This window comes from Mesorhizobium sp. B2-4-6 (assembly GCF_006442775.1).
In the GTDB taxonomy this organism is placed as follows: Bacteria; Pseudomonadota; Alphaproteobacteria; order Rhizobiales; family Rhizobiaceae; genus Mesorhizobium.
In genome coordinates this window covers 1-81,750 of sequence record NZ_VFVI01000019.1, presented here as the reverse complement: position 1 = coordinate 81,750, position 81,750 = coordinate 1, and the positions used below count along the sequence as shown (strand labels likewise).

74 protein-coding genes and 5 pseudogenes are annotated in these 81,750 nt (G+C 60.8%); 38 read left to right on the top strand and 41 right to left on the bottom strand.

The annotated features are described in order from the left end of the window. The 10 genes and pseudogenes from FJ957_RS30055 to FJ957_RS30010 all read left to right on the top strand — a co-directional run. Positions 1-369, top strand: a 369-nt coding sequence (locus tag FJ957_RS30055; RefSeq protein ID WP_140836696.1) for a type I secretion C-terminal target domain-containing protein, incomplete at its 5' end; no start/stop codon positions are given. Between the two features lie 2 nt (positions 370-371). Further along, positions 372-2,114, top strand: a complete 1,743-nt coding sequence (locus FJ957_RS30050; RefSeq protein ID WP_140836694.1) for a type I secretion system permease/ATPase — start codon at positions 372-374, stop codon at positions 2,112-2,114. After that, entirely contained in the window at positions 2,111-3,514 is a 1,404-nt protein-coding gene (locus FJ957_RS30045) for an HlyD family type I secretion periplasmic adaptor subunit (protein WP_140836692.1), read from the top strand. The genes FJ957_RS30050 and FJ957_RS30045 overlap by 4 nt, the downstream gene beginning before the upstream one ends. 122 nt (positions 3,515-3,636) lie before the next feature. Beyond that, a pseudogene (locus FJ957_RS32390) lies at positions 3,637-3,907 on the top strand (transposase); the annotation flags it as partial. 542 nt (positions 3,908-4,449) lie between these two features. Beyond that, positions 4,450-5,343 carry a LysR substrate-binding domain-containing protein gene (locus FJ957_RS30035; protein WP_181180771.1) on the top strand — a complete coding sequence of 298 codons (894 nt, stop codon included), beginning with the start codon at positions 4,450-4,452 and terminating at the stop codon, positions 5,341-5,343. A gap of 266 nt (positions 5,344-5,609) precedes the next feature. After that, entirely contained in the window at positions 5,610-7,259 is a 1,650-nt protein-coding gene (locus tag FJ957_RS30030; protein WP_140836685.1) for an ABC transporter substrate-binding protein, read from the top strand. A gap of 80 nt (positions 7,260-7,339) precedes the next feature. Further along, positions 7,340-8,035, top strand: a complete 696-nt coding sequence (locus FJ957_RS30025) for a B12-binding domain-containing protein (RefSeq protein WP_140836682.1) — start codon at positions 7,340-7,342, stop codon at positions 8,033-8,035. Positions 8,036-8,051: 16 nt separating this feature from the next. After that, a complete protein-coding gene (locus FJ957_RS30020) occupies positions 8,052-9,179 on the top strand; it encodes an alcohol dehydrogenase family protein (RefSeq protein ID WP_246686005.1) in 1,128 nt (375 codons plus the stop codon). 14 nt (positions 9,180-9,193) lie between these two features. Then, entirely contained in the window at positions 9,194-10,309 is a 1,116-nt protein-coding gene (locus FJ957_RS30015; protein WP_140836680.1) for a mandelate racemase/muconate lactonizing enzyme family protein, read from the top strand. 277 nt (positions 10,310-10,586) lie between these two features. Beyond that, positions 10,587-11,531, top strand: a complete 945-nt coding sequence (locus tag FJ957_RS30010) for a DUF1194 domain-containing protein (protein ID WP_140836678.1) — start codon at positions 10,587-10,589, stop codon at positions 11,529-11,531. Between the two features lie 716 nt (positions 11,532-12,247). On the opposite strand, the gene FJ957_RS30005 is transcribed toward FJ957_RS30010, so the two are convergent. Next, positions 12,248-13,687 carry a pyridoxal-dependent decarboxylase gene (locus tag FJ957_RS30005; protein ID WP_140836676.1) on the bottom strand — a complete coding sequence of 480 codons (1,440 nt, stop codon included), beginning with the start codon at positions 13,685-13,687 and terminating at the stop codon, positions 12,248-12,250. A 313-nt stretch (positions 13,688-14,000) separates the two neighbouring features. On the opposite strand from FJ957_RS30005, the gene FJ957_RS30000 reads away from it, so the two are divergent. Both FJ957_RS30000 and FJ957_RS29995 read left to right on the top strand, forming a co-directional pair. Beyond that, positions 14,001-15,659 carry a winged helix-turn-helix domain-containing protein gene (locus FJ957_RS30000; RefSeq protein ID WP_140836674.1) on the top strand — a complete coding sequence of 553 codons (1,659 nt, stop codon included), beginning with the start codon at positions 14,001-14,003 and terminating at the stop codon, positions 15,657-15,659. Positions 15,660-16,330: 671 nt separating this feature from the next. Next, entirely contained in the window at positions 16,331-16,597 is a 267-nt protein-coding gene (locus FJ957_RS29995) for a hypothetical protein (RefSeq protein WP_140836669.1), read from the top strand. Between the two features lie 191 nt (positions 16,598-16,788). On the opposite strand, the gene FJ957_RS29990 is transcribed toward FJ957_RS29995, so the two are convergent. From FJ957_RS29990 to FJ957_RS29970, 5 genes are all read right to left on the bottom strand, one after another. Beyond that, on the bottom strand, positions 16,789-17,082 hold the full coding sequence (locus tag FJ957_RS29990; protein ID WP_140836663.1) for a hypothetical protein: 294 nt from the start codon (positions 17,080-17,082) through the stop codon (positions 16,789-16,791). A 171-nt stretch (positions 17,083-17,253) separates the two neighbouring features. Next, complete coding sequence (locus tag FJ957_RS29985; RefSeq protein WP_246686004.1) at positions 17,254-20,685, bottom strand: autotransporter domain-containing protein; 3,432 nt, start codon at positions 20,683-20,685, stop codon at positions 17,254-17,256. Positions 20,686-20,832: 147 nt separating this feature from the next. Continuing rightward, on the bottom strand, positions 20,833-21,873 hold the full coding sequence (locus tag FJ957_RS29980; protein ID WP_140836654.1) for a DUF1194 domain-containing protein: 1,041 nt from the start codon (positions 21,871-21,873) through the stop codon (positions 20,833-20,835). A 47-nt stretch (positions 21,874-21,920) separates the two neighbouring features. Further along, the gene (locus FJ957_RS29975) at positions 21,921-22,622 is read right to left on the bottom strand and encodes a hypothetical protein (RefSeq protein ID WP_246686003.1); all 702 of its coding nucleotides are present in this window, start codon (positions 22,620-22,622) and stop codon (positions 21,921-21,923) included. 34 nt (positions 22,623-22,656) lie between these two features. Then, complete coding sequence (locus FJ957_RS29970) at positions 22,657-23,610, bottom strand: DMT family transporter (RefSeq protein WP_140836652.1); 954 nt, start codon at positions 23,608-23,610, stop codon at positions 22,657-22,659. A 220-nt stretch (positions 23,611-23,830) separates the two neighbouring features. Here FJ957_RS29970 and FJ957_RS29965 point away from each other — a divergent pair, with 220 nt between their 5' ends. Continuing rightward, positions 23,831-25,816: a BTAD domain-containing putative transcriptional regulator gene (locus tag FJ957_RS29965; RefSeq protein ID WP_140836650.1), complete on the top strand. Its 1,986-nt coding sequence runs from the start codon at positions 23,831-23,833 to the stop codon at positions 25,814-25,816. Positions 25,817-25,980: 164 nt separating this feature from the next. On the opposite strand, the gene FJ957_RS29960 is transcribed toward FJ957_RS29965, so the two are convergent. Next, positions 25,981-26,982, bottom strand: a complete 1,002-nt coding sequence (locus FJ957_RS29960) for an autotransporter outer membrane beta-barrel domain-containing protein (protein ID WP_140836645.1) — start codon at positions 26,980-26,982, stop codon at positions 25,981-25,983. Then, positions 26,982-27,245 (bottom strand): hypothetical protein, encoded by a 264-nt coding sequence (locus tag FJ957_RS29955; protein WP_140836643.1) that lies wholly within the window; start codon positions 27,243-27,245, stop codon positions 26,982-26,984. Before FJ957_RS29955 ends, FJ957_RS29960 begins: the two co-directional genes overlap by 1 nt. A gap of 1,103 nt (positions 27,246-28,348) precedes the next feature. Between FJ957_RS29955 and FJ957_RS29945 the strand changes: the two genes are divergently transcribed. The 11 genes from FJ957_RS29945 (at position 28,349) to FJ957_RS29895 (ending at position 40,410) form a co-directional block, all read left to right on the top strand. Then, positions 28,349-28,693: a non-heme iron oxygenase ferredoxin subunit gene (locus tag FJ957_RS29945; RefSeq protein WP_210243268.1), complete on the top strand. Its 345-nt coding sequence runs from the start codon at positions 28,349-28,351 to the stop codon at positions 28,691-28,693. Between the two features lie 59 nt (positions 28,694-28,752). Beyond that, the gene (locus tag FJ957_RS29940) at positions 28,753-30,051 is read left to right on the top strand and encodes a sugar ABC transporter substrate-binding protein (RefSeq protein ID WP_181180770.1); all 1,299 of its coding nucleotides are present in this window, start codon (positions 28,753-28,755) and stop codon (positions 30,049-30,051) included. A gap of 83 nt (positions 30,052-30,134) precedes the next feature. Continuing rightward, a complete protein-coding gene (locus FJ957_RS29935) occupies positions 30,135-31,118 on the top strand; it encodes an ABC transporter permease (RefSeq protein ID WP_140836639.1) in 984 nt (327 codons plus the stop codon). After that, positions 31,115-32,134 carry an ABC transporter permease gene (locus tag FJ957_RS29930; protein ID WP_140836637.1) on the top strand — a complete coding sequence of 340 codons (1,020 nt, stop codon included), beginning with the start codon at positions 31,115-31,117 and terminating at the stop codon, positions 32,132-32,134. The genes FJ957_RS29935 and FJ957_RS29930 overlap by 4 nt, the downstream gene beginning before the upstream one ends. Before the next feature lie 22 nt (positions 32,135-32,156). Then, entirely contained in the window at positions 32,157-33,707 is a 1,551-nt protein-coding gene (locus FJ957_RS29925; protein ID WP_140836635.1) for an FGGY family carbohydrate kinase, read from the top strand. A 5-nt stretch (positions 33,708-33,712) separates the two neighbouring features. Then, positions 33,713-35,197: a sugar ABC transporter ATP-binding protein gene (locus tag FJ957_RS29920; RefSeq protein WP_140836633.1), complete on the top strand. Its 1,485-nt coding sequence runs from the start codon at positions 33,713-33,715 to the stop codon at positions 35,195-35,197. A 97-nt stretch (positions 35,198-35,294) separates the two neighbouring features. After that, entirely contained in the window at positions 35,295-36,290 is a 996-nt protein-coding gene (locus tag FJ957_RS29915; protein ID WP_140836631.1) for a fatty acid desaturase, read from the top strand. Further along, the gene (locus FJ957_RS29910) at positions 36,197-37,543 is read left to right on the top strand and encodes an FAD-dependent oxidoreductase (RefSeq protein ID WP_140836627.1); all 1,347 of its coding nucleotides are present in this window, start codon (positions 36,197-36,199) and stop codon (positions 37,541-37,543) included. The genes FJ957_RS29915 and FJ957_RS29910 overlap by 94 nt, the downstream gene beginning before the upstream one ends. Further along, positions 37,543-38,649: a zinc-binding dehydrogenase gene (locus FJ957_RS29905; RefSeq protein ID WP_181180772.1), complete on the top strand. Its 1,107-nt coding sequence runs from the start codon at positions 37,543-37,545 to the stop codon at positions 38,647-38,649. The genes FJ957_RS29910 and FJ957_RS29905 overlap by 1 nt, the downstream gene beginning before the upstream one ends. After that, the gene (locus FJ957_RS29900) at positions 38,646-39,491 is read left to right on the top strand and encodes an alpha/beta hydrolase (RefSeq protein ID WP_140836620.1); all 846 of its coding nucleotides are present in this window, start codon (positions 38,646-38,648) and stop codon (positions 39,489-39,491) included. The genes FJ957_RS29905 and FJ957_RS29900 overlap by 4 nt, the downstream gene beginning before the upstream one ends. Beyond that, the gene (locus FJ957_RS29895) at positions 39,478-40,410 is read left to right on the top strand and encodes a LysR substrate-binding domain-containing protein (RefSeq protein ID WP_181180769.1); all 933 of its coding nucleotides are present in this window, start codon (positions 39,478-39,480) and stop codon (positions 40,408-40,410) included. Before FJ957_RS29900 ends, FJ957_RS29895 begins: the two co-directional genes overlap by 14 nt. 253 nt (positions 40,411-40,663) lie before the next feature. Here the strand turns inward: FJ957_RS29895 and FJ957_RS29890 are convergent, their stop codons facing one another. The 8 genes from FJ957_RS29890 to FJ957_RS29855 all read right to left on the bottom strand — a co-directional run bounded on the left by FJ957_RS29890 (position 40,664) and on the right by FJ957_RS29855 (position 48,046). Beyond that, positions 40,664-41,638, bottom strand: a complete 975-nt coding sequence (locus FJ957_RS29890) for an MFS transporter (RefSeq protein WP_140836614.1) — start codon at positions 41,636-41,638, stop codon at positions 40,664-40,666. Next, complete coding sequence (locus FJ957_RS29885; RefSeq protein ID WP_140836608.1) at positions 41,635-41,961, bottom strand: hypothetical protein; 327 nt, start codon at positions 41,959-41,961, stop codon at positions 41,635-41,637. The genes FJ957_RS29890 and FJ957_RS29885 overlap by 4 nt, the downstream gene beginning before the upstream one ends. Positions 41,962-41,974: 13 nt before the next feature. After that, a complete protein-coding gene (locus tag FJ957_RS29880; protein ID WP_140836605.1) occupies positions 41,975-42,844 on the bottom strand; it encodes an NmrA/HSCARG family protein in 870 nt (289 codons plus the stop codon). Positions 42,845-42,968: 124 nt separating this feature from the next. After that, positions 42,969-43,922: a zinc-binding dehydrogenase gene (locus FJ957_RS29875; protein ID WP_140836603.1), complete on the bottom strand. Its 954-nt coding sequence runs from the start codon at positions 43,920-43,922 to the stop codon at positions 42,969-42,971. A gap of 27 nt (positions 43,923-43,949) precedes the next feature. Then, positions 43,950-44,423 carry an ester cyclase gene (locus tag FJ957_RS29870; RefSeq protein WP_140836601.1) on the bottom strand — a complete coding sequence of 158 codons (474 nt, stop codon included), beginning with the start codon at positions 44,421-44,423 and terminating at the stop codon, positions 43,950-43,952. A gap of 129 nt (positions 44,424-44,552) precedes the next feature. Continuing rightward, entirely contained in the window at positions 44,553-46,727 is a 2,175-nt protein-coding gene (locus FJ957_RS29865; protein ID WP_140836703.1) for a xanthine dehydrogenase family protein molybdopterin-binding subunit, read from the bottom strand. Positions 46,728-46,729: 2 nt separating this feature from the next. Next, complete coding sequence (locus tag FJ957_RS29860; protein ID WP_140836700.1) at positions 46,730-47,200, bottom strand: (2Fe-2S)-binding protein; 471 nt, start codon at positions 47,198-47,200, stop codon at positions 46,730-46,732. A gap of 189 nt (positions 47,201-47,389) precedes the next feature. Further along, positions 47,390-48,046, bottom strand: a complete 657-nt coding sequence (locus tag FJ957_RS29855; protein ID WP_140836599.1) for a hydrolase — start codon at positions 48,044-48,046, stop codon at positions 47,390-47,392. 394 nt (positions 48,047-48,440) lie between these two features. Here FJ957_RS29855 and FJ957_RS29850 point away from each other — a divergent pair, with 394 nt between their 5' ends. Further along, positions 48,441-49,028 carry an antibiotic biosynthesis monooxygenase gene (locus tag FJ957_RS29850; RefSeq protein WP_140836597.1) on the top strand — a complete coding sequence of 196 codons (588 nt, stop codon included), beginning with the start codon at positions 48,441-48,443 and terminating at the stop codon, positions 49,026-49,028. A gap of 61 nt (positions 49,029-49,089) precedes the next feature. After that, positions 49,090-49,728, top strand: a complete 639-nt coding sequence (locus FJ957_RS29845) for an isochorismatase family protein (RefSeq protein WP_140836595.1) — start codon at positions 49,090-49,092, stop codon at positions 49,726-49,728. Positions 49,729-49,945: 217 nt separating this feature from the next. On the opposite strand, the gene FJ957_RS29840 is transcribed toward FJ957_RS29845, so the two are convergent. From FJ957_RS29840 to FJ957_RS29805, 7 genes and pseudogenes are all read right to left on the bottom strand, one after another. Continuing rightward, entirely contained in the window at positions 49,946-50,944 is a 999-nt protein-coding gene (locus FJ957_RS29840; protein ID WP_140836593.1) for a LysR family transcriptional regulator, read from the bottom strand. A gap of 764 nt (positions 50,945-51,708) precedes the next feature. After that, positions 51,709-52,170: a MucR family transcriptional regulator gene (locus FJ957_RS29835; protein ID WP_140836591.1), complete on the bottom strand. Its 462-nt coding sequence runs from the start codon at positions 52,168-52,170 to the stop codon at positions 51,709-51,711. 520 nt (positions 52,171-52,690) lie between these two features. Beyond that, positions 52,691-52,831, bottom strand: coding sequence for a hypothetical protein (locus FJ957_RS29825; protein WP_181180768.1), 141 nt, complete (start codon positions 52,829-52,831; stop codon positions 52,691-52,693). A 39-nt stretch (positions 52,832-52,870) separates the two neighbouring features. After that, entirely contained in the window at positions 52,871-53,275 is a 405-nt protein-coding gene (locus tag FJ957_RS29820; protein ID WP_140836589.1) for a hypothetical protein, read from the bottom strand. Between the two features lie 633 nt (positions 53,276-53,908). Next, positions 53,909-54,936, bottom strand: a pseudogene (locus tag FJ957_RS29815) (amino acid ABC transporter substrate-binding protein). A 93-nt stretch (positions 54,937-55,029) separates the two neighbouring features. Next, complete coding sequence (locus FJ957_RS29810) at positions 55,030-55,695, bottom strand: outer membrane protein (protein ID WP_140836587.1); 666 nt, start codon at positions 55,693-55,695, stop codon at positions 55,030-55,032. Positions 55,696-55,875: 180 nt separating this feature from the next. Continuing rightward, positions 55,876-56,328, bottom strand: coding sequence for a cupin domain-containing protein (locus tag FJ957_RS29805; protein WP_140836585.1), 453 nt, complete (start codon positions 56,326-56,328; stop codon positions 55,876-55,878). A 166-nt stretch (positions 56,329-56,494) separates the two neighbouring features. On the opposite strand from FJ957_RS29805, the gene FJ957_RS29800 reads away from it, so the two are divergent. Continuing rightward, entirely contained in the window at positions 56,495-57,541 is a 1,047-nt protein-coding gene (locus FJ957_RS29800) for an AraC family transcriptional regulator (RefSeq protein WP_140836583.1), read from the top strand. A 623-nt stretch (positions 57,542-58,164) separates the two neighbouring features. Here the strand turns inward: FJ957_RS29800 and FJ957_RS32385 are convergent. After that, a pseudogene (locus FJ957_RS32385) lies at positions 58,165-58,447 on the bottom strand (PilZ domain-containing protein). A 440-nt stretch (positions 58,448-58,887) separates the two neighbouring features. Between FJ957_RS32385 and FJ957_RS29790 the strand changes: the two are divergent. Next, positions 58,888-59,091 (top strand): hypothetical protein, encoded by a 204-nt coding sequence (locus FJ957_RS29790; RefSeq protein WP_246686001.1) that lies wholly within the window; start codon positions 58,888-58,890, stop codon positions 59,089-59,091. A gap of 1,898 nt (positions 59,092-60,989) precedes the next feature. On the opposite strand, the gene FJ957_RS29780 is transcribed toward FJ957_RS29790, so the two are convergent. The 3 genes and pseudogenes from FJ957_RS29780 to FJ957_RS32380 form a co-directional block, all read right to left on the bottom strand. Beyond that, the gene (locus FJ957_RS29780) at positions 60,990-61,631 is read right to left on the bottom strand and encodes an outer membrane protein (RefSeq protein WP_140836577.1); all 642 of its coding nucleotides are present in this window, start codon (positions 61,629-61,631) and stop codon (positions 60,990-60,992) included. Positions 61,632-62,201: 570 nt separating this feature from the next. Then, a complete protein-coding gene (locus FJ957_RS29775) occupies positions 62,202-62,444 on the bottom strand; it encodes a hypothetical protein (RefSeq protein WP_140836575.1) in 243 nt (80 codons plus the stop codon). 78 nt (positions 62,445-62,522) lie between these two features. Further along, positions 62,523-62,727, bottom strand: a pseudogene (locus FJ957_RS32380) (transposase); the annotation flags it as partial. Between the two features lie 254 nt (positions 62,728-62,981). Between FJ957_RS32380 and FJ957_RS29765 the strand changes: the two are divergent. After that, positions 62,982-63,404, top strand: a pseudogene (locus FJ957_RS29765) (IS6 family transposase); the annotation flags it as partial. A 388-nt stretch (positions 63,405-63,792) separates the two neighbouring features. Here FJ957_RS29765 and FJ957_RS32020 read toward each other — a convergent pair. From FJ957_RS32020 to FJ957_RS29755, 3 genes are read right to left on the bottom strand one after another with little or no spacing between them, the layout of a single operon-like run. Next, a complete protein-coding gene (locus FJ957_RS32020; protein ID WP_181180767.1) occupies positions 63,793-64,011 on the bottom strand; it encodes an ATP-binding protein in 219 nt (72 codons plus the stop codon). A gap of 4 nt (positions 64,012-64,015) precedes the next feature. Further along, positions 64,016-64,288, bottom strand: a complete 273-nt coding sequence (locus tag FJ957_RS32015; RefSeq protein ID WP_181180766.1) for a hypothetical protein — start codon at positions 64,286-64,288, stop codon at positions 64,016-64,018. Continuing rightward, entirely contained in the window at positions 64,282-64,680 is a 399-nt protein-coding gene (locus FJ957_RS29755; protein WP_181180773.1) for a hypothetical protein, read from the bottom strand. The genes FJ957_RS32015 and FJ957_RS29755 overlap by 7 nt, the downstream gene beginning before the upstream one ends. Here FJ957_RS29755 and FJ957_RS32090 point away from each other — a divergent pair. From FJ957_RS32090 to FJ957_RS29740, 4 genes are all read left to right on the top strand, one after another. Then, positions 64,616-65,305: an efflux RND transporter permease subunit gene (locus FJ957_RS32090; RefSeq protein WP_210243267.1), complete on the top strand. Its 690-nt coding sequence runs from the start codon at positions 64,616-64,618 to the stop codon at positions 65,303-65,305. The two genes, FJ957_RS29755 and FJ957_RS32090, sit on opposite strands and share 65 nt — an antisense overlap. Further along, positions 65,211-66,179 (top strand): efflux RND transporter permease subunit, encoded by a 969-nt coding sequence (locus FJ957_RS32085; RefSeq protein WP_210243266.1) that lies wholly within the window; start codon positions 65,211-65,213, stop codon positions 66,177-66,179. Before FJ957_RS32090 ends, FJ957_RS32085 begins: the two co-directional genes overlap by 95 nt. Continuing rightward, on the top strand, positions 66,172-67,188 hold the full coding sequence (locus tag FJ957_RS29745; RefSeq protein WP_140836569.1) for an ABC transporter permease: 1,017 nt from the start codon (positions 66,172-66,174) through the stop codon (positions 67,186-67,188). Before FJ957_RS32085 ends, FJ957_RS29745 begins: the two co-directional genes overlap by 8 nt. Positions 67,189-67,270: 82 nt before the next feature. Continuing rightward, a complete protein-coding gene (locus FJ957_RS29740) occupies positions 67,271-68,017 on the top strand; it encodes an ABC transporter permease subunit (RefSeq protein ID WP_181180765.1) in 747 nt (248 codons plus the stop codon). 46 nt (positions 68,018-68,063) lie between these two features. Here FJ957_RS29740 and speB read toward each other — a convergent pair whose 3' ends face one another. Both speB and FJ957_RS29730 read right to left on the bottom strand, forming a co-directional pair. Next, positions 68,064-68,891 carry an agmatinase gene (gene speB, locus FJ957_RS29735; protein WP_140836565.1) on the bottom strand — a complete coding sequence of 276 codons (828 nt, stop codon included), beginning with the start codon at positions 68,889-68,891 and terminating at the stop codon, positions 68,064-68,066. 246 nt (positions 68,892-69,137) lie between these two features. Next, on the bottom strand, positions 69,138-69,488 hold the full coding sequence (locus FJ957_RS29730; RefSeq protein WP_246686000.1) for a hypothetical protein: 351 nt from the start codon (positions 69,486-69,488) through the stop codon (positions 69,138-69,140). A gap of 589 nt (positions 69,489-70,077) precedes the next feature. On the opposite strand from FJ957_RS29730, the gene FJ957_RS29725 reads away from it, so the two are divergent. Continuing rightward, the gene (locus FJ957_RS29725) at positions 70,078-70,629 is read left to right on the top strand and encodes a hypothetical protein (protein ID WP_140836560.1); all 552 of its coding nucleotides are present in this window, start codon (positions 70,078-70,080) and stop codon (positions 70,627-70,629) included. Here FJ957_RS29725 and FJ957_RS29720 read toward each other — a convergent pair. After that, complete coding sequence (locus FJ957_RS29720) at positions 70,620-70,856, bottom strand: helix-turn-helix domain-containing protein (RefSeq protein WP_140836554.1); 237 nt, start codon at positions 70,854-70,856, stop codon at positions 70,620-70,622. The two genes, FJ957_RS29725 and FJ957_RS29720, sit on opposite strands and share 10 nt — an antisense overlap. Before the next feature lie 142 nt (positions 70,857-70,998). Between FJ957_RS29720 and FJ957_RS29715 the strand changes: the two genes are divergently transcribed. Continuing rightward, positions 70,999-71,529 (top strand): helix-turn-helix transcriptional regulator, encoded by a 531-nt coding sequence (locus FJ957_RS29715; RefSeq protein WP_140836549.1) that lies wholly within the window; start codon positions 70,999-71,001, stop codon positions 71,527-71,529. A 15-nt stretch (positions 71,530-71,544) separates the two neighbouring features. Here FJ957_RS29715 and FJ957_RS29710 read toward each other — a convergent pair whose 3' ends face one another. The 5 genes from FJ957_RS29710 to FJ957_RS29690 form a co-directional block, all read right to left on the bottom strand. Then, the gene (locus FJ957_RS29710; protein WP_140836544.1) at positions 71,545-72,798 is read right to left on the bottom strand and encodes a CapA family protein; all 1,254 of its coding nucleotides are present in this window, start codon (positions 72,796-72,798) and stop codon (positions 71,545-71,547) included. 72 nt (positions 72,799-72,870) lie between these two features. Beyond that, positions 72,871-73,719 (bottom strand): transporter substrate-binding domain-containing protein, encoded by an 849-nt coding sequence (locus FJ957_RS29705; protein ID WP_140836539.1) that lies wholly within the window; start codon positions 73,717-73,719, stop codon positions 72,871-72,873. Positions 73,720-73,772: 53 nt separating this feature from the next. Beyond that, positions 73,773-74,522: an ABC transporter permease subunit gene (locus tag FJ957_RS29700; RefSeq protein WP_140836534.1), complete on the bottom strand. Its 750-nt coding sequence runs from the start codon at positions 74,520-74,522 to the stop codon at positions 73,773-73,775. Between the two features lie 12 nt (positions 74,523-74,534). Beyond that, a complete protein-coding gene (locus FJ957_RS29695) occupies positions 74,535-75,194 on the bottom strand; it encodes an ABC transporter permease subunit (protein WP_140836527.1) in 660 nt (219 codons plus the stop codon). 389 nt (positions 75,195-75,583) lie between these two features. Continuing rightward, positions 75,584-75,805, bottom strand: a complete 222-nt coding sequence (locus FJ957_RS29690; RefSeq protein WP_140836522.1) for a helix-turn-helix transcriptional regulator — start codon at positions 75,803-75,805, stop codon at positions 75,584-75,586. Positions 75,806-75,978: 173 nt separating this feature from the next. Between FJ957_RS29690 and FJ957_RS29685 the strand changes: the two genes are divergently transcribed. Then, entirely contained in the window at positions 75,979-76,890 is a 912-nt protein-coding gene (locus FJ957_RS29685; protein WP_140836517.1) for a LysR family transcriptional regulator, read from the top strand. 773 nt (positions 76,891-77,663) lie between these two features. Here FJ957_RS29685 and FJ957_RS29680 read toward each other — a convergent pair. The 3 genes from FJ957_RS29680 to FJ957_RS29670 all read right to left on the bottom strand — a co-directional run bounded on the left by FJ957_RS29680 (position 77,664) and on the right by FJ957_RS29670 (position 79,139). After that, positions 77,664-78,278, bottom strand: coding sequence for a methyltransferase domain-containing protein (locus FJ957_RS29680; protein WP_140836511.1), 615 nt, complete (start codon positions 78,276-78,278; stop codon positions 77,664-77,666). 114 nt (positions 78,279-78,392) lie between these two features. After that, positions 78,393-78,713: a YMGG-like glycine zipper-containing protein gene (locus tag FJ957_RS29675; protein WP_140836506.1), complete on the bottom strand. Its 321-nt coding sequence runs from the start codon at positions 78,711-78,713 to the stop codon at positions 78,393-78,395. A gap of 165 nt (positions 78,714-78,878) precedes the next feature. Further along, entirely contained in the window at positions 78,879-79,139 is a 261-nt protein-coding gene (locus FJ957_RS29670) for a type II toxin-antitoxin system HicB family antitoxin (protein WP_140836501.1), read from the bottom strand. A gap of 65 nt (positions 79,140-79,204) precedes the next feature. On the opposite strand from FJ957_RS29670, the gene FJ957_RS29665 reads away from it, so the two are divergent. After that, positions 79,205-80,779, top strand: a complete 1,575-nt coding sequence (locus tag FJ957_RS29665; protein WP_140836495.1) for a recombinase family protein — start codon at positions 79,205-79,207, stop codon at positions 80,777-80,779. After that, positions 80,767-81,612 carry a plasmid partitioning protein RepB C-terminal domain-containing protein gene (locus FJ957_RS29660; protein WP_140836490.1) on the top strand — a complete coding sequence of 282 codons (846 nt, stop codon included), beginning with the start codon at positions 80,767-80,769 and terminating at the stop codon, positions 81,610-81,612. The genes FJ957_RS29665 and FJ957_RS29660 overlap by 13 nt, the downstream gene beginning before the upstream one ends. The last annotated feature ends 138 nt before the right edge of the window (positions 81,613-81,750 follow it).

The window sequence follows — 81,750 nt, the reverse complement described above, 5'->3', positions numbered from 1 at the left end:
GGCATCGGCAACGACATTATCAATGTCGGCGGCAGGGCGACGATCACCGGCGGCGAGGGAGCCGATACGTTCCAACTTGCAAATCCCGCTCTGCCTGTCACCATCACCGACTTCAACGCCGCCGAAGGCGACACGATCGACTACAGCGGCTTCTTCGGCTACTTGCAGAACTACGACGGCTCCAACCCCTTCGGCAGCAGCGGCTACCTCCACTTCGAGCAGTCGGGCGCCGATGTCGTCCTCAAGTTCGATACTGACGGTGCGGCGGGGGCCGGAAGCGCCACCACCGCGCTCACCCTGCTCGACACCGACCTCGCCGACATCACAGCCGCAAGCCTCACGCCCAACTTCGATCCGGCGATCATCTGATCATGCCGGAGCATGCCGCACCCTCTGAGCTGCGTAGGAGCCTAATCAACTGTCGAGGCGCGCTGGCTGCCATCGGCCTGCTTAGCGGCGGCAGCAGCATCCTGGCGCTGACCGGTTCGCTTTACATGCTTGCGGTTTACGACCGCGTCATCCCGAGCGGAAGCGTGCCGACGCTGATCGCTATCAGCCTGATCGCCCTCGCCCTTTATGGCATGCAGGCCGGGCTGGACGTCGTCCGCGGCCGCGTGCTTACCCGGCTGGGGTTGGTCATCAAGGAAGCGTTCAGCTCTCGCACCTACGACGTCATTGTCCGGAACGCGGCTGCCGGAAAGCCACAGGCGGGCTCCGCCGTCCGCGATCTTGATCAGGTGCAGGGTTTTCTGTCTTCCCCGGCGCCCGCCGCCCTGTTCGATCTGCCGTGGATCCCGATCTATCTGGCAATCTGCTTTGCCTTTCACCCCATTATTGGCTGGGTCGTGACAGCGGGGGCGGTCGTGCTCGTTGCGATCACCTTCGCGGGCAATGCGCTCACCAAGACGCCTTCGCTGACGCTGAACGAACTGGCCAACAAGCGGGCCGTGCTGCAAGCTTCGAGCACCGCCAACGCCGAAACGATCCAGGCGCTCGGTATGACGCTTGCCATGTCGGGTGCCTGGAACCGGATAGACGCCGAGATCATCTACACGAGCCGAAAGGTCGCCGATACGGCGACGTTGCTTGGCACGTTGTCACGCGTCTTCAGAACCGCCCTGCAATCTTGCGTCCTGGCATTCGGCGCCTGGCTGGTGATCGAAGGAGAGGCAACCGGCGGCATCATGATCGCTTCGTCGATTCTCTCGTCGCGAGCCCTTTCGCCGATCGAAGTGACCATCGCGCAGTGGAAAAACTTCGTCGCCTCGCGTCAGAGCTGGACGCGCCTGACCGAACTGTTCGAGAAAAGTCCCCCGGCTCCCGCACTCTTCCCTACGGCCGCTCCAGGAAAGGACGTGGCCTGCCAAGGGCTGGCGCTTGCCGCGCCTGCAGGAGGCAGAACCATCCTGCGCGATATTTCCCTCCAGGTCCACGCCGGACAGGGCCTCGGAATTGTCGGCCCAACCGGTTCGGGAAAATCGACGTTGGCAAGAGCGCTTGTCGGCCTGTGGGAACCTGCCGCAGGAGGTGTCTTCTTCGACGGGCTGCCGTCCGTGCGCTGGAGCACGTTGGATAAAGGTCAGTTCGTCGGCTACCTGCCGCAGGCTGTTCCGCTCTTCGAAGGAACCTTGGCGCAAAACATCGGCCGCTTCGATCCGCATGCTAGTCCCGAGATGATCATCAACGCCGCAAAGAGTGCCGGCGTGCATGCCATGATCTCGCAGTTCCCGGATGGCTACGACACGCGGATCGGGCCGGCGGGGGCCGGCCTGTCGGGCGGCCAGACACAGCGGATCGGACTGGCGCGCGCGCTTTATGGCAATCCGTTTCTCCTCGTCCTGGACGAACCGAATTCCAACCTCGACAGTGACGGCGAGGGGGCGCTGCGGACCGCTATCGAGGGCGTGAAGGCTCGCGGAGGCATTGTCATCATTGTTACGCACAGGCCCAGCATTCTCTCCACTGTCGAGCAGGTCCTGGTGCTCGTCGACGGACGGGTAGAGCGTCTGGGCCCGCGCGACGAGGTTCTTGACGCCGTTCATCGCTCATCGCTCAGGGCAATTTCCGGACAGGGCTCCAAATCACACATCGCAGCAGTCGGTGGCGGCCGGTGACCGAGACGGACGCCATCGCCGCGCCGCCCAGGCGCTTGCAGCTTCACCGCTTCCCGTCGGTTGAGCAACGGGCAAAGTGGGTGCATCCGCCCACGCTCGAGGTGGTTCCGGCCCGCTCGACCGCTGCTTTCCGAGGATTGCGGCGTAATATTCTTGCCGGCATCGCAATGGTAGTCATCTTCGGCAGCACGATCGGGACGCTTGTGGCCAAGACGGTGATTGCCGGTGCAGTAATCGCTTCTGGCACGGTGGTGGTCCAGTCGGGCGCCAAGGCGGTTCAGCATCCGAATGGCGGTATCGTGAAAGCGCTGTTCGTCAGCGAAGATGAATTGGTTCGTGCCGGGCAACCGCTCGTGGAGCTTGATACCACACTCGCGCAGGCGCAGCTTGCTTCAGCAGAACTGGGCCTGATGCAACAGCGGGCCCGGCTCGCCCGCCTCCTTGCCGAGCGTGACGGCCTAAAGACGATAGACTTCTCCGATCTGGGGCCTTCCTCTGACCCTCGCATCGCTGCGGTGGCCGAAAGCGAAAGGCGCCAGTTCGCGTTGCGCCTCGAGGACCGCGACGGCAAGCGCGCGCAGCTCAAGGAGCGCATCCAGCAGTCCGCCGAGGAGGTCAAGGGCTATCAGGCCCAGCTCAAGGCAGCCCAATCTCAGATCGAAATCGGCGAGGACGAGGTCGGGCGTCTGCGCTCGCTGTTCAAGAAAAAACTCGTGTCACAGGCCCGCCTGAACGAAGTCGAGCGTGAGCTCAGCCACCAAACGGGAAGCGCCGGTTCTTTTCAATCGGCCATCGCATCAAGCCGTGGCAGGATGGCGGAGCTGGAACTGAGCATTATTCAGGTTGACCAGTCCATGCGCTCCGAGATCACCGATCAGATCGCTTCCGCACAGGAGGCGATCGGGACGCTGACCGAACGGCAGATCGTCGCGAAGACTGCACTTGCCCAAGGCATCATCTACGCGCCCAAGGACGGTCTGGTTCACGAGTTGAGCATCCATACCGTCGGCGGCGTTGTGAAACCGGCGGAGGTTATGATGCTGGTAGTGCCCGGAACAGACATGCTCGTCGGCGATGTTCGGCTTCGACCTAACGATATCGACCAGCTCTATCCGGGGCAGCAGGCGCGGATCACGTTCACGGCCTTCGACCGTGGAACCACCCCATCGATCAAGGGCCTACTAAAGTCCATTTCCCCCGATCTGGAGCAGGATTCGCGGACCGGCGCAATGTTTTATCACGGAACGCTGACTTTCGCGGCCAGTGAGGTGCAGCGACTGAACGGATTGCACCTGTCTCCTGGCATGCCGCTGGAAGTCTTCGTCCATACCGGCGACAGGACTTTGGTCTCATACTTCCTGAAGCCAATTACTGACCAGCTCGATCGAGCTTTTCGGTGACGTGGTTACCGATGGTCTAATTTAGAGCCCTCGGAAATCGGTTACTTAGCGAGGCGCAGCCTTCGTGTTGGCGAGGGCCTTTCGAGTGGTCGATGCGCGCCGTTGTGGCGGACGTTCCCCCGTCGTCCGAACTGATGGACGCCGTGCTGTCGGCGCGTGCCGCGCTTTGGAGGCAGAACCTGCAGGCTGCACGATCTCGTCGTCAAAATGGTGGCGCGCAGCGAGCCGTGCCGGCGCTTCATGGCGATCCCCCGGCATCGACCCGGTGACGGCGCTTTCGTTCATGACGGCGATCGATGATCCCCCTCGCGCTTCCGCCGCTCGCACGATGTCGCGGCCTACTTCCGGTTGACGTCGCGACGGTGGCAGTCGGGCCTCGATCACGAGCCACGTCGCCGTCGCTATGACGACGATCCCGTTTCCTTTTCGGAACGGGCTGTCGAGCCGAGCTACTTCCAGTGCTCCCCACCGCGACCCAAAGGCGCTCGATGCCGAGGTGATATGGTTCAACGCAGCGCAACAAGACGGACAAGGTCGATACGCTGTCACCACCGCATCATGGCCGACTGCCTTCTCGCTCATGGCGAGAAAATATTTCACCTGCAGGGTAACGGCCGAGTCGAAGGCCATGCCAATGCCTGCCGCGGAGTTCAAGACAACGGTCGGTGATCTATCCCAAACTGTCAGCCGGATTTGAGAGCTGGACAGCGGCTCGCGGAGAGGGCGATTGAGCCCCGAGTGTCGAGTGCTTTTGTGACCGTCGCTGAAGTCCTCCGCGACGGGGCATGCTCATGCCGAAGCGAAGGGTGGATCGTGATATCGAGGCAGGTTCGCGATTTACACCCCGCTTCTGTCGGTTAGTGCCTGCTCTCCGGTTTCAGTTTCCACCCCAGATTCACCGGCTTAGAATGACGCTTCAATCGAGGTATTTCGAAATGGTCCGAATTCTGGGGCTGCCTTCTCTCAACGCCCTGGCTGCCTTCGAAGCAGCGGCCCGCCAGATGAGTCTGACCAAGGCTGCCGAGGAACTTAATGTAACTCCTGGGGCGGTTTCGAAACATGTGAGAACGCTTGAGGAAGATCTTGGAGCGCGTCTTTTTCTGCGCCTGCATCGCTCGCTTGAGCTCACTCGAGAGGGTGAGGCGATGGCCATTGCAGTCCGGGAAGGATTCGAACGGGTCTTGGCAACTTATCGCCAGATCAAGATGTCCGGGGGGCAGCCAAGCGTCACCGTGGGAAGCACCATGGCTATGGCTCAGCTTTGGCTCATACCTCGGATGAGTGAATTCTGGGCTGCTCATCAGGACATCGCCGTTGAGCATTTCATCTCGGACCACCCTCGTGGTCTGGATCGGGCTGACATAGACCTGCGCATCCGCTATGGCGCCGGCGAATGGCCCGACGAGGAGGCTGCCAAGCTTTACGATGACATTATTTTCCCCGTCGCAAGTCCGGAATTCGCGAGCAGCCATGCAGTGCAGTCGCTTGAGGATATTGCTGCGCTTCAGCTGTTGTCGGTTGAACGCATAGATTTGACGTGGACAGACTGGCCAGATTTTTTCCGTGAACTCGGCTGCCGCGATCGCCGGCTCAATGCGCGCCGCTGCAACAGTTACGTCATTGCAATGCAATCCGCGCGCAGCGGCCAAGGAGTTGCGCTTGGCTGGGAAAATCTCGTCAGGCCATGGATTGAAACGGGTGACTTGGTGCGACTGACGGATGCGCAAATGAATGCCCCCCATTCGTACTTCGTGACATGGAACTCGCGCCGACCATTGAATCGTCAGACGACTATTTTGCGGGACTGGATGGTGACCCTGCAGGATTGAGGTTGAGTTTATGTCAACCGTAGGGGCCTGTTTATTCGCTTGAACAACGGGTTGCGAAGCATTCTCATTGCAATGAAGAGAATGCAACATGTGGATTTCGGTTTCATTGCGCTCAAGCGAGTTGGGAGCGGTTCACGTTAGCCCTTACGAGGTGTGTCGCCGGACGTGCGTGTGCAGCGCCCCCACCCCCGCGATTCCGGAGAGCATCAGCCTACCCCGTCCAGCGATCAATTGAGCCAAACAAAACCCAAAAAGGGAGGAGAAACATGAGGTATTTCAAGAGCAATGGAAATCGTGTGCCGACTGCTATCGAAGAGATGGCCAAGGAAGCTCGGAAAGGTCGGATGGATCGCCGCGAGTTCCTGGCGCTGGCGAGTGTCTTTGGCGCATCGACGGCTTTCGCCTATGGCATGCTCGGCCTTGGCGTGCCGACCGAGGCGCTGGCCGAGGAGCCGAGAAAGGGTGGGACGCTGCATGTCTCGATGGCGATCAAGGGCCAGAAGGACCCGCGCACCTATGACTGGCCGGAGATGGGAAACATCAGCCGCAACTGGCTGGAACAGCTTGTCCGCTACACGCGCAAGTATACTTTCGAGCCGGTCTTGCTCGAGAGTTGGGACGTTAATGATGACGCGACCGAGTACACGCTGCACGTCAGAAAGAGCGTCACCTGGAACAATGGCGATGCCTTCAACGCCGATGATGTCGTCTACAATCTGACGCGCTGGTGCGATAAGGGCGTCGAAGGCAATTCGATGTCTGGACGTGTCGCTGGGCTTGTCGACACCAAGACTGGCAAGGCCAGGGATGGCGCGATCACCAAGGTCGACGACAACACGGTTAAGCTCAAGCTTAGCCAGCCTGACATCGCGTTGATACCGAACTTCGCTGACTATCCGGCGCTGATCGTGCACCGCAACTTCGACAAGGATGGTGCCGATCCGATCAAGAAGCCGATCGGAACCGGGCCGTTCGAACTGGTTTCCTTCGACGTCGGTTCGAAGGCAGTCGTCAAGCGTCGCGAGAACGGCAAATGGTGGGGTGGCGAGGCGCCGCTCGACGGCGTCGAGTTCATTGACTACGGCGCCGAATTCAACGCCTCGGTGAGTGCGTTCGATTCCGGCGAGATCGACTTGGTCTACCAAACGCCTGCCGATTTCACCGAGGTTCTCGATAAGATGGGACTCGTGAAATCAGAGATCGATACAGCCACGACCTTGGTTGCTCGCACCAATGTCGGCAAGAAACCTTATGACGACAAGCGTGTTCGGAACGCCCTACAAATGGCGGTGGACAACAACGTTGTGCTTCAATTGGGTTATAATGGTCGCGGCACGGTCGGCGAAAACCACCATGTCAGCCCGATCCACCCGGAATACTATGCGCTGCCCAAGCAAAAGCGCGACGCGGCCGGCGCCAAGAAACTAATGGCGGAAGCCGGGCAGGCCGCTTTCGAGCACGAGCTAATCACGCTTGATGAAGACTGGCAAAAGAATACGGGCGACGCGATAGCCGCACAACTCCGCGAAGCCGGCATCAAGGTTAAGCGTACCGTGTTGCCCGGTTCCACCTTCTGGAACGACTGGACGAAGTACCCGTACTCGATGACGATCTGGCTTATGCGCCCGCTAGGCGTTCAGGTCTTGGCCCTGGCTTATCGAACAGGAGAGGCTTGGAACGAGACGGGTTACTCCAATCCGGATTTCGACGCCAAGCTCAAACAGGCGCTTTCAGTGATCGACGTCGACAAGCGCAAGGAGGTCATGAAGGACCTGGAGCAGATCATCCAGGACTCCGGCGTGATCATCCAGCCCTATTGGCAGAAGCTCTACTGCCACATGAACAAGAAGGTCCAGAACTACGGGATGCATCCAACATTCGAAATGGATTTGCAGAGCGTTTGGCTGGCGGCCTGACATTCTCCCTAGGCTCGCCAGGATTTGGTCGGCGCTCGTTCGGAGTGCCGACCTTCTTTTAATTGAGCATGAGATACGACATGTCCGACGACGAGATCATCCTTTCCGAGCTTTCCGACGACGAGCTCGTGCAGCAGATGCACGACGATCTTTATGATGGGCTGAAGGAAGAGATCGAGGAAGGCACGCGAATCCTGCTCGAGCGCGGCTGGGCGCCCTACAAGGTGCTGACCGAGGCGCTGGTCGAAGGCATGCGCATCGTCGGCGAGGATTTCCGCGACGGCATCCTGTTCGTGCCGGAAGTGCTGCTCTCGGCCAACGCCATGAAGGCCGGCATGTTCATCCTGCGTCCGCTGCTCGCCGCCACCGGCGCGCCGAAGCAGGGCAAGATGGTGATCGGCACCGTCAAGGGCGACATCCACGACATCGGCAAGAACCTCGTCGGCATGATGATGGAAGGTGCCGGCTTCGATGTCATCGATCTCGGCATCAACAACGCCGTCGAGAAGTACCTGGACGCGATCGAGCAGCACCAGCCTGACATCATCGGCATGTCGGCGCTGCTCACCACCACCATGCCCTATATGAAGGTCGTCATCGATACGATGAAGGAAAAGGGCATCCGCGACGACTATGTCGTGCTGGTCGGCGGCGCGCCGCTCAACGAGGAATTCGGCAAGGCCGTCGGCGCCGATGCCTATTGCCGCGATGCCGCGGTGGCCGTCGAGACCGCCAAGGACTACATGAAGCGCAAGCACAACGTTCGCGCTGTCTAGACGGGACACATCTGGAATGGGTCTTGGAAATGAACACGCATCGACTTCGGTTACCACCGACATCCCAGGTACCATGAAGGGTGTACTTCTCGTCGGGCACGGGGGTTTTGAAAAACTCGAATACCGCGACGATCTCCCGGTACCGAAGCCCAACACCGGCGAAGTGCTGATCCGTGTGGCAGCCGCAGGCGTGAATAATACCGACATTAACACCCGTATCGGTTGGTATTCGAAAGGCGTCACGACGGGCACGGAAGGAGGCGCTGCAAAGGGATTTGAGGCTGCGCACGACGACGATGCAAGCTGGTCGGGTGTGCCATTGGTCTTCCCGCGCATCCAAGGTGCCGACTGCTGCGGTCGCATTGTGGCTGTCGGAGATGGGGTCGATATCGGAAGGGTTGGCGAACGCGTAATCGTTCGCAATATGCTCCGCTCATATGTCGATTATCGAGCCTTCGAGTGCTGGACCTTCGGCTCCGAGTGCGACGGCGCGTTCGCCCAATTTGCCAAGGCACCGTCGCGCGAGACCTACAAGGTCGAATGCGTATGGAGCGACATCGAACTTGCATCTGTGCCCTGCGCCTATTCCACCGCTGAAGGCATGATACATCGCGCCGGAGTTCGGGCAGGCGAGCATGTCGTAGTCACCGGCGCGTCAGGCGGGGTCGGTTCCGCTGCGATCCAACTCGCAAAGCGGCGCGGAGCTTTCGTGACAGCCATCGCCGGTCGCGACAAGGCTCCGCAGATGGAGGCACTAGGCGCCGATCAAGTCGTGCCACGGGGAGAAAGCCTTCTAAGAAGGCTCGGAAAGGAGTCGGTCGATATCGCGATCGATGTCGCGGCCGGTCCATCCTTCCCTGAATTGCTGGATGTTCTGAAAAAAGGCGGGCGATACGCGGTCGCTGGTGCCATCGCTGGCCCTATAGTCGAGCTCGATGTCCGGACGCTCTATCTCAAGGATCTCACCTTTTTCGGCTGTACGTTCCAGGACGACATCGTCTTCGAAAACCTCGTTTCGTACATCGAACGTGGCGAGATTCGGCCCGTCATCGGCAAAACCTATCCGTTGAGCCGGATTGTTGAGGCTCAGAAGGATTTCCTCTCCAAGAGCATCGCTGGAAAACTCGTGCTCACCATCCCCTAGCCTCGAGATTGAAGATGACGGATTTGAAGATCAAACGGATCGATGTCTTTCAGGTCGATTTGCCTTACTCCGGCGGCGTGTATCTGTTGTCAGGCGGAAGAGAATACCGGAGTTTCGACGCGACAATCGTTCGCGTCACCACTGACAATGGGCTTGAAGGTTGGGGCGAAAGCACGCCATTCGGGTCAACCTGGATTGCTTCCCATGCCCTAGGCGTGCGATCCGGTCTCGCCGAAATCGCACCCCGTCTGATCGGCCTCGATCCCAGGCGGGTCGACCGTATCAACGATGCCATGGACGGAGCGCTGGTCGGCCATTTGCACGCCAAGACCGCGATCGACGTCGCGTGTTGGGATGTATTTGGCAAATCCGTAGGGCTGCCCGTATGCGATCTCTTGGGCGGCCACACCAATCTAAACATGCCCGTGATTTCCTCGATCTACATGGGCGATCCTGAAGACATGCGCAGGCGTGTCGCGGAACACCGTGCACAGGGCTACATTGCCCATTCAGTCAAGATCGGAGACGATCCGGCGCTTGACGCTTCCCGCATCACGGCTTCCCTCGCCGACAAGAAGCCTGGCGAATTCTTCATCGTCGACGCGAATGGCGGAATGACTGTGGAGACCGGGCTTCGCATGCTCAGGCTGCTGCCAGCCGGGCTCGATTTCGTACTCGAGGCCCCATGCGCGACATGGCGGGAATGCGTTTCGCTGCGGCGCCGTACTGATGTTCCGATCATCTTCGACGAACTCGCGACCGATGACGCATCCCTCGCTGGGCTCGTCGCTGACGATGCGGCAGAAGGAATCGGGCTCAAGATCTCAAAGAACGGAGGTCTCACCAGAGGCCGTCGCCACCGCGATATTTGTGTGGCGGCAGGTTACACCATCAGCGTCCAGGAGACCACGGGCTCCGATATCGCATTTGCCGCGATCGTGCATCTCGGCCAAACTGTTCCCGAGAAGAACCTCAGATGCTTGCTCGAGTGCAGGGACATGGTGACACTTAAGACGGCTGACGGTGCTTTCGACGTTCAGGATGGCCGAGTTACCGCCCCGACCACCCCCGGCCTCGGAGTGATCCCGCGGCTCGATACGCTGGGCGAGCCTGTCGCTAGTTATTCCTAGCAACTGGCTGGGCTGGGTGTGTCGATCGATTGAGTCGGGCCGCGTAAAACGCGGTCAATCTGCTATCGGGATCCGAGAGATCGTGAGTGTACATAAACGCAGCCCAGCACGTCGAGTGAGATCTATTCCGGCTTGAAGAGGTCAGGCTTGTCGAGCGGGCTCGTGACGGTGCCTTTGCCATGCGATTTCAGCATTCTTTCACACGTTTTTCAGGACGACAGCAGCAGACCCGGGCATTCTCGCTCCAATCGGTCCGACCATCCGGATGAGAGGTTTCATGATGTCCATGCCACGAACGCAATCGGGACTTCTCCCGGGCTTGATTGCACTGGCTCTCTCCTTTTTCGCAGCGTTCGCCGCGAAGGCTGAGGATCCGGATCGGGTCGATGCCGCCATCGTCTTGGCGGTGGATACGTCCGCGTCGATCGACCGGGAACAGGCGGACCTGCAGCGCTGTGGTCATGTCGAGGCGTTGCGCTCGCGTGAAGTGCAGTCGGCGATCCGCCGGGGTGCTGTTGGCTGCATCGCCATCGCCTATGTCGAATGGTCGAGTGTCGGACAACTGCGGACAGTGATGCCCTGGAAGCGGATATGCGGGCGCGACGACGCCCTGGAGGCGGCCGCCTTCATCTCCGGGCATGGGGATACGGCCTTGGGGCTGCATGTACGTGGAAGAACCTCCCTGTCCTATGCAATCGAGGCCAGCAGCTTGATGCTGGACAATTTTCCCGGGCAGGCCGACAGCAAGATCGTGGACATTTCGGCGAACGGGACCAACAATGATGGACTTTCCGTCGCACAGGCGCGAGCAAGGGTCCTGGAGAAGGGCCATGTGATTAATGCTATCGCCGTCTCGCGGACCGAGCCCGGCGTCACGGACGATCTCTGGACCTACTTTCATGACAACGTCATCGGCGGTCCGGGCTCGTTCGCTATCGCACCCCGCGAGCCTGCGGACTACGTCAAGGCACTGAAGCGCAAGCTCCTACTTGAAATCAGCAGGGCGGAATCGGACGCTCCTGGTGATGGGAGGCAGGCGACCTTTGCCGCCAATGCGGCAAACGCGAACATCCGGTCGACTTTATTAGAGACCATCAGAGTTTCTCGACCGCCAGCAATACAAGATATGGCCCTATCTTCGCCATCGGAGACGACCTTCCACACAGATCGCAATGGAAATGCTGCTGTTTTCCGACCAAGTACGGCGCTTTCAGCTTTCTAATCGGAACGACTAGGTGCAGGCTCCTCCCTCAGTTGGTGCCGTCGGGGCGGGTCGCCGCGAAGCGGGGCGCCCAGCAACTCGATTTGCGGTCGACCATGCAAGGCAATGGGCCGCGGGCCCGGTCGAGAGCGGCGGAAAGCAACACCTTGCCAACGCCTTTGCCTCGTGCGAACTGCTTGGTGACCTCAGAGATCTCTATCGCTCAAGTGCCCAACGCACCAAATTGCAATCGCTCCGCGTCGGGCGAGGTAAAGCCCCGCCTGCGGCCGGGTGAATTTGCGCATCTGGGCGTTGGCGTGGTCGGAATGAACATATCGACAGAATACCCGTCGACGGAAGCCCGATCGCATCGCATTGCGCGACATCCCAAAGTCCCATTTCGGTGATCAACTGGGCCTGACGAAAGTCGTCCGGGGTCCGCGCTTTACGTTTTGCATCCCGCCTCTATCAGGCCAGCGCTCGTTTTATCGCGCCCGCTGGGATTCTCCCACGCCATGAAATGTCCTGCATCAGGAACGATATACCCAGATGGTGGATCACCGCGCTATTGTCCGAGCATGAAGGGCAACCGTGTACCCGAAATCCGACGGACGGGCGCTTAAGCCAAGTAGATCAACCAGCAGCAGTCTGGGTCCTGCCAGAGCTGGGCTGGTGTCAACGGACGCGTAGTCGCAGGCGACGCGCAGCCAAGACCATGAATGAAGATCAAAGGTGGGTCACCTGCAGATATGGCATGATATCTGAGGTTCGCCTGCTCTGGTTTCGTCGTGCGCCGGGATCAGCACAGAGGCGGCGGCCGCAATCGCGCGTTTCACGTCCTGTTCCCCGGTGCGCCAGTTGACCACGCTGACACGCATGGCGCGGCGCCCGAGCCATGTCGTACCGGAGAAGAAGGCTTCGCCGGTCGCGTTGATCCTTTGAATTGTTTCATCGGTAAAGGCATCGTCTTGCTCCGGCGACGCCCCCGGCTGGCCGAACCTCAGGAGCCCTTGATTGAGCGTTGGCCTCGCTAGGATCTCGGCGCCTGGCAGTTCACCAAGGCCCTCGACGATTTCGGTGCAACATTTGCAGCAGCGGTCAACCAGGTTTTCAACGCCGCGCCGGCCGAGTTCCATCAGCGCCGCATAGACCGGTATGCCCCGGGCGCGGCGCGAATACTCTGGATTCCAGTCAATCTGATCGCGTGCGTTCATCGCTGGAGCGACATAGGAGGCGCTCGATGCCATGGCCGACCGGTGAGCCCATCGGTCCCTGACGATCGCAATGCCGCAATCGAAAGGCACGTTCAGCCATTTGTGGGCATCGGTTGCCCAACTGTCCGCGAGCTCGACACCGTTCAGCAAGGCTCGATATTTCCTACTTGCCCGCGCAAACAGGCCGAACGCACCGTCCACGTGCACCCAGGCACCAGCCGCATGAGCGATCGGAATTAGTTCTTCGAACGCATCGAACGCGCCGACATTGAGGTCTGCGGCGCTGAGCACCACAATTACGGGTCCACCGCCACGCGCCAGTTCACGCTCGAGACTGTCCGCTTGGATGCGTCCCAGGTCATCTGTTGTGAGTTCCCGGATCGAACTAACCCCAATCCCGAGGAAACGGAGAGCCCGGTCGATCGTGACATGGCGATGGCTGCCTGTCAGAACACGTATCCGGGGCGCGCCAAACAAACCGTCTTCCTCGGCGCTCCAGTTTACGCGCCGGAGCAATGCACCACGAGCGGCTGCGAGCCCGGTCACATGAGCCATCTGACAGCCACTGGTGAAGCCAAAAGACGCCTCGCTGGGTAGCTCGAGCAGATCTTTGATCCATTCTCCGGCCGTCTCCTCGATCACGAAGGCCGCTGGCGAGGCCGAATACAGTGCGGCATTCTGATCCCATGCCGAAACCATCCAGTCGGCTGCCAGCGCCGACTCCAGGCCCCCGCTGCACACCCAGGCAAAGAACCGCCCGCCCGCGCTGCCATGCATGCCGCTCTTTGCGTCCTCGATAAGTTTCTTGACGACTTCAGCAGGAGGGGTGCTTTCATCCGGAAGCGGCATCGAGAAGGATCGCCGCAAGTCCGACAAACTGGCCGAGGCAGCGACAGCGCGGTCGGCAAGGCCTTCGATCCATTCATTCGCGCCACGCCATGCCAGCTCCAGTGCGTTCGTCATGGTGCTTTTATCCCCCTGAAATCCGCGAAGCCCCGCCGTCGGCACGGCTCGAGCTGCGTGGACGTACTTGCCCGACAAACGTCTCCACACCTATCGTCAGAAGGAATTTGCGCCGGACTGGCGCAGACGTCCTGAAAGGATTCTGAAGGACTTCTGAAATCGCGCGTATCAGGACAACCGCGAAGAGCGCCGGTCGCCCATATCTCAACGGGCCTGGTGCCGATCCAGAACGAGATCGGCAGCGTGCGTGTAAACTGCTATGTTGCCCGGGAATTCAGGCTATTCTCATCTATAAATCCTGGCGGAGGGGGCTTTGCAGGAAAAGAGAGATGATATCTATGAGGTGAATGGGTGCCGTCTCGACATACGTCGCGGCGTGATCGAACGGGATGGTCGCCATCTGCGGATCAGGCCCAAGACTTTTGCGATGCTATCGTATCTGGCAAGAAATCCGGACCGGGTCGTCGCAAAGGATGAGCTGATCGAAGCCATTTGGGGGAAGCTGACGGTTACCGACGACGCCTTGACGCAGACCGTCAAGGACATACGCCGGGTCATTGACGACAAGGCGGCGAATGTCGTGCGGACCGTCCCGAGGCGTGGCTACCTGCTGGACAGAACAACCTCCTTCGACGGGGCTGGGTGGTATGCTGGAAGACCGCTCCGACATGCATTCGAGATCCTCGTCGAAGAAAGCAAATCAGCGGTGCCTCTTGCGGACGGTTGGGAAGGGCCGAAAACTTCGGCGCTAGGTCAGGCGAGGCCAGTTCGCCTCTCGGGCCGCGACAGGCCGGCGATCGCCGTGCTGCCGTTCGTGCTCGATAATGTTGCGTCCCAGCGGCTCCATCTTTTGAAGGACGGGCTGCTGCGGGATATCGTCCGCGACCTTGCCCGCTTGCGAACGCTCTTCGTCATAGCGGCGAATTCGCTGCAGGCCCTGTCAAACGCAGCACTCGGCGACCTCCAAGCTGGGGCAGTCCTTCGCTGCGACTACGTCTGCGCTGGGACCATCGCCGTCGATGGTCCGACGCTTCGGCTCGACATCGAACTGATCGCGGTCGACGGCGGCCACGTCCTTCTTTCTGAGACATTCGCAAAGCCGCTCGCGTTGGCTTCGACGTTCGGACAGTCCCTCGCAAGCGAGATCGCCATGCTGGTCGCCGACGAAGTCGATCTTGCGGAACGCAATCTTGCGGTCCGGCGACCGCTTTGCGAACTCGACGCCTGGCATGCCTATCATCGCGGCCTGTGGCACCTGCACAGGTTCACCAGCATCGATAATGCAGTTGCCGAGAATTTCTTCAAGGTGGCGATCGATCGCGATCCGGGTTTTGCGCGTCCTTACGCGGGGCTCTCGTTCACGCATTGGTCGAAGGCGTATCTGTTCGATCCGTCCCGCTTGTCGGAGGAGGGCCGACTCGCCCATGATTTTGCCGCCCGTGCCGTGGCGGTCGATCCGTGCGATCCTGCGGCACATGGCGCGCTCGGACAGGCGCTCTGGATCACCGGCGCGCATGACGAAGCCGTTGAGGCTCTGGAACGCGCGACGGTTCTCAGTCCTTCCTATGCGTTTGGGCATTTTTTAAGAGCCGTCGTCGAAGCGCTCTCCGGGGATGCGAAAATGGGCATCGAGGCCAGCGATCTTGCGCGGGCATTGTCGCCGTTCGACCCCCACACCGCCGCCAACCAGGGAACCCGCGCGGTGGCCCTGCTACGGCTTGGGAGGAACGAGGAGGCGGCTGCGTGGGCCGCGCGCGCCGCGCGCCATCCCAACGCCGACACGCGTGTGAGGTGGGTCGCCGTCCTGGCTCTGACTGCAGCGGGCCGCACCGATGAGGCTAGTTCATTGGTGCAGCGGATCAATAAGGAAAACTCGGAGAACGGTAGCGAATTGTTCATTCGAACCAGCAGGATGCGGCGTGAGGACGAGGAGATGCTGCGCGATCTGAGCAGGCGAAGCGGCTTGCTGTGAGGGAGGCATTCAAAATGCGGGTGCGGGCGCGGGCGACCGCAAAAAGATGTCGCCTGGAAACCAGATGTGCTTCATGTCCGTGCTCGACGATACAAATCAATCCACCAGCGTCGTCCAGGAGGACGCACCAAGCATTCGCCACGCCTATTGTGGTAACAAGCTACGCCGGAAGTTGGACATAGATATACTAGCTGGCCGCGGAACTCGGACCGAGCATTCCGTGCATCTCGAATGTGTCCCTTGCACTCGATTGTTGTACGTTGTGCGCCCAACTCAGCAATCAATATCCTAACCTTCGCCGTCCTGCCTGATAGCCAGTGGTCGAACCTGGCCAGACCGTTTGGAGACAGATTGCCCCGGTCTGGTGCTGCCGTCCTGAAAAGGAAGTGAAAGAGTACTGAAAATTCGCGGGCGTGCAGGATCTTCTGCAACGGTCATGCCTAGGAAAGGGACCTGCGACGCGACGAAGCACTGGTTCTCGGTCGCCCATAGATCGAACTGGCCTCAACCCAAGCGGACCGATTTGACGGCGCGTCCTACCGTTTGCCCGTTTCCTGCCAAGACACGGCTAAAATTTCAGCCAGATTTCATGGAAATTTCCTGGAACAGTCCGGACATTTCGTCAGCCGAATGCGAGCCTTGTTCACACCTCGGTACGAGCGGAGGCAGCAATGGCAATCCCGGCGATGAAAGCGATCCATGCTATATTTCGTATTCTGAAACGATTGATCGCTAAGAACAAAAACCATGAACCGGAGATAGAGAACCGCATAGAGAACGAAGAGTTTTTGCGGGTGCTTGCTACGCTATGCGATGAGCAACTGATCGATGTTGGCATCTGCCGCCAGCCACGTCCCAGGATTTATCTGCCCCGCTACCCCCATTCTGTGGCGCTACCCAAGTCCGATTATTATCGCCGGGAACCGCCAAGACACTAATCGTTGTCGTTGGTCTGCGATCAGCATTAGATACTCAGACCATTCAGTTTGAACGATTGAGACGGTTGCCGCAAGGGGTGTGGGTCGGCCCGCGGGTAATGCTGCGGCTGGGATCCGCAGCATTTCGCTGGTGGATCGGCGCTATGTCAACATATTTTGCTGCAACGGGCCAGGCAGACCGATGCGGAAGGCTAGTCGGTATTTGCCGCGAACTGTTTCGCGAAACCGACAAGCGCCGACACGGTGCCTCGCAATCTCGCCCGCTTGGTGGGAACACTTCGCTGATCTGACCCGTTGTGCGCCCGTTGGGGAAGTTCGCTTGCCTCGGTGGTGCCGGTCGGACTATAGTCCAGTTTTGCTGCACTGCCCGCCTTGATCGACAGACCAGCACATGCGTTGGCGATGACCTTTGGTTTCTTTTCGTGCGCAATGGCGACACTTGACGCGGCAAGGATTATTGCGGCGCAAAGAATAGCAGTATTCATTGCAACCCACTTTTTAGTGAAAGCTAAAGTGAACGTCACGTTAACAAACTGTCAACACGGGGTGTCCTCACGACAACAAAGTCGACCGCCAGTGTCCTTCCGGCGCGAAAGCCCTGTTCAGAAATGTTCCATCAACCGGGCAGCCTTTTGACTTTGCCGACCCCGGAGACATCAGAATTTCATGCTGAAGTCCGCCCGAACCGACTGGTCGGAGACGCCGGATGCGAACTGTCCGTGGTAGGATACGCCGACCGTGGCGCTGGGCGTGACGGCGAAATCGAGCCCCGCCTCGACCACGGCCGCATCGCGCGCGATCGAGACGCCGGTGACGGAAAATGGCGTGCCGCCCGCGAAGGCCATGGTGGAGAGCGGCGTGACGTCGCCGAAGGTGTGCCGCCAGCCGAGCGTTCCCTTCGCCGTGGCGCTGACTGCGCCCAGCATGAAGCCGCTCGACGCGCGCAGACCGAGCGTCGTCAAGGTCGCATCCGTCGTTGCGGCGGCACTGGTAAGAGCCGCCGCGCCGCCCTTTTCGGTAAAGCCATCGGTGTGCAGGTTCACATAGGCGAGGTTGGCGAAGGGTTCGAAGCCGATGTCGCCCGCGCGCATGCCATAGCCGAGTTCACCGAACACCTGCGCCGTGCCGGCGTTGTAGTCGCCCGTCAGGCTGTCGGTGAAGCCCGGGAAGGCAACCGTCCGGTCCGTCGAGATGCTGTGCCAAGTGTAGGCCGCGCCGGTGCGGAAGGCGAGATTGCCCCACTGCGTGCCGCCGTAGAGGCCGAGATGGTAATTGTCGCTGGTGCCAGAGGAACCGCGGTCCCTCAAGGTGAAATCGGTTCGGCTGTAGCCGGCGACCGCGCCGAGGCGCCAGGTGTCGAAGACGAGCCCGTCGCCGCCGACGAAGAAGCCGCCGGTCGAACGCTTGAGGCGCGCCGCATTGCCGTCGCCGCCGGTATGGCCCCACGAGCCGAAACCGCTGCCCCAGACCGCGAAGCGGTCGGTGGTGGCGGGAGCCAGCATGGGTTCGCCGTCGGCGTAGCCCATGACCGGGATATTCACCGCGCCGACCGCATCGAAGGCGGCGCGCAGGCGATCGTTGACCGCATCGCGCGCGAAGCGGCTGTCCTCGGCAAGCGCCGTCTTCGCCGAGGCGTGCACCTCGCCCGAGAGCTGGTCGAGGGCTGAGCGGACGGACAACGCGTCGAGCTGCGCAATGGCGGCGACGAGCGAACTTGACGGCGGCGCGCTATCCAGGCCGCCGCCGGTCGCGATCTGGTTCGGAGTCAGGCCGGCCGAGGCGAAGGTCACGCTGCTGCGGCTCACATCCAGATAGACAGCGTTCGGGTCGTAGCTCAGACCGAAGGACAGGAAGGGCGTGGAAAACGGCGATGACTGAGTCATGCCAGCGAAGGTGCCCGACACACCGTCGGCAGCGGTCAGGATCGTGTAGTGGCTGCCGAGCGCGTAGACGCCAGGCGCATTCAAGACCTGGACGGTGCTGCCATTGATCGCGGCTGTACCAGTCGCATCGATCCGGTCGGCCTGTCCCGCCGCGTTCACCTCGACTTCATAGGTCGAGCCGGCATTGAAGGTGATGTTCCCCGCGACGTTGAGCGTGCCGATCGAGTTGCCCGGCGCGATGGTGCCCGCGACGGTCGTGTTGCCGACCGTGCCGGTGCCCTGCAGGCGGCCGGCGGCCAGGACGTCGAGCGTGCCGCCAAGCACGCCGTTGACGGCGAGCGTGCCGCCCTCGACGGTGGTCGCGCCGGTGAAGCCATTGGAGTTGCCGGTGAGATTGGTGAACCCGGCCATCTGGCGGACGGTCCCGCCGCCGCTAAGGTTTGTGGCAAAGCCATAGTTCGCCCCCGTGTGGTTGAACACCAGCGAGCCGGAACCTTGGAAAAACTGCAAATCGGCGGCTGCGAGGATACCGGGCGCCGTTGCGGCATCACCGATGCCGGAGCCGATGTTGATGGTTCCGGTCGAGGCGGCTGCCGAAGCAACAAAAACAGACCCGGCGCTCACCATGCCGCCGTTCTGGATGGTCAACGAGCCGGCGCCGAAAGTGCCGACATAGAGATCGCCGGAATTGGTCCAGGACGAGCCGGCGCCAGTGACCATCACAGTGCCGGTCGAGCCGAAATTGGCGCCGGAATTGGCGCCGATATAGCCGTAGGTGTTGCTGACCGTGCCGCCGCTCGTGACCGTCAGTGTGCCGGTGCCGGAATAGCCGACGAAGAGAGCGGTGGAATTGGTCCAGGACGAGCCCGGGCCATCGACCGTGACAGTGCCGGTCGAGCCGGATTCGGCGCCGATATAGCCGTCGGCGTTGCTGACCTTGCCGCCGTTCTTGACCGTCAGCGTGCCGGCGCCGGACTGGCCGACATAGAGATTGCCGGAATTGGTCCACGACGAGTTGGCGCCGTCGACCGTGACGGCGCCGGAGCCGGAATTGGCGCCGATGTAGCCGAAGGCGTTGCTGACCTTGCCGCCGCCCTGGATGGTCAGCGTGCCGGCGCCCAAATAGCCGATAGCGAGATCGCCGGAATTGGTCCAGGACGAGTTGACGCCGTCGACTGTGACGGCGCCGGTCGAGCTGGAATAGAAGCCGATATAGCCGACGGAGTTGCTGACCTTGCCGCCGTTTTGGATCATCAGGTCGCCGTCGCCGGAATAGCCGACAAAGAGATCGCCGGAATTGGTCCAGGTCGAGCCATCGACCGTCACCATGTTGCCGGTCGAGCCGGCTCCGTAGCCGATATAGCCGATGGAGTTGCTGACCTTGCCGCCGCTCGAGACCATCAGCGTGCCTTTGCCGTAAACGCCGACAAAGAGACTGCTGGAACTGCTCCAGGACGAGCCGGCGCCATCGACCGTCACAGTGCCGACCGAGCCGAACCCGTAGCCGATATAGCCGGCGGCGCTGCTGACCCCGCCACCGTTCGTGACCGTCAGCGTGCCTATGCCGGAATTGCCGACATAGAGAAAGCCGGAATTGGTCCACGAGGAGTCGGCGCCTTCGACCGTCACGGCGCCGGTCGAGCCGGAAAAGTAGCCGATCGCACTTTGGACGTCGCTAACGGCGCCGCCGTTCTTGACCGTCAGCGTGCCGTCGCCGGAATAGCCGACATAGAGATTGCCGGAACTTGTCCAGGACGAGCCGGGGCCATCGACCGTCACGGCGCCGATCGAGCCGGAATTGCCGCCGATAGAGCCGAAGTTGTTGCTGACCTTGCCGCCGTTCTTGACCGTCAGCGTGCCGTCGCCGGAATAGCCGACAAAGAGATCGCCGGAATTGGTCCAGGACGAGCCGGCGCCGTCCACCGTCGCGGTTCCCTTCGAGACGGGCCCGTAGCCGATAATGCCGAAGGTGTTGGTGACCGTGCCGCCGTTCTGGATCGTCAGCGTGCCGGTGCCGGAATAGCCGACAGAGAGGCCTGCCGCTTGGGCGCCGGCTGAACCTATGACCGGCGCGTTGGGAGTCACCGTGTCGATATAAACGCTATCGGCGCCGGTTGGGACGCCTCCCGACCAGTTGCCGACGGTGAACCAGTTAGCTGAGGCGCTGCCGTTCCAATCGTCAGCGAACGCCGGCGAAACGGCCATCGGCGCCAATCCAAACCCGGCTATCGATGTGGTGGCAAGAAGGACGCGGCTAAAGCGACGCGCGTCGCGCGCCGTTCCGCGCGCAAGTTGAAACGACCCGATCAAATTTCCGTCCCCTCGATTCGACGACATCAGTCGTTCCCCATTTTAGTTACTGTTGATATGCCGTTGGATCGTCAATCCAAGTGCGTCCGTCGCGTCTGGCCCCCAGGCTTCGGGAAGACGGGTTCCGAGGCCGCCACGGAGCAAGGGTGCGAGGGAGAGGCCCGCCTGTTGATTTCCGGTCTCCCCAGGCTCTTCTGCGACTGGACGCCGAACGCTATCCGCGACGGGAACGGCGAGGTTCATGCTGACTTCGATAACCAGCTTCCGGCGAAGCGCCGCGACATAGTCGGCCGGCTCCTTCGGCGATATGACGAAGGCTTGGTAACCGCCGATGACGGATTGCTCGAAATAGGATGCCAGCGGCTGTTCGGCGCTGCCTTGCTGCGCGGGAATGGCGATCGCGTTGATGGTATATCCCTTGCCCAGCGCGTTCAGCCGGCTTGGCTCGACGGGAAGCCCATCATTGTTTTCGCCGTTGGCGGAGATATCGATGACTTTCTTGGCCGCATTGCCAGGAAACTGATCGAGAAGAAGAGCGCCGATGTCGATTGCCGAGGAGACGGAGGTTCCGCGCCGCCCCGCGCGGCTGTAGCCAGTATAGGCTTGCGTTCTGATGACCGTCGCGGCCGCTTTGGCGTCTTCGGGCCCGCAGATTGTCGTCCAGGGCAAGACGGTGCGCGAATGCCCCGGACTCGACCATTCGAAATACGTCACGCCGATACAGCCGAAATAGTTCCGGCCTATGGCGGCGATGATCTCCGGCGAGGTGAGCGCCGCGGCATGTCCCTCGCGCTGCAGTTCGGCGGTCTTCGGATCGATTGAAGACGAGAAATCGACCGCGAAAGCGATGGCGACATCGACATCCGCGGCATGTGCTTCCAGCCCCCAACACAGCGAAGCTGCAAGGACACCGGCATGGGTCAGGGTGGCCAGGGCCGGTAACGAGCCGGTTCGCTTTGACAGCCCAATGCCCTTCCTGCCCGTCGGCTGTGGAAGGTTGCCTCCGGACACTGTTTGCATGTCTACGGGACAGCAAGCCGCTACGGATAATGGATCGTCATCCTGATGTGCGCTTCCGGGCATGTCATTCTCCATTTCAGACGTTGGTCATTCTCTTGAACTGACCGCCTTCAACATGTGGAAATTTGGTCGCTGGCCTTGGTCCCGATGCCGAACAGCAGCAGATCGGCCTTGGCCCATAAGAGGTAACAACCGAGCAGGGTCAGGGGCATGACGGGCGTCGCGAACGACCCGCCCGCCCAGGCATCCGGCAAGGCCGAGCCGAGGGCGAGGGTTGTCGTCAGCATTGCCGGCAAGCGACTGGCGAGGACGGCGCCGCGGAACGGATCGGGCCAGGACGCCGGCCAGACCAGAACCGGCGTGCCCGGCCGATGCAAGGTGCTGCCGAACTTGCCCACCGCATGCAGCAGCCCGGAGGTCGCCGCAAGCAGCGGATCGCCGAGCAGCAATAGGGAGATGCCAAGTCCAACCGCGCCAATGCCCGACAGGAAGTCGCCCAGCCGATTGAGATTGACGTCCGGGGCATCCGGCCTCGCCCAAGCCCGGTGGTAGGCCTCGCCACCGCAGAAGAAGATCAGCGTCGTCAATGTCAGCGCGACGGCACTGCCGGTGCCGGCGAAAAACTCGATCATTCGCGCCGTGATCGCGTTTCCCCAGTGCGAGCCGGCCGGCGCTGTGGCGATCTGGACCGCAATACCCGTAACAAGGCCGAGCGCGTTGCCGCTGTTGTAATAGCCGCCGGGTCCCCGCATGCGGGCGCGAAGCGCAGACGCCAATCGTGCGGACGGAGGAAGGCTTGCCCACGCGGTCACCGCGGCAATTCCCTGGTTCGGGCGCCGAAAAGGATCATGATATGTCCCTTTGATCTGAATTGACGGATGGGGGCGCACTGGCAGCGACCGCAGCGCCGAAGGGGTGAATAGGTCCGGCCCCGAAGGGTGTGCCCGCCGTTCGGTTCGACATCGCGACGGATAGGATTGCAACAAGGATGATCGCCGCGCCCAATGCGCCCAAGGGCGAGTTCCGCTCGCCGAGAAAGATGGCAGCGCCCATTGCCCCGAAGACGCTTTCGGCACTGACGATCACGGCCACGTGGCTGGCCGGGATAAAGCGCTGGGCGACGATCTGTATGCCGAAAGCGACCGCGGTGGAAAACACGCCGAGAATCCCCAGTTCGGGGCCGGCTGCCAATGCGGCGCCGAGCGACAGGTTGCCTTGCATTACCCCGAGCGGCAGGGCGAAGGCAGCGGCGAGGAGGAACTGCGCTGCTGCGGCGGTGAATGGACGCCCATGGGCCTGCATGTGCCGGCCAAGTTCCACAGTCCAAAGCGCATAGCAGGCAGCCGACAGGATGGCGGTGAGATCGCCGCCGCTGAAACCGGCAACCCCGCCCGACAGAAGCATGGCGCCGACCACTGTCAGCCCGGCGGCGAATATGAGGCTTGCCGTCGGGCGCTCGCCGATGAGCAGCCAGGCGGCGAGGGGCGTCATCACCGTTGCCGTGCTTATCAGGAAGCTTGCATTCGTGACGGTGGCGCCGAGATAGCAGAGCTGCTGCAGCGTGACGGAAACGGCAAACAGCGCTCCAATCCTCGCGAGGCTGGAAAAATACGCCGTCCCGGCAGGCAGTCGCCTTTCGGTCAAAACAAAGGGCAGCACGAGCAACCCGCCGATCAGGCAGCGCAAGCCGACGGCACTGAGAGCATCGAGGTGGGCAAGCACCGTCTTTTGGGCGACATTGCCGAAGCCCCACAGGGCAGCTGCAAGCAGCAGCAGTAGATTGGCCTTGAGCAGTGACATCCGCCGCACCCCTTCGGACCACTGCATTTCGCATAGTGGTCCCGACGTATTGGGGGCCGCAGCGGTTCGATCCGCCACCACCGGTGTGTCAGCCCAGCCGCCCCTATTAAGCGAATCCTAATTGATCCACCGTCACGACTGCGCTTGCGCGCTTGGCTCTGCTGTTTGCGAAGCGTTAGTTTTGAGTTAAGGTTTCGTCAGGTGGAAAGCCATTAAGCAAATGCAAGGTGATAAAAGCGTCGCTGCAAGTAAGATTTTACTCTTCGGTGGCTTCCGCCTTGAAAAGGAACCTGTCGGTCGAATCCGGCTGACCGGAAAGCGAGGTGCCGCAATAATTGCCTATCTGACCCGGTGTCCTGATATGGCGGTACCGAGGGAAAGGCTGGCCGACCTCCTGTGGGGCGAAAGCGACAGCGAACACTCGCGCAACAGCCTGCGGCAGACTCTCAGTGTCCTGCGTCGGGATCTGTCACGAGCAGGTGTCGATCTCATCCATTCCGGCAGGGAGGTGATTGGCCTCAGGGCGGACGCGGTGCGAGTTGACGTCGAGGAGTTTGAATCCGGACGCACCGCCCGTTCAGCACAAGATCTCGAAACGGCGTTGGCGCACTACACCGCACCGTTTCTCGACGGGTTTTATCTCGGCAGCAACGCCTTCGACGATTGGGCGACATCGGAACGCGACAGGCTGCAGAGCCGAGCGCTCGAGTCCTTCGAAAAACTGGCCCGTCTCGTCGACGAGGACACCGGGTTGGCCCTCGCCGACCGGGTTCTGGCAATGGAGCCGACCAGGGAGGCTTCCTACCGGCTGAAGATGGAACTGCTTGCTGCCTGCGGCCAACGCGACCGGGCCATGCGGACATACGAGGCATGCAGAAGTGTTTTGAAGAAGGAGTTCGGCGTCGACGTCAGCCCCGAGACGCGGGCATTTTGGCAATCCCTGCTGTCGGGGGCCGATACGGGGTCAACTCTGCAGTCGGCGAACGGCGTTTCGGCCAGCCAGCGCCCCGGACGTCCCTCCATCAGCGTCGCCGACTTCGTCAATCTGACGGGCAGGCGGGGCGACGACTTTTTCGCCAGGGGGCTTGTTCAGGACATCACGACGGCGCTTTCCGAGGTGGCCGACTACGTCGTGCTCTCCGGCATCCCGCCTGGGGAGAAGAACGGCTCTGGCGAAGAAGCCAAAACGCCTGCGGTGCATCGGGCACGGTATACGTTGAGCGGCAGCGTCCAGAGGTCCGGCGAGGGACTGAGGGTCAACATCCAACTTGTGGATGCAGTCACCGGTCAAAACGTTTGGGCACAGAAGTTCGACGGCCACTCCGAGAACGCTCTCGAATTCCAGGACAGGATCGCAAAATCGGTGGTTCTGGCCGTGATCCTCGAGCTTCAGCTGACCAACTGGAAAGTTCGCGACAAGAGCCCACCCGGCCCCCCTGAAGTGCGCAGGCTGGTGAACGAAGCTCTGATGAAGTATTTCGAGATGACCCGCGACTCGCTGTTGGTCGGCATAGAGCTTGCCGAGAAGGCTGTTGCGCTGGGCCCCGATAACGCCCGCGCGCAGCGGACGCTCTCGATCGTAATCACCATGGGAATAGCGTTTGGCGCGATGCCTCGGAAACCGGGGCAGATCGAGTACGCGCTTGCGCTTGCGGAAGCCGCTGTAAGGGCGGTGCCGGATGATGAAATCGCCAGATGCATCCTGTCATTCGCTCTGGAAAGTTCCGGTCGTATCGATGATGCGATAGCCGAATGCCGGCATGCGATCAACGTCAACCCAAGCTACCCCAGCGGCCACGGTGACATAGCGATGCTCTTTGCCTTGCGCGGAGAGGTCCGTGAAGCGCAACACGAGGCCAACGAGGCAATCCGGCTTGGAACGCATGACGTCATCGACTTCTGGCGTCACCTCAGTCTGGTCGTGGCGTTGTTCGCCGACGGAAAGGATCGGCAGGCGCTGGAAGTGGCGCGAAAGGTGGTCAGGACAAAGCCGGGCTTCGTTCGCGGTGCGCTCTACTGGGCCGCAACGGCGGCGGCAACAGGAAGCAGCGAAGAAGCCTCTCGCGCCATCCATCATTGCCTGTCGCAGCTTCCACATCTCAACCTCGACAACGTCTGTCCGGGCTTTCTACCGCGCTACGTAAAGGATCACCATCACGCCCGATTCATGGAGATGCTGTCGAAAGCCGGCCTTCCAGGCTTCTAGGGATTTACTAGCGTTTTACAGACATGGTGCGACGGCCATCCTGCCGAAATCAGGCGAACGTTGAGGCCGAGCATCGTCCCGATGCGGCGCTTGAGGGCTTCTCAGCCGGCCATAACTCTACCTATATCGACTATCGACACGCTGGATCCGGCAGAGATCGAAGGCTAGAATTTTTCGCTGAGGCGCAGCGCGAAATTATGCGCCTGGCTTTTCCCTTCAAAGCCGAGCGCGGTCGTGTAATCGAAGCCGAGCGTGGTGCCGCTGCCGACACTGGCGTCAAAGCCGAGGCCGACGGCGATATAGTCGCTGGTGAAGGCGTCGATGTTCAGCGAGTAGGGCAAACCGGCCCTGAGGTCGGCATAGCCCATACTGGCCAAGCTCGAACCGGAGAAATCGTGCGTGTATTCGAGCCGGCCTCTCGTCTTCAGCAGCCCCCAATCCTGAGGGATGGTGTATTCGGCGCGCAGGCCGAGGATGCCCGCCAGCATGTCTATGGTCTGGTCGCCGAAGGTGAGATCGTAAGGAGCGCCGACGCTTTCGGTGAAGGCGTTGAGCTGCGTCCATACCGCTTCGATGCGGCCGTAAGGCGATATAAGGATAAGGAAGTTGCTGCCTTTATGTTCGTAGCCGCTGCTGAGCGAGCCGAACACCTGGCTGCCGGAGCGATCGCCGGTCGCGAAGCCGTTTGTCGGTGTCACGAAACGCGTGCTGGCAAAGTCCAGCGCGCTGTAGCCGAGCAGGCCGTCGACGAAGACGTTGCTCCGCGGATGATAGCTACCGCAGAGCGCGGCGCTGAACGCCTGGCCGTTGCTCTGTGTGCCGTCGGCGCCGACATCGACGGTGTCGCGCCCATAGCCGATCCCTGCGGTGAAGCTGGGTGAGAACCGGTAATCCATCCCGCCGCTGACGCCGACCAGCGTGTGGCCGACATCGACATTGGATTTGTTCGATGTGCCGAAGTTGACGAAGCCGCCTGCCCAGAAGGCGAGATTGCTTGGCGAGCCGTTCTGGGGCAGCGGCCTCTTGTCCGCCAGTCCCGGCTTTCCGGCATCGCCCGGCACGTAGCCGAACGCGGCGCGGATCGGATCATCGGGCCTGGCTTGTTCGGCATAGCCGAGCGCATTCGGATCGGTCGGGTCTTGAGAGTTGCCGCGTCTCACGTCCATCAAGGTCGCTTCGCGACCCGAATCGTCTGAAGCTGTTCGAGCCTGTCGCGGAAGTTCGTGATCTGCGATTTCGCGAAACGCTCAGCGCTCTGCGCCTGCGCGTCGAGCAGTCCGATCACCTCCGGATCGCGCGAGGGGTCCGGACGCGCAATGACAGTGAACGTCACCGTGCCGGGCAGCGAGGACCCCGACGCATTCGAAAGCGTGTAGCGCACGACCACCGTCGAGGCGGCGTTGGGCGTAGAGGCATAGGCAAGCTGCACTGCGCACCGTTGTGCACGATGCTCGCCGTGCCGTCCGACGCCGACGGCGGCGTGACGATCGCGGCCGCGGTGAACGGGCCGCCCGTTGCACCTTGTGTCAGATCGACCGTTGTCGATGTGCCGGCAAGCAGCTGAACTGAATGGTTTGCGACCGTAGGCACGGGGACGTTGATCGTTACCGTTAAATTGGCGGGCACCGATGAGAACTGACCCGTTCCGGTCGAACTGTCCGTCGCGATGACCGTGAAGTTGAAAGTCCCAGCGGCTGTCGGCGTGCCGCTCAGGGCGCCGTCGGTGGCCAGCGTCAGGCCGGGCGGCATGGTCCCCGAAGTCAGGGCGTATGTATAGGGCGAGGCTCCGCCGCTGGCCCCCGCGATGGACTGGCCGTAGGCAACGGTGACGGTACCCGCCGGTGGACTTGCCGGGTGTAGGCGATGGTCGGCGACGACACCGTGATCGTCACCGTGGCTGGCGCGGACGTGCCGCTGCCGTTGGTGGCGGTGTAGGTGAAGCTGTCGGGGCCGGCGTAGCCTGCGGTCGGTGTGTAGGCGATCGAGGTGCCGCTGGCTGTGGCCGTGCCGTGGGAGGCCTGTGTGCCGACGGCTACCGATGTCGCCGCGCCGCCGGTCATGTTCAGCGTGATGGGGTTGTTGGTGCTGCCATAGCCACGGTCGCGCTGACCGGATTTGCGGTAGGCGCTTGGACGTTGATCGTGACCGTTACATTGGTGGGCGCCGATGAGAACGGCGTTCCGGTCGAACTGTCCGTCCGATGACCGTGGAATTGAAAGTCCCGGCAGCGGTCGGCGTGCCGCTCAGGGTGCCGTTGGCGGAAGCGTGACTGCGCTGCAAGCGCCTACGCGCGTCACGCGACGATGGCAGGCTTCTTCGGCGCCCGGCTCGCGCTGGCTTCGTGTGCCGCGACCCGCTGGAACTGCAATCCAGTCGCCGATCATCTACGGACTTCCCGCCGTCGCTGTGGTGAGCGGGTCCGCTCGGCGTTCCTTATCGGAGTCATCAATACCGGTATTTCCACAATGAATTGGCCGCGTATGGAAAGATAACGAAAATAAACGAAATAGAATGGCGACTGCGAGGAAATGAATGGCGGCGGAAACGACAACAAAGGACATGCAATGGGTGCAGGCGATCCGCGTTGACAGTCTGCCCGTCGGCGACGCGACGCGCATAGAGCACGCCGGGGCGTGCCTCGCAATCTTCAATCTCGGCGGCAGATTTTACGCGACGGCCGGCGTCTGCACCCACGCACACGCGTTTCTTTCCGAGGGCTACATCGATGGCCAGACGATTGAATGCCCGCTGCATCAGGGACTGTTCCATATCCCGACCGGTATGCCGCTTTCGCCACCCGTTACCGAGCAGCTGAAGACTTACGAAACCAAGGTGGCGGACGGCTACGTCCACATCTTGGTGGGAGGAGGAGACTAGCACTGACTTCTTCGGGACATACCCCGGGCTGAAACCAAAATATGGGAGGAGGAAACCTAATGCTGAAACTATCCCGCCGTCATCTCTTGAAGACGGCCGTGACACTGACTGCGCTTGCTGCTGCCCCGCTGGCAATTGCTCCGGCTGCGGCTGAGGAGTCGGTTCATTCCGTCATCAACGCGCTCATCAAGAAATACTCCGACCAGGCGAAGGCCGGGATGTCGAATGGTGACGTGAGCGCGCTGTTCGAGAAAGATGGCTTTCGCGACTACCTCGACGTCTACCCTGTGGGCGAGCTCGCCCGCGGGTTCGTATGGAAGCCGGGCATGGGTGCGAGTTTCGTTGGCCCCTACAGCAAGCTTCAGATCAAGTCGCCTTTCACCGACTATCTGCCGCTCGCGGAAGGTCCGGTGCTGGATCACAACAAGAAGTACCGCATAGGGCTGGTCTTTCACGGCTTCAACCACCCCTGGCTGATCAGCCTCGCGGACACCGCCGCTTGGGAGGCCAAACGCCATCCCAACATCGAGCTCGAGGTGATTGACGCCGAGTTCGACGACAACAAGATGGGCCAGGTGATCGATACCTGGATCGCCAAGCAGTATGACGGCATCGTGCTTTGGCCGAGCCGCGAAGCACCGATGGGGCCACCGGTCGATCGCGCCATCGCAGCCGGCATCCCGGTGGTGAGCCTCGATCGCCGCACTTCGTCCGAGCAGATCAGCTCGGAGGTACTTGGCAATTTCTATGCCAACGGTCTGCAGCAAGGTCTCTATCTCAGGCAGGCTGCGCCCGGGGGCAACATCATCTTCAATCGCAAGGATCTCGGCAGCACTGCGGACTCGATCCGCACCGGCGCCTTCCTGGAGGCGATCGGTAACATACCCGGCTACAAGGTGCTCGCCAACTATCACACCAACAGCCAGCGCACGCTGGCCTTCAAGTCGACGGCGGATGCGCTGCAAGCCTTCCAGGACATCTCGGTGTCGTTCAACACCGGCGGCGAGGAAGCCATGGGCGCACTCGACGCGATCCGCGAGGCAAACCGGCTGAACAGTGCTCCGGGCGGGAAGAAGATCATGATCCTCGCCAACGACGATGCCCGTGAGGTGCTGAAGGAAATCAAGGCCGGCAACATCGAGATGGTGTCGCCCTATACCCCGCTGATCGGCGACATCGGCATCCGCGCCGTTGTCATGCATATCGGCGCCAAGGCAGGCCTCAACGAAGCGCCGCCGAAGCTCATCATGACGCCCAACTTGCCGATGATTACCAAGGAGAAGATGAACATCGAGGGCATCGAGACGCTAACGCCGGACGAGTGGCCCTACGCTTACGGTCCGGAAGTCGCGGGCTGATCGCCAGCGCCCATGCGCCTGCCGGATTCTCTGATGAGGACCGGCAGCCGCTGACCGAAAAGGCAGGCGAGCACGTCGTGACCATGAGCACTCTCGAAACCAAGGTCGCCTCACAGGCGCGGCCTTCCGACGCCTTGCGGCACCTGGGCGTCGGCGACATGAGCCGCGTCGCGGTGTTGATCGCCCTGCTTATTGCCGGGCAGGCGATCACACCGTCCTTCCTGTCGCTCGCCAACATCCATGTGATACTTCTCGCCGTGGCCGCGATCGGTATCATGGCCTATGGCATGACGCTGGTGGTGATCACCGGCGAGATCGACTTGTCGGTCGCCGGGGTCGCGATACTATCCTGCATCGTCGGCGGGCTGTTGATCCCGACAGGCTCCGCGGCGCTCGTCATCGGCGCCACCTTGCTCACGGGCCTCGCCATCGGCCTGGTCAACGGCATTCTCGTCGCAGCATTGGGCATTCCTTCGCTGATAACCACGCTCGGCATGCTTGGCATCAGCCGCGCGCTCGCCAACATCTTCTCGGGTGGCCAGGCGCTTTATCCCGAACCGATCGCCGCCTACCTCTGGCTCGGCCGCGGCGACCTCGCAGGCATTCCGCTGCCGGTCGTGCTGCTCGTCGTGCTGGGCGCAGCCGCAATCGCGCTCACCAAATATTCGATCTTCGGACGTGCGCTCTACGCGACCGGCGGCAACGTCAAGGCGGCCGCATTGTCCGGCATCAATGTCGTCGGCGTCCGCGCCGCCGTGTTCGCGATTTCCGGCATCTGTGCTGCGCTTGCCGGCATGCTTGAAAGCGCCAGGCTGTCCTACATCAATCCGGCCGGCTTCGAAGGCATGGAGCTTTCGGTTTTGGCGGTCACCGTGCTGGGAGGCGCGGCGCTGTCCGGCGGCTCGGGCTCGATAACCGGTACGGTTGTGGCCGCCCTGATCATCGGCATCGTCAACAACCTTCTCAATCAGCTCGGTGTCAGCATCTATCTGCAGCAGGTCGTGACCGCGGCAGTCATCCTCGCCGTCGTGATACCTGGCATGTGGCAGCGGGGGATCGCGAAATGAGCGTCCTGGAACTCTCCACCCCGCGCGTCGCGCCCTTGCTGCAGGGGGCGCTGCGTGATCCCATCATCTGGCTGATCCTGCTGATCTTCGCTGTCGGCGCGCTGACCTCCGAGTATTACCTCACCGCGCTCAACATCGAGAACCTCATGCGTAGCATCGCTGTCATCGGCCTGTTGTCGCTCGGCATGACGGTGGTGCTGCTTACCGGCCGCATCGATCTGTCGGTCGCGGCGCTGATGATCTTTTCGGTCATTGTCGGCGTGGTCGCCATGGCCGAGATCGGCCCAATGCTGGGAAGCCGTTGGTTGGTGCGCGGCAACACCTATGCCGGTCCGATCGTCCCGGTCATTTTGATCGCGCTGGCGACCGGTATCGCGGTCGGCGCGCTCAACGGCATTGGCGTGGCGTATTTCAAGGTCGCGTCCTTCATCATGACGCTGGTGTCGCTGACGGCGCTGCGCGGCTTCAACTATGTGCTCACCAATGGCCATCCCTACTATCTCAAGGCGCCGTTCTACAGCTGGATCGGCGACAGCAAGATGGTCGGCATCCCGATCAGTTTCGTTATCTTCCTTCTCGTTCTTCTTGTCCTCATGGGTTTCATAAACGGCAGTATGCGGGGCGGCCGCTTCTACGCCATTGGCGGCAACGAAAAAGCCGCGCTCTATGCCGGCATCAAGACGCAGCGCTACGTGGTGCTGGCCTATGCCATCAGCGGATTGTGCGCCGCCATTGCCGGCATCATCTTTACCGCGCGACTGAAGTCGGTCGATGCGCCGCTCGCCGCTGGTTATGAATTGACCGCCATCGCCATCGCCGTCATCGGCGGCACGGCGCTGGCTGGCGGCATCGGATCGCCCTGGCGTACGCTGCTGGGCAGCGTTGCGTTTGCCGCCGGTCTCAATCTGCTTGCCATCTGGGGCGTCGGGACCTGGTATCAGAACCTCGCCATTGGCGTTGTTCTCATCATATCGGTCGGCTTGTCGCAGATGAGCCGCAAGAAAACACAAGCATAGGCACTCTGGGAGGAGCGATTTCATGGGTGGACATCTCACGCTCGGCATCGATATCGGCACGACCAACGTGAAGGCCGCGGTTCTGGACACAAATACCGGCAAGGTGGTGGCGTCCGGCTCGCAGGAACATCCGCTGTTTCACCCGTTTCCCGGCTGGGCCGAACAGGATGCGTCGAATTACTGGAGCGCCGTAGTCTCGTCCGTAAGGCAATGCCTGGAGCAGGGCCGCTTCGCCGACGACATCGCGGCCGTGGCGCTTTCGGGCCTTGTCGGCGTAACGCTGCCCGTCAGCGATCAGGGCAGGCCGTTGCGTCAGGCCATGATCTGGATGGACTCCCGCTCCGAGGAAGAGTGCGAAGATATCCGCCGCAGCGTCGGCGAGGCGACCATCAACAAGAACAACGGCAACCGTATCGCGCCCTGGTTCATCGACCCCAAAGCGCTGTGGATCAAGAAGCACGAGCCGCACATCTTCAACGCCACGCACAAGTTCCTGTCGCCTTCCGGCTATTGCACCTACCGGATGTGCGGCAACTTCACGATGAACACTGGCGATGCCGGGCTCGCTTACGCCTACGAATATCGTGAGCAGCGCTGGAACGAGTCTGTCGCCAGGGCGATCGGCATTCCGCTCGAGAAACTGCCGCGGCTCTACCAATCCCATGAAGTGGTGGGCGAGGTTACCAGGCAGGCGGCCGAGGAGACAGGGCTGCGTCCCGGCACCATAGTCGCCGCAGGCGGTACCGACATCAGTTCGGCAGCACTTGGGGTCGGTGTCACCAAAGCCGGTGAGGCCTACTACTCCATGGGCACGGGTTCCAACCTCGGCATCATGATCCCGACCGAGCAGAACGTCGAGGAATACCGCATTCTAAAATGGCCGCACGTGCTGCCCGGCCTGACCATGTTCGATGGCCCTATGGCCTTCACCGGTGCGTCGTTGAAATGGTTCCGCGACCAGTTCGGCGATGCCGAATTCCGCCTGGCCGAGCGCATGGGCCACAATGTCTTCGACCTCTTCACCGAGCAGGCGAAGCGCGTGCCGGCTTGTTCCGACGGCCTGCTTTATCTGCCATACCTCGGCAACACGCTGTCGCCCAACTGGAACAGCAATGCTTGCGGCAACTTCTTCGGCGTGCGTCCAACGACGACACGGGCGCATTTCATCCGGGCGCTGATCGAGGGCGTCGCCTTCGACCTTTATTCCAACGTCCGCACCGCCAACGCGGCCGGCGTCAAGGTCGATGGTTTGATCCTGAACGGAGGTCCGACGAAGAGCCGGTTCTGGAACCAGATCACCGCCAGCGTGGTGAACCTGCCGTTGAAGACGCCAGACATCGGCGAGGCCGCTCCGATCGGTGATGCTGTCCTGGCCGGCGTCGCAGCCGGGATCTACAATTCGCCAACCGAGCCTCTTGAAAGCATCGTCCGCATCAAGGAGACGATCGACCCCGATCCGAAACTGCACGAGCGTTACCAGGATTTCTTCGAAGTCTGGTCGTCGGTCTATCAGAACCTGCGCGGAAACATGGATCGCCATCGCGCGCTTCTCAACAAGTATCATTCGGCTTGATCGCAATGAGCGCCCCACTGCTCGAGGTCCAATCGATCCGCAAGACATATCCTGGTGTCATTGCACTCTCCGACGTGACCTTCGATCTGAAGGCCGGTGAGGTACATGCCCTGGTCGGCGAGAACGGTGCCGGCAAGTCGACGTTGCTGTCGGTCATGAATGGCCTCGTCGCGCCCGACAGCGGCGAAATCAGGATCGACGGCCAGCCCGTGGTCCTAAACGATCCCACGGTGGCGCTCGCCAACCGGCTGGCCCTGGTCCACCAGGAATTGGTGCTATGTCCGAACCTGAGCGTTGCCGAGAACATATTTCTCGGCCGCGAACCGGCAGCCCGTTTTGGCAAGACACGCGCCATGCTCAACCGCATGGCGAAGGACCTGCTTGATGAGATATATGTCAACCTTGATCCTTCGCGGGCGGTCGGCGAACTCAGCCTCAACGAGCAGCAGATCGTCGAGATATGCCGCGCCTTGGCGAGCCGTCCGCGTGTCCTCGTCTTCGACGAGCCGACCGCCTCGCTGAACGATGACCAAGTTGTGCATCTGCTTGCCATCATTCGCAAGCTGAAGGCCAACGGTCTGGGCATCGTCTACGTCTCGCACCGGTTGAGCGAGGTGGTGCAGATTTCGGATCGCGTCACCGTGCTCCGCGACGGCCATGTCGTCGCCACCCGGGACATAGCCGGCTTGAACGAGGCTGCTCTTGTCACGTTGATGGTTGGGCGTGAACACAAGGCAGGCCAGTCCGCGTACAAGGAGAGGCGCTGTGGCGACGTCGCGCTGGAGGCGAAGGGGATCGGCAAGGCCGGGGTCTTCGAGGATATTTGCCTGCAGGTGCGGGCCGGCGAGATCGTCGGCATCGCCGGATTGCTGGGCTGCCAGCGCGAGGCTGTCGTGCGCGCGATCTTCGGCGACCAGTCTATAGATCGCGGCGAGATCCGCGTTCAGGGACGCAAGGTGCAACTGCGCTCTCCGCGTGACGCCATCGCCTTCGGCATCGGCTTCATGCCCGCCGATCGCAAAGGTGAGGGCCTCGTCCTGCCGATGAGCGTCGGCGACAATATCGCAATGACGATCCTGCGCCGACTCGGCCGCCTCGGCTTCATGAAACGCCGGCAAAGAAACGCGACGGCCAACGGCCTGCTGCGCACATTGGCAATCAAGACCAACGGCCTGGCGCAACTGGCGTCACAACTCTCTGGCGGTAACCAGCAGAAGATCGTCATCGGCAAATGGATCGCACGCGGCGGCGACATCGTGATCGCCGAGGACCCGACCCGCGGCGTCGATGTGGGCGCCAAGTTCGAGATATGGCGCGCCATCCAGGACCTGGCGGAACAGGGCAAGGCAATCCTGCTGCTGACCACCGAGTTGCAGGAGATGATGGATGCCTGCGACCGCATCCTCGTCATGAGCCGCGGTCGAGTGACCGGACATTTTCACCGCAAGGACTTCTCCGCAGAAGCAATCGCGCATTGCTTCGTGGCCTAGCGCCGAAGCGATAACGCCATAGGAACAATGAATTTTTCTTCGATGTCGCGACCCGTTAGACCTGTCGCGACAATGCGCAATCTGAAGGAGGATCGGCATGCAAGGCGATAATTCCGCGAGCTATGCTGGGATCGGTGGCATCGGCAGCAAGATATGGCCGCTGACGGGACCGGAGATCATTTCACGCGACAAGCTGAAGACGCTTCGCACGCGGTCCAATGGACCGGGGCTGATCAGATTAGCGGTCCATCTTACGGCCCTGATCCTCGGCGTGCTCGCCGTCTACCTCTCGGGGGGAACACCGTGGCTGCTGATACCTTCGATGCTCGCTTACGGCATCGTCGTCGTGCTGCTTTTCGCGCCCTTGCATGAATGCTCGCACGGCACCGCCTTCCATTCGCGATGGATCAACCACGCCGTCGGTTTTGCGGTCGCTGCCTTCACCTTCCGTCCCTTTCTCTACTTCAAATACAGGCATGCCGCCCACCATACTTTCACCCAGCACGAGGACCATGATCCAGATATCGTGCCGTTCCCGACATCGCTTCGCGACTATTTCGGGCAGATAGTCGGCCTCTCCTTCTGGCCGAAGCTGGTCGGTACGCTGTGGCGCGGCACGACCGGGCGCTTCACCGAGGAAGAGCGTGAGTTCCTGCCGGAATCGGTCTGGAAGCAGGTGATGCTGGAGATTCGGCTGCTCGTCCTCTTCTATGTCGCCGTCGCCGCCGTCTCGATCTATTTTGGCAGCACGATCGCGCTGGTCTATTGGCTGCTGCCCCGGGTGATGGGCGAGCCGATGCTGCGCGCCATCCGCATGGCCGAGCACACCGGCGCCGAGGAAAGTCCGAATCTGCTTGCCAATACCAGGACCACGCTCGCGAACCCGTTGCTCAGGATGCTCTACTGGAACATGCCGTTCCATGCGGAGCACCACCTCGCTTCCTCTGTGCCGTTTCATGCGCTGGGCCGGCTTCATGACGAGGTCTCGCTGCATCTTCAATGTGTCAGCAAGAGCTACTTCCAGGTGCATCGCGAGATCATCCGCGAGGTGCTGCGCAGTGGCCGCGCCACGCCTGCCGGGCAGGGGGCCTGAACGGCGTGGCAGGCCCAGGGAGGACCACCGGGGTTGTGATCGTCGGCGCAGGACACGCCGGCGGTCGCGTCGCAGAAAGATTGCGGCACGGCGGCTTTGTCGGGCCGATCGACGTGGCCGGGGTCGAAACGGAGCTGCCCTACGAGCGGCCGCCTTTGTCCAAGGGCGTGCTGACGTCGGCCGGCGTCCCGGCAAATGCCTATCTGCTATCGCCGGCACGGTGGAACGAGATCGGCGTCCGGTTCCATCTGGGCGCTGAAGCGATCGGCATCGACCGGCGAGAGAAGATCGTGGCTCTCTCTAACGGCCGCAGCCTCTCCTACCGGAAACTGGTTTTGGCCACGGGATTGTCGCCCCGCAGGATCCGATCGCTTGAGCCTGTCGCGGCACGCACCTTCTATCTTCGCTCGTTCTCGGACGCGCTCGCGCTACGCGGCCACATCGTGGCTGGCGCTCGGTTGGTGCTTGTCGGGGCGGGGCTGATCGGCCTGGAGGTCGCCGCAGGCGCGGTCAAACTCGGCGCGGCGGTGACGGTTCTGGAAGCTGCCGGGCGCCCGTTGAGCCGACTGCTTCCGCCTTATCTTTCACAATGGCTCGCCGATCTCCATGAACGGGCAGGCGTACGCATTCTCTGTGGTCGGCAAGTCGTTTCGTCCGAGACGCTGGACGCCGCAGGGCACCTCCATCTCGATGACGGATCGATGCTGGAGGCCGACCTTGTCGTTGTGGGCATCGGCGGCACACCGAACGACCGGATTGCCGGCGAAGCCGGCCTGCATGTCGACAACGGCATCGTCGTCAATGAGTTCGGGCAGACCAGTGATCCCGATGTCTTCGCCGCCGGCGATGTCGCGGCGCATGAGAATCGTGTCTTCGGCCAGCGCTGGCGGTTGGAGTCGTGGAAGAATGCTGAAGACCAGGCGGCCATCGTTGCGACTTATCTGTGCGGCAATCCATCCCCTTACAGCGAGGTGCCCTGGTTTTGGACGGATCAATACGACCTCAACATACAAGTGGCAGGGATGCCAGGTATCGGAGAGCCGGCGTATGAGCGCGGCAAACCGGGCGACCGTGCCTATCTCGCCTATTTCACGGCGGGTGACCGGCTGATCGGCGCAATCGGCGTCGGCTGCGGCCGCGATATCCGCATCGCGCGCGAGACGATCAAGGCAAGTGGAAAGCTGGACGCCGCCGATCTCGTCCGCAAGGGGTTTGCACGCTTTGCCGGTACGCTCGAGAGGCAGGTGTCATGATCCGGTCATCTGCGGCGATCTGCTTCGAACCCGACAAGCCGCTCGCAATAGAGGAGGTGCAGGTTGCGCCGCCCGGTCACGGCGAAGCGCTCGTCGAGATCGTTGCCTCGGGCCTTTGTCATACGGACCTCACCGCGCTCGACGGCGTCAATGCGACGAGCGTCTACCCCCTTATTCCCGGGCATGAGGGCGCAGGGCGGGTGGTCGAGGTGGGCAAGGGAGTCCACGATCTCGAGCCAGGCGATCACGTCATTCCGCTCTATGGTCCCGAATGCCGACATTGCCGCATGTGCAGGAGCGGACGGACCAATCTTTGCTGGACCATCAAGCCGACGCGCGACAAGGGCGTCATGCCGGATGGAACTTCGCGCTTCTCGATCGGATCGCAGCCGGTGCACCATTTCATGGGCACCTCGACGCTTTCCCGCTATACGGTCGTCCCTGAAATTGCGCTGGCGAAGATCCGCAAGGATGCCCCGCTGGACAAGGTCTGCCTGTTCGGCTGCGGTGTCACGACAGGCGTCGGCGCGGCGCTGGCCGAGGTCCGCGAGGGCGACGCCGTTGCCGTCTTCGGGCTGGGCGGCATTGGCATCAATGTCGTGCAAGGAGCGCGGCTTGCCGGCGCCGCAAGGATCATTGGCATCGACCTGACGGACAGCAAGTCCGAACTCGCCCGCTCCTACGGCATGACCGATTTTGTCCACGCGTCACGCGAGGGCAGCAAGCTCGTGCCGGCGATTCGCGCCCTTACCGACGGCGGCGTCGACGTTGCCTTCGAATGTACCGGCATCGTGCCGGTCATGCGGCAGGCCTTCGACTGCTGCCAGCCGGCCTGGGGCACCGCAGTGCTGCTCGGTGTCGAGCCACCCGGCGCCGAAATGGGGTTCCCGCCAGTAGGCGTCCGCTACGGCCGCTCGATCCGCGGCAGCTATTTCGGCGGCGTCAAAGGCCGCAGCGGGCTGGGCACGCTGATTGACCACTACATGGCGGGCCGGCTCGATCTCGATGGGCAGATCACGCACAGGCTGGTCCTCGATGATGTCAATCGCGGCTTCGAGCTGATGCGAGCGGGAACGTCGGTGCGCAGTGTCGTTCTCTTCGAATGATTGGCGCGAATTCCAGCAAGGAATATGGCTACGTCTTTCGCGACCGTCATCCTGAAAGAACGGACGTCTATAGACGTTTCGATGAGATGAGCGCCGCTGCCCGCAGTTCACTGACATGCCGGCGCAACGTCGCCTACGGCGCGCATCCGCGTGAGGTGTTCGACCTGTTTGCGGCCGGCGCGGGTGCGCCGCTGGTGGTTTTCGTACATGGCGGCTACTGGCAGAGCCTCGACAAGGACCGTTATTCCTTCGTCGGCTCGGCGCTCGTTCGCCGCGGCTTCTCCGTGGCGCTGCCAAACTATCCGCTGGCGCCTGAGACCCGTATCGACGCGATCGTTGCGCGCATCGGGGCCTGCGTGCAGGCGATTTTGCGAAACCTTGCAACGCCCCCGGCTTTCTGGATCGCGAGCGGCCATTCCGCCGGCGGTCATCTTGCTGCCACACTTGCAATGAGAAGCCTCACGGCAGGCGCACCGCTAGCGGGCTGCGTCACGATCAGCGGCATCTTCGATGTCGAGCCGCTGGCAGAGACATCACTCAACGCGGCGCTTGGGCTCGATCGAGAGCGGGCCGCAAGGATCAGCCCGATCCGCTGGCCAGTGCCGCATTGTCGGCTCGCAGCCGTCGTCGGCACAGACGAGACCCAGGAGTTCCGCGACCAGTCCCGACGGTTCTCTTCCTATTGGAGCGGCTCGGGCCAGCACGCCGAACTGGTTCCGATGCACGGAAAAAACCACTATACGATATTGTGCGATCTGTTGGAGGAACGCTCGGAAATCGCTGAACAAATCGTGCGGATGGCTGAAGCCTTTCGCAAGGAGACAGGTCGTGGGCGGCATTAACAAGCTTCATTTCGTCAATTTCAGCCAGCTGCGTTCCTTCTACGCGGTGGGTCGCGAGCTTAGCTTCACAAAGGCAGCCGATCTGCTCTGCATCGGCCAACCGACCGTGACCACCCAGGTCAAAGCGCTTGAAGAGACTTATGATGTCCAGCTCTTCTTGCGCTCGCCGCGCGGCTTGAAACTGACGGACGCGGGAGAAGCTCTTCTGACAGTGGCGCGCCAGATCTTCTCGCTGGAGGAGCAGGCGGTCGGCATACTGCGCGCCGAGGGCAATCAGATTTCGGGCAAGTTGCGCGTCGGCACGGTGGGTCCGTTCTTTGTCATGGAACTTCTCTCCGCGTTCCATGCTCAATACCCCTTAGTGCAGGTCTCGCTCGAAAGCGGCAATTCCGACGTCGTCTATAACAAGCTCATGAATTACGAGGTGGATGTCGCCATCATCGGCCGGGACTACGACGACCCGCGTCTTGATCTCGTTCAACTTGGCCGCCATGAGGTCATCATCTTCGTCCACCGCAACCATCCGTGGGCAGGCCGGCAGCAGATCGATCTTGAGGAACTCGATGGGCAGCGGATGATTTTTCGCGAACCCGGTTCGATGACCCGTCGGGCGTTGGAGGAGATGCTGGAATTGCATCGGATCCGACCAAACGTGGTCATGGAGATCCCGCGCGATGGTGTTCGGGAAGCGGTCGCGGCAGGCTTGGGTGCCGGCATTGTGTCAAAGACCGAGTTCCAGCTCGACGACCGGCTGACGCCATTGTCAATCGCAGATCACAAGCCATTCACCGAGTCTTTCGCAACGTGCCTGAAGGCGCGTCAAGAACTTCGTCCAATCGGAGCCTTCATGAAGCTTGTGACGGAAGTTTCAAATCTGAAGTTCAACCAGATGGCTGCCGCCGTCCTCTGCAAGGAATGAACATCAACCCGAGGCGCCAGGATCAGAAGGCCCTTCGGGTTATCGGCGGAAGGGCGACTTGGCTGGAGGGCCAAATCTACAATGGATCGGGTCGCTGAATTAGCCAAGTCAACCTGATGTCCGCTCAAAAATGCTTTGGCCTGAAGCCGGAGCATCAGGAGATTGACCGGCTGCGCAAGAAGTGGCGAAGCTGAAGCGGAGCGCGACATCCTAGCTAGATTTGCGCTGGCGTGATCCAATTGGAAGCTGGCGGTCACGACGAAGCGATAAGGTGCGTGACTTTCGGAGTGCCCTTGATCTGGAATAGGTCAACGTCGCTCTGGATCGTGCGGTCGGCATTGGTAACGCGTTCGTGCTGACGCAAATGTTCGAGCCAGGATTCGGTGAAGAATGTTTCGACGAAGCGGCCCGGCTTCGGTCCGCCAGCAATGCGGTTGCGGGCGACGAGCGGGAGCAGAGCCCAATAGGCGCTTGCGAAGACGAAGAAGGCTGCTGCACGGATCAGCGTGGCGCGCAGGTGCGGGTTGTGCCGGGCGTGCCGAAAGCCGGTTCGAATCGCACTTGCAAATCTCTCAGATCTCAGCGCGCCAGCCGCAGGTCGCACAGGCTTCCACCACCACAAGGCGCAAACGGTCGCTAGGTTGAAAATTGCGTTCAGCCAGAAGGGCGCCGACATTGCGATCGCGGCGATGAGTACGCCTGCGAGCGCAGGGCCGACTGCGCGGCTGATATTGATTCCAACGCTGTTGACAGCGACCGCAACTGAAAGGTCCTGTCTTGGAACCAATTGTGGCACGACCGATTGCCATGCGGGCGCAGCCAAGGCCGCTCCCACTCCGAGCAGGGAGGTAAATAGTAGCAGGATGCCGGGCGTGACCAGAGCTAGCGACACGAACAGCGCGATCGCCGCGGCAACCAATGTTGTCGCCACCTCGACGCCGAGCAAATAGCGACGCTTGTCGATGATGTCGGTGAGCGCGCCGGCGGGCAGCGCGAAAAGGAACATTGGAAGATCAGTCGCAACCTGCACCAGCGACACGATGAACGGGTCGGCGTTGAGACTGGTCATCAACCAACCCGAGCCCGCGTTGTACATCCAGGTGCCGATGTTCGCGATGACGGTCGCGGTCCAAAGAATCACGAACGCCTTGTGGCGAAAGGGGCTCAATGGAGACGCGGCCGCTGCGAAGGTGGTCTTGCCACTCTCCTGACTAGCGCCCGCCTTCATGCAAGGTCCTCCTCGAACGACCCGTCGGAAGAAATTTCAGGCAGGCTCGAAAGTCCCTGCGGTACCGGAGCGGACCGCTCGATCAGCCCTTCGGCCTTCAGTGCGGCCCAAAAGTCAGCCGGGATCCTCCTCTTCATCGCGGTGACGTTGGCCAGTACCCGGCCGCTATTGGCGGCGCCGACCACCAGCGCGACGACGACATCAGGGGCGGCGCTGAATTGCATCGCGGTGGTACGAAGATCGACACGGTGGGTATCGGCGATCTGTTTCAGCGCCCGGTGCCCGGCAAGCTTCTTCTCCGGGATATGGTAATTGAATTGCACGGTGCAGTCGCTGTCAGGCCAACGCCGCGATCTCGGAGGCGAAGTCGCGGTAAGACCGCAGGGGGCGTCCGAGGAGCTTGGTGAGGCGTTCGACGTCGCCTGCATCAGGCACCATGCCTTCGGTGATGAAGCACTCGGCCATCAGACGCATATCCAGCGCCATCCAGTTCGGCATGAACTGGCGAGAATTCTGCTCGAAGCCGGCGGTGTCGTTGCCGGGGAAGGCAATCGCGCGGCCCAGCACTTCGGTCCAGACGGCAGCGACGTCTTCGCCGGTCAGTGTGTCCGGACCGACGACGTTGATACGATCGAGCGGAAGCGGCATGGAGGCTCGTTCGCGGCGGACCAGTTCGATCGCCGCGATCTCGCCGACATCGCGTATATCGACCATTGCCAAGCCCTTGCTGCCGATTGGCATCGGGTAAATGCCATGGCCGGTGATCACGTCCTTGATGCCGACGTCGTTGTTGATGAAGTAGGCCGGGCGCAGGATCGTGGCGTTGAGGCCCGTCTGCTCGATCATCCGCTCGACGCCGAACTTGCCCGCGAAGTGGGGCACGTTCACGTAGAGGTCACTGTGGATCACCGAGAGGTAGACGATCCGCTCGATGCCGGCTTCACGAGCCACGTTGAGGGCAATCAGCGCCTGTGTGAACTCGTCGGCAACCACGCCGTTGACCAGGAACAGCGTCGAGATACCGGAGATCGCGCTGCGCAGCGAATCGACGTCGAGCAGATCGCCCCGTGCCACGGCGACGCCCGCTGGGACCTTGGCCTTTGCGGGATCGCGGACAAGTGCTCGCACGTCGGCGCCGCGCTTGACAAGCTGTGCGACGACCTCGCTCCCGACATTGCCGGTAGCGCCGATAACGAGGATGGTCATGAGACTTCTCCGTATTGGATCAAATTGACGTTCCGAGGAGGACCGCGGCCTTGCCCGGCGCTGGACGACCTGCCGGCTGACGAGATCACACGTTTCCCGGCGCAGGGTGCTTCGCGGCGAAGCCTCAAGGTAACAGGATCGGGTTTGGACCAATCCTGCGCGCGATGTAGTCTTCGTGCGCCTGCGCCGCCTCCGCCAGCCGGTAGCGATGAAGCTCGATTTCCCCGAAGATGCCGTCCCGCCACTGATCAAAGACTTCGGTGGCCGCCTGGGTCAGCATCGGGCCTTTCACGATCGCCGCGGCGCTCGCCTGGCCGATCTTGACGTCGCGAGCGGCGAGTGCCTTTTGATCGATCTCTGGAGGGCCTGACGAGGCGCCGATCGTGAAAATTGCTCCGCCATCTCGAACCGCGCCAACCGAGGCCGCGAACGTCGCCCTACCCACGAACTCGTAGACGACGTCGACGCCTTTGGGTGCGACAGTGCGAATGCGGTCAGGAAGGTTGGCCTGATCGGAAGCAAGGGCATGGTCCGCGTCGGCCGAAATGCGCCCAAGTTTGGCGCTTGAACCGACAGCGATCACGGTCGCGCCTAATGCTTTGGCCCACCGCGCGACCAACGAGCCGACGCCACCCGTTGCGCCTTGAACCAGCACCGTGTCGCCCGGCTTCACTTCATGCAGTCGTTTGACGGCCAGCCATGCCGTTACGCCTTTCGTCAGCAACCCCGCCGCGGTTTCGGCAGGCATGTCGTCCGGCAGGTGCACAAGAGGCGCGATGTCGACAAGGCGCTCGCTGGCGTAGGCGCCGGGTGCAAAGAAATAGGCAATTCGATCGCCGACCTTGAAGCCTTCGGTTTTCGGGCCTGTTTGCGTGATAACACCGGCGGCCTCGACTCCGGGTACAAAGGGCAAGTCCGTTCGGAAGGCACCCGAACGGAACATGGTGTCGATGAAATTCAGACCGATCGCGTCCTGACGAACCTTGACTTGACCTCGACCGGGAGCACCGATCGAATCCTCCTCGAGAACGAGAACGGAAGGGTCTCCGGTGCGGCGTACACGGATGACTGAAGACATGGCGTTTGTCCTTGTGATCTCGATTTCCTATCGAGGCAGGTGGCCAAGTTCCCGCAGACCGGTCATCCAGTCCTCGGTGTGCCAGGTGCGCACGATCTTGCCGTTCTCGATTTCATGGATGTCGACGGCCTGGATCTTCATCGATCGGCTGGTTGCGGGCAGACCGGCAAAAGTCTCGCGCTGCGTTCCGGTGATCGTCGACCGCACGACGACCTTGCCGCCTTCCTGAATGAGGTCATCGATCTTGATGTCGAAATCCGGGAATGCTGCCACCAGCATCGCCATGGCCGCTTTTGCGGCCTCGGGGCCGTGTGGAGTGCCCGGTGGTGACGGAATGTCGACCCAGCTCGGCGCCAGTATGTCCTCAAGCAGTTTTGCATCGTGACGTGCAAAGGCTTCGTACCATTGCGATGCGATGTGTTTCGGGTCTTTGGACAGCGGCGCCGCGCTCGCCTGAACTGCGAACAACGACCCTGCGATTAATGTGATGAAGGACTTCATGGCTTCCCTGCATGGCGGAATGGAGTTCGCGACGCCGTGGGGCTGCATTGCGCTTTGCGGCAATCCAGGCCGCGGCGTGCCCTTGGATCGCGCCAGCTAACAGTCTGATCTTCTTTTTGCTCCCAACGCTTATGTCGATTTGAGCATGTTGCTGTCGATCGGCATTTTGCGCAGACGCTTCCCGGTTGCCGCGAAGATGGCGTTGCTGATTGCGGGCACGATTGACGACGTACCTGTTTCGCCCAAACCACCCGGCGGCTCCGAACTCTTCACGATGTGAACGTCGATGATCGGCGCCTCGTTCATGCGCAGCATTTGATAGGTATCGAAGTTCGTCTGCTCGACACGGCCGTTCTTCAGCGTGATCTCGCCATAGAGCGCAGCGGTCGCGCCGAAGATGGTTCCGCTCTGGAGCTGCGCTTGCACCGTGTCGGGATTGATCACCACGCCGCAATCTATTGCGCAAACCACGCGCCGAACGCGGACGGCTCCGTCCTTCGACACTTCGACTTCAGCAACCTGGGCAAGGTAGCTGCCGAAAGCGAACTGCAGCGAGACCCCGCGACCGCTGCCTTTCGGCAACGGCTGCCCCCAGCCCGCCTTCTCCGCGGCGAGATCAAGCACCGCCTTGGCGCGTGGCGATTTTTCGAGAAGAGCCCTCCGATAGGCGACAGCGTCCTGTTTTGCAGCGGCCGCCAGCTCGTCCATGAAGCTTTCCACGACGAACACGTTGTGCGAGGGGCCGACGCTGCGCCAGAAAGCCGTTGGGATGCCAGGCGGCTCCACCCGCACGAACTCGACATGAAGGTTGGGCAGGCCATAGACGAGATCGATCGCGCCGTCCGTCGAGTCCGGATCGAGGCCGTTGTTGAAGCCGGGCGGCACCCATCGCGCAATGACGGACGACCCCGCGAAGCGATGGCGCCAAGCCACCGGTTTGCCCTTCTCATCCAGGCCGGCGGCGATCCGGTCGTACCAGTAGGGCCGGTACATATCGTGCTGGATGTCTTCCTCGCGGCTCCAGACGACCTTTACGGGGCCGTCCACCTGCTGCGCGATCTGAACGGCACGGACTGCGCCGTCGGCTTCGAGCCGCCGGCCGAAGCCGCCGCCAATCAGATGATTGTGGACAACGACCTTTTCGGGCGGCAAGCCGGCGGTCTTTGCCGCCGCCGCTTGCACGCGCGTCACCGCCTGACTGCCGATCCAGATCTCGCAGGAGTCCTTGCGAAGGTGAACCGTGCAGTTCATCGGCTCCATCGTCGCATGGGCGAGGAACGGAACCTCATAGCTTGCCTCGACGTTTGTCGCGGCGCCTGCCATGGCCTTATCCGTGTCGCCGACGTCCTGTGCCACGGCCCCCGTGCGAAGCGTTGCCTGTTCGAGCTCACGCGCAACCGCCTCGGTGGTGAGCGCAGCATTCGGGCCATCGTCCCATTCGATCTTGAGTGCCGCCAGCCCTTTCTTGGCGGCGCCCATATGGTCGGCGACCACCGCGACGGCATCATCGAGCCGCACGATCTGACGTACACCCTTGACGGCCCTGGCCTCCGCGTCATCCACGCTCTTGACGCGGCCACCGAACGCCGGCGATTGCGCAAGCGTGGCAAATTTTACCCCCTGTGGTCTGGCATCGATGCCGAAGACGGCCGTTCCATTGACCTTTGCCGGCGCGTCGAGACGTCGGGCGGGTGTACCGATCAACCTGAACGTCGCGGGTTCCTTCAAGGGAATATCGGCGGGGATGGGCATTTTCGCAGCGTCTGCGGCGATCTCCCCATACGTCACGTGCCGCGCGCTCGATGCATGAATGACCGCACCGTCTTGGGCGCTGCAGGATGCCGGATCGACACCCCAACGTTTTGCGGCGGCGGCGATTAGCATGATCCTGGCGGCTGCCCCAGCCTCGCGCATCGGCTTCCATGCGCCACGTATCGTGTTGGAACTGCCGGTCGCCTGCATGCCAAAAAGCGGGTTGGCGTAAAGCTTGTCGTTGGGTGGCGCGTGCTCCAGGCCCACCTGCTTCAGCTCGACTTCGAGCTCCTCGGCAATCAGCATCGGTATAGAGGTGTAGGCGCCTTGACCCATCTCGACGTAGGGCATGGTCAGTATGACCTGACCGTTGCGCTCGACGCGGATGAAAGCGTTGGGAGTGAAGTCGTCGGAACCGGCGGCATCGCTTTGGTTGAACGGCAGACCGAGACCCAGAACCAATCCGCCGCCGGCGCCGGCGGCCACGGTCAGGAAGCTGCGCCGCGAAAGCGCGCCGAGGGATGTGCTGTGAGCAGTATGATCCTGCGTCATGGTTAGCCTCCGTTGCTGCTGGATTGCGCGGCCAACTTGATGGCATCGCGTATCCGGGCGTAGGTGCCGCAACGGCAGATGTTGCCGCTCATGGCGTCGTCTATATCCGCGTCGGTCGGACTCGGATTGGCCGCTAGCAGCGCCGTTGCCGACATGATCTGGCCCGACTGGCAATAGCCGCACTGCACGACCTCGCGTTCAAGCCAGGCCTGCTGGATCTTCGCGCCGGCCTCCGTCTTGCCGATGGCTTCGATCGTGGTGATCTGCGAATTGCCGATGCTGTCGACCGAGGTGATGCAGGATCGCGTGGCGACACCGTCGACATGCACGGTGCACGCGCCGCAAAGCGCTGCACCGCACCCGAACTTCGTTCCTGTCATGCCGAGAACATCGCGCAGGACCCAAAGCAATGGCGTGTCGCCGTCGACATCGACACTGTGCGCGCTTTCGTTGATTTTGATGTTGAAGGCCATGAGCTTCTTTCCTTTGATTTGCCACGAACCCGCGCGCACACGAGGCGTGCTTCGGGAAGCGGTCCGCGCAACGTGGCCGTCTCGCCTCCCGATGCGAGGGCGCTTCTGGATGAAAGTCGCCGAAGAATTCAGCTCTGGCGAAGGTCGACGACTTGTGCGCCGGCCCTTCGCCAAATTGCCTGGTCGATCTCAGGCACCGCCACGAGAGCCGAGCAACTGCCACTCCCAAGCGAGGCTTGTGCCGGTTGCTCCGCCATGATCGAGCAACACTTGGCCGAACGCCGGAACGGTCGTTTCCCGCGCCCAATCGCGCTGGAGTTCCGATGCAAACACCAGCCAGGTCAGCGGCACGGCGCCGGCCTGGATCATCCGTTGAACGCCGCGATCATGCGCTTCAGTACTGACGCCGCCGGAAGCGTCGGTCACAAAATAGACTTCCCAGCCTTCGCCAAGCGCCTGAATAACGGGGAAAGCGACACATATTTCGGTCCAGAGGCCAGCAATGACGACTTTCTTCCGGCCGGTCTTCTTCACCCAGTCGACGCAGGCCTTGTCCTCCCAGGTGTTGATAAAGGTCCGGTCGATCGGAACCTGATCGGGGAACACGTCCTGGATCGCCTTGAGAAGGTCGCCACCGCGATCCTTGATCACTGTGGTCAGAAGTGTCGGAACGTTGAAGGCCTTGGCGATCTTCGCAAGGGCGACCGTGTTGTTGATCATGGTCTGCGGGTCGATATTCCGAACCCCAGCAACCTGGAAGGCCTGATGATCGATAAGCATAAGGACGCAATTGTCAGGTGTTAACATTGCTTCGAGGCCGGCCTTGGGAAATGCTGATGCTGACAACGCGTCCTCCTATGGATGAATTTTCGTCCGGTTATCGGCTCAGATTAGGTGCTGGGAACGACGTTCGGATGCGTCCTCAGGATTGTCGCAGTCATGGCTCGCGAACAGTCAGATAAGGTCGCGAGCGACGTTCGACGCAATCGACAAGCCATGGCGAACTGCTCAGGGACCGGTGCTTCTGCTCCGGCCGCCATGGTGCAGCGTGCGCCAGCGAACTATTCGAATTGATCGAACTTGCTTGTCAAAACTATTTGGCTGTTCCCGACAGTCAGCCTCTGACATTCAATTTGAATCAGCCGCGGCATCCTGGCGGCGACCGTCAGCCTGACCGATCGAAGTTGGCTGTCGACCTGACAATCGTAGAGGTTCGCAAATTCAAGTCGATGAGGTCATCATGGCTCCTCCTGCAGATGCTTTGCTGAGGCAAGATCCAGAAGACCGAACACCTGTCACGGTGGTGGTGAGCCGTTTCGTCACTTCAGGTCATGAAACGGATTATCGAGATTGGGTTTTTCGTGTTCTCCAAGCAGCGGAGCAGTATCCGAATAACCTCGGCGCGGTCATCCTTTCCCCGGGGGCCAGACAACCAAACGTTTATCAGTTGGTACACCGCTTCGCAGATGAAGCATCGTTACGGGCTTGGGAGAGCTCAGAGACGCGACAAAAATTGTCTCGCGAGGCTGACGCCTTTTCCACGTCGTCGCGACAGCAGGCGACCGGAATGGAGACATGGTTTTCGTTGCCCGAAGCGCCTGGACTTCCTCCGCCTGCGAAATGGAAGATGGCGGTCGCGTCATTCTTTGCCACCTATTCCTTGACCTCGATTGTCATCCCCTTGGAGTGGCTCGCGATACCTCATTGGCCGTTTCCAATAAGCAACATCGTGACCAACGTTCTCCTGGCGGTCCTCATGACCTTCGTCGTCATGCCGACAATCAGCAGCTTTTTACGTGACTGGCTCTATTCAGGATCATCGGGTTGACCATGAACCATCTCCCTCCAGTCGGCCAACATAGCGTGGGTACCAATCCAGGAGAGACAAGATGACGAAATCCGCGGGCGTATGGTCTTTCGACGAGGTGGCGCTTCTCCTCATGGATTATCAGCCAGAAATGTTCAAGGCGGTGAAATCAGAGACCGGTCCAGCGCTGATCGAGTTGAATGTGCGGTACTTGATACGCGCCGCAAAGGCGTTTGGCATTCCCATTGTGCTGAGCAGCGTCAGCGTGAGATCAGGTGTGAACAGTCCGACTGTAAGTGCCATTTCGGACGAGCTGCCCGACGCGGAAATCATCGATCGCGAGACGATGAATGCGTGGGAGGATGAAGCATTTCGCGCTGCGGTGGAGAAGACAGGCCGCAAACGCCTGATCTTCTGTGGTCTTTGGACCGAAATATGTGTCGTATATCCCGTAGTGTCCGCCCGTTATGACAATCATGCGTCAATGTTTGTTGTAGATGCCGTCGGCGGGACATCAGCAGTGGCCCACGAGGCAGGTATCAACCGAATGATGCAAGCCGGTGCCATACCAAACACGGCACGCGCGACGATCGATGAGTGGTTCCGCAATTGGCAGTCTCCGCAGGGCAAAATGTATCATGCCGTTTCGGCCTGGTATCGGACCGAATTGGACAAGCTTGGCCTGAGTGCAACGGTCGCATCGGGTCGCGTTACGTCCTAGAATAGTTGCCGCCCTGGCGGCAGGTGACGGAACGATCCTGTCGCCAAGATCACCCAGGCCGCATGCGCTCGCATATCGTCCGGCGTCGTTGATCTGGGGACGTTCGCCAGAGGATTTCGTGCAAGGCGGCAAAGCATCAGAGGTGTCGCGTGTCGAGGACATCGCGACCGGCGAGGGGTATCGTCTCATGAAGGAAGCGGCCAGCCGCCTTGAGAGGCTAGTCGCCGCCTGCCAACGCATCGCGAGTCTGCTCGTTCCTTAAAATGATGGGAGGGGCGGCAGCGTCAGGCGACACGAAGGCGGGCAAAGTGCCGCCATTCATGCCATGCGATTGGCGCTCGAACTGGTTGATCAGGAACGACGTGGCGGGACCAGGAGGCATATCCGTTCGGTGAATCGCAAAGAAGCGATAATGGCCGCCTTTGAAATCCGGCATGTCGAGCAGTACAAGCCTGCCGGATGCGAGGTCTTCAGCGATCATCGGTTCTGGCATCGTACCCCAGCCAAGGCCTTCGCGAAGAAGCATATGTTTGATGGCAAGATCTGCCACGCGCCAAGTATGGGTGCCCAGGATCCCGATATCCGAACCTGCCGTTAGCGGCGATCGATCGGTGAGCACCAACTGAACATGATGGCGCCCGGCGCCGAGTGCGTTGACGCCCAACGCCAGCGGATGGGCGGGCGCGGCGACCGGGACAAGATGAACACAGCCGACACCGATGCGCTCCAAGCCGTCGATTTCGATATCGGGGGGCCCGCGAACGCCGATCATCGAAGTCCGATCCAGTACGAGTTGGGTCACGGCGCCAAGCGCCTCAGCTCTCAGCCGGAGCGGGACGGTGGGAAATTCCTCGTGGAAGTTCCTTAGGGCTTCGGCCACACGAGCAGCCGGCAACATGACGTCGAGGGCGACGTGAACTTCTGGCTCGATGCCTTGATGAAGGGCTTTGGCTTTCGCGCGCAATCGGTTGACGCCCAAGGTTACGTCCCTGGCGGCCGCCAGCAACGCACGGCCATCGCTGGTGAGTTGGGGCCGGCGAGTGGAATCCCGCTCGAAAAGCGTGACGCCCAGTTGCGCCTCCAGATTGGTGATCGTGTAGCTGATGACCGACGTCGCCCGGTTGAGCAGTCGCGCTGCCCCGGCGAAGCTGCCAACGTCAACGACCGCAATAAACACCCGCAATTGGTCGAAAGTAGGCGTTCCCGGATCAGGCATACGATTTCCTCCCAGCACACGACGACGAGCATTTGCTATTTAAGAGGGCAAATACTCACGTTTTGGCGTGCCGAGTCAACCTAGCTTGGTTGGGAGGATCCCCGTAACAAAGCCCGACAAGGAAATGAGAAATGACGCACGCAATTGTCGGGTTCGGCTCGATTGGCAGCGCCCTGGCAACTCAGTTCGCTAAGTGCGAAATCGAGGGTCATGATAGTCAAAGCCTCGCAACAGGCCGGCGATCGCCGTGCTGCCGTTCGTGCTTGATAACGTTGCGTCCCAGCGGCTCCGTCTCTTGAAGGACGGGCTGCTCGGGACATCGTCCGCGGCCTTGCCCGCGAACGCTCTTCGTCATAGCGGCGAATTCGCTGCAAGCTGCTGGTCACCTGCTTGATCGCAGCGCGCAAACCCGGAACTTGCCGAGCCAATCGAAGCGGCGGTTTGAAGGAGCATATCGCTGGCAGCAATCTGGTGCTATTCCGGCTCCTGTTTACCACTAAGCTGCGCCCGCGCGTCACGGATCGAGGCGGCATAGGTCACCAGCGGTCGCTTGACGCCATGGCTTATCAGCGTGGACGGCAAGGCGCCGACCATCTCTGAGCAAGTCGATCTTGGGCAATTGCAAGACGGCGTCTGCTGCGGCGAGCTTCGCTCGAAATAGGCAGGTGAACCGACGACAGCCTCGCCGCAATCATGATTTGTCCGCAGCCGGGGAACTGCCTTCGAGGACGGTTTCATCTCTCCATCACGAGAAGGCGCGCTTATTAGGCGGCTACCGCTTTCTTCCGCGTCCGCTTCACGGGTACAGATTTTTCCGACTGCTTCGGCTTGCGGCCGAGCCCAATCGTTTTTGCGAGAGCGGAGCGAGTTGCGGCATAGTTCGGCGCAACCATCGGATAGTCGGCCGGCAGGCCCCATTTGGCGCGATAATCTTCGGGCGATAGGCCATAGTGGGTTGCGAGATGCCGCTTCAGCGATTTGAACTTCTTTCCGTCCTCAAGGCTGATGATGTAGTCTGGGGTCACCGATTTCTTGATCGGGACGGCGGGCTTTTGAACTTCGGCTTTTTCCTCGATCATGCCCCCGGTGCCCTTCAGGGCCGCGTGGACCTGGGCGATCAAAACGGGAAGGTCGCCGACCGGAACCGGGTTATTCGAGACGTAGGCAGACACCACATCCGCGGTGAGCTCGATGAGCGTATCGATATTGTTGGTTTCTTCTGTCACGGACGGCTCCTGGACAACGGAAGGGACAGTCGACGAAAGTCCATGTAATAGTTTCCTCGTCGGCACATGGCAACCGCAACATTTTTGACTTGTGAGAGGGCGGGTGGGAGCAGCCCGTCAGCTAATTCTTTGCAACAAGACCGGTGAGAGCGGACCAGGGCTTGTGCTCCAAGCGCCAACGCCGCGGCCGTAATCTATGGCCATGTATCCCCTGGAGGTGACGCGTGTGTTGATCCGGCTGCTGTTGGCATATCCATGAGCGGTTATCGATGCGAGATCATTTACGGGGAGTCGACCGAGCCACCGAGCAGGCGTCTTCAGCAGCGCGGCAATGCGACATCAGAGCCATTTGACACAAATGCGTCGCCCGATGGAGATTATTCTGACGCTAGCGCAATACGATTTCCGCGCAAATCGGGACGAGCATGGGCAAACAGAGAGACTATCGCGAGCCACGTCGGCGGCGCTTTGACGACGAACCTGGTTCCTTTTCGGAACGGGCTTCCGAACCAAGTTATTTTCAGCGCTCCCCCGCCGCGACTGCGGAAGCTTGCGGCGGAGCAGTACCTGAAACGAAAACCAGTCCGGCGGCCTTGACTGCCTGGCTGTAAGCCGGCGGCGGTTTGGCCGCCTTGGGCGTGAAAACGATCTGACGGGTCATGCCCGCTTCATCTATGGATAGACCGGGCCGCTCGTCATCCTACGCCATCGCGCTCATCTTCCAGCCCGCTGGCGTGTTGATGAACTGCGTGGTGATCATGCCTCGTGCCTCGAACGCAATGCCGCTGGACGTACCAGACTTCGTGTAAGCACTGAAACGGTGGGCGACGTTGCCGAAGATCAAGGTCGATTCCGAAACCTCGGCTTCATGGAACCGCGCCAGCGTACCGGATCGCACCAGTGCTTCTCGTGGTCGGATGAATTCGTCAACCGACGAAATCTCTGGTGTCGTGCCTACGTTCTTGATGAGCAAGGCGCGTTCGATGAACAAGTCACGAATGGTCTCGTACGGGGGCACTCCGCCAGTCTCGAAGGAGACTGCACGAAAGAACTCCGTGATCAGGCCATCCAACTTTGGCTTGACGCCCTGATTCGATGGATCCATCTGCTTCTCTCCGGCCAGGGTGAACTATGCTTAACGCGCAGGACTATTCGTGTCGTCGCTTGCCCGGGTTGCGATCGATCCTGCCTTCGCCGAACAACAACATCGGTAAAACGTCCGACATTTTAGGCCGAAGGGTTTCCTTTGCCTACCACTGGACAAGCTCAAGCTATCGTCATTGCTCAACATTGTTGCGGTTCCTGTTGCGTCCAGCCGCCCCAACAGCAAGCATAACCCTCTCACATCCCGTGCGCCCGGCCCGACCTCTCTAGACCAAGGAGAATGACCGACATCCCAAAGTTCAATGTAGGGCGCTACCGGTTATCCCGAAACATCGACGAAGCGCCCGTCTACGGTGCAGGGCATTTTGTGGACGATGCAACGCCAAGGATACTGGCGGACGTTGGTCGACAGCAACGAATCGCGAAACTTGGCTTTGCCGAGTACCCTATCCCGGCCAGGCAAGCGCCTAGCTGCTAGGTTCAGGCACCCATGTTCATCGCATCGCACGACAATGGCGGAATGACGATGCTCATCGCTTGCGCTCCTCGCGTAGGATTTCCTGCAATGCCATGTCACGTCCCCTGTGAAAGAGAAACCGGAAGGCAGGAGCCTGCCTTCCGGTTCACATTTCGATCAGCGGATCGGCGGCGCGTATTGCAGGCCGCCCTTGGTCCATAGCGCATTGATGCCACGGGCGATCTTCAGCGGGCTGCCGGAGCCGACATTGCGGTCGAACATTTCGCCGTAATTGCCGGTGGCCTTGACGATATTGACGACCCAGTCGTTGGAGACGCCGAGGTCGGTGCCGATCTTGGTGTCTGCTTCCTGGCCGAGCACACGCTTGATCTCCGGGCTGGCGGAGTTTTTCATCTCGTCGACGTTGGCCTTGGTGATGCCGAGTTCCTCGGCGTCGAGCAGGGCGAAATAGGTCCACTTGACGATATGGTACCATTGGTCGTCGCCCTGGCGCACGGCAGGGCCAAGAGGCTCCTTGGATATGATCTCGGGGAGCACGACGTGATCGGCCGGCGAACTCAGCGTCAGGCGGATGCCGTAAAGGCCGGACTGGTCGGTCGTGTAGACGTCGCAGCGGCCGGCATCATAAGCGGCATTGGTCTCCTCGATCTTCTCGAAGACGACTGGAGTGTATTCCATCTTGTTCGCCTTGAAGTAGTCGGCGAGGTTGAGCTCGGTGGTCGTGCCGCTCTGCACGCAGACGGTGGCGCCCGCAAGCTGCAGGGCCGAATTGACGCCCGGCAGCTTCTTGGCGTTGATCATGAAGCCCTGGCCGTCATAGTAGGTCGTGCCGATGAAATTCAGGCCAAGCGCTGTATCGCGGTTAATCGTCCAGGTGGTGTTGCGCGAGAGGATGTCGACCTCGCCGGACTGCAGCGCGGTAAAGCGCTCCTTGGCGCTGAGCGGGTGAACTTGACCTTGGTGCCGTCACCAAAGACGGCAGCCGCCACCGCGCGGCAGAAATCGACATCGATACCCTGCCAGTCGCCCTTGTCATTCGGGGCGGCAAAGCCGGCGAGTCCAGTGTTGACACCACACTGGATAAAGCCCTTCGCCTTGACGGTGTCGAGCGTGGTCGCCGAGGCGGCCGACGCCGCAAACCCGAGCGCCGCAGCGCCAAGAATGCCGATAGCAATATGTTTCATGACCTACAGACCCTTTTCTCTGTTTCTCAGGCAAATCCTGATCATTTTCCGCGTGAACGCAGCTCCCATTCCGGCCCATTCCCGGAATGCAGATCAGAACTTGTAACTAAGGCCGACCCGGATATCGTGCGTCTGGAGATCGACGCTCGCTCCGGCCGATGCCGAGAGGTTCTTGCTGCCGAAGTCGGAGTAGCGATATTCGACCCGAGCGATCCACTCGTTGGTGAAGGCGTGCTCGACGCCAGCTCCAACCGTCCAGCCAATATGGGTTTCGTCGTGGAGTGGCAGTTCACCGCCGACGCTGGCGCCGATCGCAGTCAATTCATATTTGGCCGCTGCCACGCCTGCGGTAATGTACGGCAAAGTCCGATCGAAAGCATAGCCGGCGCGTAGCCGCGCTGAACCCGACCACGTAAGCTTGCTTTCAACCAACACATTGGTGACGTTCGTCAGTCCATCTACATTATTGTTCGTAACGTCAGCCTCGGCACCGAGCACGAAACGGTTCGCCATTTCTTGGTTGATACCGATATGGATCCCGCCAATGAAACCGTCCGGATTGATATCGACGGAACCTCCACCGCCCGCGAAAAGCTCGGATCGTCCGACCGCATAACCGAAGTCCACGCCGGCATAGAGGCCAGACCAGGTAAAGCCCGTTTCAACCGGCACTGGCTCTCTGTTGATAACTGCGTCGGCCGCGAAGGCAGAGCCTGTCTTAAAAATCATCGCGCACGCGATCAAGATCGTCTTCTTCATCGTAGCTTATCCTGTAAAATTGAAGCGACGCTCAAGGATAGGAATGGTAAGCGAGGCAATACTACCGATCGCTGCCGTTCCACTGTGCGTCAGCAAATAGAATCTACTTTGATATCGAACCGAACGCGTCGCTCAGCGACTGAGATCGACGCTGGATTTGCCGTCTGGCCTCCGTTCCGGTCACTTTTTGCTGGGATCGTCCGCCGGGTTCACATAGGTGATGGCAAAGGGCCCTTCGCCATGAACCTGGACAATTGTGTCACTTGTGGTCCATGCGAAGTGATTCATTCCGGTCGGGGCTACCCCGAAGCCGCCAGAAGTCAATTCGATGCCTTTCGCCTCGTCGAGCTTGTCGCCCATTCCGATGTGAAAGTTGCCGGAAATCACCGTTACATATTCCGAGGTAGGATGATTGTGCGCGGGAATTTTGTAGCCTGCCGGCATCTTCAGCCTCAGCACATAAATGCCGTCCTTTGAGGGATCTCCGGCAATAACCGCCATTTCCACACCGGCGGGTAGGACCGGAGGAGCGGTTCCCCATTTGATACCGTCTGCATTGATCGGCATGTCGTCAGCCAGCAAGGGCGCTGTTCCAACAAGCAGAAGTACAAATGCGGAGGCGAGCTTGAGCATGATATCTTTCCATCTGGTTGGCAGAACGGTTGAGTTCTTCGTTAAGCTCGACGGTCGATGAATCGGTTCGTTGCCGGTGCTGTCCGGAATATTTGGCCGAGCTGCTGCGTTGGCAGGTGTAGACGCCAACCTTTAGGAACAGCAATGATTGCAACACCGGATTTAAATGATTGCAACACCGGATTTATATGCAGGGACGCCGGATCGCCGGTCTCCCGCCGAGCCGGATCTTCTATCGGAAATGCTGAAGTCCCTGCGACTGACAGGTTCCGTCTTCTTGAGCGGGTGCTTTAGCGCTCCGTTCGGTATCGTGTCGCCAAAGTACTATGAGCCGGGCACTCCGATGGCGCACCTGCGCCATATCAGCATTTTTCATTTGATCGTGACTGGCAGCTGCACATTCGAGGCAGCAAATGGTGAGCGGCGAGACATTGCGGCTGGCGACCTGTTATTTCTGCCATTCGCAGATCGTCACAGGTTTTGGAAGGGTGAACCTCTCATGATGGCCGAGGCTGGGCAAATCGTTCAGCCGAGTCGGATCGAAGGGATGTGGACTGTCAACTATGGAGGAGGCGGTGACGAACTTCGCATGGTTTGCGGCTTTCTTGAATCTTCGGAATTTCTGTTTGCTCCGGTCTTCAGGACGCTTCCGACGCTGATCGTTGAACACACATCGCAGGACAAGGTCGGGGAGTTGATCGCCGCGACAGTGCGCGAAATCAATTTAAACATTGAAGCGTCGATGCCAGGTTCCCAGGCGGTCCTGGGGCGACTTATGGAGCTATTGTTCGTCGAAGTCCTGAGACGCCACGTGGCGCGGCTTCCAACAGGTGCAAAAGGGTGGTTCGCGGCGCTGAATGATCCTATTGTCCTAAAGACACTGCAGCTTCTTCACGCGGATCCGGCGCACCACTGGACAGTCGACCGGATTGCCGACAAGACCGGCTCGTCGCGCACGGTCGTAGCGGAGCGGTTCAAGACGCTGCTCGGCCGCCCGCCGATCGAATACCTTACAAGTTGGCGTATCCAATTGGCGGGAGAGCGCCTGCGTGTCGGCCGTGAAAGCCTGTCCAGCATCTCCACCGGTGTAGGCTATCAATCCGAGGCTGCATTCAATCGCGCGTTCAAACGTGTCACCGGGATCACGCCGGGAAAATGGCGGGAACGGGCCGGCTCTCTTGCAGGTTTTGCCATAGGATCTGCTTCGTCCTAGCCGCTCCGCGCCATACGGGATGCCCCCGTGAGATCGTCCACAGCAACTGACCCGGGTAGGCTCTGCGCGCAGCCCGGAAGTTATAGTCGCTTACGAGATGATTGCCGGCACCTCGCTCACAGTACGCTGCTAGCAGAGTTGATCCGTACATCGTCGGCCACGACATCGGTGGTCAGGTGGCTTATGCTTATGCGCTTCAGTACGGCGGAGACGTTCGCGGTGCCATCATCTCTGAGGCAGCATTGCTTGGGCTGAAAGGAACCAATGCCTTGGACGCCGGCCCGCGCTTTGGCACGTCCGCTTCATGCAAGTGCCCGGGGTGTCGGAGAGGCTAATCGCCAATCGGCACGACGTGTTCCTTGGATCCTTCCTGGACCACGGCAAGTTCTCCCCTGAGGAGCGTAACCGTCCGGCTTACAAACGCGACGATCAGATGCAGGCTTTGCCGATGCTTAGGGCCGCGCTTGGAGTTGCTCTGCGGCACCTTCGACGGCTGGGGCTTGCCCGCTTAATCACATGGAGGACATACAGAAGGATCAGGGCCACCCCGATCCCATACCCATGAGACGGCTTTGTTCATTCCGAATATCAGGTCAATTGCCAAGCGGAATATTGCCAATCCGTCAGCCATAGTGAAGCCTCGGCTTGCTTTCGGTGCCGGTAAATTGAACGCCTATCCTGTCGTTCTTCCGCCAGCGCGTAATGCACCGGTAAGCGATCCCATCGACCGGGACGGAGAGTAGAAATTCTGCCGGACCCTAGTTTCAACCGGCACTTCAATTCTGCTCCAGTCGCGTGTTGATTGCGGATCGTGCACGCGGTTTCCGAGTTCGTAATGCTGGTGATGATCGTCGCGCCCTTGAGAACACGCTGCCGATGTTCGCTACGGTGTTCCTTGTTCGGCAACGCAGATTCCTCCAGGCGCAATCATGGCGCCGATCGACCTTCGAGCCCTCGCCTTCTTATCATGAAATCATCATAGGAACGAACCGCGCATGGCGGAAAGCCCGCCGCGTTGTCGCCGGGGACTTTCCAACCGGCTGGAGGCCAGAGAGTGTCACAACGGGCCTCCTGCCTGTTCACACTTCCGCCCTGCAGGCCAGACTATCGCTGCGAAATCATCAGGCATAGTTGGCGCAAATCCCGATCATAGCTGCCCTGACTGCCCAGCACGTCGGCGCAACGCTTCTTCATCCGAGCCAACTGAGTGGCTGACAAGCCGGAGACAGCGCTGGCCAACTTGGGGCTCGCCGGGTTGGTTGGACTCGTCAGGCCGCTCGGATTGGTTCCGACCCCAACCCCGGCAAGGTAATACATTCTTGGCAGATTGTGGTATGATTCGTCACATGGGCAAGAAGGCAAAGCGCGAGGCAACGCAGGCCGTTGCGCTTCCGTTTGATGAAGAACTTCAAACGGAAGCCGCCTATTATGCTCGCAGGTGCGGTATCACCACCGAAGAAGCCTTGCGGATCATCAAAGAGGCGAACGTCCAGAAGCAGCCTTTCCGTCCCGAATTGGAACAATTCAATCGCTCAACGGTTGTAGGCTAGCGGTCGATTTCGAGTGGCAGGATGCGGTCGTCTACTCTCGAAAAGCCCGTCGCTTACGCTCATTAGCTGCGACGGGCTTTTCGAATCCCGCGCCCTGCGAGGCCGCCTCTTAAACTGACTTAGCGCTGTGACCCCCTTATCGCCACCTGCAGTTCGTCTAGTGTGAACTCCATTGTGTATCTATACCGCGACCCGTCGGTATATAGGCCCTCGGCGTCGATCGACACGATGACCGCTCCGGGTGTTCCTTGTCGGACGTCTCCATCGGTCAACGGACGATGAAATATCGTTCGAGACGACCCCTCGCGCTTAGCTGGTCCTACCGATATACGCATCTATTTGTCCGCCCTGGCTGTCCAACAGGTCAGTGCAATTGCGGTGCCAACACACGCGTCCCATTAACGGTCAGGTGACAGTCTTTGTGCAGCCAGGGGCGGTGTGTTCATTCTGTTCGCGGCCCGTTCGAAACAAGCGATCTCTAATGGACGGTCGTTCACGGCCGAAAGAGGTTGCATCGTGCGCCTATTGACCGATCGGAGGATGGCGGGCCTTCCTTTTTCTGGCTGCACTTCACCACCTGCCATGATGCCGGAGAAGCGAAAAGTTGGCGGCAATCCTAGCGGAACCTAATCCAGTCCGCGCCCTTGTTGGGCATGAGCACGCGCGGCACCAACTTCCTGCACAAGTGGATTGCTAACAACCTGGAGTCCGTCGGAAGCGCCGACATCATCTCGGTTGCCGAGTTGGTGCAGAAGCTTTTCGCTGACGCCAAGTAGCTCGGCATCGGCAGCACCGGGAGGGAGTGTATCAGGTCGTCTTTGAGGCGATCCTGCATAGCCCAGGCGGTCTCTTAATTCAGTGACGATCGGAAGGAGGCCAATTCGTCCTGGCTGCCTTCGGCAGTGTGGAGCAGCTCGATCATAGAAATTTCCTTCCTTCGCCGCAGTGCTCGAAGCAAAACCAATGCGATGGTGGACGCGGCCGAGCAAAGCCCCATCCGGCATCGTTGCCACAGCCGGCGTGCTCGCAGACATGCCGACAGAACCGCGTTCGCGTGCCTGACGGCCTCCCCGGGGGCGCGCTGGCTCGTCGCTCATAGCGGGTTGATGGGCCCGACGAGCCTAGAATGGTCGTCCGGCTGCTTGTTGATGGCCGATGTGTCTATCTCTCGGCCGACACGATTGAACTGAAGCTGGTGGTCCAGATCGTGAGACAGCACGCCCTTCAGCTCTCCTGCCGGCGTGCTAGGGTCCAGCCAGGCATCGTAATAGGCCGGATCCAATATCACCGGCTGCCGATCGTAAGCTGCCGCATCGTCGCCCCAGCCGGTTCGGTGACTATCGTGCAGCTCGGGACGTCCAGCGTCTGGTTGCAGGCCCACAGCCCGGCAAATGAGAATGGCGCGTGTCCGGTAGCGGTATCATTGGCCCTCGGATCGGTCAAACAGGTTGAGGTAGCTCAGGCTCCCGAAGTGAAGTAGCTCCAGGAGCGGAAAGCCGAAGCACAGCCATCTTCTCGCCGTCCAGCAGCCGGGCGATGAACTTCAGCCGCTCTTCCATGACGTTACACTCCTTCCAAGGCACCTTGCTCTCCTCGCAAAGGGCCGAAAGTGTAACCCATCTATCCGGAAGGAACTGTTACCCACCTCTCGGGAAGGGCACGGCAGCCGAAGGCCAAGGCTGCAGAAGCGCGGGGTGCGAGGTCTAAGGCCTGTAGCTCAGTTGGTAGAGCGGCTCCGCAAGAGCGCGTCGTAAGTTCGAGTCCCACTGAATCTGTGATGGTCCCGCTCCACCCTCGCCCGATGGGAACCTTAGGGGCGGCGCGTTGAGCAGAGCCCTGAGCGCAAAAAAAGCCCCGGACAAAATCTGCCGGGGCTTTCTATTAGGTCCGCCGATAAATCAGAACTTGTAGTTCAGACCGACGCGAACGGTGTGGAAGGGGACTTTGACGTCGATACCACTCCCTCCAGTTGTGAACGTCGCTTTGCCCAGGTCCGTGTAAAGATACTCAGATTTGAGCGTCCAATTCGTGTTGATGGCGTATTCGGCACCCGCGCCAACGGTCCAGCCGACCTTGGTCTTGGACAAGTCGACCCCGGGGGCCGAGATCTTTTCGTGACCGTAGGCCAAGCCGCCAGTGCCATAGACCATGAAGCGATCGACGGGTGTAAAGCCAATGCGAGCACGCAGCGTGCCGAACCAGTCAACCTTTGTTTCGATAGAGGGGCCGCCGACCGATAATTCGCCCTTAACGTCGGAACCCTGGAAGTCGGCTTCCACGCCGTAGACCATCTGGCCGGACTGCCAGTTGTAACCGGCCTGAACGCCTCCCAGGAAGCCACTCGCACTGAGGTCGATACTGCCAGGTCCGCCGCCGGAAGGAGAAAGCTTAAACGTGCCGAAACCACCGCCGGCGTTCACGCCGATATATGCGCCGGTCCAGTCATAGGAAGCAGCAACCGGCGCCTCCTGCAATACGTCAGCCGCATAGGCGGTGCCGGTGGCAAGGACGAGAGCGGTTGCAAGAAGAAGCTGTTTCACGGGAATAACCCTTTGTTGCCTGCTTAGGTCGGATGAATGCCCCAACGTCACCACCCGAGTGGATAAAGCGTTGTCGCGGAACGCCTTCCGTTGTCAACTCTCCCAAATTCGAAGGCGGGATTATTTCCTCGGGCGATGCATAGAAGCCACAGTTGTTGCGTGTGGCATACAATCTTTCCCGCGACGATCCCGCAGCACTCCAAATCGTCGCTCGCTTTAGGTAAGTAATCACTGACTTATGAGGCAGCTACGACCACTCAACAGATCCTCAACGCCGACGGCTAGCTCGCCGGCATGCGCCATATCGATCCGATTTATGGCATAGCTCCCGATCTGCCGCCGATCATCCTCGAGGAGCGCAAAGGCAGATACATGCACACCTCGAACGCAAGAAGTATTGGCCGCTCGATTCGAGATCGAGTTGACCATCGAACCAGGCGCGGCGCCGCTTCAGGGCATCCGGACAGTTCCCTCTCCCGGGGACTGTCAGAACTTCATGCTGAAGTCGCTCGAACGGCAAGGTTTGTAGTCACTCCGCATTGGTTCCTTGGGCGGTTGCAGCGGAAAGAATTAAATACCGAAAGAGAAAATCCAGGGGTTGGTATCGTATCCCAGGCGCGGCTTCGAATTACCTTCGTCAGTCTGTGATGAAGTGGCGGTGCCGGTTGCAGTACAATCCAATTTTGCTGCCGCTGCCGCCTTGATCGACATACCAGCACATGCGTTGGCTGTGACCTTTGCCTTCTTTTCGTGCGCTGTAGCGGCGCTAGACGCGGCAAGGACAATTGCTGCGCAAACGATAGCAGTTTTCATTATAATCCCCTTTTTTAGCTAATGCTAATGTATAATTAACGTGGTACTAACTGTCAACACGGGTGCCTCAGGCGCAAAGATGTCGCGCTCGATGTCGAACAGAGATCGACGCGTTTGACGGCCATCGGCGAGATCCTCCCTCGATGCGCATTGGCGGCGATTTCGGCAAGGACGAAGAACTTGCGCCGCGCATGGCTCCAACACAGCGCCTCCGTCACCGGTCCGGGCTTCCGGTCCAGGAGGTACAGCCCGTTGTAGCGGCATAGGCATCGGTCTGCAGGATGCGGGTGAACTGCTTTAAGTGCCGCCCGGGACGATCGCCGGACCTGTCGCGCGGGCAATCAGAATTTCATGCTGAAGTCAGCCCGAACCGACTGATCGGAGACACCGGATGCGAACTGTCCGTGGTAGGACACGCCGACCGTGGCGCCGGGGGTGACGGCGAAATCGAGCCCCGCCTGGAACGGCTCTGTCGCAAACTCGACGTCAACGATGAAAGTGGCATGAATGCCTCTCAGTTTCGGAGAGGGGTTTCTCGTGTTTTCAGGCCGCCATTTCGACCGTTCTGTGATCTTGCTGTGCGTCCGCTGGTACCTGGCCAACAATTTGAGCCTGCGTGATCTGGAAGAGATGATGGCAGAACGCGGCATTCACGTCGATCATTCCACGATCCACCGTTGGGTCGTTCGTTTCTCGCCACTGTTGCTGGAGCGGTTCAATCAGCGGAAACGCTCGGTCACTGGGAAGTGGAATGTCGATGAGACTTACATCCACGCTCGCGGTCGATGGATGTACCTCTATCGCGCGATCGTCGGCGATACGGTCGAGTTCTTCTTCAGCGAACATCGCGATCTGGTGGCGGCCATGCGTTTCGCCCGAAAGGCATTGAAGCGTCATGGACGGCCAGATCACATCGTCATTGATGGTAGCCAGACCAACCGAGAGGTAATTATTGCCTGTGTCCCCAGTCGGCGCTCACCGGGTCCTTCAGGTCCGAGCCGCGGTTGCCGACGGCCGGCTCAAACAAGCCAAGTTTGCCCTTGCGGCTTGACCCCCGCCTTTTCCCGCTCCCATCATTGAGGCGTGATTCTCATCATCAAGTACCAAGCGACAGGAAGAACCTCATTAAGTGCCAGGCGACATCTGTACCGAGCGCCTGAGCACGGTGCCCCTGAGAATCGCCAGGTTGCCGTCGGTCGTTCAGCCGGAAGGAACAAGACACCGGCGCGTCTTTGGGTACACCTTCCCCGATCTTCTAGCGGTCTCTTCAAGGTTGCGCAACGTGACGGCTTCACCGTTCTCGAAGATGCCAAATGACGTTAGGGAAGTCAGGATCTGGCTCATGGCGTCATCTCACAGGGAACTGCACCTGGGCCAGCAGCCCGCGACTGTCTGGCCCGCCGCCAAGCAACAAGCGCGCACTGTGCTGCGCGGCGATACGCTGGACGATCGAGAGCCCCAAGCCGCTCCCCTGAACCTCATGGTTGCTGCCGCGGTAGAACCGTTCCAGCACCTGCTCCCGTTCAGATTCCGGGATGCCGGGACCGTTGTCACAGACCTCCAGCACGACTTCATTCCCTTTCCGCCGCACCGCCAGGTCGATCGTTGCCGTGCACAGGGGTATATCGGATCGCATTGTCGACCAGGTTGTCGAGCAGAATGCGTAGAGCATCCGGGTCACCCTGTATCTCGGCCTTGTCCTGAGTGACGAGTCCCAGGTCGATGTATTTGGCTTCGGCCAGCCGGATTTGATCCAGGATCACCGATTTGCAAAGGCGGGACAGCTCTACCGACCGCGGCGCAACGGCTTGTCCCTGCGGTTCCAGCCTGGCGAGCGTCAGCAATTGCTGCGCCAGGTGGGCAAGCCGAACGACACCGGATTGCACCTGCGATAGCGCCTGTCCACTTCCTCTTCGGTTGAGGCCGTCTGCGCCAACTGCGTCTGGATACTGAGAGCCATCATCGGCGTGCGTAGCTCATGTGCCGCATCGGTGATAAAGTGTTTTTGCATGGTGAATGCGTGGTCCAGCCGCCGCAGCAAGTCGTTGAGGCTGTCGACCAAGGGCTTGACCTCGTTTGGCAACGGACCCGGCCCGATAGGCGCCAGGCCTTCGGCATCGCGCTGCTTCAACTCGGAGGTGATCTGGTAGAGTGGCTTCAGCCCGTAGCCGATGCCGTACCACAGGAACAATGCGAGCAACGGCAGCAGTGACAGAACGGGCCAGAAGAGATGCACCGATACCTTCCAGGACGGGACCGATATCTACAGGGCTCGGCAACTGGCCGTCGAACGGCTCAACGCACTGGGCGGCACGTTACCGCTCGGAGTCAAGCCGCCATCCCTGCTGCCGCTTACGTCCTCGACCAACGTGACCCTGGTGGCCGGCCTGACCTCCGACCGTCTTTCGCTGATGGACTTGCGAACGTTGGCGGACTGGACCGTCAAGCCCCAGCTCCTGCGCGTGCCGGGCGTCGCCGACGTGATCGTGTTCGGCGGCGACGTCAAGCAGTTCCAGGTTCAGGCGGACCCACAGAAGCTGGTCCAGTATGGCGTGGCGCTACAGGATCTTCTGACAGTCGCCCAACGCGCGACGGGCGTTCGCGGCGCTGGCTATGTCGAAAACGCCAACCAGCGGATCGTGCTGAACACCGAAGGCCAGTCCCCTACGCCAGAGCAATTGGCACAGGTGGTGCTGCGCTACCAGAACGGCGTCGCGTTGCGCCTGGGCGATGTCACCAAAAGTCGCGGTCGGGCCAGCGCCGGCCGTGGGCGCGGCCTCCGTCGACGGCAAGCCTGCCGTCTCGTTGATGGTGGAAAGCCAGTACGGCGCGGACATGATGTCGGTGTCGCGCAGGGTTGAACAGGTGCTGAGCGAGCTGCAGCCTGTCCTGGCAGGACAGCAGGTAACGCTGCACCCGGACATCTTTCGGCTGGCCCGTTTCATCGAAACCGCAATCGGCCACCTGCGCACCGCGCTTCTCCTTGGCGGCGTGCTGGTTATCGGCGTGCTGTTCCTGTTCCTCCTCAACGTGCGCACCGCAATCATCTCCGCCACCGCGATCCCGCTGTCGCTGTTGACGGCCGTAATCCTGCTCTCCCACTTCGGCATAAGCCTGAACACGATGACGCTCGGCGGGCTGGCGATCGCGCTCGGCGAGGTTGTCGACGACGCGGTCGTCGACGTCGAGAACATTTTCCGCCGCCTGCGCCAGAACCAGCAGATGGCCCACCCGCTGCCGCCTGCAAAGGTCGTACTGCTCGCCTCGCTCGAGGTACGAAGCGCCGTGGTCTACGCCACCCTGGTCGTCGTGTTGGTATTCCTGCCTGTAATGTCGCTGTCCGGCATCGCCCGAAAGCTGTTCGCGCCGCTGGGCGTCTCGTACATCCTGGCGATCCTGGCCTCGCTGGTCGTGGCTCTAACCGTAACGCCGGCGCTCGCATTCCTGCTGCTGACGCGCAGGCCACTGAAGGAGCAGGAACCCAGGCTGGTGCGGGCGCTGAAGGCACGCTATCTTGCAATTCTTGCCGCTATCGAGCGGCGCTACCGATTGATCATTTGGGCAATTGGGGTACTTTGCATCGCAGCGCTCGGCGCGCTGCCGTTTTTCGGCGGCAACTTCATTCCGGACCTGAAGGAAGGCCACTACCTCGCCCATATGGCGCTGGCCCCGGGTTCGTCGTTGGCCGAATCGATGCGTGTCGGCAAAGAGGTGACCGAGATCACCAGTGGCTGAAGCAGCGAACGGTAGACTGCCAGCAGCCATCAGGCCTTCGGGCGCCATGGGGGACTGGCTGGTGATGTCCCCGGCGCTTGCGTGGCTGGCGGTCTTCCTTGTCGTCCCCCTGGTCTACGTGGCCAGGACATCGATGAGCGCGGATCCGTCCGCGCTTACCGCCATCGGCTGGTCCTTTGAGAATTATACAACCATGTTGCCCGGCTATTGGGGCAATCTGGTCAACTCCCTACTCATCGGCCTCGGCGCGACTATCATCTCCTTCGCAATCGCCACACCCGTGGCCTATGGCATCTCGTTCTACGGCGGTTCGCAGCGCACGGTGTTATTGTTTGCGTTTGTTGCGCCGTTCCTGACCAGCTACCTCATCCGCGTCGTATCTTGGCAGACACTACTGGGTGCCAACGGACCGATATTCGGCACGTTCCTGCATCTGACCGGCGCTGAAGTGCGGATTCTTGGAACGCCTTTCGCAGTGATCGCCGGGCTTTCCTATCAGCTTGTCCCTTTCGTGCTTCTGCCGCTCTATGCCGCCTTCAACCGCGTCGACCGAACGCTGTGTGCGGCCGCGGACGATCTGTATTCCGCACGGTGCGGCGCACGCGGCGCGTTCGGCGGTGCGGTGGCTGGCCTTGTCGTCGGTCTCTTGCTCTTGTTCATCGTGTCGGGACGACAATTGGTCCTCGACCGCGGCTCCCTCGGCGGTCTGGCTGCGTGCGTGGTTGTGGCGGCACTCGTTGGCTGGCGCATGACCGAGCGTTTCGCCCTTATCATCTTGCCGCTCAGCCGCAACGGGTTCGTGGCAGCGGCCGTGCTTACGTTCATTCCGGCGCTTGGCGACTATGTCAACGCATCGCTGCTCGGCAATGTGATCCAGGCGAAGTTCCTGGTGGAGCTGGACTACGCCGGGGCCGCCGCTGCCGCCACGGTCCTTCTTGTGACCGCCCTGGCCCTGCTGCTCGTCTTGCTTCGCATCATGCGCGGGCGGGAGATTCTCGATGTCGTCTAGTCCCGCCGCAGGGAGGATGCCCCTTGGGCTGAAGCTGACGATCGCACTGGTGTTCCTCTTCATGGTGGCGCCGGTCGCCACCATGATCGTCTTCTCCTTCAACGATCCTGGCGGCCGCTTCAACTATGAGCTTGGCAGCTTCTCGCTGGCGGCCTGGCGCGCGCCGCTGGCCGTATCACAGCTTCCCACCGCGCTCGCAAACAGTCTCCTGGTGGCCTTTTGTGCTGCGCTGCTTGCGGCGCTGCTGGGTACGCCTCTCGGCTTCATCCTCGGCCGCCGTCATTTTGCCGGCCAAGGGGCAGTCTCGGTCCTGACGTTCATTCCTCTGGCAACGCCGGAAGTGGTGCTTGGGGCAGGTTTTCTTGCCTTGTTCGTAGCCACCGCCACCGTTCCGGCCTTGCATACGCTAAGCGGCGGGCTCTTTTTCCCACTCGGGCTTCCAAGCGTGATAGTTGCCCACACCACGCTTGGGATCAGCTTCGTCACCATCAATGTGCGTGCGCGTGTCATCGTCGGGGGCGTCGTTCTTGAACAGGCGGCACAGGATCTCGGCGCTTCCGGCTTCACGGTTTTCCGCACCATATGGTTGCCGATCATCCTGCCCGGCATCGTGTCGGGAGCGCTGCTTGTCTTTTCCGTCTCTCTCGACGATTTCGTTTTGACGAACTTTACGGCTGGCGGAACGGTACTGTTTCCGACTTGGCTCTACGGACTGATGCGACGCGAATTGCCGCCGCAGATCGCCGTCGTGGGCACAGCAGTCTTCTTGTTGTCGCTGGCGCTGACGATGCTCTCAGTCCGCCTGAGCCGACCGCCAAGGGCGCAATGAGCCGACGCCACGTTGAATCGCGCCGCGCCGGCGAAGCTGCTGGGTTTCAAGCAATGCGAGGGCGCCGGGCAGATACCGCGCAGAGCATTTCGAAAAGCAGGTTGGCGGCGATCAGCGCCGTGTTACCCGAAGGGTCGTAAGGCGGCGAGACTTCGACCAGATCGCCGCCGACAAGGTTCAGGCCGGATGTTCCGCGCACGATTTCGAGGGCTTGCCATGTGGTGAGCCCGCCGACTTCGACGGTTCCGGTTCCGGGCGCGAAGGCCGGATCGAGACTGTCGATATCAAAGCTAAGATAGACCGGCGTGTCGCCGATCTTGGCGCGGATGTCGACCATCAGTGGGGCTAGCGACTTGTACCAGCACTCCTCGGCCTGGATGACGGTCCAGCCCTTCTTGCGCCCCCAGTCGAAATCGTCCGCGGCATAGCCAGAGCCACGTAGACCAATCTGAAAGACCTTATCGTTGACAAGGCAACCCTCTTCCCAGGCACGGCGGAACGGGCAGCCATGGGCCACCGTCTCGCCGAACATCGTCTCGTTGGTATCAGAATGGGCGTCGACATGGATCAGCGCCACCGGCCCGTATTTTTCCCTCATGGCGCGCAGGATTGGCCAGGTGAGCGTGTGGTCACCGCCAAGCGCCAACGGCACGACATCATGGGCCACGATCTCGCGATAAAAGGCGGCGATGATCTCGACCGATTTCTTCAGATCGAAGGTGTTGATCGGGATGTCGCCGATATCGGCCACCTGAAGCGTCTCGAAAGGCGCAGCGCGGGTGGCCATGTTGTAGGGCCGGATCATCCGGCTTTCATCGCGGATCTGGCGCGGTCCAAGACGTGTCCCAGAGCGGTTCGACGTGCCGATATCCATCAAGGTCGGCTCCAACCTTCAGCCGATCGTTCAGCCTGTGTCGCGCCTCCAGCAGAGAAAACCGTGTGTCTCGATCTGGTGGGACGCAGTGCGCGTGGTAGAGCCGGAAGAACCTTTCGGATGCCGTGCTAATTCACCAGATTTATATCTTCAGCCACACCATGCTCCAGTCAACCAGGCGAGTAGCCGTGGCGCCTGAGTGTTTGAGGCAAGCAGAGTGAATTGGGGTGGACTTGCAGTTGGGAGTCATCCCTTGCCGTTTCCTGCGTGCTGGCGGATTTGCCTGAAAGGCACGCTCACAGCCTGGTACCATTCGACGGCGGTGCCGGGAACGGTCGTGAATGCCGACAGGCTTGCTTGCAACAACGTCCGAACGCCGTAGAAAGTGGCCAGGTCCTGCGCGTCTACGCGCAAATGCAGCCTCTCGGCAGTGGGCCGCAGGATCGCGCGGGCGTCGCCGAAGTCGAGCAATTTATCGGCGCCTGTTGCGCTGATCGACTGGCAGAAATCGCGAGATTTGTCGCAGGTCCTTTCCACCACCCAGTCGGCACGCGGGAGCGGCACGAATGCCTGGCGACGTATTTGAACATGCGACATCTCCAGGATCCAAGCCCCTCAGAGAAAGACGAGAATTTTGCTAGCTCCGACAATTCCGCCGATGCACGAGCCACGCGCACCCGAAATCCGGCATATCGATAGCGCGGCTTATGTTGGAAATGTTATATCAGGTCGCATAATCAACAGACTGGAACCGACCAGAAAGCGCCCGCGGCCAACAGCGCATCTGCGGGTTTAAGCTGGCGACCGGCGCATTAACCTGCATCCCAGTTCGGGAGATTTACTTCCTCCGCGCCGGCTGCGAAGCGTCCGCCTCCATGCTGCGCTTTTGTGCGGCTAGCCTATTTTGCAGTTAGACCAGCCTCCACAAGCCGCCGGAACGCTTCAGATCGGCTCGGAAGATCGGGCTGAGCGCGACGCCATTCGTCTATGCGACTGAGCAAGTCGATCGAGAGCCGCAACTCGAAGCGTTCGGTTTTAGTCTCGACCGGTTCAGGAGTGTTTGACAAGGGTGATGTCCGTAATGTACGGTATGTACGTAATTCGTGGTTGCCTTTGCGCAGCCGAACGACGTGCTGCAACACATCGCTCGGCCTAACCACAACCCAAGCTGTTTGGAGCTCGGATCATGGCTGATTCCGACAATACCACGACTTTGCCTCTCGTCACGCACAGGAGAGCCGTCGTAGGCATGGCAAGTGCAGATACAAGATCAGACCGAAACTCCTTCGTCGGCAGAAATCTGCGTGCATTCAAGCATAGTGACTCAGTGGAGACCCTGTGGCGCAGATGGCAGGATGCCTACGACGAATCCCAGAGATTATGCCGTCAGCAGCATTGCCTGGAGCAGAAGCTGATCGAAACGGTTGGGCTTTCTTACGCGAAGGTTCAATCGCTTGATGGTGAGAAGTTGGAAGGTGCTCATCAGGATCGCTGGGATGCCGCCGACGGCGAGCTTGGATACTCCACGACGTTGAAGGCTGAACGCGAGGCTGCGGATCGAGCAGCGGATTTGCTCGATCTGCTGTCCCGGACTCCGGCCACGTCTCTCGCGGGAGTGGCGGCCAAGCTCGATGCGGTCCTGAGGGAAGGGCAGCCTTCAGAGGACGATCCCGAATTTCCATGGCCTCAGATCCGTTCGGTACTTGAGGACATTGTCAGGCTGGGCACTCAAGCCTGAGGATCGAGGAGGCGAACACCCTCGCCCTTCTGGCCGACAGCCAAGAACTCGATGCCGGCCCTGGTCAGGGCTGCTTCGATGGCCTGCACCGTGCTGATCCGGGAATCGACCTTGCCGTTCTCCAGACGGGCCAGCGCGTTGACCGAGACGATCGCCTTGTCGGCAAGCTCCTGCTGCGACCAACCAAGCAAAGCCCGCGCGGCTCGAATCTGTCGTGGACTGACCATGCGGCCACAATCGGCAGGCACATGGTCTTTGCCACCTATAGGGTTATTTTAAACCTCGTAAGGTATATTAAGTGGCTGAATGGTCGCCGGTTGCTAGAGCTGACTTGAATTATCGCGGCAGAGCTCCTCCCGGCCGAAATCCTTGGAGCGTCGGAAGGCATTGTTGAAACGTCAACATCCCGTCCTGGTTCGGACAACGCGAAAGCCCGCGGTCGAGAACGATCCTCATCCCGCCGATCGGCATGTCGGCAGGCAGATTGCGACGGTTCGCGTCCAGTCGGACGTCTCGCAGGGCCAGCTCGCCCGGGCCATCGGCATCAGCTTCCAGCAGCTCCAGAAATACGAGAACGCGCGCAATCGCGTCAGCGCCTCCATGCTCTACGAGATCGCCACTGTCCTGCGCGTCCCCGTCAGCCGCTTCTTTGAAGGCCTGCCCGGAAACGACGAGAGCCGCGACAGGGCGCGGCCCTTGCCTGTCGATGAGCGCCTGGAGTTCATCGCCAGCGCCGAGGGGAGGCACCTGATCCAGGGGCTGATGAACCTCCCCCCGCGCGTTCGCGGCCGCGTCGTTTCGCTCATCGCGGCGTTGGGGGAGGAGCTGGCGTTGCCCGACAGGAGGGGCGATGGCAAGGCGGCCGGCGAGGCTGCGCCGGCCGATAATCGAATGTCGTGACTCCGGCTGTCGCCGTCAGGCGAATTTTCTGGCGGCAGGGAGTTCGATGCGGCCACGGGCCGAGTGTATGTCGATCTCGACGCCGAATGCCCGCGAGCGCCTGGCGAATCCCTCGAGGATTTCCCGAGCTGTGCCACCCATGGCAGCGACTGGTACCAGCCTGCCTGTCGCTGATCCGAGAGACTGAGGCTCGGTGCCGATCGTGACGGGCAGAAGATCGATCTCTGCTAGCTCTTTGCCCGCATCATAGCGGCAGGCGGCGACGATGCTTTGCCAGACCTCCGGCGGGTCCCACTCCGTCTCGTCGGCGTGCACATGGAAGAGGAAGTTGCCCAGGCCATAGAAGATCCCCGAGCCGTTGTAGATTTCCATCGCCTGCAGAACCGGAGCGCCGTGGCTGACGAAGAGGCTGGCGCCTGCGTCGATGCAGGTCCGGGCGAAGCTTCGCACCCAGCGCGGCACGTCCTGCCAGCCCGGCTCCCAATGATGGTGATGCAGGTAGGCGATCACGAAATCGCCTTGCGCTGCCGCGCGCCGGATGGTCGACAAATGGGCGTCCGCGCTCTCCGGATCGATCTCGATGAGCCGACCGAAGTCGGCGGCTTGCGTGAACACGGTGCCGTAGAAATTGATCTCCTTGCCGGCCGTCACCTCCAACGGATCCTCCGGCTGCGCGTAGTTGGTGAGCTCGAAGGCCGAGCACTGCAGATGTTCGCCAAGCCTTGCCAGTCTGCGCAGATGCCCGTCCGGCACCCCGATCTTGCGAACGGTCTTGAGCCTGTTTACGCCCGGGCGGGCAGGGCGGAACGCGGTGCGGTCCTCGGCATACATGCTCGCGGGGCCGGGCCCCGCATCGAACGCAAGAAGCGCGACCTCTCGCCCGCCCAGCCGCTGGCGGCCCGGTTTGCTGGCACTGGCCTCGTCGGTGCCGATGCCGGCATGGAGGAAGCCGCGGCGGTTCACTTCCTCAAGCGTCGAAAGAATGCCGCCGGCGCCGAGATCGAAAGCGTGGTTGTTGGCAAGCGCGAGTGCGTTGAAGCCTATCGCCTGCAATGCGTCGAGCACCTCGGCGGTGGAATAGCCGAAATACCTGCCCTTGGTCGCCCAGCCGCCATGACGTCCGAGGATCGTCGACTCGAAATTGGTGAAGACGACATCGCCCTGGCGCAAGAAGTCGATGACGGCGGCGAAGCGCTCGTCTTTGATGTCGCGGACGTCACGCGTGATGAGGGATTGGCCGGTCACGACGGCGCAGAACTGGTCTTTCATGGAATTTACCTTCAAGGAGGGGAGGGCGGGCCGGGTTTGAGACCGGCGCCGCGCCGGGTACGAGGAACTGGCTCAGTTCGAGACGGCCGGCGAGATGTCGGTCTTGAACCATTTCAGGCTGAGCGCCTTGATCGTCCCGTCCTTGATGGCGGCCTCTATCGCCGCGTTGAACTTGGTCAGGAGCTCGGTATCGTCCTTGCGCATGCCGGCGCCGACGCCCGGCCCCCAGAGCCCGCCCTTCAGTTCAGGGCCGAAGAACACGGCTCCCGATCCCGACGGCGTCTCCAGGAAATCCCTCCACGTGAAATAGTCGGCAAGGCCGCCGTCGACGCGGCCGGCGGCAAGGTCGAGCTTCATGTTGTCCAGGCTGTCATAGCTGCGGATCGTCACGACATCGCCCATGAGCTGCTTCACCACCGCTTCGGAATTCGACGAGCGCAGCACCGCGATCGCCTTGCCACCGAGGGTCGAGCGCAGGCGTTCGATGGCAGCATTCTCCTTGTCCCCGATTGTCGACAGATTGACCTTCTGACCGGTATCGCCCGGGTCGAGACCGAGCTCCTTGCGCACCACGAACTGGTTGAAGCCGCTGGCGTAGGGGACAGAGAAGGCGATCGACTGCTTGCGCTTCTCGGTGATCGCCATGCCCGACATGATGACGTCGAACTTGCCCACCAGCAGCGCCGGAATGATCCCGTCCCAGTCCTGCGGGACGAAGGTGCATTTGATCGCGATGCGGCGGCAAAGCTCACGGCCGACGTCGATGTCATAGCCATAAAGCTCGCCCTTGTCGTCCGTGCCGTCCCAGGGCGGCGAGGCGCCTTCGGAGGCGATGGTTACGACGCGTTCGCCTTCGGCGCCGGCCGGGAAGGCCGGCGTCAGCGCCGCGATAGCGACAGCAATAGCCAGGGGTATGCGCATGATGCACCTCTTGTTTGGTCTGGGTTGGAAGGAGCTTCTGGAGCGGCGCGCCGTCAGGGCATCGGCGTCGTGATGCCTTGGCCTGGCAGCGGCGTGCGCCATCGTGATCTCGACCGCTGTGCTGGCGGGCGATCGGTCGAAAGCCTGCGTTCGAGGAATTGCGTGGCTTTGACAGCAATCGACGTCAACAGCAGGTAGATCGCTCCGGCAACGATGAAGATCTCGTAGGGCGCGAAGGTCGTCGAAACCATCTGCCTGGCCATGCCGGTGACTTCGAGCAGCGTCACAGTGCTCGCCAACGACGAGCCCTTGATCATGCCCACAACCTCGTTGCCATAGGCCGGGAGCGAGATCCGGAAAGCGATTGGGAAGGTGACCAGGCGGGCGGTCTGGAAGCGCTTCAGGCCGAGCGAGGCAGCCGCCTCGATGACGCCCCTAGGCACCGACTGGAGACCGCGGCACAGGATCTCAGTGGTGTGCGCGGCGCTGTTCAGCGAGAAGGCAAGCAGTGCGCACCAGAAGGGATCGCGCAGCACCACCCAGAAGACGCTTGCCCGCACCGCCTCGATCTGGCCGAGGCCGTAGTAGATCAGGAAGAGCTGCACCAGCATCGGCGTGCCGCGAACGACATAGGTATAGGCGAGCGCCGCGCGCGAGAAGCCGGGATGCGCGAAAGCGCGCACGAAGGCAAGCGGCACCGAGAGGAGAAATCCGGCGGTCAGCGACAGCACGGTCAGGGTCAGGGTCAGCGCAATGCCGGAAGGCAGGACAGCGACCGCGTCGAGCATCAGACCAAAGTTCATGGGCGCTCGCTCCTAATGGCCAAGAGCGGGATAGCGCCGCTCCGCGAAGCGGATCGACAGAAGGGTGAGGGTGGTCAGCGACAGGTAGATGGCTGATGCCGCGAGATAGAAGGTCAATGGGGCGCGCAGCGACCCGGCCCCGACATAGGCGACGCGCATGATGTCGGTCAGGCCGACGATCGAGACCAGCGCGGTGTCCTTGAACAGCGAGATCCAGAGGTTGCCATAGGCCGGCAGCGCCAGCCGCAGCATCTGCGGTCCGATGACGAGGAGCCAGCGCTGCCAGGCGCCCAGGCCAAGCGCCTTGGCCGCTTCGGTCTGACCGGCGGGCACCGCGGCGATCGCACCGCGGAATACTTCGGTCGCATAGCCGCTGAAAACCACCGAAAGCGCGATGATGCCGGCATTGAAGGCGTTCACCTCGACATAGCGCCCGGCCAGCCTACTGGCGAGCGTGGTCCCGCCGAAATAGATGAGCAGGATGATGAGAAGTTCAGGCACGCCGCGCACAACCGTGGTGTAGGCAGTCACGATGCGGGCGAGCGGCGGGTGCGCCGAGCCTTTCGAGATCGCCAGAAGCAATCCGGCGGCTGTCCCCAAGCAGCCGCTGATCAGCCCAAGGCTGACGGTTATGGTGAAGGCGGCAGCAAATTGAGCAGTAAAACCACCCATTGAGCGTTTCCTTGAAGCACAATACGCTAAAAAGAGCCGGCCGCGTGAAGATCATAGCCGGCGGGAAACCTTAGGTTGCGCCTTGTATTGTAAATAACTCTGAGTTAACTGTCTGACTTGTATTAGGATAAGATCTGGATTATTGGCATTCAATCTATAATTTTCATAATTTTTGCTATAAGAAATCCTTATAATGCGAGATTTAATCTAGAGGGAAATCGTCGTTTGGTGACGGCCGCATCGCTCGACTGGCATTGCGCCACAAAGAAGGCAGCCGGCGCTTTGCAAGCCTGACCAGCCAAGCCCATCCGCCAGCCCGGCCCGAGCGCTGGTTCCGGCTATTTGGGGATGGAGGCGATCGAGGGGCGGACTCCTGATCTTGGAGCCGGCTATTTGTCTGCTGAACTCACGCGGAAGAGGACAACGGGATCGCACTCCAGCGCCTTGGCGATCCTCTCGGCCACGTTCAGGCTGGGATTTTTCTGGCCGCGTTCGATCCCGCCCATGTAGCTGTAGGCAAGGCCCGCCTCGGTCGCGAGCGATTCCAGGGTCATTCCGCGCTTCAGGCGGACCGTGCGAACGTTCGCTCCAAAAATCTCCGCCAGGCGCATGCGCGCATAGCGATAAGCAAACCTTCAGCTTTACCAGTCACTATAGTGACCATATTATAGTGTGTCCCGAGATCGCCCGTGATCTTGGGGGCGGACCCTGCAGATTTTGCCCCGGCGTCTGCCAGCAGCGACCGCAAAGGGCATCGGCCCGTCCGTTGGAAGGAGCGCAGGCAATGGAACTGCTGCCAGGCGGCTTCAAGGTCCGTCAGTTGCAAGTCTTTCGCGCCGTGCTTCGCACCGGCTCGACACGGCGGGCCGCGGTCGAGCTCGGCATCAGCCAGCCGGCCGTCAGTCAGCATATCAAGCAGCTCGAGGCGACCGTCGGCCTCACGCTCTTCAAGCGGTCCGCCAACCGCATCGTGCCGCTGCTCGAGGCCTGGGAATTGCTGCGGAACGTCGAAATGGCGCTGACGTCGCTCGGACGGCTGGAAGCATCCATCTTCGCGATGAGGAATGAAGAAAAGCAGCGCATCGCGATCGCCGCTCCATCTGTGTTCGGTTTCGTCACCCTGCCGAAGGTGGTTGGCATCATCTATGCCAGGACCGCCTCGAATGTGCGCTCCATCTCGGGCAGCTACGAACAGATCGGCGAGCACATCCTGGCGGGCCGCGCCGATCTCGGAATTTCGAGATTGCCGCTCGATGCGCGCCTGTTCGAATGGGCGCCGCTCGGATCGGCGCGCAACGTCTGCATCTTTCCTCCCAGCCACCGGTTTTCGAGCCTGGCTCGAGTCGAGGCCCAGGATCTCGCCGGCGAGACGATCGTCGACATCGATCCGCAATTCGCTGCCCACCAGATGAATTTCAACGCCCTGCGCTTTGCCGGCGCGGAGCCCGACATTCTGGTCGAGTTCGATTGCAACGGTCACGAGGCCGGATATGTTTCAGCAGGGCTCGGCATTGCGATAACCAACGAGATTATCGCGCGCGAGTACGTAGCGTTCCGACTCGAAGCACGGCCAGTGGAACCCTCGGCGCTTTATCACTACGTCGCGGTGTGGCAGAAGGGGCGCACCTTCTCCAATGCATTGAACGTCGCGCTCGAGGCAATCATCGCCGCATTTTCAAAATCTGAAAGCGATTGAAGGGATCGGTGCTGCAGATGGCTACCTTCTTCTTAGCCGGCTTCCGTTTGATGAAGAACTTCAAACGGAAGCCGCCTATTATGCTCGCAGGTGCGGGATCACCACCGAAGAAGCCTTGCGGATCATCAAAGAGGCGAACGTCCAGAAGCAGCCTTTCCGTCCCGAATTGGAACAATTCAATCGCTCAACGGTTGTAGGCTAGCGGTCGATTCCGAGTGGCAGGATGCAGTCGTCTACTCTCCAGAAGCCCGTCGCTTTATGCTCATTAGCTGCGACGGGCTTTCGATTCCCGCGCCCTGCGAGGCCGCCTCTTAAACTGACTTAGCGCTGTAACCCCCTTATCGCCACCTGCAGATCGTCTAGTGTGAACTCCATTGTGTATCTATACCGCGACCCGTCGGTATATAGGCCCTCGGCGTCGATCGACACGATGACCGCTCCGGGTGTTCCTTGTCGGACGTCTCCATCGGTCAACGGACGATGAAATATCGTTCGAGACGACCCCTCGCGCTTAGCTGGTCCTACCGATATACGCATCTTTTTGTCCGCCTTGGCTGTCCAACAGGTCAGTGCAATTGCGGTGCCAACAAACGCGTCCCATTATCGGTCGGGTGACAGTCTTTGTGCAGCCAGGTGCGGTGTGCTCATTCTGTTCGCGGCCCGTTCGAAACAAGCGATCTCTAATGGACGGTCGTTTCGGCCGAAAGAGGTAGCATCTCGATTATTGCCGGCCGTTTAATTAGCCATACCATCAACATGAATGACCCGCCGGTTTAGTCGGCTTTTTTGGCAAACGCCCAAACCATCAAGGGATATTCCTCGTCGTTGCTCAGGTCCCGCCACACGCCATACGCGCGGACTGGCCCTCCAATGTGCGCCCTGGCGCAGGCCTTGTTGCCCCAGCCGAAGGCCTGCACGTCGTCTTCGCCAAAGCCTCCTTCGACCATCAGCTGCTTGAGCCCCGAGGGCGTCCAGCGGTTGTAGTCGTGCGGGCGGGCGTGTACGCGGAACAGGAAGGGCGTCGCCACCATCGCCCAGCCGCCGGGCTTCACCATGGCGTGGATGTTGGCGGCGGCCACTTGCGGGCGTTGCACATGCTCCAGCACCTGGTCGGCGATGACGATCGAATATTGCTCGTCGGTGCGGTCCTTGCAGATGTCGAAGTCGGGGAAGTCGACTGAGCGGTAGTCCGGGCATAGGGCTCGCCAATAGCGGTTCCAGCCCGGCGAGATCTCGACAACGTCGCGCGACTTGCGGTTGGCCGCTTCGAGGAAAACTGTGAAAGCTTCGATCTGGCGGATGCGCAGCCAGTTGCGGCTATCATAGCGAACCAGCCGCTTCACCGCGTGTTTGCCACGATTTTTCAGGGCGCCGGCAAGGTTTGTCATTCTCGACCTCCTCCTGCCCGCCGCAAACCTTCTTATTCTGCAAACCGTACAAAAGAATGACGGCGCAAAGGAGCCGGCGTCGTCGGCGCCGGCCTCCCGCGGATCAGACTTCGATCAATAGTTGCTGTTGTAATAGCGGTCGTCGCAGGGCGCGGTGTAGATGCGGCCGTAGCGGTCCTGGTAGCGGCAGAGCTGACCGCCGCGCGGCTCCTGCGGGGTGGTGGCCGAGCCAACGACGGCGCCGAGCAGCGCGCCGCTCGCTGCGCCAATTACGGTGCTCTTGGTGTTGCCGCCGATCGCCTGGCCGACCAGTGCGCCGCCGGCGCCGCCGAGCAACGCACCGGTGGTGGCCCGCTGCTGGCCCTCGGTCTGCGTCTCGCAGCCGGCAAGGGCTGCGGTCATGAGCACCGCCAGAATAGCCTTCTTGATGATCATCACTAGAACTCCTCTGAAGCCCCAGGAAATGGCAACAGGTTGAAAACAGGGGCGATTTCGCCCACCTGCGGTCGCATTGCGGCGGAACGGCGGCGGAGCTCGCTCACGAAGTGAATCACGGTTTCCCGGCAGTTGATCGCCATGGTTGCCAAAGGGGAAAGATGTTCAGAAGGCGCCAAGCGGAACCATGATCGGAGTGAGCGCCCGACGGTCGGCTTCTGCCATGACCTTCGTAAGGGAAGTGGGATCTGGAACCGCCTCGCCGTCCTCGATCAGACCTTCAACGTGAAAGGCCAAAGCCTGTTCGGCCAACTCGCGTGCCTCTTCGAGAGTTGCCCCGGCCGTAATAGCGCCCGGGAGGTCGGGAAAGGACACTCCGTAGTCGCTGGCGTCATCTTTGTGGATCAGCCCGACGTACTGGCGCATTCCGTTCCTCTTGCCGCACGGTCATCGACCGCTAGTTTAAAGCGCCAATACGACGGCGCAAGACGATGGACAAAGCTACATCGACCCGCACCACTCCTGAAGGGAGGCGGAGGGTTCGCGCTGCGCAGTATGTGCGCATGTCGAAGGAGCAGCAGACCTACTCGATCGAAAACCAGAAAGACGCCATCCGCAACTATGCCGATATCATGGGCTACGAGATCGTCGCCACTTACGAGGACGCCGGTCGCAGCGGCCTCATGTTGGAAGGGCGCCCCGGCCTGCAAAGTTTGCTCGCCGACGTGGAGAGCGGGCGCGCCGATTTCGAAACCATCGTTGTCTATGATGTTAGCCGCTGGGGCCGCTTTCAGAACGTCGATGAAAGCGCGTCCTACGAGTACCGGTGCCATCTGGCCGGCGTGCGGATCGAATTCTGCGCCGAGCAGTTCTTGAACGACGGCAGTATCGGCTCGGACGTGCTCAAGGCTATCAAACGCAGCATGGCGGCCGAGCACAGCCGCATGCTCTCGCAGAAGACATTCATAGGGCAGGCAAGGCTGATCCGGTTGGGATTCCGCCAGGGTGGTAAGCCAGGTCTCGGCTTGAGACGCCAGATTATCGACCATTCGGGACGCCCCAAACTTATCCTCTCTGAGCACGAGCAAAAGAGCGTGCACACCGACAGGACGATCCTGGTGCCAGGGCCGTCCGAAGAAGTTGCAACGGTTCGGTGGATCTTCCGTCAGTTCGTCAAAACGCACATGACAGAACTCGAGATGGCAAGGCTCCTGAACAAGCGCGGCGTGTTGACGGACCTTGAGCGACCATGGAAGCGGGAAACCGTGCGCGGCGTCCTGACCAATGAAAAATACGTCGGCACCAATGTCTGGAACAGGCGCTCCCGCAAGCTGAAAGCAAAGGCAGTGAGCAACCCTCCTGAACAGTGGGTGCGCGCGGAAGGTGCATTCGAGCCGATTGTAGATCGCAAGCTGTTCGATCGGGCTCAAGCCATCCACAGAGAGCTCTATTCGCATCTGCGCGTGAGCAATGATGCGATTCTGGCTGCACTGAAGAAAGTCCTGGTGCGTCACGGCGCCCTGTCCAGCTCGATCATCGAGGCTGCGCCTGATTGTCCTAAGGCCAGCTTGTATCATCATCGTTTCGGGAGCCTTCTGAAGGCCTACGAATTGATTGGGTATCAGCCACCCAAGAACTGGCAATTTATCACATCGCGAGAGCGACTGGCGTCGCTGCGCACACAGGCGATCGGGGACCTACTGGCCGCGATCGGATGCGTTGGCGGAAAGGCCACCTACGACAGAGAGGCCGACCTCCTGCGGATCAACGATGAGTTCACGGTTGCGGTCGAAATCGCACGCTGCCGCGCTTCCGACCACGGCTACCCTTTCTGGTCCATGGACACCCAACGCCAGTCGGTGGTCGACATTTTCACCCTGATCAGGATGCGCCCGGGTGACCTGGTCATTCGGGACTACCTCATTGCCCCCGCTTCTGAAATCGTCGGCAGATCGCAATTGGCCGCGAACAATGGAGCGCAGCTGGACACCTACCTCTTTTCCACGCTCGACCCTCTCGTCAAGCTCTCAGCGCGAGCCGGTGCGGAGACCCTATGGTGCGGTTGAAGCGTCGTTTGACCCGAGAGGCTGCCTACAAGGCTTTGCACGACAGCGCCCAGAGACACGCCCGCGAAATTGCTGCCGATCAACCTGGGTCGAAGGAGAAGCTATTCGCGCCCAAGCTGTTGCCGGCCTACAAGGCGGCGTGCGGCCGCAAGCGCGATTTCATACGAGAAACCGAGGAAGCGGAACGCTGCCTGGTCCGTCTGGCCGAAGCGCTTCACGTGATAATGAATGACAAAGAGTTTCTCTCGTTGCTCAAGTCAGAGGGGTTTGCCACCATCCCAAACTGCCTGGTGCAGAGGTTACACGACGACGCTCCGTTAGAGGCGGCAACAGCAAAGCATGCCGGCATGTTGCCTGCAGACAGCAGCGCGGGCGGGCAACCTGTCAGCGGGATTTGCCCGGACGTCCTCGCTTTCCTCCAGGACTGCTTTGTGAAAGTGAAGATCTTCGGTTTGCTGCGGCATGTGCTCCCGGCCAGGCAAATGGAAATTGCCCGACTGATGGTCGGTATGGAGCGGGTCACATTCACATACACGAAGATCCTTGTCGCCTTTACGCCGCGCCCTCTGCTGGCCAAGGGTTTCGATCCAACGACGATAGCCAACGTGTCTGAAGATCAACTCGGCGCGATGACGCCAGAACTTGGCAGGCTAAGCAGTGAGTTTTTGAGCGCTGTGGAGCGACGTGGCTCCGTGAGCCTGAAACTGCTGGCGGCCGGTCGCTATTTGGACCGGCTGATGGATAATTCCAAGGTGGTGCGCTACCTAGCACACAACTTCCCAGACCAATTCGAAGAGTTTCATAGCTTGTCGACGCCGACCCCAATTAGGTAGGCTCGATGCTCACTCATCGCGCCAGATTACCCGCTTCTCCCATCGGACCTGGACTACTAGTTGTTTGATCCCAGGCTTTGATGGGGCATCCTTATCTTCCGAATCAAAGGATGCGCTATGGGCCAGGTTCTGCATGGG

What these genes read in the sequence shown, in the direction of transcription:
- FJ957_RS32090 (WP_210243267.1), top strand. Translation starts at nt 64,616, where the DNA reads ATGCCGTACCACAGGAACAATGCGAGCAACGGCAGCAGTGACAGAACG.
- FJ957_RS29850 (WP_140836597.1), top strand. Translation starts at nt 48,441, where the DNA reads ATGGCTCCTCCTGCAGATGCTTTGCTGAGGCAAGATCCAGAAGACCGA.
- FJ957_RS29970 (WP_140836652.1), bottom strand. Translation starts at nt 23,610, where the DNA reads ATGTCACTGCTCAAGGCCAATCTACTGCTGCTGCTTGCAGCTGCCCTG.
- FJ957_RS29965 (WP_140836650.1), top strand. Translation starts at nt 23,831, where the DNA reads ATGCAAGGTGATAAAAGCGTCGCTGCAAGTAAGATTTTACTCTTCGGT.
- FJ957_RS29705 (WP_140836539.1), bottom strand. Translation starts at nt 73,719, where the DNA reads ATGCGCATACCCCTGGCTATTGCTGTCGCTATCGCGGCGCTGACGCCG.
- FJ957_RS29685 (WP_140836517.1), top strand. Translation starts at nt 75,979, where the DNA reads ATGGAACTGCTGCCAGGCGGCTTCAAGGTCCGTCAGTTGCAAGTCTTT.
- FJ957_RS29845 (WP_140836595.1), top strand. Translation starts at nt 49,090, where the DNA reads ATGACGAAATCCGCGGGCGTATGGTCTTTCGACGAGGTGGCGCTTCTC.
- FJ957_RS29675 (WP_140836506.1), bottom strand. Translation starts at nt 78,713, where the DNA reads ATGATCATCAAGAAGGCTATTCTGGCGGTGCTCATGACCGCAGCCCTT.
- FJ957_RS29865 (WP_140836703.1), bottom strand. Translation starts at nt 46,727, where the DNA reads ATGACGCAGGATCATACTGCTCACAGCACATCCCTCGGCGCGCTTTCG.
- FJ957_RS29945 (WP_210243268.1), top strand. Translation starts at nt 28,349, where the DNA reads ATGGCGGCGGAAACGACAACAAAGGACATGCAATGGGTGCAGGCGATC.
- FJ957_RS29740 (WP_181180765.1), top strand. Translation starts at nt 67,271, where the DNA reads ATGATCGTCTTCTCCTTCAACGATCCTGGCGGCCGCTTCAACTATGAG.
- FJ957_RS30025 (WP_140836682.1), top strand. Translation starts at nt 7,340, where the DNA reads ATGTCCGACGACGAGATCATCCTTTCCGAGCTTTCCGACGACGAGCTC.
- FJ957_RS29875 (WP_140836603.1), bottom strand. Translation starts at nt 43,922, where the DNA reads ATGTCTTCAGTCATCCGTGTACGCCGCACCGGAGACCCTTCCGTTCTC.
- FJ957_RS29940 (WP_181180770.1), top strand. Translation starts at nt 28,753, where the DNA reads ATGCTGAAACTATCCCGCCGTCATCTCTTGAAGACGGCCGTGACACTG.
- FJ957_RS29680 (WP_140836511.1), bottom strand. Translation starts at nt 78,278, where the DNA reads ATGACAAACCTTGCCGGCGCCCTGAAAAATCGTGGCAAACACGCGGTG.
- FJ957_RS29660 (WP_140836490.1), top strand. Translation starts at nt 80,767, where the DNA reads ATGGTGCGGTTGAAGCGTCGTTTGACCCGAGAGGCTGCCTACAAGGCT.
- speB (WP_140836565.1), bottom strand. Translation starts at nt 68,891, where the DNA reads ATGGATATCGGCACGTCGAACCGCTCTGGGACACGTCTTGGACCGCGC.
- FJ957_RS29710 (WP_140836544.1), bottom strand. Translation starts at nt 72,798, where the DNA reads ATGAAAGACCAGTTCTGCGCCGTCGTGACCGGCCAATCCCTCATCACG.
- FJ957_RS29925 (WP_140836635.1), top strand. Translation starts at nt 32,157, where the DNA reads ATGGGTGGACATCTCACGCTCGGCATCGATATCGGCACGACCAACGTG.
- FJ957_RS29920 (WP_140836633.1), top strand. Translation starts at nt 33,713, where the DNA reads ATGAGCGCCCCACTGCTCGAGGTCCAATCGATCCGCAAGACATATCCT.
- FJ957_RS29995 (WP_140836669.1), top strand. Translation starts at nt 16,331, where the DNA reads ATGGCAATCCCGGCGATGAAAGCGATCCATGCTATATTTCGTATTCTG.
- FJ957_RS29725 (WP_140836560.1), top strand. Translation starts at nt 70,078, where the DNA reads ATGGCTGATTCCGACAATACCACGACTTTGCCTCTCGTCACGCACAGG.
- FJ957_RS29720 (WP_140836554.1), bottom strand. Translation starts at nt 70,856, where the DNA reads ATGGTCAGTCCACGACAGATTCGAGCCGCGCGGGCTTTGCTTGGTTGG.
- FJ957_RS29915 (WP_140836631.1), top strand. Translation starts at nt 35,295, where the DNA reads ATGCAAGGCGATAATTCCGCGAGCTATGCTGGGATCGGTGGCATCGGC.
- FJ957_RS30050 (WP_140836694.1), top strand. Translation starts at nt 372, where the DNA reads ATGCCGGAGCATGCCGCACCCTCTGAGCTGCGTAGGAGCCTAATCAAC.
- FJ957_RS29775 (WP_140836575.1), bottom strand. Translation starts at nt 62,444, where the DNA reads ATGAAAACTGCTATCGTTTGCGCAGCAATTGTCCTTGCCGCGTCTAGC.
- FJ957_RS29805 (WP_140836585.1), bottom strand. Translation starts at nt 56,328, where the DNA reads ATGCTCAAGCTCGCCTCCGCATTTGTACTTCTGCTTGTTGGAACAGCG.
- FJ957_RS30035 (WP_181180771.1), top strand. Translation starts at nt 4,450, where the DNA reads ATGGTCCGAATTCTGGGGCTGCCTTCTCTCAACGCCCTGGCTGCCTTC.
- FJ957_RS30005 (WP_140836676.1), bottom strand. Translation starts at nt 13,687, where the DNA reads ATGACGAACGCACTGGAGCTGGCATGGCGTGGCGCGAATGAATGGATC.
- FJ957_RS30010 (WP_140836678.1), top strand. Translation starts at nt 10,587, where the DNA reads ATGATGTCCATGCCACGAACGCAATCGGGACTTCTCCCGGGCTTGATT.
- FJ957_RS29665 (WP_140836495.1), top strand. Translation starts at nt 79,205, where the DNA reads ATGGACAAAGCTACATCGACCCGCACCACTCCTGAAGGGAGGCGGAGG.
- FJ957_RS29880 (WP_140836605.1), bottom strand. Translation starts at nt 42,844, where the DNA reads ATGACCATCCTCGTTATCGGCGCTACCGGCAATGTCGGGAGCGAGGTC.
- FJ957_RS29730 (WP_246686000.1), bottom strand. Translation starts at nt 69,488, where the DNA reads ATGTCGCATGTTCAAATACGTCGCCAGGCATTCGTGCCGCTCCCGCGT.
- FJ957_RS29890 (WP_140836614.1), bottom strand. Translation starts at nt 41,638, where the DNA reads ATGAAGGCGGGCGCTAGTCAGGAGAGTGGCAAGACCACCTTCGCAGCG.
- FJ957_RS29840 (WP_140836593.1), bottom strand. Translation starts at nt 50,944, where the DNA reads ATGCCTGATCCGGGAACGCCTACTTTCGACCAATTGCGGGTGTTTATT.
- FJ957_RS29980 (WP_140836654.1), bottom strand. Translation starts at nt 21,873, where the DNA reads ATGCCCGGAAGCGCACATCAGGATGACGATCCATTATCCGTAGCGGCT.
- FJ957_RS29825 (WP_181180768.1), bottom strand. Translation starts at nt 52,831, where the DNA reads ATGACCCGTCAGATCGTTTTCACGCCCAAGGCGGCCAAACCGCCGCCG.
- FJ957_RS29985 (WP_246686004.1), bottom strand. Translation starts at nt 20,685, where the DNA reads ATGGCCGTTTCGCCGGCGTTCGCTGACGATTGGAACGGCAGCGCCTCA.
- FJ957_RS30020 (WP_246686005.1), top strand. Translation starts at nt 8,052, where the DNA reads ATGGGTCTTGGAAATGAACACGCATCGACTTCGGTTACCACCGACATC.
- FJ957_RS29695 (WP_140836527.1), bottom strand. Translation starts at nt 75,194, where the DNA reads ATGGGTGGTTTTACTGCTCAATTTGCTGCCGCCTTCACCATAACCGTC.
- FJ957_RS29790 (WP_246686001.1), top strand. Translation starts at nt 58,888, where the DNA reads ATGGGCAAGAAGGCAAAGCGCGAGGCAACGCAGGCCGTTGCGCTTCCG.
- FJ957_RS29930 (WP_140836637.1), top strand. Translation starts at nt 31,115, where the DNA reads ATGAGCGTCCTGGAACTCTCCACCCCGCGCGTCGCGCCCTTGCTGCAG.
- FJ957_RS29800 (WP_140836583.1), top strand. Translation starts at nt 56,495, where the DNA reads ATGATTGCAACACCGGATTTATATGCAGGGACGCCGGATCGCCGGTCT.
- FJ957_RS30030 (WP_140836685.1), top strand. Translation starts at nt 5,610, where the DNA reads ATGAGGTATTTCAAGAGCAATGGAAATCGTGTGCCGACTGCTATCGAA.
- FJ957_RS29935 (WP_140836639.1), top strand. Translation starts at nt 30,135, where the DNA reads ATGAGCACTCTCGAAACCAAGGTCGCCTCACAGGCGCGGCCTTCCGAC.
- FJ957_RS30015 (WP_140836680.1), top strand. Translation starts at nt 9,194, where the DNA reads ATGACGGATTTGAAGATCAAACGGATCGATGTCTTTCAGGTCGATTTG.
- FJ957_RS29670 (WP_140836501.1), bottom strand. Translation starts at nt 79,139, where the DNA reads ATGCGCCAGTACGTCGGGCTGATCCACAAAGATGACGCCAGCGACTAC.
- FJ957_RS29960 (WP_140836645.1), bottom strand. Translation starts at nt 26,982, where the DNA reads ATGGACGTGAGACGCGGCAACTCTCAAGACCCGACCGATCCGAATGCG.
- FJ957_RS29900 (WP_140836620.1), top strand. Translation starts at nt 38,646, where the DNA reads ATGATTGGCGCGAATTCCAGCAAGGAATATGGCTACGTCTTTCGCGAC.
- FJ957_RS29860 (WP_140836700.1), bottom strand. Translation starts at nt 47,200, where the DNA reads ATGGCCTTCAACATCAAAATCAACGAAAGCGCGCACAGTGTCGATGTC.
- FJ957_RS29700 (WP_140836534.1), bottom strand. Translation starts at nt 74,522, where the DNA reads ATGAACTTTGGTCTGATGCTCGACGCGGTCGCTGTCCTGCCTTCCGGC.
- FJ957_RS29810 (WP_140836587.1), bottom strand. Translation starts at nt 55,695, where the DNA reads ATGAAGAAGACGATCTTGATCGCGTGCGCGATGATTTTTAAGACAGGC.
- FJ957_RS29990 (WP_140836663.1), bottom strand. Translation starts at nt 17,082, where the DNA reads ATGAATACTGCTATTCTTTGCGCCGCAATAATCCTTGCCGCGTCAAGT.
- FJ957_RS29870 (WP_140836601.1), bottom strand. Translation starts at nt 44,423, where the DNA reads ATGAAGTCCTTCATCACATTAATCGCAGGGTCGTTGTTCGCAGTTCAG.
- FJ957_RS29820 (WP_140836589.1), bottom strand. Translation starts at nt 53,275, where the DNA reads ATGGATCCATCGAATCAGGGCGTCAAGCCAAAGTTGGATGGCCTGATC.
- FJ957_RS29690 (WP_140836522.1), bottom strand. Translation starts at nt 75,805, where the DNA reads ATGCGCCTGGCGGAGATTTTTGGAGCGAACGTTCGCACGGTCCGCCTG.
- FJ957_RS29910 (WP_140836627.1), top strand. Translation starts at nt 36,197, where the DNA reads ATGTGTCAGCAAGAGCTACTTCCAGGTGCATCGCGAGATCATCCGCGA.